This is a genomic window from Ralstonia sp. A12 (assembly GCF_000801955.1).
Classification (GTDB): Bacteria; Pseudomonadota; Gammaproteobacteria; order Burkholderiales; family Burkholderiaceae; genus Ralstonia.
Map to the genome: position 1 here is coordinate 1 of NZ_JSZO01000020.1, position 115,343 is coordinate 115,343.

General features: G+C 62.9%; 101 protein-coding genes, 2 tRNA genes and 1 pseudogene (1 of these 104 running past the window's edge). 54 read left to right on the forward strand and 50 right to left on the reverse strand.

What is annotated here, in order from left to right:
• Nucleotides 1-418 precede the first annotated feature (418 nt).
• The 5 genes from PI87_RS28690 to PI87_RS20745 form a co-directional block, all read right to left on the reverse strand.
• Nucleotides 419-1,387, reverse strand: coding sequence for a class I SAM-dependent methyltransferase (locus PI87_RS28690; protein WP_084210041.1), 969 nt, complete (start codon nucleotides 1,385-1,387; stop codon nucleotides 419-421).
• Between the two features lie 691 nt (nucleotides 1,388-2,078).
• A tRNA-Val gene (locus tag PI87_RS20730) sits at nucleotides 2,079-2,153 on the reverse strand.
• A 92-nt stretch (nucleotides 2,154-2,245) separates the two neighbouring features.
• Nucleotides 2,246-2,977, reverse strand: coding sequence for a DNA polymerase III subunit epsilon (gene dnaQ / locus PI87_RS20735; RefSeq protein WP_039599628.1), 732 nt, complete (start codon nucleotides 2,975-2,977; stop codon nucleotides 2,246-2,248).
• A gap of 16 nt (nucleotides 2,978-2,993) precedes the next feature.
• Entirely contained in the window at nucleotides 2,994-3,860 is an 867-nt protein-coding gene (gene purU / locus PI87_RS20740) for a formyltetrahydrofolate deformylase (protein ID WP_039599629.1), read from the reverse strand.
• 8 nt (nucleotides 3,861-3,868) lie between these two features.
• Complete coding sequence (locus tag PI87_RS20745) at nucleotides 3,869-4,711, reverse strand: NUDIX hydrolase (protein ID WP_039599630.1); 843 nt, start codon at nucleotides 4,709-4,711, stop codon at nucleotides 3,869-3,871.
• 115 nt (nucleotides 4,712-4,826) lie between these two features.
• Between PI87_RS20745 and PI87_RS20750 the strand changes: the two genes are divergently transcribed.
• Nucleotides 4,827-5,216: a hypothetical protein gene (locus PI87_RS20750; protein ID WP_039599631.1), complete on the forward strand. Its 390-nt coding sequence runs from the start codon at nucleotides 4,827-4,829 to the stop codon at nucleotides 5,214-5,216.
• A 5-nt stretch (nucleotides 5,217-5,221) separates the two neighbouring features.
• Here the strand turns inward: PI87_RS20750 and PI87_RS20755 are convergent, their stop codons facing one another.
• Nucleotides 5,222-5,767, reverse strand: coding sequence for a hypothetical protein (locus PI87_RS20755; protein ID WP_039599724.1), 546 nt, complete (start codon nucleotides 5,765-5,767; stop codon nucleotides 5,222-5,224).
• A 273-nt stretch (nucleotides 5,768-6,040) separates the two neighbouring features.
• Here PI87_RS20755 and lpxO point away from each other — a divergent pair, with 273 nt between their 5' ends.
• The 12 genes from lpxO to PI87_RS20815 all read left to right on the forward strand — a co-directional run bounded on the left by lpxO (nucleotide 6,041) and on the right by PI87_RS20815 (nucleotide 19,964).
• Nucleotides 6,041-6,943, forward strand: coding sequence for a lipid A hydroxylase LpxO (gene lpxO, locus PI87_RS20760; protein ID WP_039599632.1), 903 nt, complete (start codon nucleotides 6,041-6,043; stop codon nucleotides 6,941-6,943).
• Between the two features lie 307 nt (nucleotides 6,944-7,250).
• On the forward strand, nucleotides 7,251-7,856 hold the full coding sequence (locus tag PI87_RS20765) for a BPSL1445 family SYLF domain-containing lipoprotein (RefSeq protein WP_039599633.1): 606 nt from the start codon (nucleotides 7,251-7,253) through the stop codon (nucleotides 7,854-7,856).
• 226 nt (nucleotides 7,857-8,082) lie between these two features.
• Nucleotides 8,083-9,234: an ABC transporter substrate-binding protein gene (locus PI87_RS20770; RefSeq protein WP_039599634.1), complete on the forward strand. Its 1,152-nt coding sequence runs from the start codon at nucleotides 8,083-8,085 to the stop codon at nucleotides 9,232-9,234.
• Between the two features lie 162 nt (nucleotides 9,235-9,396).
• Nucleotides 9,397-10,371, forward strand: coding sequence for a LysR family transcriptional regulator (locus tag PI87_RS20775; protein WP_039599635.1), 975 nt, complete (start codon nucleotides 9,397-9,399; stop codon nucleotides 10,369-10,371).
• Nucleotides 10,368-11,885, forward strand: coding sequence for a flavin-containing monooxygenase (locus PI87_RS20780; RefSeq protein ID WP_039599636.1), 1,518 nt, complete (start codon nucleotides 10,368-10,370; stop codon nucleotides 11,883-11,885). The genes PI87_RS20775 and PI87_RS20780 overlap by 4 nt, the downstream gene beginning before the upstream one ends.
• Nucleotides 11,882-12,865 (forward strand): ABC transporter permease, encoded by a 984-nt coding sequence (locus tag PI87_RS20785; RefSeq protein WP_039599637.1) that lies wholly within the window; start codon nucleotides 11,882-11,884, stop codon nucleotides 12,863-12,865. The genes PI87_RS20780 and PI87_RS20785 overlap by 4 nt, the downstream gene beginning before the upstream one ends.
• The gene (locus PI87_RS20790; protein WP_039599638.1) at nucleotides 12,862-13,797 is read left to right on the forward strand and encodes an ABC transporter permease; all 936 of its coding nucleotides are present in this window, start codon (nucleotides 12,862-12,864) and stop codon (nucleotides 13,795-13,797) included. Before PI87_RS20785 ends, PI87_RS20790 begins: the two co-directional genes overlap by 4 nt.
• Nucleotides 13,794-14,822 carry an ABC transporter ATP-binding protein gene (locus PI87_RS20795; protein WP_039599639.1) on the forward strand — a complete coding sequence of 343 codons (1,029 nt, stop codon included), beginning with the start codon at nucleotides 13,794-13,796 and terminating at the stop codon, nucleotides 14,820-14,822. Before PI87_RS20790 ends, PI87_RS20795 begins: the two co-directional genes overlap by 4 nt.
• Nucleotides 14,819-15,820 carry an ABC transporter ATP-binding protein gene (locus PI87_RS20800; RefSeq protein WP_039599640.1) on the forward strand — a complete coding sequence of 334 codons (1,002 nt, stop codon included), beginning with the start codon at nucleotides 14,819-14,821 and terminating at the stop codon, nucleotides 15,818-15,820. Before PI87_RS20795 ends, PI87_RS20800 begins: the two co-directional genes overlap by 4 nt.
• 43 nt (nucleotides 15,821-15,863) lie before the next feature.
• A complete protein-coding gene (locus PI87_RS20805; protein ID WP_039599641.1) occupies nucleotides 15,864-17,432 on the forward strand; it encodes an ABC transporter substrate-binding protein in 1,569 nt (522 codons plus the stop codon).
• 7 nt (nucleotides 17,433-17,439) lie between these two features.
• Nucleotides 17,440-19,377, forward strand: coding sequence for an acyl-CoA thioester hydrolase/BAAT C-terminal domain-containing protein (locus tag PI87_RS20810; protein ID WP_039599642.1), 1,938 nt, complete (start codon nucleotides 17,440-17,442; stop codon nucleotides 19,375-19,377).
• Nucleotides 19,374-19,964: a peroxidase-related enzyme gene (locus PI87_RS20815; RefSeq protein WP_039599643.1), complete on the forward strand. Its 591-nt coding sequence runs from the start codon at nucleotides 19,374-19,376 to the stop codon at nucleotides 19,962-19,964. Before PI87_RS20810 ends, PI87_RS20815 begins: the two co-directional genes overlap by 4 nt.
• A gap of 70 nt (nucleotides 19,965-20,034) precedes the next feature.
• Here the strand turns inward: PI87_RS20815 and PI87_RS20820 are convergent, their stop codons facing one another.
• Both PI87_RS20820 and PI87_RS20825 read right to left on the reverse strand, forming a co-directional pair.
• On the reverse strand, nucleotides 20,035-22,332 hold the full coding sequence (locus tag PI87_RS20820) for a xanthine dehydrogenase family protein molybdopterin-binding subunit (RefSeq protein ID WP_039599644.1): 2,298 nt from the start codon (nucleotides 22,330-22,332) through the stop codon (nucleotides 20,035-20,037).
• Nucleotides 22,329-22,796 (reverse strand): (2Fe-2S)-binding protein, encoded by a 468-nt coding sequence (locus tag PI87_RS20825; RefSeq protein ID WP_039599645.1) that lies wholly within the window; start codon nucleotides 22,794-22,796, stop codon nucleotides 22,329-22,331. The genes PI87_RS20820 and PI87_RS20825 overlap by 4 nt, the downstream gene beginning before the upstream one ends.
• A 415-nt stretch (nucleotides 22,797-23,211) precedes the next feature.
• On the opposite strand from PI87_RS20825, the gene PI87_RS20830 reads away from it, so the two are divergent.
• Together PI87_RS20830 and PI87_RS20835 are read left to right on the forward strand one after the other, a co-directional pair.
• On the forward strand, nucleotides 23,212-23,883 hold the full coding sequence (locus PI87_RS20830; protein ID WP_039599725.1) for a response regulator transcription factor: 672 nt from the start codon (nucleotides 23,212-23,214) through the stop codon (nucleotides 23,881-23,883).
• A gap of 149 nt (nucleotides 23,884-24,032) precedes the next feature.
• A complete protein-coding gene (locus PI87_RS20835) occupies nucleotides 24,033-24,254 on the forward strand; it encodes a hypothetical protein (RefSeq protein ID WP_039599646.1) in 222 nt (73 codons plus the stop codon).
• A gap of 18 nt (nucleotides 24,255-24,272) precedes the next feature.
• Here the strand turns inward: PI87_RS20835 and PI87_RS20840 are convergent, their stop codons facing one another.
• Both PI87_RS20840 and PI87_RS20845 read right to left on the reverse strand, forming a co-directional pair.
• Nucleotides 24,273-24,962, reverse strand: coding sequence for a LuxR C-terminal-related transcriptional regulator (locus PI87_RS20840; RefSeq protein ID WP_039599647.1), 690 nt, complete (start codon nucleotides 24,960-24,962; stop codon nucleotides 24,273-24,275).
• A gap of 98 nt (nucleotides 24,963-25,060) precedes the next feature.
• Complete coding sequence (locus PI87_RS20845) at nucleotides 25,061-28,033, reverse strand: hybrid sensor histidine kinase/response regulator (RefSeq protein WP_052321654.1); 2,973 nt, start codon at nucleotides 28,031-28,033, stop codon at nucleotides 25,061-25,063.
• A 260-nt stretch (nucleotides 28,034-28,293) separates the two neighbouring features.
• Here PI87_RS20845 and PI87_RS20850 point away from each other — a divergent pair, with 260 nt between their 5' ends.
• Entirely contained in the window at nucleotides 28,294-28,683 is a 390-nt protein-coding gene (locus tag PI87_RS20850; protein ID WP_039599648.1) for an NUDIX hydrolase, read from the forward strand.
• A 6-nt stretch (nucleotides 28,684-28,689) separates the two neighbouring features.
• On the opposite strand, the gene PI87_RS20855 is transcribed toward PI87_RS20850, so the two are convergent.
• The 3 genes from PI87_RS20855 to PI87_RS20865 form a co-directional block, all read right to left on the reverse strand.
• Nucleotides 28,690-32,055 (reverse strand): autotransporter outer membrane beta-barrel domain-containing protein, encoded by a 3,366-nt coding sequence (locus PI87_RS20855; RefSeq protein WP_052321655.1) that lies wholly within the window; start codon nucleotides 32,053-32,055, stop codon nucleotides 28,690-28,692.
• A 456-nt stretch (nucleotides 32,056-32,511) separates the two neighbouring features.
• Complete coding sequence (locus PI87_RS20860; protein WP_084210042.1) at nucleotides 32,512-33,219, reverse strand: outer membrane protein; 708 nt, start codon at nucleotides 33,217-33,219, stop codon at nucleotides 32,512-32,514.
• Between the two features lie 155 nt (nucleotides 33,220-33,374).
• Nucleotides 33,375-34,385: a M23 family metallopeptidase gene (locus PI87_RS20865; RefSeq protein WP_232314048.1), complete on the reverse strand. Its 1,011-nt coding sequence runs from the start codon at nucleotides 34,383-34,385 to the stop codon at nucleotides 33,375-33,377.
• A 391-nt stretch (nucleotides 34,386-34,776) separates the two neighbouring features.
• Here PI87_RS20865 and PI87_RS20870 point away from each other — a divergent pair.
• Nucleotides 34,777-34,867, forward strand: a tRNA-Ser gene (locus PI87_RS20870).
• A 144-nt stretch (nucleotides 34,868-35,011) separates the two neighbouring features.
• The gene (locus tag PI87_RS20875) at nucleotides 35,012-35,356 is read left to right on the forward strand and encodes an Arm DNA-binding domain-containing protein (protein WP_052321657.1); all 345 of its coding nucleotides are present in this window, start codon (nucleotides 35,012-35,014) and stop codon (nucleotides 35,354-35,356) included.
• Here PI87_RS20875 and PI87_RS20880 read toward each other — a convergent pair.
• Nucleotides 35,331-36,097, reverse strand: a pseudogene (locus PI87_RS20880) (IS3 family transposase); the annotation flags it as partial. The gene PI87_RS20875 and the pseudogene PI87_RS20880 sit on opposite strands and share 26 nt — an antisense overlap.
• Nucleotides 36,098-36,673: 576 nt before the next feature.
• Between PI87_RS20880 and PI87_RS20890 the strand changes: the two are divergent.
• The 4 genes from PI87_RS20890 (at nucleotide 36,674) to PI87_RS29880 (ending at nucleotide 41,465) form a co-directional block, all read left to right on the forward strand.
• Nucleotides 36,674-37,720, forward strand: a complete 1,047-nt coding sequence (locus PI87_RS20890; protein WP_039599650.1) for an acyltransferase family protein — start codon at nucleotides 36,674-36,676, stop codon at nucleotides 37,718-37,720.
• Nucleotides 37,721-38,440: 720 nt separating this feature from the next.
• Complete coding sequence (locus PI87_RS20900; RefSeq protein ID WP_052321658.1) at nucleotides 38,441-38,854, forward strand: hypothetical protein; 414 nt, start codon at nucleotides 38,441-38,443, stop codon at nucleotides 38,852-38,854.
• Nucleotides 38,855-39,418: 564 nt separating this feature from the next.
• Nucleotides 39,419-39,763, forward strand: coding sequence for an acyltransferase family protein (locus PI87_RS29875; protein ID WP_157003188.1), 345 nt, complete (start codon nucleotides 39,419-39,421; stop codon nucleotides 39,761-39,763).
• Between the two features lie 40 nt (nucleotides 39,764-39,803).
• Nucleotides 39,804-41,465: an acyltransferase family protein gene (locus PI87_RS29880; protein WP_157003189.1), complete on the forward strand. Its 1,662-nt coding sequence runs from the start codon at nucleotides 39,804-39,806 to the stop codon at nucleotides 41,463-41,465.
• Nucleotides 41,466-41,604: 139 nt separating this feature from the next.
• Here the strand turns inward: PI87_RS29880 and PI87_RS20910 are convergent, their stop codons facing one another.
• On the reverse strand, nucleotides 41,605-41,886 hold the full coding sequence (locus tag PI87_RS20910) for a DUF7696 family protein (RefSeq protein WP_039599652.1): 282 nt from the start codon (nucleotides 41,884-41,886) through the stop codon (nucleotides 41,605-41,607).
• 521 nt (nucleotides 41,887-42,407) lie between these two features.
• Here PI87_RS20910 and PI87_RS20915 point away from each other — a divergent pair.
• The 4 genes from PI87_RS20915 to PI87_RS29155 all read left to right on the forward strand — a co-directional run bounded on the left by PI87_RS20915 (nucleotide 42,408) and on the right by PI87_RS29155 (nucleotide 48,189).
• Entirely contained in the window at nucleotides 42,408-44,411 is a 2,004-nt protein-coding gene (locus tag PI87_RS20915; protein ID WP_039599653.1) for a CocE/NonD family hydrolase, read from the forward strand.
• 541 nt (nucleotides 44,412-44,952) lie between these two features.
• Nucleotides 44,953-46,524 (forward strand): methyl-accepting chemotaxis protein, encoded by a 1,572-nt coding sequence (locus tag PI87_RS20920; protein WP_039599654.1) that lies wholly within the window; start codon nucleotides 44,953-44,955, stop codon nucleotides 46,522-46,524.
• A gap of 257 nt (nucleotides 46,525-46,781) precedes the next feature.
• The gene (locus PI87_RS20925) at nucleotides 46,782-47,894 is read left to right on the forward strand and encodes an extracellular catalytic domain type 2 short-chain-length polyhydroxyalkanoate depolymerase (RefSeq protein ID WP_084210044.1); all 1,113 of its coding nucleotides are present in this window, start codon (nucleotides 46,782-46,784) and stop codon (nucleotides 47,892-47,894) included.
• Nucleotides 47,895-48,036: 142 nt separating this feature from the next.
• Complete coding sequence (locus PI87_RS29155; protein WP_157003190.1) at nucleotides 48,037-48,189, forward strand: hypothetical protein; 153 nt, start codon at nucleotides 48,037-48,039, stop codon at nucleotides 48,187-48,189.
• 165 nt (nucleotides 48,190-48,354) lie between these two features.
• Here the strand turns inward: PI87_RS29155 and PI87_RS20935 are convergent, their stop codons facing one another.
• Nucleotides 48,355-50,418, reverse strand: a complete 2,064-nt coding sequence (locus tag PI87_RS20935) for a sodium:solute symporter family protein (protein WP_084210045.1) — start codon at nucleotides 50,416-50,418, stop codon at nucleotides 48,355-48,357.
• A gap of 22 nt (nucleotides 50,419-50,440) precedes the next feature.
• The gene (acs, locus tag PI87_RS20940) at nucleotides 50,441-52,423 is read right to left on the reverse strand and encodes an acetate--CoA ligase (RefSeq protein WP_039599656.1); all 1,983 of its coding nucleotides are present in this window, start codon (nucleotides 52,421-52,423) and stop codon (nucleotides 50,441-50,443) included.
• Between the two features lie 204 nt (nucleotides 52,424-52,627).
• Here acs and PI87_RS20945 point away from each other — a divergent pair, with 204 nt between their 5' ends.
• The 5 genes from PI87_RS20945 (at nucleotide 52,628) to murI (ending at nucleotide 57,418) form a co-directional block, all read left to right on the forward strand.
• Nucleotides 52,628-53,599: a DMT family transporter gene (locus PI87_RS20945; protein ID WP_084210046.1), complete on the forward strand. Its 972-nt coding sequence runs from the start codon at nucleotides 52,628-52,630 to the stop codon at nucleotides 53,597-53,599.
• A 37-nt stretch (nucleotides 53,600-53,636) separates the two neighbouring features.
• A complete protein-coding gene (locus tag PI87_RS20950) occupies nucleotides 53,637-54,194 on the forward strand; it encodes a hypothetical protein (protein ID WP_039599657.1) in 558 nt (185 codons plus the stop codon).
• A gap of 113 nt (nucleotides 54,195-54,307) precedes the next feature.
• Nucleotides 54,308-54,847 carry a TIGR00645 family protein gene (locus PI87_RS20955; protein WP_039599658.1) on the forward strand — a complete coding sequence of 180 codons (540 nt, stop codon included), beginning with the start codon at nucleotides 54,308-54,310 and terminating at the stop codon, nucleotides 54,845-54,847.
• Between the two features lie 190 nt (nucleotides 54,848-55,037).
• On the forward strand, nucleotides 55,038-56,561 hold the full coding sequence (locus tag PI87_RS20960; protein WP_039599659.1) for a fumarate hydratase: 1,524 nt from the start codon (nucleotides 55,038-55,040) through the stop codon (nucleotides 56,559-56,561).
• Nucleotides 56,562-56,578: 17 nt separating this feature from the next.
• Nucleotides 56,579-57,418: a glutamate racemase gene (gene murI, locus PI87_RS20965; protein WP_039599660.1), complete on the forward strand. Its 840-nt coding sequence runs from the start codon at nucleotides 56,579-56,581 to the stop codon at nucleotides 57,416-57,418.
• Between the two features lie 9 nt (nucleotides 57,419-57,427).
• On the opposite strand, the gene PI87_RS20970 is transcribed toward murI, so the two are convergent.
• Nucleotides 57,428-57,808: a winged helix-turn-helix transcriptional regulator gene (locus PI87_RS20970; protein ID WP_039599661.1), complete on the reverse strand. Its 381-nt coding sequence runs from the start codon at nucleotides 57,806-57,808 to the stop codon at nucleotides 57,428-57,430.
• Nucleotides 57,809-57,889: 81 nt separating this feature from the next.
• Here PI87_RS20970 and PI87_RS20975 point away from each other — a divergent pair, with 81 nt between their 5' ends.
• Nucleotides 57,890-58,549 carry an NADPH-dependent F420 reductase gene (locus PI87_RS20975; protein ID WP_052321661.1) on the forward strand — a complete coding sequence of 220 codons (660 nt, stop codon included), beginning with the start codon at nucleotides 57,890-57,892 and terminating at the stop codon, nucleotides 58,547-58,549.
• A gap of 107 nt (nucleotides 58,550-58,656) precedes the next feature.
• Here PI87_RS20975 and PI87_RS20980 read toward each other — a convergent pair whose 3' ends face one another.
• A complete protein-coding gene (locus tag PI87_RS20980) occupies nucleotides 58,657-59,940 on the reverse strand; it encodes a dicarboxylate/amino acid:cation symporter (RefSeq protein ID WP_039599662.1) in 1,284 nt (427 codons plus the stop codon).
• A gap of 376 nt (nucleotides 59,941-60,316) precedes the next feature.
• On the opposite strand from PI87_RS20980, the gene PI87_RS20985 reads away from it, so the two are divergent.
• Nucleotides 60,317-60,676: a DHCW motif cupin fold protein gene (locus PI87_RS20985; protein ID WP_039599663.1), complete on the forward strand. Its 360-nt coding sequence runs from the start codon at nucleotides 60,317-60,319 to the stop codon at nucleotides 60,674-60,676.
• Between the two features lie 14 nt (nucleotides 60,677-60,690).
• Here the strand turns inward: PI87_RS20985 and PI87_RS20990 are convergent, their stop codons facing one another.
• Nucleotides 60,691-63,006 carry an AAA family ATPase gene (locus PI87_RS20990; protein ID WP_039599664.1) on the reverse strand — a complete coding sequence of 772 codons (2,316 nt, stop codon included), beginning with the start codon at nucleotides 63,004-63,006 and terminating at the stop codon, nucleotides 60,691-60,693.
• A gap of 531 nt (nucleotides 63,007-63,537) precedes the next feature.
• On the opposite strand from PI87_RS20990, the gene PI87_RS20995 reads away from it, so the two are divergent.
• The 5 genes from PI87_RS20995 to hemP all read left to right on the forward strand — a co-directional run bounded on the left by PI87_RS20995 (nucleotide 63,538) and on the right by hemP (nucleotide 67,987).
• On the forward strand, nucleotides 63,538-64,194 hold the full coding sequence (locus PI87_RS20995; protein WP_039599665.1) for an energy transducer TonB: 657 nt from the start codon (nucleotides 63,538-63,540) through the stop codon (nucleotides 64,192-64,194).
• A 33-nt stretch (nucleotides 64,195-64,227) separates the two neighbouring features.
• The gene (locus PI87_RS21000; protein WP_039599666.1) at nucleotides 64,228-64,956 is read left to right on the forward strand and encodes a MotA/TolQ/ExbB proton channel family protein; all 729 of its coding nucleotides are present in this window, start codon (nucleotides 64,228-64,230) and stop codon (nucleotides 64,954-64,956) included.
• Nucleotides 64,957-64,978: 22 nt separating this feature from the next.
• Nucleotides 64,979-65,395 (forward strand): ExbD/TolR family protein, encoded by a 417-nt coding sequence (locus PI87_RS21005; protein ID WP_039599667.1) that lies wholly within the window; start codon nucleotides 64,979-64,981, stop codon nucleotides 65,393-65,395.
• Nucleotides 65,396-65,535: 140 nt separating this feature from the next.
• Nucleotides 65,536-67,554 (forward strand): BCCT family transporter, encoded by a 2,019-nt coding sequence (locus PI87_RS21010; RefSeq protein WP_052321662.1) that lies wholly within the window; start codon nucleotides 65,536-65,538, stop codon nucleotides 67,552-67,554.
• A 163-nt stretch (nucleotides 67,555-67,717) separates the two neighbouring features.
• On the forward strand, nucleotides 67,718-67,987 hold the full coding sequence (hemP, locus tag PI87_RS21015) for a hemin uptake protein HemP (protein ID WP_039599668.1): 270 nt from the start codon (nucleotides 67,718-67,720) through the stop codon (nucleotides 67,985-67,987).
• Between the two features lie 229 nt (nucleotides 67,988-68,216).
• On the opposite strand, the gene PI87_RS21020 is transcribed toward hemP, so the two are convergent.
• The 5 genes from PI87_RS21020 to PI87_RS21040 form a co-directional block, all read right to left on the reverse strand.
• On the reverse strand, nucleotides 68,217-68,630 hold the full coding sequence (locus tag PI87_RS21020; RefSeq protein WP_039599669.1) for a GlcG/HbpS family heme-binding protein: 414 nt from the start codon (nucleotides 68,628-68,630) through the stop codon (nucleotides 68,217-68,219).
• A 286-nt stretch (nucleotides 68,631-68,916) separates the two neighbouring features.
• The gene (locus PI87_RS21025) at nucleotides 68,917-69,255 is read right to left on the reverse strand and encodes a hypothetical protein (protein ID WP_232314050.1); all 339 of its coding nucleotides are present in this window, start codon (nucleotides 69,253-69,255) and stop codon (nucleotides 68,917-68,919) included.
• A 191-nt stretch (nucleotides 69,256-69,446) separates the two neighbouring features.
• Nucleotides 69,447-69,767: a hypothetical protein gene (locus PI87_RS21030; RefSeq protein WP_039599670.1), complete on the reverse strand. Its 321-nt coding sequence runs from the start codon at nucleotides 69,765-69,767 to the stop codon at nucleotides 69,447-69,449.
• A gap of 147 nt (nucleotides 69,768-69,914) precedes the next feature.
• Nucleotides 69,915-70,154, reverse strand: coding sequence for a hypothetical protein (locus PI87_RS21035; protein ID WP_039599671.1), 240 nt, complete (start codon nucleotides 70,152-70,154; stop codon nucleotides 69,915-69,917).
• 266 nt (nucleotides 70,155-70,420) lie between these two features.
• On the reverse strand, nucleotides 70,421-70,918 hold the full coding sequence (locus tag PI87_RS21040) for a phasin family protein (RefSeq protein ID WP_039599737.1): 498 nt from the start codon (nucleotides 70,916-70,918) through the stop codon (nucleotides 70,421-70,423).
• Nucleotides 70,919-71,166: 248 nt separating this feature from the next.
• Between PI87_RS21040 and PI87_RS21045 the strand changes: the two genes are divergently transcribed.
• From PI87_RS21045 to PI87_RS21060, 4 genes are all read left to right on the forward strand, one after another.
• Complete coding sequence (locus PI87_RS21045) at nucleotides 71,167-71,349, forward strand: CsbD family protein (protein ID WP_039599738.1); 183 nt, start codon at nucleotides 71,167-71,169, stop codon at nucleotides 71,347-71,349.
• Between the two features lie 148 nt (nucleotides 71,350-71,497).
• Nucleotides 71,498-71,698: a glycine zipper 2TM domain-containing protein gene (locus tag PI87_RS21050; protein ID WP_039599672.1), complete on the forward strand. Its 201-nt coding sequence runs from the start codon at nucleotides 71,498-71,500 to the stop codon at nucleotides 71,696-71,698.
• Nucleotides 71,699-71,854: 156 nt separating this feature from the next.
• Nucleotides 71,855-72,817, forward strand: a complete 963-nt coding sequence (nodI, locus tag PI87_RS21055) for a nodulation factor ABC transporter ATP-binding protein NodI (protein ID WP_039599673.1) — start codon at nucleotides 71,855-71,857, stop codon at nucleotides 72,815-72,817.
• A gap of 37 nt (nucleotides 72,818-72,854) precedes the next feature.
• Nucleotides 72,855-73,676 (forward strand): ABC transporter permease, encoded by an 822-nt coding sequence (locus tag PI87_RS21060; protein WP_039599674.1) that lies wholly within the window; start codon nucleotides 72,855-72,857, stop codon nucleotides 73,674-73,676.
• A 75-nt stretch (nucleotides 73,677-73,751) separates the two neighbouring features.
• On the opposite strand, the gene purF is transcribed toward PI87_RS21060, so the two are convergent.
• From purF to PI87_RS21170, 22 genes are all read right to left on the reverse strand, one after another.
• Nucleotides 73,752-75,290 (reverse strand): amidophosphoribosyltransferase, encoded by a 1,539-nt coding sequence (gene purF / locus PI87_RS21065; RefSeq protein ID WP_039599739.1) that lies wholly within the window; start codon nucleotides 75,288-75,290, stop codon nucleotides 73,752-73,754.
• 97 nt (nucleotides 75,291-75,387) lie between these two features.
• Complete coding sequence (locus PI87_RS21070) at nucleotides 75,388-75,885, reverse strand: CvpA family protein (RefSeq protein WP_039599675.1); 498 nt, start codon at nucleotides 75,883-75,885, stop codon at nucleotides 75,388-75,390.
• A 90-nt stretch (nucleotides 75,886-75,975) separates the two neighbouring features.
• Nucleotides 75,976-76,860 carry an SPOR domain-containing protein gene (locus PI87_RS21075; RefSeq protein WP_039599676.1) on the reverse strand — a complete coding sequence of 295 codons (885 nt, stop codon included), beginning with the start codon at nucleotides 76,858-76,860 and terminating at the stop codon, nucleotides 75,976-75,978.
• 105 nt (nucleotides 76,861-76,965) lie between these two features.
• The gene (folC, locus tag PI87_RS21080; RefSeq protein WP_039599677.1) at nucleotides 76,966-78,267 is read right to left on the reverse strand and encodes a bifunctional tetrahydrofolate synthase/dihydrofolate synthase; all 1,302 of its coding nucleotides are present in this window, start codon (nucleotides 78,265-78,267) and stop codon (nucleotides 76,966-76,968) included.
• A gap of 84 nt (nucleotides 78,268-78,351) precedes the next feature.
• Nucleotides 78,352-79,224 carry an acetyl-CoA carboxylase, carboxyltransferase subunit beta gene (gene accD / locus PI87_RS21085; protein ID WP_039599678.1) on the reverse strand — a complete coding sequence of 291 codons (873 nt, stop codon included), beginning with the start codon at nucleotides 79,222-79,224 and terminating at the stop codon, nucleotides 78,352-78,354.
• 37 nt (nucleotides 79,225-79,261) lie between these two features.
• A complete protein-coding gene (trpA, locus tag PI87_RS21090; RefSeq protein ID WP_039599679.1) occupies nucleotides 79,262-80,059 on the reverse strand; it encodes a tryptophan synthase subunit alpha in 798 nt (265 codons plus the stop codon).
• A gap of 15 nt (nucleotides 80,060-80,074) precedes the next feature.
• A complete protein-coding gene (locus PI87_RS21095; RefSeq protein ID WP_039599680.1) occupies nucleotides 80,075-80,905 on the reverse strand; it encodes a DNA-methyltransferase in 831 nt (276 codons plus the stop codon).
• A 15-nt stretch (nucleotides 80,906-80,920) separates the two neighbouring features.
• Nucleotides 80,921-82,114: a tryptophan synthase subunit beta gene (gene trpB, locus PI87_RS21100; RefSeq protein ID WP_039599681.1), complete on the reverse strand. Its 1,194-nt coding sequence runs from the start codon at nucleotides 82,112-82,114 to the stop codon at nucleotides 80,921-80,923.
• Nucleotides 82,115-82,212: 98 nt separating this feature from the next.
• Complete coding sequence (locus PI87_RS21105; protein WP_269746655.1) at nucleotides 82,213-82,932, reverse strand: phosphoribosylanthranilate isomerase; 720 nt, start codon at nucleotides 82,930-82,932, stop codon at nucleotides 82,213-82,215.
• Nucleotides 82,929-83,753, reverse strand: a complete 825-nt coding sequence (gene truA / locus PI87_RS21110) for a tRNA pseudouridine(38-40) synthase TruA (RefSeq protein WP_039599683.1) — start codon at nucleotides 83,751-83,753, stop codon at nucleotides 82,929-82,931. Before truA ends, PI87_RS21105 begins: the two co-directional genes overlap by 4 nt.
• 82 nt (nucleotides 83,754-83,835) lie before the next feature.
• The gene (gene tapV / locus PI87_RS21115; protein WP_039599684.1) at nucleotides 83,836-86,772 is read right to left on the reverse strand and encodes a FimV/HubP family polar landmark-like protein TapV; all 2,937 of its coding nucleotides are present in this window, start codon (nucleotides 86,770-86,772) and stop codon (nucleotides 83,836-83,838) included.
• Between the two features lie 401 nt (nucleotides 86,773-87,173).
• On the reverse strand, nucleotides 87,174-88,277 hold the full coding sequence (asd, locus tag PI87_RS21120; protein WP_039599685.1) for an aspartate-semialdehyde dehydrogenase: 1,104 nt from the start codon (nucleotides 88,275-88,277) through the stop codon (nucleotides 87,174-87,176).
• A gap of 339 nt (nucleotides 88,278-88,616) precedes the next feature.
• Nucleotides 88,617-89,687 carry a 3-isopropylmalate dehydrogenase gene (leuB, locus tag PI87_RS21125; protein WP_039599686.1) on the reverse strand — a complete coding sequence of 357 codons (1,071 nt, stop codon included), beginning with the start codon at nucleotides 89,685-89,687 and terminating at the stop codon, nucleotides 88,617-88,619.
• 29 nt (nucleotides 89,688-89,716) lie between these two features.
• Nucleotides 89,717-90,367: a 3-isopropylmalate dehydratase small subunit gene (gene leuD, locus PI87_RS21130; protein ID WP_039599687.1), complete on the reverse strand. Its 651-nt coding sequence runs from the start codon at nucleotides 90,365-90,367 to the stop codon at nucleotides 89,717-89,719.
• A gap of 23 nt (nucleotides 90,368-90,390) precedes the next feature.
• Entirely contained in the window at nucleotides 90,391-91,800 is a 1,410-nt protein-coding gene (gene leuC / locus PI87_RS21135; RefSeq protein WP_039599740.1) for a 3-isopropylmalate dehydratase large subunit, read from the reverse strand.
• Between the two features lie 211 nt (nucleotides 91,801-92,011).
• Entirely contained in the window at nucleotides 92,012-93,313 is a 1,302-nt protein-coding gene (gltA, locus tag PI87_RS21140) for a citrate synthase (RefSeq protein WP_039599688.1), read from the reverse strand.
• A gap of 121 nt (nucleotides 93,314-93,434) precedes the next feature.
• A complete protein-coding gene (locus PI87_RS21145) occupies nucleotides 93,435-93,722 on the reverse strand; it encodes an FAD assembly factor SdhE (protein ID WP_039599689.1) in 288 nt (95 codons plus the stop codon).
• A 58-nt stretch (nucleotides 93,723-93,780) separates the two neighbouring features.
• On the reverse strand, nucleotides 93,781-94,482 hold the full coding sequence (locus PI87_RS21150; RefSeq protein ID WP_021194920.1) for a succinate dehydrogenase iron-sulfur subunit: 702 nt from the start codon (nucleotides 94,480-94,482) through the stop codon (nucleotides 93,781-93,783).
• 18 nt (nucleotides 94,483-94,500) lie between these two features.
• Complete coding sequence (gene sdhA, locus PI87_RS21155) at nucleotides 94,501-96,279, reverse strand: succinate dehydrogenase flavoprotein subunit (RefSeq protein WP_039599690.1); 1,779 nt, start codon at nucleotides 96,277-96,279, stop codon at nucleotides 94,501-94,503.
• Nucleotides 96,280-96,282: 3 nt separating this feature from the next.
• Nucleotides 96,283-96,648, reverse strand: a complete 366-nt coding sequence (gene sdhD, locus PI87_RS21160; protein ID WP_039599691.1) for a succinate dehydrogenase, hydrophobic membrane anchor protein — start codon at nucleotides 96,646-96,648, stop codon at nucleotides 96,283-96,285.
• 10 nt (nucleotides 96,649-96,658) lie between these two features.
• Nucleotides 96,659-97,069: a succinate dehydrogenase, cytochrome b556 subunit gene (gene sdhC / locus PI87_RS21165; protein WP_039599692.1), complete on the reverse strand. Its 411-nt coding sequence runs from the start codon at nucleotides 97,067-97,069 to the stop codon at nucleotides 96,659-96,661.
• Between the two features lie 258 nt (nucleotides 97,070-97,327).
• Nucleotides 97,328-98,140 (reverse strand): GntR family transcriptional regulator, encoded by an 813-nt coding sequence (locus tag PI87_RS21170; protein WP_039599693.1) that lies wholly within the window; start codon nucleotides 98,138-98,140, stop codon nucleotides 97,328-97,330.
• Between the two features lie 355 nt (nucleotides 98,141-98,495).
• Between PI87_RS21170 and PI87_RS21175 the strand changes: the two genes are divergently transcribed.
• The 6 genes from PI87_RS21175 (at nucleotide 98,496) to acnA (ending at nucleotide 106,568) form a co-directional block, all read left to right on the forward strand.
• Nucleotides 98,496-99,485, forward strand: a complete 990-nt coding sequence (locus PI87_RS21175) for a malate dehydrogenase (protein WP_021194926.1) — start codon at nucleotides 98,496-98,498, stop codon at nucleotides 99,483-99,485.
• Nucleotides 99,486-99,597: 112 nt separating this feature from the next.
• Entirely contained in the window at nucleotides 99,598-100,578 is a 981-nt protein-coding gene (locus PI87_RS21180; protein ID WP_039599694.1) for an HpcH/HpaI aldolase/citrate lyase family protein, read from the forward strand.
• A gap of 31 nt (nucleotides 100,579-100,609) precedes the next feature.
• Nucleotides 100,610-101,506 carry a methylisocitrate lyase gene (gene prpB / locus PI87_RS21185; protein WP_039599695.1) on the forward strand — a complete coding sequence of 299 codons (897 nt, stop codon included), beginning with the start codon at nucleotides 100,610-100,612 and terminating at the stop codon, nucleotides 101,504-101,506.
• 257 nt (nucleotides 101,507-101,763) lie between these two features.
• Nucleotides 101,764-102,297, forward strand: coding sequence for a hypothetical protein (locus PI87_RS21190; RefSeq protein ID WP_039599696.1), 534 nt, complete (start codon nucleotides 101,764-101,766; stop codon nucleotides 102,295-102,297).
• 35 nt (nucleotides 102,298-102,332) lie between these two features.
• Nucleotides 102,333-103,784 carry a bifunctional 2-methylcitrate dehydratase/aconitate hydratase gene (locus PI87_RS21195; RefSeq protein ID WP_039599697.1) on the forward strand — a complete coding sequence of 484 codons (1,452 nt, stop codon included), beginning with the start codon at nucleotides 102,333-102,335 and terminating at the stop codon, nucleotides 103,782-103,784.
• 78 nt (nucleotides 103,785-103,862) lie between these two features.
• Nucleotides 103,863-106,568 (forward strand): aconitate hydratase AcnA, encoded by a 2,706-nt coding sequence (gene acnA, locus PI87_RS21200; RefSeq protein WP_039599698.1) that lies wholly within the window; start codon nucleotides 103,863-103,865, stop codon nucleotides 106,566-106,568.
• A 63-nt stretch (nucleotides 106,569-106,631) separates the two neighbouring features.
• On the opposite strand, the gene PI87_RS21205 is transcribed toward acnA, so the two are convergent.
• Nucleotides 106,632-107,117: a transposase gene (locus tag PI87_RS21205; protein WP_442965506.1), complete on the reverse strand. Its 486-nt coding sequence runs from the start codon at nucleotides 107,115-107,117 to the stop codon at nucleotides 106,632-106,634.
• A gap of 484 nt (nucleotides 107,118-107,601) precedes the next feature.
• On the opposite strand from PI87_RS21205, the gene PI87_RS21210 reads away from it, so the two are divergent.
• The 4 genes from PI87_RS21210 (at nucleotide 107,602) to PI87_RS21225 (ending at nucleotide 111,931) form a co-directional block, all read left to right on the forward strand.
• Entirely contained in the window at nucleotides 107,602-107,895 is a 294-nt protein-coding gene (locus tag PI87_RS21210; protein WP_039599699.1) for a hypothetical protein, read from the forward strand.
• An 83-nt stretch (nucleotides 107,896-107,978) separates the two neighbouring features.
• Nucleotides 107,979-109,190: a DUF2863 family protein gene (locus tag PI87_RS21215; protein ID WP_039599700.1), complete on the forward strand. Its 1,212-nt coding sequence runs from the start codon at nucleotides 107,979-107,981 to the stop codon at nucleotides 109,188-109,190.
• A 162-nt stretch (nucleotides 109,191-109,352) separates the two neighbouring features.
• Entirely contained in the window at nucleotides 109,353-110,939 is a 1,587-nt protein-coding gene (locus PI87_RS21220) for an ABC transporter substrate-binding protein (RefSeq protein ID WP_039599701.1), read from the forward strand.
• Between the two features lie 158 nt (nucleotides 110,940-111,097).
• Nucleotides 111,098-111,931, forward strand: a complete 834-nt coding sequence (locus tag PI87_RS21225; protein WP_039599702.1) for a BspC domain-containing protein — start codon at nucleotides 111,098-111,100, stop codon at nucleotides 111,929-111,931.
• Between the two features lie 79 nt (nucleotides 111,932-112,010).
• On the opposite strand, the gene PI87_RS21230 is transcribed toward PI87_RS21225, so the two are convergent.
• Both PI87_RS21230 and yaaA read right to left on the reverse strand, forming a co-directional pair.
• Nucleotides 112,011-113,156: a M14 family metallopeptidase gene (locus tag PI87_RS21230; protein WP_039599741.1), complete on the reverse strand. Its 1,146-nt coding sequence runs from the start codon at nucleotides 113,154-113,156 to the stop codon at nucleotides 112,011-112,013.
• 14 nt (nucleotides 113,157-113,170) lie between these two features.
• Nucleotides 113,171-113,944 (reverse strand): peroxide stress protein YaaA, encoded by a 774-nt coding sequence (yaaA, locus tag PI87_RS21235; RefSeq protein ID WP_039599703.1) that lies wholly within the window; start codon nucleotides 113,942-113,944, stop codon nucleotides 113,171-113,173.
• 37 nt (nucleotides 113,945-113,981) lie between these two features.
• Here yaaA and PI87_RS21240 point away from each other — a divergent pair, with 37 nt between their 5' ends.
• Nucleotides 113,982-114,485, forward strand: a complete 504-nt coding sequence (locus tag PI87_RS21240) for a putative toxin-antitoxin system toxin component, PIN family (protein ID WP_039599704.1) — start codon at nucleotides 113,982-113,984, stop codon at nucleotides 114,483-114,485.
• An 11-nt stretch (nucleotides 114,486-114,496) separates the two neighbouring features.
• A protein-coding gene (locus tag PI87_RS21245; RefSeq protein ID WP_039599705.1) for a pyridoxal phosphate-dependent aminotransferase crosses the window boundary here: on the forward strand, nucleotides 114,497-115,343 show its 5' portion. Its footprint extends 338 nt past the window's final position; the window shows 847 of its 1,185 coding nt (coding positions 1-847); the start codon lies at nucleotides 114,497-114,499; its stop codon lies beyond the right edge, outside the window.

The window sequence follows — 115,343 nt, forward strand, 5'->3', positions numbered from 1 at the left end:
CAAAAAAGCTGACAAGCCCGTGCCTTACTAACGCAAGCAAAAAAAGCATCCTGCAAATCACTTTTCACAGTGTTTGCTCGAGGCTCTTCGCGTAAACATCAGTCACCGCTCTGCCAAGCGGGACACGGCGGGAACGCCTCTGCAACGTCCTCCCGCCTCGTCCATGAAACAACCAGAGCCCCCCGGCCTCACCCTGAGGAGCGGGCAACATTGGCACCCTCCGAGTCCACGGAAAAACGACGCTCCTTAACTAGCGCGCCGTCTCAAAAGACCGCCCTGAAGCGGTACGCTCCATTTGCGTGTCTTCTCAGACCGTCCCAGGGTGCAGCTCGAGAGCTGGCAATGCAGATTAGCGAAATACTTCGAGCGTCACCTATCGCCAAGTCAAAGCAACGCATTGAGATCACCTGAGCAAAAATTATCCACTCTTTCTAAGAATACAAAACAAGTGATAATTTCCCATTCTCTCGCGACTCCCTTTACCCACCCAAATCCTCATTTCATTAAGATACTTGAACCCCGGCATTCTTCTCGCAAAATTCCTAAATAGCATCTTCCTCAACCCATTTTTCGACACTTCCCCAAAAACCCCATCCAAAACCGGATAACCAAGACTCTCGTAATGCACTATCCTTAGCGGCAAGGATTTTGTTATCACATCCAAAGTAGAAGCACCCAGGTACTGCAGATGTTCAAGATCAACCCGGAGTGTTGTCTTCTCAGCATCGGACTCAATCCGATCTCCATTTGGCGTCCAAATTAACAACAGCCCATTCCGCTTTAGTAATTCCGTACACCTTTCTAGAAGCCCGCGAGGATCAAGAGGATGCTCGATGACATCATTCAAAGAAATCAAATCGAATCCCTGCTCGTCTTCAAAAGACTCAATACTTCCAACATGAACACGCTTGATCCCAATATTATTGGCAAATTTCGCGGCATCAGAATCCACATCCACCCCACAGACATCTGCCCCAACTCTTTTCATCTGAAACAGGAAGTGCCCCTTCCCACACCCTACATCCAGCACTCTAGAACCATCAATCTCAAGCAAAGATGAGACTACCTGTATCCGCACATCCAAATACGGGTTTCGCCCCTCCAAAGCAAACTTAACCTCATCGGCTGTTTCGTCAAGACCACCAAAATGAGACAAATGGTAGGATGAATAGAATTGGTTGAGCGACTCAACACTCGGCGCCGGAGAAACAAAATGCGTCTCACAATTACTGCACCGTCTCACTTCAAGATTATCTGGACGTCTATACGAGAGCGAACCTGCCTTCCCTCCACAAAATGGGCAATTTCGATGCTCAAGGCTACCCACATCCCACTGTGGAATTCGCTTATCGAGCGGAGACAAACTCATTAAGTTTAACTTTCCCATTTGACCCTATTCAATCTTCATTGATCGCGAAATAGCCCGCTCCAGTGAGAAGAAGTGGGTAGCACCCAGCACTTAGTGTGAAGTGGATATGCGACTTCGACTCTATGATAGCGTGAAAAATTCCGATATTTCTGCGACTACGCCTTCTGCAGACCGGCCACCCCGTGAAAGCGACTCACATTTCAGAGACGCTTTATGCCAGCGCAGAAAAACACAAAAATTAGCCAAGTCAATCTTGCTTAGAATTGCCTTATGATGAACAAGCGCCGCGAGCCCCCGTGCTGCGATGACAGATCGTCGACATCATAGATATGCATGAAAATCGACTAACAGACCGTTTAACGCTCAATCGCTGAAGCAACTCAATTCGAGCATCGCTCGCCAAGTATCTTTGGCCGAGGCAGTCAGACAGGCCCACTGATGGAGACCCAAGGGAGACACAACTACCGACATCTTGTTGTGTGTAGGGCCGACGGGAAAGCGTGATCATCTTTTGAGGAGAATCTGCGACTCTCGATAGCTCCCCAGCTCGCCGAGCGGCGCCACCTCGCATCCAACGCTCGACACGTGAACGCGCGAAACAAGCTGGAGCAGACAATCCGATGCTGCCATGGCGCAGAGCACTGAACCCCATGTGCGATGCCCTAACCCAGAAATAAAGAAAGCCAGCGCGAGGCTGGCTTTCTGAATTTGGTGGGTGGTACAGGGATTGAACCTGTGACCCCTGCCGTGTGAAGGCAGTGCTCTACCGCTGAGCTAACCACCCGATTACTGCCGGGATGCGGCGAAAACGAAATTATGGCGAAAAGCTGTGTCCGTGTAAAGACCCTTGCCGCACTTTTTTGCTTCGATTCCGTATCAAGCTGGCGGAGGCGTGGTTTCCGGTGCTCCCCGGTTCCAGACGGTCTTGCCACCGCTGGCCTTGTCGATCTCTTTGAGCACGCCGGCATGGGCTTGCGCTTCGGCCTCGGTGGCCTGCAGCACTGGCAGCTCAAGCGTGCTCAGATCGACGGCCGTGGTTTCTGCGGAAGCGCTCTCCCCGCCCTCCAGCATGTCGATCACCAGGGTGTTCTGGCCGCGTGTCATGGCCAGATAGACCTCGGCCAGCAGCTCGGCATCCAGCAACGCGCCGTGCAGCGTGCGGTGCGCGTTGCTTACGCCCAGCCGGTCGCACAGCGCATCCAGCGAGTTGCGTTTGCCCGGGAACATCTGGCGCGCCTCGCGCAAGGTGTCGATATGGCCCGACAGATGCTCGCGGAACGTCGGCAGACCCAGGCGCTGGAATTCCATGTCCAGGAAGCCCAAGTCGAACGCGGCGTTATGGATGATCGCCTCGGCGCCCTGTACGTAGTCGCGGATCTCGTTCACGACTTCCGCAAACTTGGGCTTATCGGCCACGAACTCGTTGGTGATGCCGTGGACCGCCATCGCACCCGCGTCGATTTCGCGCTCGGGGTTGATGTAGAAGTGCAGGTTGCGACCGGTCAGGCGTCGGTTGACCATCTCCACGCAGCCGATTTCGATCACGCGATCGCCGGTGGCGGCGTTCAGGCCGGTGGTTTCGGTATCGAGGATGATCTGTCGTGTCACGCTGGTTCCCCTGCCCTTACTTGAAGACAACGGTCTTATGGCCGTTGAGCAGAATGCGATGTTCCGCATGCCACTTCACGGCGCGGGCCAGCGCCACGCATTCCACATCGCGGCCGACGGCGGTGAGTTGCTCCGGGTCCATGCTGTGGTCCACGCGCTCGATTTCCTGCTCGATGATCGGGCCTTCGTCCAGGTCAGCCGTCACATAATGCGCCGTCGCGCCAATCAGCTTCACGCCACGCTCATGCGCCTGGTAGTACGGCTTGGCGCCCTTGAAACTGGGCAGGAACGAATGGTGGATGTTGATGGCGCGGCCTTCCAGCTTACGGCACAGGTCGTTCGAAAGGATCTGCATGTAGCGCGCAAGCACGACCAGATCGATCTGCTGTTCCTGGGCGATTTCCCAGATGCGGGCCTCCTGCTGCGCCTTCTGCGCATCCGTCGCTTGCAGCAACGGCAGGTGCATGAACGGCACATCGTACGACGCGGCGAGCTGGTAGAAATCGCGGTGGTTCGAAACGATGGCAGCAATCTCGATCGGCAGCTGGCCGGCGCGGGCACGAAACAGCAGGTCGTTCAGGCAATGGCCGATCTTGGAGACCAGGATCATCACGCGCGGCTTGACCGCGGCGTCGAACATGCCCCACTGCATAGAAAAGCGCTCGCCGATGGACGAAAAGCGGTCGCGCAGCGTCTGCAAGTCCAACGGCTGGCCTTGCGGCACGAAATGCACGCGCATGAAGAAACGGCCCGTGAACTCGTCGCCGAACTGGTCCGAATCGAGAATGTTGCAGCCCTGCTCAAACAGCAGGCCGGACACGGCGTGAACGATGCCAGGCTGGTCCGGGCAGGACAGGGTGAGAATGAAACCGGAGTGACTCATGAAGCGTTTTACGTATTGTTGTCGGGCGCGAACCGTTGGGGCCCGAGGCGCGCCAGGGCACCGAGGGTGACGAGCGTGGCGTCCACCGTCATCGCGCAATCCGCCATGATATCAAGCGCGGCGTCAGGGCTGGCGCGCAGGTGGCCCGCCACCTCGCCGTCCTGGTTGGCGGGGGTGAAGCTGGCAGGCAGCGTCAGGTCAAAGGCGAACAGGGTCTCGTTCTGGATGCCTTCCGACACGGTGCGCAGGACGTCGATCGTGCCGCGCGGCACCAGCCCGGCAGCCAAGCTGGCGTTGATACCCGCCTCTTCCCAGCATTCCTTTTCCAGCGCGCCGCGCGCGTCGAAGCCGTGGCCGATGCCGCCGGCGACGAGGTTGTCCCACATGCCAGGGTCGATCGGCTTGGTGCTGGCACGGCGGGCTAGCCAGAGCATCGGCCCAGCGTCATCCACGCCTTCGATCAAGCCATTCATGTGCGCGGCATAGGTGCGAATGCCAAAAAAACGTGCGGCTGCGCGCTCAATCAGCGCTAGCACAGGGGTGCCCCAGCCGGTGTTGACGGCGAACTGCTCGTCGCGCCAACCACGTACGTGCCCCTCTTCGGCCAAGCGCGCGATCACCTCAGTCAATGCGGCGGTGCAATCGCCCTCGCTGACGAGCGTGTTGCGCAATTCGACCCTGCCGGCCGATACCTCGAACCATTGCGGCCAGCGCCCAAGCAGCGCGGCGCGCTCACCGTCAAGCCAGCCAACGCGCTGCCCGGCAACCACCCAGGGCACCAGGGCTGCAGCATCAAAGGCGTTGCGAACCGCCAAACCGTCAACAACCTGACGAATACGCGGATCAGTCATACGAGCACCGCGAAAAACAGCGCGACATCGTGCGTTCCGTTCCGCGCCCGAATGTGCTGTTCATGCGCGATAATGTGCCGTTAGTCAAAGCCATCATCAGATTGGAGAAACAAGGATGGATGAAATCGACGAGCTGTCGGATCTGCCGACCCCGCGCTTTATCTGGGGGTTCGCCATTGACGTCACACCGTCGGGCGAAGTGTCGCACGATGAGTTCGAATACCTGACGCATACGCGCGCACCGCGCTTTGCGTGCCGCGTGGTTGAACTCGAAGACATGCCCGCCGAGCCGGAAGACGACGGCGACATCGACGGCCGCATCGTCCACTTCGAAAACCCCAAGCGGATGTTCTACATCACAGACCTGGGCCTGGCGCTGATGAACTTCACGCTGTTCGACAAGGTGGACAACAAGGCCAAGCTGAAGAAAGCCTGCGATGAAGCCATTGCCGACTGGCTGACCCGCCGCGATTTCCTCGACTCCGAGGAAGACGACGAGGAGTAACCCGCCTAGCTTGCCCGGCCCGCGCTGTCGCCTTCGAAGCGCAGGTCGGTCAAGCGCACATCGGCGTAGGCGCGCCCGGCATCCAGCAGGGCAGAAACCTGCGCCTTCACCCGCTCTTTCTGCGCCCGCAATGCGCGCGGCGGCAACATCGGATCCTGACCGGTGTGGTGCAGATACAGCATCTTGTAGGTGAGCTGACTCACCATCCACTGCCGCAGCACGCGGCGACGGCCCGCGTGGTCAGCCTCCAGCGCATCCACCTGTGACAGCAACGCCGAGAAAGCCCGCGCCATGCTGGCGGCGTCGGACTCCGCCCCGGCAATGCAACGCTCAGCCAAAGCGCGCGCTTCAGTCGGCGACATGACATCGGCTTCAACGAAACGATCGGTAGTCTGACTGACTGTCACGCCCTGGCGTGCGAGCCGGGCCGACACGGCGCTCAAGGCTTCCTGCGCACGGCGGATGGAGGCATCCAATGATTCGGTGCTGGCCTGCAGCAACCCGATGGTCGGCGATTCATTGGGCGGTTCGGCAAGCTTTTTTGCGTCCATGGTCCCCTCCGGTTGCCGCCCGCTGCCCAAAAACGCACCGAGGCGAAAAATCGGATTGTAAGGCGCATAGCGCACAGCGCGATAAAAGATCACATTTGCGCCGACAAAATGGCGCCCGGCTGTGACAAAGCGCAATCAACCAAACCCCGGCTGTTGGCTTGGATCAACGCTGCATTACCGCACCACGGTTAAAATAGGGGATTGCGCGCAGCAGCGTCCTCTGCCCTGCGCCCCGTCATTTGCTGACCGCCTTCGCGCGGCAAGGAATACGCCTTGATCAAGTGGATTCTCGTTGCCCTCTACCTGGGCTCTATCTTGTACGTGCACTTTCGCGGCAAAGTGCGCCTGAAGTTCTGGCGCCAGATGTTCGACCACTCCGCCGTGGTCGCGCCGGTGAACTGCTTCATGTATGCCTTCTCAGGCGTGCCGCAGACGGCGTACGTGCCAGTCGAACGTTTTCCTGACCTGGAAAAGCTGCAGGCCGCCTGGCCGCAGATTCGCGACGAAGGCCTTGCGCTGGTCAATCTGCGCAAGATCAAGGCCGCCGAGAAAAACGACGACGCCGGCTTCAACTCCTTCTTCAAGAATGGCTGGAAGCGCTTCTACCTGAAGTGGTATGAAGCGAGCCACCCGTCGGCCGAACAGCTCTGCCCGAAGACGGTCGCCCTGCTGCGTGAACTGCCTAGCGTGAAGGCCGCAATGTTTGCCGAGCTGCCGCCCGGCGGCAAGCTCAACCCGCACCGTGACCCGTTCGCTGGTTCGCTGCGCTATCACCTGGGCCTGGCCACGCCAAATGACGACCGCTGCTTCATTGAGGTCGACGGTGAACGCCACAGCTGGCGTGACGGCGAAGGCGTCGTCTTCGACGAGACCTTCCTGCACTGGGCGCACAACGGTTCCGACAAGGACCGCCTGATTCTCTTCTGCGATATCGAACGCCCGATGAAATTCGGCTGGGCACAGCGCATCAACAAGTGGCTCGGCCGCAAGGTGATGACCGCTGCCAGCTCGCCCAACGATGAAGGCGACCAGACCGGCGGCATCAACAAGCTGTTCCGCTATGTCTGGCTGATGGGCCAGTACCGCCGCCGCTTCAAGGCGTGGAACCGCAAGGTCTACTACGTGACGAAGTTCGGCCTGATCATCGGTGTGGCAGCGCTCATCATCTGGATCTGACCGACGATCATTGCATCGCACAAGAAACCGGCCTCGCGCCGGTTTTTTGTTGCGCTCGCAAAACATGCAAGCGACGCGACATCCTTTCGCTTTTGCACAAGCCGGTGTGAAAAAGCGCTACGTCAGCCACAAATCTCGCCTAATGTCAGGAACTGAGCGCTCAGGCGTTCATCTGATATGGCGGGCACGCCGCTTGCTGCCACGTGACTGACACCCCTGGCCAATCGGCTCAGGCCCGCGTCAGTTCGTTTCGCGTGGCTTGCTTGCTGGTTTTGGCCCCCTTTCCACAACACTGAGACCGATCGCCATGAACAAGAACCTCCTCAGCCGTCGTACTGCCGCCACCCTTGCTGCTGTCGCGCTGCTTGGCACCCAGATCGCAGCCTGTACCACCACCAGCCCGAATGCACAGGGCTCCGACGTGATGACGTCGACCAACAAGCACGCCACCACCAACTCACAGGCCGACTCCGTACTCTCGCGCCTGTACACCACCGCCAACGGCTCGCGCGAGCTGGTTGGGCGCGCCAAGGGCGTGCTGGTGTTCCCATCGGTGCTGAACGCAGGCTTCGTAGTCGGCGGGCAATACGGCGAAGGCGTACTGCGCACCGGCGGCGGCCGCCCGCTGGGCTACTACAACATCGCCTCTGCTTCGGTGGGCTTCCAGGCCGGCGCCCAGTCGCGCGCGCTCATCATCCTCTTCATGACGGATGAAGCGCTGCAGAAATTCCAGGCTAGCCAGGGCTGGACGGCCGGCGTCGATGCCACCGTGGCACTGGCCAAGATCGGTGCCAATGGCGCGATCGATACCAACACGGCACAACAGCCGATCATCGGCTTCAACCTGACCAACGCTGGCCTGATGGCTGGCGCGTCGATCGAAGGCACGAAGATCACCAGGCAGACCAACTGATCTGCACGTCGCCTGTTGCAAAAACCGCCGTCTCGTACGGCGGTTTTTTTTCGCCTATACCGCAGATGGTGCGCAAAAAAACGTTGCAACGATGTCGCAGTCCCGGGGAAATCCGGGGAAGGCGTCGCCGGGCTTCTCCGCTAGGATCGTCACGCCGATGTTGCAGCGCGCGTTGCAGCATCCCGGCGAAATACGACAAAACAACCACCCAGAAAAAGGGGGAGACATGACGGGTCGCAATTCCGCTTTGCGCGGCGCCATCGCGTGCGCGTTGTTCACAGGCCTGGTGTTGACGTCGAGCCGGTCGATGGCCGAACCAGGCATCTCCGATAGCAAGATTCTCATCGGCCAGACTGCGGGCTTTACGGGCCCCGCCGGCGAGCAGGTCAAGGAGATGACGCAAGGCGCCAAGCTCTATATCGATACCGTGAACCGCGCCGGTGGCGTATATGGGCGCAAGATCGAACTGCTTTCTGAAGACGACGGCTTTGACGCCAACGCATCGAAGAAGCACGCGCATACGCTGTTGGCCGACAAACAGGTCTTTGCGCTGTTCCTGCCACGCGGCACGCCCAATACCGAGGCGATCATGACCGAGGCCCGTGCGGTGGGGGCACCGGTGGTGGCACCCTCGACTGGCGCATCCACCTTCTTCGATCAACCCGACCCGCTGCTCTTCGTGGTGCGCGCCAAGTACCAGACCGAGATCGCGGAACTGGTCCACTACTTCGACACGCTGGGCCTGCGCCGCCTGGCCCTGGTCAACGTAAACGACACCTTCGGCAAGGACACCGAGATCGGTTTCAACCACGCCACGCAGAAACTGCCCGCTGACGCACATCGCATCTTCACGGTTGACCGACTGAAGCCCGACATCGCCAAGGCCACGGCGGAGGTGGGCCAGTTTGCACCGCAAGCTGTCATCCTGGCCTGCCCTGGCACAACGGCACGCGCAATGGTTGAAGCACTCAACAAGCAAGGCGTAACGGCACAACTGGCGGCGTTGTCCAATAACGCGGGGCTGGCGTGGGCGCAGTCGCTTGGCGCGCTTGGGCGGGGCGTGGTGGTATCGCAGGTGATGCCGTCGCCAGTGCGCTCAACTGCGCAGCTTGGCCGTGACATGGCGGCCAGTGCCAAGGCCGCAGGCGTGGCACCGTCGTACGCGATGATGGAAGGTTATGCGGCGGCGCGCGTGCTAGTCGAGGGGCTCAAACGCGCGGGCAAGTCGCCCACGCGGACCAGCTTTGTCTCCGGGCTGGAATCCGCCGGCACGATTGACTTGGGCGGGTTGGAAGTCCGTTACGGCCCCAACAGCCGCAAAGGATCGAACTACGTCGAGCTGACGGTGATCGGTCCGAACGGTACGTTCGTCAAATAGGTGCATACTCCGGTACACCCTGCCCGGGCAACCGCTTCACCGCGAGGCATAGCGGTTGCCTGCGTAAAACGCATGAGTACATAAGAAAATACTATTTGGAATTCGCATACTGCCTCTACCAGAATGCATGAACCACATGCATGACTTGGATCAATCAGGCAGATGGAACTCCGACAACTCGAAGCGTTTGCTGCCGTCATGTCGACGGGCAGTGTCACCGCGGCCGGCAAACTGCTGGGCCGTTCGCAGCCGGCCATCAGCCGGCTCATCCAGGACCTTGAAGCCGAGATCGGCTATGCCCTGTTCACGCGCGCGGGGCCCCGTGTCTCGCCCACTGAGCAGGGTTTCCTGCTGTATGAAGACGTCGAACATACGCTGATCAGCCTGCGGCAGATCCGCACACGCGCAGAAGAGATCGCGCGCGGCGAGGCGCGCCCGCTGCGGTTGGCCGCCACCTCCGCGCTGGCGGCCGGGTTGCTGCCTGCGGCGCTGGCCGATCATCCAGAGTTGGCGCAACACGTCCAGATCCGCAGCGCTTCGCCTGAACAGGTCGTGCATGCCGTGTTGACCGGCGCGGCAGACCTCGGTATCAGCAGCCTGCCGCTGGAGCATCGCGGCGTGACGGTGCATTGGATTGGCGAATCGGCGTGCGTGGCCGCCGTGCAGCAAAGCGACCCGCTGGCCGCCGGCGACCGCGTGGCACTGGCCGAGTGCGCCGGCCGCCGCATCGTCACGATGCACAACCCGTATCGCCTGCGCCGCCGCCTGGATCAGGCACTCGCACAAGCTGGTGTCACGCCGACGGAGCTGATCGAAACCAACGCCTCGTTCAACGCGCTGACCGCCGTGCGTGCCGGCCTGGGCGTGGCACTGCTGGAGCCCGTCACGGCATATGGTGTACCGATTGACGGCGTGAGCGTCCGCCCGATCGATGCCGACATCCCCTTCTTCTTTGGCGTGATCACCCCCGAGGCCAAGCGGCCATCGGCGGCGGTGACCTCACTGATCGACGCCCTCTCCCGCGCCGCACAGCGCCTGCTGCCCGACTGCAAGCTGCATGACCCGGCACGCCACGCCAGCATGCTGCAGGTGCTGTACGGCGAACCCATCAACGAAACAGAAGGCGCGTCCGCATGACCGCAGCACAACAAGACAACGCGCCGCACGCGCCCGGCGCCACCGGGCCCACCGGACTTACGGCACTGGAAGCCCGTTTGCGCCAGGACCTGGCCTGGCTGGAGTTGCCCGCCAAGGCTTGGACGCTTCCACATGAACTCAACGGCCAGCCCATGCTGGACGTGGCCGTGATCGGCGGCGGCATGGCGGGCCTGGCGGCGGCAACATCGCTCAAGCACCTCGGTATTGGTGCGGTGGTATTCGACCGTTCGCCCGTTGGCTTCGAGGGCCCGTGGGCGACTACCGCACGCATGGAGACGCTGCGCTCGCCCAAGCAGTTGACGGGCCCCGCGCTGGGCCTGCCGGCACTGACCTTTCGCGCGTGGTTCGAGGCGCAGTTTGGTACCGATGCGTGGGAGGTGCTCGACAAGATCCCGCGTCTGCAATGGATGGATTACCTGCGCTGGTACCGCCACGTGCTGCAGATTGACGTGCGCAATGAACACCACGTGAAGGCGATTCACCCGCGCAAGGATGGCGCCGTCGAACTTGTCATCGATGTGCCGGGCCAACCGACACAGCGCGTGTATGCGCGCCGCGTAGTACTGGCCACCGGGCGTGACGGCCTGGGCGGCCCCACCGTGCCGGACTTCGCATGCCGCCTGCCGCGCCGCTGGTGGGCGCATTCGTCCGACGAGATGGACTACGGCACCTTGGCCGGCAAGCGCGTCGGCGTAATCGGCGCGGGCGCATCGGCGATGGACTCGGCGGCGACGGCGCTGGAGGCCGGCGCCGCGAGTGTCGACCTGCTGATCCGCCGCGCCGACCTGCCCCGCGTGAACAAGGGCAAGGGCGCCGGCAGCCCTGGGCTCGTGCACGGCCACCTGCATCTGCCCGACGCATGGAAATGGCGCATTCGTCATTACATCAACGTTGAACAGGTACCGCCGCCGCGTGGCAGCACGCTGCGTGTGTCGCGCCATGCCAATGCGCGCTTCAACCTCGGTTGCGCCGTGCTGGGCGTGGATGAGCACGATGGCGTGCTGCACGTGACCACACCCAAGGGCGTGTTCCATCTGGACTTCCTGATCTTCTCGACGGGCTTTCGCACTGATTGGGCATCGCGCCCCGAATTCAGCCTGCTGGCACCGCACATCCGCCAGTGGCGCGACCGCTACACCCCGCGCCCCGGCGAGGAAGACACCGAGCTGAGCGATTCGCCCGACCTCGGCCCTGCGTTTGAATTCCGCGAGAAGACGCCCGGCGCCCTGCCCGGCCTGTCGCGCGTGCATTGCTTCTGTTATCCGGCCTCGCTCACGCATGGTGCCGTATCGGGCGACATCCCAGCCATCAGCGAAGGTGCGCGCCGCCTGGCGCAAGGCATCGCCGGCCTGCTGTATCAGGAAGACATCGAACCGCATTACGCCTCCATGGAAGCCTTTGCCGAGCCCGAGATCTTCGGCGACGAATGGACACCAGCTCCACCGCCCGGCGCTGAAGTGGAAGCCACCTCCAACCAGGAGGCAGCACGATGATGGGTTGGTTTATTCGCCGCATCGGCCAGGCACTGCTGGTGGTGTTGGTGATGACGGTGATCGTCTTCGTTGGCCTGCACGCCATCGGCAACCCGGTCGACATCCTGATCGGCCAGGACGTGGACCAAATCGACCGCGCACGCATCATTGCGGAACTCGGTTTGGACAAGCCGCTGTGGCAGCAGTACCTGAGCTTCCTGAACGGTGCGGTGCACGGCAACCTGGGCAAGAGCTTCGTCTACAACGAGCCGGCCATCCAACTGATCCTCCAACGCCTGCCGGCCACGCTGGAGCTGGCGTTTGCGGCGCTCATCATCGCGGTGGTGATCGGCGTGCCGCTGGGGCTGTTCGCGGGGCTGTATCCGAACCATCCGGTGTCGCGCTTGCTGATGACGGGCAGCGTGGTGGGCTTCTCGCTGCCGACGTTCTGGGTGGGGCTGATGCTCATCATGGCGTTCAGCGTGAGCCTCGGCTGGTTGCCCGCCAGCGGGCGTGGTGAGACGGCTCGTCTATTTGGCATCGAGTGGTCGTGGCTCACCGTCGACGGTCTGCGTCACCTGCTGCTGCCTGCCATCAACCTGTCGCTGTTCAAGCTGTCGCTGGTGCTGCGGCTGACCTCGGCGGGCGTGCGCGAAGTGCTGCCGATGGACTTCGTGAAGTTCGCACGTGCCAAGGGGCTCTCGCCGCTGCGCGTGGTGTTGGCGCACGTGCTGCGCAATACGTTGATCCCGCTGGTGACGGTGCTCGGCCTTGAGCTGGGTTCGACTATTGCCTTTGCGGTGGTGACGGAGAGCATCTTCGCCTGGCCCGGCGCGGGCAAGCTGATCCTGGACAGCATCAATTCGCTCGACCGGCCCGTCATCGTTTCCTACCTCATTGTTGTGGTGTGCCTGTTCGTGTCACTCAACCTGATCGTCGACATCCTGTATCGCATGTTGGACCCGCGCGTGCGCGCGGCAGATGGCGCGGAGGCTGCATGAATACGACATCGCAAACCACGGTAGCGACCACCGCACCGGCGGCGCCTGCACCGCGTAAGCAATCGCCCTGGCGGCGCGTGGCGTCAGATTTTCTGGCGTCCAAGTCTGCTGTGTTCGGCTTGGTCGTCGTGGTGCTGCTGGCTGCCGCAGCGCTGGCCGCACCGTTGATCACCCCGCAAAACCCGTACGACCTGATGCAGCTTGACGTGCTGGACTCGCGCCTGCCACCGGGTTCGCCCAATGGCCTGGGCACGTTCACGTATTGGCTCGGCACGGATGGTCAGGGGCGCGATCTGTATTCCGGCATCCTCTACGGCCTGCGCATCAGCCTGGGCGTGGGGATTGGGTCCGCAGCCGTGGCAGCCGTCATTGGCACATTGCTCGGGCTGATTGCCGCCTACGCGGGCGGCAAGGTCGACAACTTCATCATGCGCACGGTTGATCTGCTGCTGTCGTTCCCGTCCGTGCTGGTGGCGATGATGATCCTTGCCTACCTGGGCAAGAGCATCACCAACGTGGTGCTGACACTCGTGCTGCTGGAGTGGGCGTACTACGCACGCACGGTGCGTGGGCAAGCACTGGTCGAGCGCCGCCGCGAATACGTGGAAGCCGCACGCTCACTCGCCCTGCCCGGCTGGCGTATCGCGCTCAAGCACATCCTGCCGAACTGCCTGCCGCCGCTCATCGTGGTGGGCACGCTGCAGGTGGCACGTGCAATCACGCTGGAAGCCACCCTCTCGTTCCTGGGCCTGGGCGTGCCGATTACCGAGCCGTCGCTGGGCCTGCTCATTGCCAACGGATACCAATACATGCTGTCTGGCCAGTACTGGATCAGTTTCTACCCAGGCATTGCGCTGCTGCTGGCGCTGGTCGCCATCAACCTGGTGGGCGACCGCCTGCGTGAAGTGCTGAACCCGAGGACGCAACGATGAGTGCGTCCAGCAACGCATCAACCAATGCATTGACACTCGAAGTCCGCAACCTGCGCACGCACTTCTTCACACGTGACGGCGTGCTGCCTGCAGTGGACGACGTGTCGTTCTCGCTGGCGCGCGGGCGCATCCTGGGGCTCGTAGGCGAATCGGGCTCGGGCAAGTCGGTCACCGGCTTCTCGATCATGGGTCTGGTAGACCCGCCCGGCCGCGTGGTCAGCGGCGAGATCCTCTACCAGGGCCGTGACCTGACCAAGCTGCCCGCACGCGAACTGCGCAAGCTACAGGGCAACCGCATCGCCATGGTCTTCCAAGACCCGATGATGACGCTCAACCCCGTGCTGCGCATCGACGCCCAGATGATCGAGGCCGTGCGCGCGCACAGCGACATGAGCCACGCGCAGGCCCGCGAGCATGCGCGTGACACGCTCGGCCTGATGGGCATTCCCAGCCCGGAAGAGCGGCTGCGTGCGTATCCGCATCAACTCTCCGGCGGTATGCGCCAGCGCGTGGCGATTGCCATTGCGATGCTGCATCGGCCCGACCTGATCATCGCCGACGAGCCGACCACGGCGCTGGACGTCACCATCCAGGCGCAGATCCTGTCTGAGGTGCAGAAGCTCGCGCGCCAGCACGGCACCGCGCTGATCTGGATCACGCACGACCTGTCTGTGGTGGCAGGTCTCGCTGATGAAGTGGCGGTGATGTACGCCGGCCGCATCGTCGAGCATGGCCCAGTGGATGCGGTACTCGATGCCCCGCTGCACCCGTACACCATGGGCCTGATCGACAGCCTGCCGAGCGAGAACCGCCGTGGCCAGCGCCTGCGCCAGATTCCGGGCATGACGCCGAATCTGCTGTCGCTGCCGGCAGGCTGCGCATTTGCAGCACGTTGCCCGCGCGCCTCCGACGCGTGCGGTGTGCGCCCTGAGATCACGCAACCGAATACCGGCCAGGACTCGAAACGACAGGTGCGCTGCTTCCATCCCGGCACGCTGCCGGCAGCCACGCGGGAGGTCGCATGAGCACGCCACTGGTCGAACTCAAACAGGTTGGCAAACGCTTTGGCGATCGCAAGGTCGGCCCGGTCGACGGCATGCTGCAGCGCCTGGGGCTGGCAAAGCCGCCCGCAGTCGTGCGCGCCGTCGATGGCATCGACTTGGCGATCCAGCCCGGTGAAGTTGTCGGCCTGGTCGGTGAATCGGGCTGCGGCAAGTCCACGCTCGGCCGCATCGCTGCCGGGCTGATGCCGCCGTCCGATGGCGAAGTGCGCGTGGATGGAAAATCCGTCAACACGCTCTCTGCCGATGAAGGGCGCGATGCCCGCCTGAAGATCCAGATGATCTTCCAGGACCCATACGCCAGCCTCAACCCACGCCTGCGCGTGGAAGAGATCATCGGCGAAGCAGCACGCGTGCACGGCCTGACGGACCGCGCCAACTTTGCCGACTACGTGGCCGCGCAGATGCAGCGTGCGGGCCTGGACCCTGCGCTGCGTGACCGCTATCCGCACCAGTTCAGCGGCGGCCAGCGCCAGCGCATCGGCATTGCACGCGCGCTGGCGGTGCAGCCGTCCATGCTCGTCTGCGACGAGGCGGTGGCGGCGCTGGACGTATCCATCCAGGCGCAGATCCTGAACCTGTTCATGGACCTGCGCGAGCAGCTCAACCTGACGTACCTGTTCATCAGCCACGACCTGGGCGTGGTGGAGCACCTGTCGGACCGCGTGGTCATCATGTACCTGGGCCGCGTGGTGGAATCGGCATCGGCAGAGGAAGTCTTCCGCCGCCCGAACCACCCCTACACGCAGACACTGCTGGCGGAGATTCCGCGCCTGTCGGCTCGGCACAAGACCTTCACGGCCATCCAGGGCGAAATGCCCAGCCCGCTAAACCCGCCCACCGGCTGTCATTTCCACCCGCGCTGTCCGCACGCCATGCCCCGCTGCAAGACCGAAGCGCCGACCTTGCGCGGCATTGCGGTCAACCATGTCAGCGCCTGTCATTTGAACAACGCGATCTGAACGATCTTCAATAAGCCAACGAAACCATAAGAAAGGGAACACCGTGAAACGCCTCCTAGCTTCGTCGCTTGCCTTTGCCTTGCTCTCCGCCGCTGGTGCTGTTGGTGCGCAGACGCTCAACATCGGCTTTGCTGATCCGCTGTCGTCGCTGGACCCGCAACTGAACAACCACGCCGGCGACCGCTCGGTGGATGTGCATTTCTGGGATCTGCTGGTCGAGAACAAGTGGAACAAGCTGCAGCCCGGCCTCGCGCTGTCGTGGAAGACGCTGGACCCGAAGACGTGGGAGTTCAAGCTGCGCCCCGGCGTGAAGTGGCACGACGGCCAGCCGTTCACGGCCGATGACGTCATCTTCTCGTACCAGCGTGCGCGCAGCGTGCCGGGCAGCGTAGCGACGTTCGCGGGCTACCTGCGCACGGTGGAGTCCGTTACCGCCAAGGACCCGCTCACACTCATCATCAAGACAAACATCCCGAACCCAGACCTGCCGCTGAACCTGGCCTCCGTGCACATCGTCAGCAAGCACGTGGGCGAAAAGTCGGCCACCGAGGACTACAACGCCGGCCGCGCCGTCGTTGGCACCGGCCCCTACAAGTTCGTTTCGTACGTGCCGGGTGACCGCGTGGTCATGGCGCGCAACGACAACTACTGGGGCGGCAAGCAGATCTGGGAGAAGGTTAACTACCGCTACATCAACAACGCCGCCGCGCGCACGGCCAACCTGCTCTCAGGCGAGGTGGACGTGATCGACAAGGTGTCGGTGGCCGACCTCGCACGCCTGCGCCAGTCGCCCAACGTGCACGTGTTCGCCTACCCCGGCCTGCGCGTGATGCTGCTGCAGCCGAGCTTCCGCAAGGGCCCGAACGAATACATCACCGGCAACGACGGCAAACCGCTCGCGAACAACCCGCTGCTTGACGTGCGCGTGCGCCAGGCGCTGTCGCTGGCAGTCGACCGCAAGGCCATCGTCGATCGCATCCTGCAAGGCGCTGCCACTGTCGCCAACCAGTGGATGCCGGCGGATACGTATGGCTATAACCCCGACGTAAAGAACATTGCCTATGACCCGGCGCAAGCGAAGAAGCTGCTGGCCGACGCGGGCTTCCCGCAGGGCTTCAACCTCACCATGCACGTGCCGAACGACCGCTACCCGCAAGGCCCGGAAACGGCCCAGGCGGTGGCGCAGTTCTGGTCGCGTATCGGCGTGAAGACCAAGGTGGAGGTGGTGCCCTGGTCGGTCTATTCGGGCCGCGCCAACAAGAACGACTATGCAATGAGCATGCTGGCGTGGGGCAACGGCACGGGTGAGGCGAGCTACGCGCTCGTCAACGTGCTGGCCACGGTGGACACCAAGAAGGGCCTGGGTGCATCCAACTGGGGCCACTACAGCAACCCGGCCGTGGACAACGCGCTGAACGCCTCCACCGAGGAATTCAACGTGGAGAAGCGCGCGGCCATCCTGCGCCACTCGGTCAAGCTGGTGTCGGATGACGTGGGCGTGCTGCCGCTGTTCCACTACCAGAACGTGTGGGCCGCCAAGAAGGGCCTGAAGGTGGCCCCGATGACCAGCGACCGCACGGCCGCACAGATGGTCACCAAGGACGGCAAGTAAGCGCGCCATGGTTGAATCGGCAAACCTCGCGGCAAACTTCGCGCTCAGCGTCACGCCGGTCGATGACCTGATCGACGTGTCGCGCAGCATCGTGGTGACGGGGCTCGCGCCCGGCGTGCAGGTCGGCATCGTCGCGCAAACGCGTCGTGGCAATGGTGTGTTGTGGCATAGCCGTGCAGCTTTCGTGGCTGACGCACAAGGCACCGTCGACCTGACGCGCGATGCGCCCGTCTCCGGCGACGGAATGGGAAGCTACAGCGGCATCAGCGCCATGGGCCTGGTCTGGAGCCAGCGCCCGGAAGACGGCAAGGCGCGCGAAATCTTCCCGCAACCCGTGACCGAGCCGCTGACGACCACGCTCACGGCCACCGCCAACGGCGAGTCGATCCACGCGAGCTTCGTGCAACGGCTGGCCGCGCCGGGCGTCTCCCGCCACGACGTGCGTGACGACGGCTTGGTCGGCACGCTGTACCTGCCCGACCCATACGCGCACCCCGGCCCGCGCCCAGCCGTGTTGATCCTGAACGGCTCGGGCGGCGGCATCAACGAGCCGCGCGCGGCGCTGTATGCCTCGCACGGCTATGCGGCGTTTGCGCTGGCGTATTTCAAGGCGCCGGGGCTGTCGGACTACATCTCCAACACACCGCTGGAGTACTTCGAGCGCGCGCTCGCATGGCTGCGCAGGCGCGTTGAACCGCTGCACGACTTTGTCGCGGTGAGCGGCCAGTCGCGCGGTGGCGAGCTGGCGCTGCTGCTAGGTGCAACGTTTCCAGAGGCGGTGTCCGCCGTCATCGGCTATGTGCCGGGTGCGGTCGTGCACAGCGCGCAGAATGCCGCTGACCCCGCCATCGGCCGTGAAGGCCCGACGTGGCTGTATCGCGGCCAGCCGCTGCCGCACCTGTGGGAAGGCAACCGCACGGCCAGTTGGGCGCCGTTCGACGAAGGCCCGGCGCCGCACCGGCACGAGCGCGCCATCCGTACCGCGCTGCAAGATGCCGATGCCGTGGCACGTGCGCGCATCCGCATCGAACGCGCGCGTGGACCGGTGCTGCTGCTCTCTGCCACGGATGATGGCTCGTGGCCCTCGGGCGATTACTCCCGCATGGTCACCACCAAACTGGCCGAGGTGCGCCACCCCTACCCCGTGCAGCACTTCGACTACGAAGGCGCCGGCCACGCCATCGTCTTCCCGTACGTACCGACCACGCAGCTCGTCTACGCGCACCCGGTGTCGGGTCGCATCAGCACCGGCGGCGGCGAGCCGCGTGCCAACGCCCGTGCCGATGCCAAGTCATGGGCCGCCGTACGCCGTTTCCTCGCCAGCGCAGTGGCAGCGCGCGGCGCCTCCGTACCCGATTCTCGGAGCCTTTCAACGATGGATTTCACGCCCACCCAAGATGTTGTCGATCAGGCTGCAGGTCTACTGAATGGCCTGGATGACGACAGCGCCACGCATGCCCTGCGCCACACCCGCGAGAAGGTCGCGACGGCCACACAAGGCAGCTACGACGCGCTGTTCGACGCCGCCTTGCCTGGTCTCACGCTGGGTGAGCGCCTGCTGGTGGCGCTCTACGCCTGCCGCCTGACGCCCGCCCCCGAACTGGCCGAGCACTACCGCGCGCGACTGGCAGAAACCTCCGTCGACGCCGCTGCATTGCAGGCCGTGGACCACGGCGAAGCAGAAACGCTGACCCGAATTTTGCCCAATCAGCGTTTGCACGCCATCCTCACCTTCACGCGCACGCTCATCGAGCGCCCCATTGAAGGCGACCGTGCCGCACTGCAGAGCCTGCCAGCCGCCGGGCTCGCCACGGCAGACGTTGTCACGCTTGCACAGCTCATCGCCTTCCTGTCGTATCAGACGCGGCTGGTGGCCGGTTTGCGCGCGTTGAACGCACTCAACGGCGCCAACACCTCACCCGCCTCCACGGAGACCGCAGCATGACCGAGATCATCCGCGCCCACGGCTTCACCAACGAATCATTGGAGTGGCAAGCATGGCTCGATGTGGTCGACCTCGACCGCGCCACGCCCGAGCAGATCGCCGTGCTGGAAGAGAGCCATCCGAAAGCGAAGACGTCGGACTACTACCGCTTCCTCGTCCATCAGCCGGAGATCCTGCGCCAGCGCTCGGCGGCCTTCAACGCGATCATGTACGCGCCGGGTGGCCTGTCGCGTGCGGAGCGCGAACTCGCCAGCGCAGTCGTGTCGCGCGTGAACGGCTGCGTGTATTGCGCATCCGTGCATGCCCAGCGCTTCGAGCAACTCGCCAAGCGCAACGACGTCATCAAGCAAGTTTTTGAAGACCCACACACCGCTGGCACGAATGCGCGTGAGCGTGCCATCGCGCTGTTCTCCATCGACCTGACACTGCGCCCTGGCGACGTGCGCGCCGAAGACCTGCAACCGCTCAAGGCGGCTGGCCTGACGGATGCGGAGATCCTCGACCTGATCCACGCCGTGGCGATCTTCGCGTGGGCCAATCGGCTGATGCTGAACCTGGGCGAACCGGTGTTTCCGGACGCAGCCTGAGTCCCTCTCCGCTGCAAAGAAAAAGCCGCAGGTTTGCGCCTGCGGCTTTTTTCTTTTCAACGCGACAGCACTACGCGATCGGCAACTGCCGCACCGGCTTGCCGGTCAACTGCGCCACCGCATGCGCCACCGCTGGGGCGATCGGCGGCACACCAATCTCGCCCACACCGGTCGGCTCGGCTGTGCTCGGCACAATGTGCGTTTCGATGGCGGGCACCTCAGCCATCCTGAGCGCCGGGTAGTCAGGAAAGTTCGACTGCACGACCTGCCCGTCCTTGATGTCGATGCGCCCATACAACGCCGCGCTCAGGCCGAAGATGACGGCGCTTTCGATCTGCTGCGTGACGATCTGCGGGTTGACGACCGTGCCGCAATCGACTGCACACACCACGCGGTGCACGCGCGGCTTGCCATCCTTCAGCGACACCTCCACCACCTGCGCCACCACCGAGCCGAAACTCGGGTGCAGCGCAATGCCGCGCGCTCGCGGTGCGCCATCGGCCGCCGGCGCCAACGGCTGCCCCCAGCCGGCCGCCTGCGCAGCCGTGTCGAGCACCTTCAACTCGCGCGGATGCGCCTTCAGCAAATCACGCCGCATCGCCAGCGGATCCAGCTTGGCCGCAGCCGCCACGTCATTGAGAAAGCCCTCCATGAAGAATCCGTTGTACGAGTGCCCCACGCTGCGCCAGAATCCCACCGGGATCGGCAGATCCACCGCCAGATGCGCGATGTGCTCGTGCTCGATCTCGTACGGCAGATCGAACAGCCCTTCGGCGGTATAGCGGTCGATGCCCGCCGACGGTGCGCCGAACAATCGATCCAGCTCGCCCGCCAGAATCGACTGGCCGGCACTGCGCGAGGCGATCGCCGTGACCTTGCCGTTCTCCACGCGCGCCTTCAGCCGTGCGATGGCGTGCGGGCGATAGAAGTCGTGGCGCACATCTTCTTCACGCGACCAGATGACCTGCACTGGTTTGCCTTCGGTCTTGGTAGCAATGGTGACAACCTGCGCGATGAAGTCGGACTCCAGCCGGCGCCCGAAGCCGCCACCGATGAGCGGGATATCGATGTGCACCTTGTCGCCGCTCACCCCGGCTGCGCGCGCCGCCACCAGCTGTGCCAGCGTGGCGACCTGCGTGGGCGCCCACAACTGCACGCCGTCCTGGGTCACCTGTGCCGTGCAGTTGATCGGCTCCATGGCCGTGTGTGCGAGGTACGGCGCGGTGTATTCGGCTTCCACGAGGGTGGCGCCGTCTGTCTTGTCGAAAGCCTTGAGGCCGTCGCCGAGCGAGCGGTAGGTGAAACCGCCCTTGTCGCTATCCAACGCGCTGACGAGCTGCTGCCGGATGCCTGCGGAATCGAGTGTGGCGTGCGGGCCGTTGTCCCATAAGGGTTCAACGGTTGCCAGTGCCTGGCGGGCCTGCCAGTAGTGATCGGCCACGACCGCCACACCGGGCGCACCGCCTGCCGCACCGTCGAACGGCACCACGTAGCGCACACCCGACATGCCCAGTGCCGCCTTCGACTGGAAGGTCTTGAGCTTGCCGCCAAAGACCGGGCACATCACCACGGCGGCATACAGCATCCCTGCCGGACGCGCATCGATGGAGAAACGCGCGCTGCCGTCCGTCTTGGCGGCCAAGTCATTGCGCGGCGCCGGCTTGCCGATCAACTGGTACTGCGAGGCCGGTTTCAGCACGACGCTGGACGGCGGCGCGATACCGCGTGCGGCTTTCGCCATGCTGCCGAAGGTCGCCTGCTTGCCGTTTGGGCCGATCAATTGGCCCTCACGCACGCTCACCTGCGCAGCCGGCACGTTCCATTCACGCGCGGCGGCTTCCACCAGCGTAGCGCGCGCCGTGGCGGCGGCTTCGCGCACCGGCTGCCAACCGTCCGCCACGCTGCTGCTGCCACCGGTGATGATGAGGCCGATCTCACGCGCGCTCTTGGCCATGATCCAGTGCAGCGCACGGGCCCAGGTCTTGTCCGCGCTGTCCGGATGCAGCGGCAGCGAGCTGTCGCCCATGGCGACCACGTTGCCGTAAATGCGCTCCACCGGCGAGGTCTCGATGCTCACGCGCGCCAGCGGAATATCCAGCTCTTCCGCCACCAGCATCGACAGCGCGGTATGGATGCCCTGCCCCATCTCGACACGCGGCATGGCCAGGATGACGTTGCCTTCCGGCGTGATCTTGATCCACCCGTTCAGGGCGACCTCGCCTCCATGTTCGGGAAACAGCGCCGGATCACCCAGGCGGCTGCGCGATGGCATCACGCCCCAGCCCACCACCAACGCGCCACCCACGGCGAGTGCCCCCAGCAGGAAGCGACGACGCCCGCTACGTGGCTTGGTTGCACGGGCGTTCATGCTTGCCCCTCCCGCAGCGCCTTCGCAGCGCGCTTGATGGCGGCGCGCACGCGCGGATACGTACCGCAACGGCAGATGTTGGTGATGGCCGTGTCGATGTCGGCATCGCTCGGGTCGGGTTGCCGCGCCAGCAAGTCCGCAGCAGCCATCAGCATGCCGGACTGGCAGTAGCCGCACTGCGGCACCTGTTCGTCCACCCAGGCCTGCTGCAGCGCGTGGCGCTTGCCTTCGCCCCCAGCCAGCCCCTCAATGGTGGTGATGTGCTTGCCAGCCACCGCTGACACCGGCAGCACGCACGACCGCACAGCCGCCCCATCCAGGTGCACGGTGCAGGCGCCGCACGCCGCGACGCCGCAACCGAACTTGGTACCAGTGAGGTTCAGGTGATCGCGCAGCACCCATAGCAGGGGCGTGGCCGAGTCGCAATCGACGTTGACCGAGCGGTGGTTGACGTCTAAATCCATGAGGGTGGTCTCCTTGCTTTTGTGATCTTTTTTTGTGGCGAAAGCGTACGTTCAAACACCTCCGCACCGCAATAGTGGGACACCTCGATTCGGGGGAATTCCGCAAAGGAATCAAAGGATTAGCAACACCCAAAAGCGCACCCGCCTTCAGTGCGTGCGCCATTGGCTATCCCTAGGAAGCCAATGCGCACCGCACCGCGTCGGCAAGCCTGGGCACCACGCCTGGAATGGGCCCAGTCCTACAAGACAGCTCGCCGCTTTAGGACTGATCCGCTTTTCGGGTTTCTCCGGACTCAATACAGTCTGTGCATCATCCTTCGCGCGCGCTTGCGCCAGAGGTCATACGCAATGCCGGCGCTTCCGTGACGTGATCGCCACAGAACGCCGCGGCTGCCCTGCAACACGCTCCATCACCATGAATCCCATCCTGATCCGCGTCGCCATTGCCGACGACCATCCCGCCATCCTGTTTGGCGTCAAGCATGAACTGGCCGGCAGCCAGTCGATCTCGATCGACGGCCTTGTACGCAATTCGACCGAACTGATCGCACTGCTCGACCGCACGCGCATCGACGTGCTTGTATGCGACTACGCCATGCCGGGCGGCAACTATGGCGACGGCATGGCATTGCTGTCACTGGTCCAGCAGCGCTATCCGCATGTGCGCATCGTGGTTCTGACAATGATGGAAAACGTGGCGATCCTGTCGGCGCTGACGGCAGGAATTCAATGCATCGTCAGCAAATCCGATCTGACGAATCATCTGTCGCTTGCTGTACATGCCGCGTTTGCAAATGGCCGCTACGTATCGCCAACGGTCGAGACAATTCTGCGCACCCTGGAGCCGAGCCACAGAGACACGCCCGGAAACGCGCAACTGACGGGCCGCGAACTCGAGGTCATCCGCCTGTACGTATCGGGCATGACGATCAACGAAATCGCCGCGCGCCTGAATCGCAGCAAGAAGACCATCAGCACGCAGAAGAGCACCGCCATGCGCAAGCTCAATATCGACCGCGAGGTGGATCTCTTCCACTACGGCATTGAGACGGGCCTGATCCCCTCCGTCATGCGCCCGGTGCGATAGAGCACCAGTGCTGTGCTCACCCGGATCGGAATCCACTACCAGACCGGTCTGATAGACGGACCTCTTTTCAACTCATAACGTAACGAAATTCGCACCGCGACCTTGGTGCGGCATGCGCAACGCACTCAGCGTTGCCATTGGGGGCGCAGATGGTGAAGCAGACTGAACAAGACAAAATACGGCACATTCTGCTCGGCTTCGCCGAGCTGACGGCGCCGGCGCGCCATGAGTTTCTGGGCGCCATGAATGAATACCTGTTCTCGTCGCCTCAACGCAGGCGGCAGATTGTCGGAACATGGAAGCAGTCTGGGTCAGTCACGCTGGACGAGCCGCAGCTGCACAGTGCGCCGTCCGCCAAGCAACCAGTCTGACGCCGCTGCACCCAACGCTCAGCCAGCGTCTCGCGGCGGCGTTTGCGATGACGTCAGCCAACCGTTCTCAGCCGCGTACTTGAAGAGATCCGCATCACGCGAGATGCCGAGCTTTTCCATGGCCCGGTTCTTCTGCGTGCTGATGGTCTTCTTGCTGCGGTTGAGCCGCTCGGCAATCTCGTCCACTCTCAGGCCCGACACGTACAGCCGTATCACTTCCGCCTCACGCGGGCTCAACTCTGCCGATGCCGAAGCCGGTGCGGCAGCGCGCTGAGCCTCACGCTCCTTCAGCACGGCGGCAACCGTCGGGGAGTGGTATTTCCCGCCCGTATGCGCGGCATGAATCGCGGGAACAAGATGCGACACCGCATCGGCTTTGCTGACGATGGCGCGTACGCCAATGTCATCGAGTGAGCCAAGGATGGCCGGACTGTCGAGCATCGTCAGCACAACGAGCTTCACTTGGGGAAAGCGCCGGCCGATGAAACCAAACAGCGTGAGGCCATCGCCGTACTCGCCTGCCGGCATAGCGTAATCGGACACCAGCACATCGCACGGCGTCGATTCGAGCTGCTTGACGAGGTCGGTCGAATTAGCGGCTTGTCCTTTCAACACGATGGTGTCCACTGACGACAGCTCATGCGACACCCCGGCAATCATCCCCGGATGGTCGTCTGCCAACACGACGCCAATGCTGAAGCTGCTCATTCCTCCCTCCCCTTTTGCCGATTGCTGGTCCACCGGACCTCAGCGAACGACACAATTTTACGATGCAGCGCTCATGAAGGAAACGCACGACGCGACGACTAGGCCGCCCTTCGCGCCAGCGTTTCTTGCGTTAAGTGCACCAGCCGGTCGAGCCCCGGCTGCAGTTCTGGCAGCGCATCACCGCGCTTGGCCTGCTGCTCCATCTCGGCGCAGGTGTCTGCAACGGACTGCTCATGCACCATCGCAAACGTGCCACGGATTGCGTGCAAGTGGCGCAGCGCGGCCTCTCGGTCATCCGACGACAGGGCAACTTGCGGGGATTCCAGCAGGTCATGCGTTGACGCCTTGAGCGCGGCAAGTACGCGCTCGGGCAAATGCCCCTCGCCGATGCTCTCGCGGCTTGCAACCGCTGGCGCTTCCACCGCATCCGTACGCACCATGCGGTGCAGCGTCGTATCGAGCGCCTTGAGCAGGATCGGCTTGACCAGCACGGCGTCAATCCCCTCTTGCATACAGCGCTGATGCTCTTCGATTGCCGCGTGTGCCGTCAGCGCAATGATCGGCTGCTTCGCGCCTTGCGCGCGCAAGCATCGTGCAAGCGCATAGCCGTCCATGCCCGGCATGCTGAGGTCCGTCAACAGAACGTCGTAATGCTGTTCGTTGAAACGGCGCAACGCCTCTCCGCCGCTGTCGGCTAGGTCAACCCGGTAGCCCAGCGACTCAAGCTGCATCCGGATCAACTCCCGGTTCGACGCCTGGTCGTCGACCGCTAGGACCTTGATGCTGCCCGCTGAAACACGCTGTGCATTCGCCGTGGGCTGGGCAGCGTGGGTGACATCAGCAGGCAACTCGGCCGGCGCGAACGGCAGCGTGACCGTGAACTGGCTGCCATCGCCAGGGGCGCTGCGCAGGCTGATCGTACCGCCCATCAAATCGACGAGCCGACGGCACAGCGCGAGCCCCAGCCCACTGCCGCCAAACCGGCGCGCGATGGTGGAATCTGCCTGCACGAAGGGCTCGAACAGGCGCGCCTGTTGCTCGGGGCTCATCCCGATCCCGCTATCGCTGACGCCAACGACGATCGCCGGCTTGCCTGCGCCGTTCTGCTTCGCGTAGATCTCGATCAGCACATCACCCTTCTCCGTGAACTTGATCGCGTTGCTGAGCAGGTTCGAGGCGATCTGCCGCAACCGGGTCGGATCGCCCGCATACGCTGGGCCAACGCTGTCGTCGACGATGCAATCGAACTGCAGCCCCTTCTGCTGCGCGATCGGCTCGAAGATTGCCGCCACGTCGCGCACGATGGCCGCGGCGTCGAACGGGATCGACTCGATCGTCACCTGCCCGGCCTCGATCTTGGAGAAATCCAGCACGTCGTTGATGATGCCCAGCAGCGCATTCGACGACGACGTGACCACCTGCAACCTCTCGTCCACCACCGGTTCAAGCGGCATCCGCTGGATGAGTTCGAGGTTACCGAGGATCGCGTTCAGTGGCGTACGGATTTCATGGCTCATCGTCGACAGGAACACAGATTTCGCGCGGTTGGCCTCGTCGGCCGCCTGCTTCGCATCGCGCAGCGCCAGCTCGGTGCGCTTCTTGTCGGTGATATCCGTAAACGCCGTCACCAGCACGTTCGCGTTGTGGTAGCGCGCAGGTGCAAGATTGACCGCCAGGTCGATCGCGTTGCCATCCACCGTGGCCAACGCGAGATCGTCATGCACGATACCTGTGCTGCCGTGCGCCACATAGCGCTGTGCAATCTCGGCAGACAACGATGGCGTTCCGACCACCGCCCGGCTGGCCACTTCGTTCATGACCGGGCTGCTCAGCATGGGCTCGCCGGTGCGTGCGTCGATCACGCCCAGCCCAATCGGGGCGGTTTCAATCAGGATCCGGTTCAGGCGTTCGATCTCGACAAGGCGCTCGGAGCGCTCCAGCGTCGGCACAAAGACACGCCGGTTGAACCACCACAGCATGATCCACAGCACAGCGATCAAACCCGCCGCCAACAACGTCGTCAGGCGAATCTCGGGCCAGACACCGGCCAGCACGTCGCGCCAGGTGAATGCATAGACCACACGCCCACCTGCCGAGCCAGGCGGGGTACTCACCATGTAAACGCCATTGCTGGCGCGCTGCACGGACACCCCTGCCGATACGCTGGATAACTCGCGCAAAGCGGCCAGCACCTCTGGGCGCTTATTCCCATCGCCACTGATCGCGACGGGCGCCCCGCCAGCGCCGAGGACGATGAACGTTCCGTCGAAGCGGTCTGTCGATAGCGGCGCCAGCACCGCGTCAACCGGAACCTCACAGACAAACACGGCGAACGGCTTGCCACCTGCATCCAGCCCGTAGATCGACATCCGCACCGCCAACTCGCCAGTCAGCGGATTGCGATAAGGCTCGAGCCAGCGCACCGTGCGCAATCCATTGGGGTCATAGACAGTCTTTGGCGCGGCAGCCTCGCCGGCTGCATCGTGTGTGAGCGCAGAAAAAAATGCCGGCCGGTTCGCGAGCGTCGCGTCGAGCTTCGCCTGGTCCGGCCAGGGAAGCGGCGACATCACAACGAAGTCCTGTGACGGCGTATAGATGTACGTCGTAAACCGATAGCCCCGGATGATCGCGGTAGCGGCAAGCGTGTCCGAAACGCGATCCGTCAGCGCGATGAAGCGTCCCAGCTCGGGCACCGGCGTGTCTGGCGTCGCACTCGCAAACAAAACGGAGTGCAGCCCGTTGTCATGTTGGCGCACCAGGCGACCACCGTCCGCCTGGAACCGGCCCGCATCACCCGGGGCTGCGGTCTCGCGCTGATTCCACACCAGCTCGGCCAGGTAGATGGTGCTGCGAAGCACGATCTCCGCCTGCGTCACCTCACTCGCCATGCGCTGGCCCTCGACCGCAAGCTCGCGGCGCTGCCGCTCGTTGTGCGCGTGGACCATCGACGCCACAGCAATGCCGAACGTGAGCAGCGTCATGAGCGTGAGAACGATGCCGCCACCAAACAGTGCAGAACGCCGAAACCGGCGCATGGCCGAGAGCACGGTGGATGACTGGGCATTCGACATGGTGTGGCGACCTTCAACGACGCGGAATGGGTTGTCATGTTACGCCGGAATCTCTTGCCACCGAGCGATGGGCGCGGCAAGTTCAGCCTTGTCCGACAAGATCGCAGGCCGCTTTCGGACCCGACCGATTCAACCGATGCCGCCGCTTCGGGAGAATGACTGTGCTGGGCGATTGCTCCACAGCTCGGCAGCTTGTTCTAGACACTCTCCATTTCGCCGCCTGCCGGGCGGCAATTTTTTGCCCGTTTGAAAGACCTGCAATGAAGGAACGTGCAACCGTCCTCTGCACACGCGGCGATCAGATTCTCCTTGTCGCTCGCCCCCACGCCCACTGGGTACTGCCCGGCGGCAAACCGCACCGCGGCGAAACGCTGGATGACGCCGCACGCCGTGAGCTGGCTGAAGAAACAGGCATCGTCTGCAGTGATCTCCGCTACCTGTTCCAGCACACCGGCGGAAACAAGCTGCATCACGTGTTCATTGCCGACATCGCAGCAAGCGCGATGGCCCGCCCTGCTCAGGAGATTGCACACTGCGGCTGGTTCACCAGCACGGTGATCGCGTCGATCGACTGCAGCCGACCGACGCCGCTCATCGTGGGACGCGCCCTCGACGTGCTAGAAGACGCGATGCTTCCGGCCGCTGCGTAAGCCGCCTTACCACGCCCACCGCACGCCGACATTACCCATGATGGTTCGCTGGTGCTCACCGCCGAGATTGGTCAGGTAGCTGAGCGTCGCATACGCACTGCTGCGCTTGCTCAGTTGCGCCACCAGCCCCGCGCCGATCTGCCCGGCCGTCTGGCCGATCTGTGTGCCGATGGTCGTTGTGCCGCCGAATGTCGTCTTGTCATCCGCGCCAAACGCGCGCAGCACATTCACGCGCAGGTACGGTTTCCAGTTCACACCATTCGAATCGAACGACCACTGCAGCCGCGCGCCGACTCGGCCCAGGAACGTGTTGCCGTTGTTCCAGGTCACGTTGGAGATGCCATCGTTCAGCGTATTCAATGACTGCCACTGCCACACCAGTTGGGCCTGCGGTTCCAATGTCAGCCCGTTGCCAAGCGCGATCGGCAACCCCGCCTCGACCGAGCCCGTCACCGCGTTGCCGTTGGCGGAGCCTTTGACGTTGTCCGTGGAATTTGTACGCACCGTCAGCGCGCTGCCCATCAGGACGGCATCCGTATACCAGCCCGTCGGCGCGACGTGCGTCCAATAGCCACCCAGGTTGTAGCCGTTGACCTGCAGGGAGCCGACGCCCATACCCTGCTGCGCCAGCGCAAAACCCTTCACGTCGCCCACTGCACGCGAGAAGCCCAACAACACGCCATAGTGATTGCGATGGCCGTTCTGCTGCGTGTCTGCGAACAGATCCTGCCCGAGTTGCATGCCCCACACCGTACCGTCGAACGACGGATTCACGTCACCCTTCTGCTTGATGTTGGTGTTGCCACCCCACACGCGTGCCCATGAGGCCGGCACCGTACCGTTCTCGGTCAACAAGCCCTGCTCGCCCTGGCGATCATGGAACGTGTCGATCTGCAGCAACCCGAGCTGACGCGCAACGGCCGGTGCTTCCGCGTACAGCGCCACCTCCGGCCGATAGACAGGCACCGGCGCCGCACCCGGCACGGCGTCGGCAATCGCCTCGACGATCGAGGTCGGCGTACCTTCAGCCGCCGAGATGGGCGGCACTGGGGCGGGAGTCGGGGTTGGCGCGGGTGCTGGAGTCGGAGTCGGAGTTGGTGCAGGCGTTGGCGTTGGCGTCGGGGCTGGGGTCGGCGCAGGCGGAATCGTGTTGCGCAGATACCAGTTGTTGCCCGTTCCGCTCGACGCACCACCCTTGGCAAGGAAGTACGTATAGGCCCCTGCACTGACCGTGCCACCGGATAGCGTGAAGGCCCCCGCACCGGTCGTCGCCCCGTTGATCGCCTGCACGACCTCAATGCCGTCGGCGATCGTTTGCGCGCCAGCCCCACCCACGTTCGTTACCTTGAGCGCGCTCGAGCCACCTGCGGAGCCGCCGCTCACAACGAGCCTGTCCGATGCTGCGCCGTCGCCCGCAAGCACCGTGTTCAACGCGATCGTCGCGTTCTGGCCGGTGTAGTTGCCCGCCACCGTCAGCGTGTTGCCGACCCCGCTGCCGCCGAGCTGCATGAGCCCTGCGTTGGTCAGGTTGCCGTTGATCTGGAAGTTGCCGGTCGTGCCGCCCGCCAGGCTGGTCAACGCGTTTGCGGCTGCGATCGTGCCGTTGTTCGTCACGTTGCCGGTCACACTGCCGTAGCCACCAAGCGTCGCGCCGCCTGCAACCGACACGGCTCCGCCGCCAGAAAGCGCCGCCGATGCACTGGTGCCATCACCCACAACAAGCGCGCCGGCATTCACGTTGGTACCGCCGGCGTAGCTGTTGGCGCCGTTCAGCGTGAGCACACCGCTGCCGAGCTTGGTCAGCGAACCTGCCCCGGTGATGTTCTGCGCAACCGTGGAATTGAAGCCCTGCGTATCGATCGTGCCGTTGTTGGCGGTGATCGACACCGCGCGGCTCGATGCAAGATTGAACGTGTTGCCGAGTTGCAGCGTGCCGCCGTTGAGTGTCAGCGCACCCGACGATGCACCCAGTGCGTTATCAGCCGCCACCGACAGCGTGCCCTGCGTAATCGTCGTGCCGCCGGAATAGGCGTTGCTGCCAGACACCGTCAACATGCCCGCGCCGGTCTTCTCGACCGCGCCAGCCCCGCTGATGGTGCCCGTGTAAGTGCCAGCGCTGTCCTGCTGGAAGCGGACCAGCCCGTTGTCGGTCACGGACAATGGCAGGTTTGACGCATTCGCCTGCAGCGTCGCGCCGCTGTTGACTGTGGCCACAACGGAGGCTGTCGTCGTACCAAGCGTGCCGGTCAGATTGAGCGTGCCGCTCTGCACGAGCGCGGTTGAAAATGTTCCTGTGCCAGCCCATGTCCAGTTGGTACCGGCCATGGTCAGGCTCTGGAAATTGGTGAACGCGTTGGATGCCGTACCGGTGCCTTGCAGCGTCACCGTGTTGGTACCGCCACCGCCGTTGGCCGTGCCGATGATCTGCGAGCCGGTCTGCAGGATCAGCGTCACGTTGCCGTTACCGCCTTGGATGGCAGTGCCGCCCCCACCCTGGATCAAGCCCGCATTGGTGATCGTCGTAGCGCCATTGGTCGAGCGCACGCCGATGCCGTTGTTGCTGATGATCCGACCGCCCGCTTGGTTGTTGATGGTCGCGGCAAACGAACTGCCAAGCGTGTTCGACACCACCGCATCGACACTGCCGCTGCTAGAAGCGGTGCCCGTCGTCTGGATCGTGCCGCTGTTGTTCAGCGTGTCGTTATTGCCCTGCATGTAGACGGCCGGAGCATCCCTGCCGTTGGAAGTGAGCGTACCGCTGTTGTTGATGGTGCCGTTGCCGCCGAGCAGTGACGCTGCACGTGCATTGCTCCCGGAGGTTGTTACCGTGCCGGTGTTGGTGATCGTATTGCCCGATGCACCCGGGTTGCTCTGGCCCCACGCGGCGGTCATGCCGTACGAGTTATTGCCGGTGGTTGTGATGGTGCCGTTGTTGACGAGCGTGTTGCCGTTGCCATTTGCCGCAACACCATCGTTATAGGCGCCCGTGGTGGAAATCACGCCGCCTGCGGCGTTGGTGATCGTGTTGCCATTGTTCACACCTAGCAATACCGCACCACGATTGGCCACACCGGTGCCATTGCCCGACATCGACAAATTGCCGCTGTTGGTAATGGTGCTCGATGTATCTACCGAAAATGGAGTAGGTGTAGCCGGCAGCGCAAAACTGCCACTCGCCGTTGAATCGATATTGATTGCGACGTTGGTGCTGCCACCTGTCGCCACAACTGAAGGAATGCCCGCACCGGAACAGGTCACGGTGGTACCGCTGGTCGGAGCGGTGGCCGTACAGGCTGCATAAGCGCCCACTGGCACCGCGCCCGTGAGAATCGTTACGCCGCCAACACCCAACTTCCACGCATTTTTTTTCATGTTTTCACTCGCAATTGACGGGGGGCTTCTGTTGCGACTTGTTGCGTGAAACGGTTTATATCACCTGCTCTAAATGCTCCGCAAGAACCGACCACATCAATCGAGGTGTCATGTCGGCAGATCGATTATCGGCATCTAGCGCTCGCACGGCTTGATGAAGCGGTTTGTTTTGTGCGACGCCTGATTCAACAAACCAAGGCGATTTGCAGTCGTAACCTGAACGACCTAAATTCCCGTGGTGTGTCTGCAAAATCGCGCCATCTCCGCTCGCCCCCGACGAGACAATCCACGGGACGTCGCTTCCCAACGCATCAACACAAATCATCCAGAAATGAAGTCCGGGCGGTTATCTCGCGCCAGATACGACAACGCCCGGGGCGCGGCCGCGCTCCGGGCGTCAAACCAACACGGTGAATCATTCCGTGCGGCGCCTATGCACTCACTTGGAATACGTTCTTAGAACTTGTAGCGCGCACCCAGATAGATTTCATGCGAGACCAGCTTGGCGCGCAACATTTCGTCTTGCATGCCGACAGCGTTGGTGAATGCGTTCCAACCGCTTTCCGTCTTGCCCATATCGACGTATCGGTAGCCCAGGTCCAGGGTCAGCTTCTTGATCGGGGAATACGAAACGCCCGCACCCAGCGACCACGCCAAGTTGGTTTGGCTTGCGGCGTTGAAAGGACCGCCAAAACCATTGGCCGGATTGATCTGAGCGCCTTCCGATTTCAGCATGGCCAGACCCAGGCCGCCCATGGCGTACACCGACACGTTCTTGGCAACCGCGAAGTCGCGGTACACATTGGCCATCACGCGTTGGGAGTGAATATCGTGGTAGTTGTTGCTGGGCCAGCGCGTCGAACCGCTCACGAAGGCATCCTTGCGCGGCAGGGTGTACTCGCCCTCGACACGCCAGCCGTTGGCGAAGTCGTAACCCAGCGCAAACGAACCTGTGACGAGATTGGCGCTATCGTCAATCGAAACAAAACTACCGATCCGCGGGCGGGCGGAGGAAGCCATGTCGTCGGCCTTGTGTTTTGCGCCGACGATGCGAACAGCACCGTAGTAGCCGTCTTCCTTCGAAGCATCGGTGGTGGTTTGGGCAAAAGCAGCACTGGAGAACAGCAGCGCGAGCGCGCCAGACAGAGCAAACGTCTTGATCATGAAAACAACCTTTAAACGATGAGAGGAGAGAGAGCGCCATCGTAAAAAGCGTGCCGTTTTCGTTGAACCCGTTTGCGTACGGGTTTTGCCTCCGTAACGCTACGGAGGCAGACCGTAGACCTAGTTGCAAATCGATTGTTGCCGCTCGTGGCCGCCTATGTCGCAACCATCGATGCCGGCCCTGCATCGGCAAGACGCATCATCGCCAAGGCGGCAACACGCTGGAAGGCAACCAGCCGATCGCCTTGCAGTGCTTGTGCACTTGCTTTGCGAATCAAGGCAAGCGGATCGATTGGACGGTCGTCACGGCGGACTTCGAAATGCAGGTGTGGCCCGGTTGCCGTTCCGGTACGGCCGACCGCACCCACGCGCTGCGCACGTTCGACGTGCATGCCCGCACGCAGCTTAGGTTCAATCTTGGAGAGATGCGCGTAGTAGGACGTGTGGCCATCCGGATGACGGATCACCACGTATTTGCCGTAGCCGCGCGGCTCGTTGCCAACATGGGCAACCACCCCCGCCTCGGACGCACGCACGGCCCGGCCGGTCGGCGCTGCAAGGTCGACACCGGAATGACCGTGATGGACGCCCGTGACAGGATGCGTACGCTCGCCGAAGTCCGAGCTGACGCGGGTTGCCTGAACCGGCCAGGTGAAGCGCAACCCCGCCATGAGCGTGCCGTCAAAGCGGTAGTAGTCGCCTTGCGGACGCTCGTTCGTCGCAAACCAGACACCTGCATAGCGCTTGCCCTGGAACTGCACCTCGATCGCGGTCAGGCGGATCACCTGCTCGCAGCAAGCCTCTGCAACCGGTTCGTAGGCGATACGGAAGTAGTCGCCCGCCAAGCCTCGCGCCGACATATCGACGTTGCCGCGAAGCAGCCGGGTGATCTGCTGCAACAGATCACCCGGCAGATCGGCTCGCGCGAGCGCCTTGCGAAACGTGCTCACGATCTCGCCTGCTCGCGTGCCGGATTGCGAATCTGCTGTCGGCGACGGAACCACGGGGGTACCCCACGGTGCGCGAGAGGCGTTGGAGAAACGCACGTCGACAAGGTTGTCCGCCGTCGGCATGAGTGCCACGTTCGATACTGCAGGGGCATCCGGTGCCGGCGTCACACCCAGTGCGGGTGCGGGGATCACCGCCATCATGGATCCGTACAGCAAGGCAAGACATGCGCATAGCGGTCGTCGTGCGCGATGCGCGTGCACGACGTTGCCTGCAGGGCGACCTTGTTCGCGTGCGAGACGGGAAAGCTGGTCGAACCACATGGCGTCATCACTCGCTGGAGAAGAAATCAGAACATCGCGTCATGCCGCGTGGCACGGGGTTCGCGTCGCACTCGGCATCGGGGCCGAATGTACCGATGCGCCTTCGTCGGGGGTATGGGATTTGTCCGAATCAGGACCCTGAATTGGACGCTGAGTGTGGGCCCGCGCACTAGGGTGGCGGATGGTCCGCTTGCCACGGTGCGCGTGCCGGCGCACAACGAACTTGCACAGCGGTCACGCGCAGGGCTTGGCGTCCTGGCCCGGTGTGCTACAATCGCGGGCTTCCGGAGAGATGGATGAGTGGTTGAAGTCGCACGCCTGGAAAGCGTGTATAGGTTAATAGCCTATCAGGGGTTCGAATCCCCTTCTCTCCGCCAGAATTCAATCTCAGCGACTCTCGCTGAGTCCCAGACGCTCCCCGAAACCGCGCCAAACTGCGGGCTTCGGGGGTAATAGCGCTCTTGCCGGGTCCCAGGCCCACCCAGACAATCCCACCATCAATTGTGGGTAGGATTGTGGGTATGGCAACTTCCAGACAACTTCATCGCTTGAGCGCCCTACGGGTCGCCAAATTGGTGGCGCCTGGCTACCACGCCGACGGCGACGGTCTGTATCTCCAAATCTCCCAGAGCGGCTCAAGGTCGTGGATCTACCGCTATTCGCTGGCGAAGCGCGCGCGGGAGATGGGCCTAGGCCCTCAGTCTGCCGTCTCCCTGGCTAACGCCAGATCTGAGGCGGCACGCTGCCGCAAGCTGGTTGCATGCGGGATCGATCCCCTCGAGGAGCGCAAAGAACGCGAGCGCACCGCCGAAGCCCCCAATTCGATGCCCTTTGTAGTGGTCAACCCATCCCGGACACAGCGTTAAGTTTTTCTTCCGCAACAGCCGGCACCAGTCCGTCATTGAACTGATGTGGCCGTATCCAGTTGACCGGTGCATCAGGTAATAGCTGATGTCCCGGTGTGCTTCATGCGCCGTCATGTAACCCACTGACGGCAACCACTCGGTCTTCAGACTGCGGAACAATCTCTCCATCGGGGCGTTGTCCCAGCAGTTGCCACGGCGGCTCATGCTCTGTTGTATCCGGTAGCGCCACAGGCGTTGCCGGAACTTCCGACTTGCATACTGGCCACCTTGGTCCGAGTGGAACAGCAGCCCCTGCGGTCTACCACGCTGCTCATAGGCTATGTCCAGTGCTTGCACGACCAGATCGGCATCGGGGCGTGTCGAGAATGCCCAGCCGACGACCCGTCGCGTGAACGGATTAAGCACTGCCGCCAGGTAATGCCAGCGGCCTTGAACCCAGACGTAGGTGATGTCACCACACCAGACCTGATTCGGCGCATCGACCGCAAACTGACGATTGAGCCGGTTCGGGATGTCGATCCGCTCCACCGTGGCCTGCTTGTAGGCGTGGCTGCCGGGCTGCTTGCAGATCAGACCCAGCTCCTCCATCAGACGACCGACCTTGAAGCGGCCAATAACCGTGCCTTGTTCGCGCATCATGCCCATGATGCTGCGGCTGCCAGCCGAGCCTCGACTCTCGACGAATAGTTCGTGCACTCGGCGGCGCAGCGCCATGCGTTCGCTGTCAACACGCTGGGAACGCTACCGGTGCGCATATGCTCCCCGTGATGGTGATGGAGAACGGCCGCCGCGCGATCAAACTGATGCGGTACCAGTGCCGCCCGGCGGGCAAGCCGGCGTTCTACGACGAGAAGTGTCCGGGCACGTACAACGCCAGAATGGACAACCTGCGGGGATTCTGGAAGGGGCAATACGACCACACACGGCGCGGTGCTGGTGGATGCGTTCCATGAGAAGGTGGCCGGTCCAGAGGGGAAAAACATCGTCCTGGAGTTCCGACCCAGTCTGCCGGTGACGATGCTTGTGGCTTGCGTGTGGTCACACTGGCGCGCGACAAAGCTAGGCGAGAAAGATCTGCTCTCGTTCGCGATCATTACGACCGATCCGCCGTCAGAGATTTCAGAGGCTGGGCACGACCGCTGCCCGGCCCCATCAAGCCAGCGGACCTAGACGCGTAGCTTAACCCCGACCCGCAAAACCTCGACGCAATGGACAAGATCCTGCGGAACAACGGGATGCCGCATTTTGAGCATCGGGTGGCTGGGTGAGATGCTCTTGAACGGATAGAATCGCGCAACTCTTACTCGGCGATCCACAATGAGCCCAACTGTACAAAATAGGTTCGAGGGAATCCAAGCACTTCGGGCAATAGCCTGCTTGCTGGTTGTGCTACAACACGTCACCTTCTGGGGCGCATTCACCAAGGGCGTCGACGACCACCCACTCCTGTTGATCAACTTTGGGCGTCTTGGCGTAAGCCTCTTCTTCGTGATCTCCGGTTTTGTCATGGGGTATTGCCTTGATCAGGGCAAAACATTCCTGTTGAAACGAGCCGTGCGAATCTATCCGCCATTCTGGATCGCAATCGTGATCAGCTTTGTTGTTCTAAAGCTGGCCCACGTCGACTGGAGTTTGACCGCTCGGTCTCTTACCTTGCAGCCATCGGGGCAAATCAATACAACGTACGCCATCCCATACTGGACGCTGTGCTACGAAATCGCGTTCTATGTGGTCACCTACGCCATGGTCATGCTGGGGTTGTCGCGCCAGAAAATGCTCGGCGTTCTCGGTGCGTGGCTGCTTCTGATCGTCGTTGTTGATGTCTATCGGCCGGTTGGTGACATTGACGTCTGGTCGAACTTCCTGCCAGTGCTTCAGCCTGGACGCTATATCCTCATCACGCCGTACCCGATATTCTTCATCGTCGGCCTCTTCGCATCGATCTCAATGCGGGACTTGGGCAGTCGCATTTCTCCGACGAACCTCATGATCTCGGCGATCCTGATTTGGGCGATTTCAAACGGGATTCAGTTCAAATCGGCGGCACCCATGTTTGTGATGCAAGCGGTCGCCTTTAGCGCCGCCATCCTTGCTGCCCTTCGGATGACGTTTCCGCGGTTCCTCTGCAAACTTGGTGACTACTCGTACGGTATATACCTCGTCCACATGATCTTCCTGACGGCCGCCTGCAAAGCGATCAGGCACTTTGCTCCCGACTTGCCGCTTTGGGCCTGCTGGGCCTCAATGGCCGTACTCGCCGTGGGACTTGGGTCCGCGTTTGGAAAATTTGAAGTCTGGCTGCATGCGCGGATTGCAACTCGTCTGTTCCCTAAGCGCCAGGCTTCGGCAGCCGTATCGGTTTAGTTATCGGCGGTCGCGGCAGCTTACCGAACGGATGGCTGCACTGATAATCAGCCGCGCCACCTAGCGCTATGCACGCGCCAAGATGACTCGCTCGAGCTGGTGGCACGACGTTCGGTACCGGCCATGTTGCGCTGCCGATCTCGATCAATGGCTCGGGGTGCTGCCAGGCATGCAGTAGCCGCGGCACCAATGGCACAACGTCCTCCCCGTTTCGATACAGGTTGACTTGCACTCCGTGCGCCGCCAGTAGGCTGGCCATGATGCCGTCGGCGCTGACTTTGGGCGACTCGAAGCCGTACACCGCGCGCGGCCGCCGCCCGGCCAAGCAAGCTGCGCGGCAAACAGAATCGCCAATGCGGCCCTTCGCTATGGCCATCCGCGCCCCTCGGCCCGCCTCTGTGACCCCTGGGCTCGCAAAGTACATTGAACAGGAAGTTCGCCGCATGATCCTCCAGGCGGAAGAACACGTGACCGTCGATTCTGACGACAAGGAGCAACGCGACCTAGCCCGCACAGCATTCATCCGTGCCCGCCAACAGAGCCTGGAGGCAATGCGCGGGGCGATCTGGAGATTGCGCAGAGGTACGCCGAGCGGGTGACTAGCAGCCTGGGAATCACAGTGGACTGGATACAGTCCGGAGCCCGCCGCCGTCTAGTCCAGATTGCTCGCACTGTCGTGCGTCCTTGCTTGAACTTGACCGCAGAGCAGCCGGAGAGGCCATGGAGACGCCCGAAGCATCCGAGGCACCCCACCAGTACGTCACCAAGCTCGCAGAGCCCGCCCAGGAACAGGACCAGCCCAAGACACTCCGGGATGTTGTCCCCATCTGGGAACGTCGCACGAGCGCCAAGCCCGATGCAAAGAATCGTACTAAGCGAGCCTTGGAGTTGTTCGAGCAGGCGGTGGGAGTTGCCCCTGAGCGATCTGACCAAGGCTGTCGGCGCCCGCTTTGTGGACTTCCTGCTGGACACCGAGGCCCCCGGGGCTTCATCGCCAAGACCGCTCACAGTTACGCCAGCGCCATCAATGCCCTGGTGAATATCGCGGTCAAGGTGGATTGGATAGAGATCAACTCGTTCGATCTGTCTTTCGACAAGACCGTTGGCTCAGAGAAGCGCACGCCCTACCGATGAACAACTACACACGCTGTTCTCGCATCGTCTGTTCTCCGATCAGATGGGAACCGTCCCCTCGTGGCACAACGTGACTCCTGATGACGCCCGTGCCGCTCTGCTAGTCCTGATGCATAGCCGCCCAACGTAGAGCCCACGAACGCACGACGTTCGCGTTCACCGGCATGTCAAGCATCGCCCTTATGTATAACGTCGTAGCGCTCCCTTAGCAGTGCCTGTGCCATCCGCCTTGCGCTAAGAGAAAACGCATAAGTACCGTAGCGGATTCTGCAAGTCCGTACTCATGGACGACCATGTCTAAGCCGACGCGGCAAAAAAATCCGTTCTAAGAATTGAGAACGACACATTGGAAGGGCGGGAAGCGCATTCGAGCCCGCGCTCATGGCCTTTGCTTGCATGGGCGCATCTATGACGCACGACTCGCTAGGGTGACAGCCATCTTTGAACTGCGCTTGACTGCTTAAGCCGCTCGCATGCGCGCGCACCAAGGCAGGTATTGGAGTAACATGCGCTGCCGCTGCAACTGCGGCACCGATAAGAACTACATTCAAGCCGTCCAATTATTTGCAACTGCAGATCAAAGCGATGACGACCTGCGCAGCACAGACAAACAATATAAGCATCTACCCTGCCTATCGTCCGGATATTGATGGACTACGTGCGGTCGCCGTGCTCTCCGTTCTATTCTTTCATGCCTTCCCGTCGGTGCTACCCGGTGGATTTGTCGGCGTAGATGTTTTTTTTGTGATATCCGGCTACCTGATCTCGTCGATCGTATTCAGAGGCTTAGAACTCGGCAAATTTTCCTTCGCGGAGTTCTACTCAAAGCGCATCAAACGGATATTCCCCGCGCTGATTACGGTCCTCGTAGCAACATACGCATTCGGATGCGATAGCTCTCTTTCCTGATGAGTTCGCTCGCTTGGGAAGACAGTTAGCCGCAGGATCATTGTTCCTGCAAAACGTCCAACTCTGGCAAGAGTCCGGATACTTCAGCTCGCTGTCAGAAGCAATGCCACTTCTGCACCTCTGGTCTTTGTCGGTTGAGGAACAATTCTACCTAGCATTCCCCTTGCTCATGTGGTTGGCATTCCGGACACGCATCAACCCGGGGCTCCTCACGCTTATTCTTTGGGCAAGCTCACTGGCTCTTTGCCTCCACCTTTCGCTCAATGAGCAATACGCCGTCCAAGCTTTCTACATGCCGTACACACGCGTGTGGGAAATCCTTAGCGGGTCGTTGATCGCATACGTACAAGTGCGGCACAGCAACTCAATTGAGCGCGTACCAACCGCAGTGCAGGCTGCGTTCAAGCTTCTTGCGCCAATCGCTGGCATCGTGTTGATTGCTTATGCTGCACTGTCCTTCACCAAAGGCATGCCCTTTCCCAGTTGGAGAGCACTATTGCCAACCGGCGGTGCGATCTTGCTAATAGCCGCAGGCTCCCAAGCGCTTTTTAATCGACAGGTCATGGCCCTCCGACCTCTTGTATGGGTTGGGTTGATAAGCTATCCGCTCTACCTATGGCACTGGCCACTGTTGTCGTATGCAAGGATTCTTGAGTCCGGCACGCCTCCAGTTCTCTTCCGCATAGCTGCGCTTGAGATCAGCGTTGTCTTGGCGTGGGTAACATACAAGGTTATCGAGCACCCAATTCGGATCGTGCGCCGCGCCTCGTGGCAACCAGTGGTTCTCGCGGGAACACTCGCTTGCATCACTGCTGTCGGGGTCTATACGGAAATGCGTGGCGGCCTTGATTTTCGAGCCGCCGCATCTGATGCCGGCAACAACCGATTTGATTACCCTTATAAGAAGACCTGTGCTCCGCTTACCGGGACGGACTTCGGAGAAGACTGGTGCAACGCCGATACTATGCGTGACGCTGCTCCTAGCGTGATCATGGTTGGAGACAGCTTCGCCAATGCGTTCTCAACGATCGTACGCTCTTACAACGCTGCACACGCCCTACCGGCCTCGGGTTTCGCTCAAATCGGCCGCGGTGAATGCCCTATGCTGATCGGCTACGGACCAGCATACTGTCAGGAATTTACAACGGCCGCCACAAAGTACATCACGAAGTCGGATGCCGTGAACACGGTAATCTTGGCCGCCAACTGGCCAGCCTATTATTCCGAAAAGGACTATCACGGGTTGAGACCAAAGCAGACGCACCAGGAATTCATGGACGCGTTCAAGGCCACAGTCGAGTACTACCAGCGAGCAGGAAAGAAAGTTGCCGTGTTCCTGGCTACGCCTCAGGATACGAACCCGCGGAGTTGCATAACGCGTAAAGTCGAACTCCAGGAGCATCTCGACATCAACAACTGCACGTACCCAATTGCAAAAGCACGCTTAGGGGATAACACCTACCGCAGCTTGATCCTCCCTTACGTCGCGTCGAAGGGCGTGAAGGTGTTCGACCCGTTCGAGTTCATGTGTAATACGTCAGAGTGTCGTGTTTCTGTTGATCGAAAGATCCTTTACACCGACAGCGGACACATCTCCGTTTACGGAGCGGAGTATCTGGCAACTCAGGGGCAAGGCGCGCTCAATGCAATCCTCTCACCCCAGGCGCTTGCGCAAGCACAGCCGTCGAGCAGCGGCGAGTAAGTATCACTCGGCCACTTCGGCGGCCACCCGCTGAGTGGTCGCCTCCCCCTCCCACCAAAACAAAAGACCCCGTCTCCCGACAGGGCCCTTTGCATCCCACGTGCCGACACGTCGTGCGTGCGGCATCCCCCTCGCTAATTCAATGCAGCGTTGCCGGCGCCTCACTCAGCAGCAACGCCTGCGTAACCTGTTCGCGGATCGACTGGGCCTTCATGAGCAGGCGCAGCGCGATATCTGCGCCGCGGCTGGCGGCCACGCGCTCGATGAAGGCGCTGCGTGCACGCTCGTTCAAGGTGGCGACATGCGCGGCTTCAGACCACACCTGCCAGGCGGCCGGTTGGCCCGCAAACTGCTGGCGGCGGCGCAGCAGGTCTGAATCGATGGCATCGGCAATCTCGACATCCTGAATGGTGCGGTTCATGGTGGCCCCCTTCTGTCTGTGCGGTCTGTGCGTGGCGCCCTGTGCCGGGCGGGTCAGGCCTGGTTATGCAACGTCTGTGCCAGATTTGACGACAGGACGATGGCCGACGTTTTGCCCAATTCGCACACGGGACGCGCCTGTTTGAAACGCAATGCCGGCAAGCCTTTTCCTATCAGACCCCTACCTTGGTGGGGTGCAAATTTCTCATCCGAAAACGACGCGCTGGGGATGCTTCTCTCACGTTCGTTACGCGGCGCGTTACGTAACGCGCCGGATGTTTCGGGCCAAGAACACGCCCGTTTGACGGCGCCAAGCCCGCCGCACGCCTTACGTCGATAGGCATGCTTGGTGCTTGATCGACTGCGCCCAAGCTGTTGGCGCGCGGTCGAACGTGTCACCCACCCTTCCCCGCGCCAGTCCCTTCGCTTGCCCAGCTTCCCGATCGGAAGCGACCTGCCACATGCCGCCCCCTCGGCATGCCGGCCCTCCCCCTAAATAAAACAGTCAAAAGGAGACACCCCATGCAAATGGGCAACCCACGTGTGCGGCTGGGCCGCACGTTGACGTCGGCACTGTTGTGCGCGGCGCTTGCGCTGTCGGGCTGCGGCGGCGATGACAGCCGCATCGCCACCGCCAGCAATACACCGACCGATTCAAACACCACCGTACTGCCGACCAAGCCGGCAGCCGTCAACTGGACCACCCTCGGTACGCGCGCCACGCCAGCCCAGCCAGGCACATCCATCACGACCAACGCAAACGCCAAGTGGGCCGACTACAACCCGCCCGTGCTTTACGCCGGCATTGCCCGGCAAGCCATGCAGTACATCACGATGCCGGATGGCACCAAGCTGGCCGCCTACGTCACGCTGCCCGCCGACGCCTCGGGCAACGCTGCCACAGGCACCTTCCCGACGGTGCTCGTGCAGACCTCGTACAACGGCGGCAACGCGCAGTACACGGCGTCCATCGGCGCCGCGCTGGGCGGTGCTGACCCCTACATCGTCCAGCATGGCTACGCGACGGTCGTGGTGGACGTGCGCGGCACGGGTCAATCGCAGGGCACGTGGGATGCATTTGGCGCGGACGAGCAGAGTGACTACGGCCACGTGGTCGACTGGGTCACGCAGCAATCCTGGAGCAACGGCGCCATCGGCCTGTACGGTGTGTCGTACCTCGGCATTACGACGGTCATCACGGCGGCGCAAAATCACCCGGCGGTCAAGGCGGCGTTCCCCATCGTGCCCATCGGCGATGGTTACCGCGACATCGTCTTCACCGGCGGACAGACCAACCTGACGTTCATTCCGGCGTGGTTCGGACTGGTGTCAGTGCTGAGCCTGACCGATCCGACACTGGTGGCGAATCCGACCATCGGCCTGCCGGCGGTGTTGCAGCACCTGGTGTCCACAGTCACCACATTCCAGTTGCCGACCATGTTGCAAGCCTTGCTCGGCACCACCGCCACGGCCTACGACGGCGCATTCTGGGCCACGCGCTCGCCGCTGGAGAACGACGGCAAGATCAAGGTGCCGACTTTTGTGGTCGGCGGCCTGCACGATCTCTTCCAGCGCAGCGAGCCGCTCACCTACGAAGCCATCAAGACGCAGGCACCCGCCAAGCTGCTGATCGGCCCGTGGACGCATCTGCAAGCGGCGCTTGGCAGCGGGCTGCCCGTGGACGGTGTGCCGCCGCTCAACCACATCCAACTGCAGTGGTTCGACCAGTATGTGAAGGGCATAAACGTGGGCGCCGATGCCTTGCCCAATGTCACGCAGTACGTGACGGGCTACGGCCACTACGCCACCGCAACCGACTGGCCGCATCCGCAAGTGCAAGCGCAATCGCTCTATCTGCGCGGCGACAAGAGCCTGTCGGGCACCGCACCGGCGACCAACGAGGCGGCCAACCAAGTGATTCAGCAACCGCTGAACGGCGCGTGTTCGATCAGCCTGTCGCAGTGGACGGCGGGCCTGACCGGCTTTGTTCCGCTGCCGTGCCAGACCGACGACACCCTCGCCGAAGCCGCCGACGTGAAGTTCGAGACACCGCCCATGCCCGCAGATACGTATCTCAACGGCCCGATCGAAGCCGATGTGTGGGTCTCGACCACCGCGCTCGACGCCGGGGTATCGGTACGCATTGATGACGTGGATGCTGCCGGCAACGTGACGCCGCTCACCGATGGCCTCCAGACCGCCTCGCTGCGTGCAGTGGATGCCAGCCGCTCACGCACGATGAACGGCCAGATGATCCAGCCGTGGCATCCGTTCACGCCCGATTCCGTGCAGCCGCTCACGCCAGGCAAGGCTGTGCTGGTGCCGGTGGAGGTGTTCCCGACCAGCGCGCTCATCGCCAAGGGCCACAAGCTGCGCGTGGCCGTCGGCGCGAGCAACCTGCCACAGGGCGTGCCGCCGCTGCCCACCCTGCTCAACTCGCTGATTGGCGTGCTCACGGTCTATAGCGATGCGGCACACCCGTCCAAGGTCGTGCTGCCGGTCGTGCCGGCATCGGCCCTGCAGTAAACGAGGTTCATTCGCATGACTGGCCCGCCCTTGAGGCGGGTTTTTTTTATCTACACATGGGAAACGTCGGAAATATGTAGACGGATTAATACATAGATAAAAAACATTCCATATACGGATCAACGCGGAAAATCGAGCTCATACCTGATTTTAATTAACTCAAATCAGGTAATTTCTAGTCCACTTGACGGGTGATCCGCAAAACTCATCACGCAATCCGAAATTGTGTGGCAGCGATGGTCGGAAAATGCGCTACGCCTTATAGATCAAGGCCTCTACGGTCTTAGAAAGAACTAAGTGGAAACCTGCACAAAATTTATGTTCAGGATTTCCAGACCCCGCCGATAACCCCGTGAAGATCACCTGATTCAAACCGGAATAACCGGTCTCACCGCGCCCCGGTGACGTTTCCGAAGTCCGCAGCAAACGGCAATAAAACGGTGGCAGGTTCGCCCACTTATTTCAGGCCATGCCGGGCAGCCGAGCCGATCACGATTGCACCCATCTTGTAAGACTGGAGGACGCTGTGAACCTTTCCCAGATGACCATCAAGGCCAAGCTCACCGCCGGCTTTGGCGTGCTGGCAGCCATCGTCGTCGTGGTATCAGGCATGTCGTTGCGCGCGCTATCCAACTCGACTGAAGGCTTTTCGAACTTCGTGCACGGCATCAACGCCCGTGCAGAAGTTTCCAACCTGGTACGCACGGCGGTGGATCGCCGCGCCATCGCTGCGCGCAATCTGGTGCTGGTGGTTACGCAGAAGGATCTCGAGCTTGAGAAAACCGAGGTGTTCCGCGCACACGAAGACGTGCAGAACCGTCTCAAGCAACTCAAGGAGCTGATGGCCAACGCCAAGGATTCCGACGATCGCGCCCGCGCGCTGGTCGCAGACATCGACAGCGTGGAATCGCGCTACGGCCCGGTGGCCACCGACATCGTGTCGCTGGCGCTGGCCGGCAAGCGCGAGCAGGCCATCCAAAAGATGGACGACGAATGCCGCCCACTGCTGGCGCAACTGGTCAGCGCAACACGTGCCTATGCCAACTACACGCACGATCGCCAGGAACTGCTCGTGCAGGCATACGAGGCCCAGTACATCAGCCAGCGCAACGTGCTGATTGCCCTGTCGATCGGTGCAGCACTGCTGGCAGTGATTGCGGGCATGATCATCACGCGCTCGATCACGCAGCCGATCCGCATTGCCGTGGACGTGGCCAAGACCGTGGCGCGCGGCGACCTGAGCAGCCGCATCGACGTACGCGGCAAGGATGAAACCAGCCACCTGCTCTCTGCCCTGCGCGACATGAATGGCCGCCTGACGGAGATCGTCGACAAGGTGCGTGACAGTAGCGGCAGCGTGGCCGGTGCCGCCAAGCAGATCGCCGCCGGCAATGCCGACCTGAGCCAGCGCACGGAAGCGCAGGCGTCGTCGCTGGAAGAGACAGCGGCCAGCATGGAAGAGCTGACCTCCACCGTGAAGCAGAACGCTGACAACGCCCAGCAGGCCACGGCGCTGGCAGCCAACGCATCGGAAGTCGCGCAGAAAGGCAGCACGGTGGTCGGCCAGGTGGTGTCGACCATGCAGGACATCAGCGACCGATCCAGCAAGATTGCCGACATCACCGGCATCATCGAGGGCATCGCCTTCCAGACCAACATCCTGGCACTGAACGCCGCGGTGGAAGCCGCACGCGCAGGCGAGCAAGGCCGCGGTTTTGCAGTGGTCGCCAGCGAGGTGCGCAGCCTGGCACAGCGCTCGTCCACGGCGGCCAAGGAAATCAAGGAGCTGATCGCCTCGTCGGTGGAGCGCATTCACGATGGCTCCACGCTGGCGGGCGAAGCAGGTCACACCATGGCCGAGGTCACGCAAGCGGTGGCGCGCGTCACGCACATCATGGAAGAGATCGCCGCAGCGTCGATCGAGCAGCGTCGCGGCATCGAGCAGGTCAACCAGGCGATCTCGCAAATGGACGAAGTCACGCAGCGCAATGCGGCACTGGTGGAGGAGGCCGCCGCCGCATCGCAATCGCTGCAGGATCAGGGGCAGGAACTCAACGCGGCAGTGGCCTTCTTCCGCATCGATCCGCAGGCCATGCACACGGCGCACGCCTGAGCCGCACACCGTATTCTCCAAGCCGTCATTGAGCCCGCTGCCGAGAGGCCGCGGGCTTTTTTTCTTTGCCTTTGGGGCTGCGCTGCAGCACCTGTTTCCTGGGGGTGATTGTTTGGCCTTCCGCGGACCCTGCGCAATCGGTCATAGAACGTTGTCTCAACCTTCCACCCTATTCAGGCATGCCGCGCGCCCGCGTACGCTGCACCCACGGCAACAACTGCCCCAACGTCCGTCCATCCAACAACCAGGAGCCCAGGATGCAGCACACGGCAAAACACCTGCCCCGCCCGAAGAAGACCCCGTCAACCCGCCTCCGTGCCAGGGCATTGGCCTATGTGATTGCAGGCATCGCACTGACCGCCACCACACTGTGCCGGGCGTCAAGCGCCGACGACGCACCTCTGGGTGCCTACAACGCCGACCTCAAACGCGTGTCGGTGTCAGGTCTGTCATCGGGTGGATTCATGACGGCGCAGTTTGACGTGGCGTATTCCAGCGAGCTGATTGGCGCGGGCATCATCGCAGGTGGGCCGTATCACTGCGCAGGGCTGTCGAAACTCGTGCCGCCCTTTACCGCCGCGGCCACACTGTGCATGCAGCCTGTGGGCCCGGCACCGTCCGCAGAAGATGCCTGGCGCGATGCACAGGCCTTCGCCAAGAAAGGGCTGATCGACGATCCGGCCAACCTACGCACGCAGCGCATCTATGTGTTCAGCGGCGGCAAGGACAGCGTGGTGTCAACACGCGTGGTCAACCAGACCGCCCGCTTCTACGAGCTCGCCGGCGTGCCCAACCGACAGGTCTACTACAACCGGATTCCGGACGCTGGCCACGCCTTTATCACCAACCAGCCGTCGGACGCCGCCTGCAGCTCCAACCGCAACCCCTACATCAACAATTGCGGCTTCCGGCAGTCGCACGACATCGTGCGCTGGATCTACGGCACGGCGGGCACCCCTGTCAAAGCACCCGCACAAGTCGCGCGAGGCAAGCTACTTGCGTTCGACCAGACGCCGTTTGATACCACGCACCGCGCGTCGCTGCTGCAGACTGGTTTCGTCTACGTACCGGCTGACTGCGAAGCTGGCGGCTGCGCCGTTCACGTGGTCTTTCACGGCTGCACGCAAAGCGTCCAGACCATCGGCGATCGGCTCGTGCGCGGCGTCGGCTACAACGAGATCGCTGATACCAACCGCCTGATCGTCCTGTATCCGCAGGTGGCCAAGTCTTCGGCCAATCCGCTCGGCTGCTGGGATTTCTGGGGCTACACGAGTGCCGACCCAGACCGCCCCGACTTCTACACACGCCAGGCACCGCAAATGGCGGCCGTGATGCAGATGATCCGGCACTTGGGCCAGACCCGCCCGTAAGACCGCCCCAATCCACGAAAGGAAGACCGCCCGCGCTCACCAACCTGCTCTCTCAACTACAGGCCGTCCAGCGCGATGCGCTGCAGCGCTGGACCCACGCCTGCAGGATCTGAATCAAGCGCACGACGCCACCGACATCACGTTGGCGCTCATACGGCTGGCCACAGACAACCAGGCCCACGGCCGCGAACACGGCCTGCAGCTCGCCACATTGGCCGGTGGGCTTCAACCCGCGCTGGCGCAATGGACCGAACACGCGCTGTCGCCCACCCGCGCACCGGAAACCGCGTCATAGGAAAAAGGCTGTGGCGAAGTCGCCTGCAACTTAGCCGTGGCCATGTCGCACGTGTTCGCCTGGCCGAATGCTGTGATGGGCTACCGTGAGTGGTCAGCCCTGGGCCTGCGCTTGATGCACCGGCCGCACCCCTTGGCCGGCTCGTCGGGAGCCGGCGTTTTTCTGTTACAGCGGATCGCGAATGTAGCCGACCAGCTTGTCGACCACCGGCCGGTTCGGCTTAGTCAGCAAGCTGACGACAATGGCTGCCGCAAACCCGGCCGGCACGCCAAACGCGCCCGAGGCAATCGGGTCCACGCCAAACCACGGCTGCCCCAGGATGCCTGTCATGCGCGTGAAAAACGGATAGTTGACGAAGATGTAGTAGACGCTGACCGCTAGCCCGGTGAGCATGCCGGCAATCGCGCCCGCACGGTTCGTGCGTTTCCAGAACACGGCCAGCACCAACACGGGAAAGAAGCACGACGCCGCCAGCGAAAATGCCGCGCCCACCAGGAAGAGGATGTTGCCCGGCTTGAGCGAGGTCACATACGCCGCCAGCAAGGCCACCCCCAGCAGCACCACCTTGGCGCTGGTCACGCGCCGCTGGTGGCTGGCCGTGTTGTCGATCATGTGGAAATACACATCGTGCGACAGCGCATTGGCGATCGTCAGCAACAGGCCGTCGGCGGTGGACAGCGCTGCGGCCAGCGCGCCGGCCGCAATCAACCCGGACAACACATACGGCAACCCCGCGATCTCGGGCGCCGCCAGCACGACCATGTCCGGCTGGATCATCACCTCGGCCCACTGGACGATGCCGTCGCCATTGATATCGCGCAACGTCAGCACAGCCGGATCGACCTTGCGCCACGGCACGATCCATTGCGGCAGATCGGCAAACGGCGCACCCACCAGATGCTGCAGCAGGTCGAGCTTGACCAGCGCCGCCAGCGCCGGCGCCGATACATACAGCAGCGCCACGAAAAACAATGTCCAGCTCACCGAGTTGCGTGTTTCGCGCACCGATGGCGTGGTGTGAAAGCGTGTGAGGATGTGCGGCAGGCTGGCCGTACCCACCATCAGGCAGAACACCAGCAACACGAAGTTCAACCGCTCCGTGCCACGTTCGGCGTCAGATTTGGATGGAAACGGCTCGGCGGACGGCGGCGCCACACGGCTGCGCTCCAAGGCGTCTTCGCGCTCCTGGTTCCACAGGATCGACGCAGTTGCAGCATCCGCGGGAAACTCCTCGCGCGCACGCTCCAGCGTCTTGATCTCACGCAGCGGCGCATTGCGCTCGCGTGCCAGCTTCAGTTGCGTGTTCAGTGCCTCGCGCGATTCATCGAACGATTGCGGCAGCCGGGCAATGCGCTCCTGCAGCGCCTGCGCTTCGGCCAGGAAATGGTCACGCACGCGCTGCTCGGCCGGATCATGGGCAATGCGCTGCTCCTCCTTCTCGATCTGCTGTAGCAGATGGCCGGTCGAAAGCTGCGGCACCGGATCGTGGTACCGGTGCCAGCCGATCAGCCCCACCACCCCCAGGAACGACACGATCATGATGATGTACTGCGCCACCTGCGTCCAAGTCACGGCACGCATGCCCCCCAGGAACGAGCACACCAGAATGCCCGCCAGCCCGAAGAACACCCCCACCGAAAACTCCACGCCGATGAAGCGCGTAACCACCAGCCCCACGCCCTGGATCTGCGCCACGAGGTAGACGAAGGAACACAGCGTTGCGCCCAGCACAGCAATGCCGCGCACCACCGAACTGCCACCACGCTCGCCGTTGCCATACCGTGTGGCAAGAAAGTCCGGCACCGTGTAGCCACCAAATTTGCGCAGGTACGGCGCCAGCAGGAAGGCGACGAGGCAATAGCCGCCGGTCCAGCCCATCACATAGGCCAGTCCTTCATAACCCGAGGCGAACACGATGCCTGCCAGCCCGATGAACGAGGCGGCGCTCATCCAGTCGGCCGCGGTGGCCATGCCGTTGAAGAACGCCGGCACGCGGCGCCCGGCCACGTAGTACTCGGTCAAGTCTGCCGTGCGGCAGATCAGCCCAATACACGCGTAGATGGCGATGGTGACGAACAGGAACACATAACCGAGCCACACGCCCGGCCCGCGCACGTGCTCAATCGCGCCCATCATGACGATGAACAGCAGCAGCCCTACGGTGTAGAGCCCGTAATACAGAAACAGCCGCTTGCGAAAGCGGCTGTCTTGTTGGGGATCGGCGGCCAAGATTGGCGACCAGCGCTGGCGGTTAGCGCGTTTCCTTCAACTGGTCGAGGATGGCCGGGTTCTCCAGCGTGGACGTGTCCTGCGTGATGTCCTCACCCTTGGCCAGCGAGCGCAGCAGGCGGCGCATGATCTTGCCGGAGCGCGTCTTGGGCAGGTTGTCGCCAAAGCGGATGTCCTTCGGCTTGGCGATCGGCCCGATCTCCTTGCCCACCCAGTTGCGCAGGTCAGCGGCAATCTGCTTGGCCTCGTCACCATCCGGACGCGAGCGCTTGAGCACGACGAAGGCACAGATGGCCTCGCCGGTCATGTCATCGGGGCGGCCCACCACGGCGGCTTCGGCCACCAGCGGGTTCGCCACCAGTGCCGATTCGATTTCCATCGTGCCCATGCGGTGGCCCGAGACGTTCAGCACGTCGTCAATGCGGCCCATGATCGTGAAGTAACCCGTGTCCTTGTCGCGGATGGAACCATCGCCCGCCAGGTACAGCTTGCCGCCAAGCTCTTCCGGGAAGTAGCTCTTCTTGAAGCGCTCCGGGTCACCCCAGATGTTGCGGATCATCGACGGCCACGGACGCTTGACGACCAAGATGCCGCCCTGCCCGTTCGGCAGATCCTGCCCGGTTTCATCGACGATGGCGGCCATGATGCCCGGCAGCGGCAGCGTGCACGAGCCCGGCACCAGCGGCGTAGCGCCCGGCAGCGGGGTCATCATGTGGCCACCGGTTTCGGTCTGCCAGAAGGTGTCGACCACCGGGCAGCGACCGCCACCGATGTTCGTGTGGTACCACATCCAGGCTTCCGGGTTGATCGGCTCACCCACGGTGCCCAGCAGGCGCAGGCTCGACAGGTCGTATTGCTTCGGGTGGACCTTCTCGTCCGCTTCGGCCGCCTTGATGAGCGAGCGGATGGCCGTCGGTGCGGTGTAGAACGTGTTGACCTTGTGGCGGGCGATCATGTCCCAGAAGCGGCCGGCGTTCGGGTAAGTCGGCACACCTTCAAACACGACTTGCGTGGCACCAGCAGCCAGCGGCCCGTAGGCGATATACGTGTGGCCGGTCACCCAGCCGATGTCGGCCGTGCACCAGAAGACGTCGTCGGGCTTGAGGTCGAAGGTCCACTGCATGGTCAGCAGCGCCCACAGCAAATAGCCGCCCGTGCTGTGCTGCACGCCCTTCGGCTTGCCGGTCGAACCCGAGGTGTAGAGGATGAACAGCGGGTGCTCTGCCCCCACCGGGGTGACTTCGCAGGTGTCCGGCTGGCCGGCTTCGACCTCGTCCATGGCGCGGTCACGGCCTTCCACCCAGTTCACGTTGCCGTTGGTGCGGCGATAGACGATCACGTGCTTGACGGCATCGGTGCCTTCCATGGCCAGCGCTTCATCGGCGATGGCCTTGAGCGGCAATGCCTTGCCGCCGCGCATCTGCTCGTCAGCGGTGATGAGTGCCACGGCGCCCACGTCGACAATGCGTTCCTGCAGCGATTTGGCCGAGAACCCGCCAAACACGACCGAGTGCGTGGCCCCGATACGCGCGCAGGCCTGCATGGCGACGATGCCTTCCACCGACATCGGCATGTAGATGACCACGCGGTCGCCCTTCTTGATGCCCAGTGCCTTCAGACCATTGGCGAAGCGGCAGACGCGTGCGTGCAGCTCACGGTAGGTGACGCGGGTGACCTTGCCGTCGTCGGCTTCGAAGATGATGGCGACCTTGTCGGCGTTGCCGTTCTCAAGGTTGCGCTCCAGGCAGTTGTACGAGGCGTTGATCTCGCCGTCTTCAAACCACTTGTAGAACGGTGCGTTGGATTCATCCAGCACCTTGGTGAAGGGCTTGTGCCAGAGCAGGTGCTCGTGCGCGAGGCGCGCCCAGAAGCCTTCGTAGTCGTGCTCGGCCTCGGCGCACAGCGTGCGGTAGGCGTCCATGCCGGCGATGTTTGCCTGTTTGACGAAGGACTCGGGCGGATCGAACACGCGCGTTTCCTGCAGAACAGATTCAATGCCAGTCATGATGTCTCCTGAGTGCGATGTCTGTGATCGTTTTGCGGCGAATCTAAGGGGCTGACCTGACTCCAGCCTTACGTATTCTGACGCCGCAATTTGACGCGAAGGGCACTACTATAATGCGTCACCCTGCACTGCGGCACGCATCGCAATGCAACATGACCGGCCTGAAAGCCCCATCCCGCGCCGTTTTCCATCCAATTCATCATCGTGCCCATTCACGCCTTTTTCCTGATCGCTGCCATGGCACTGGTCGGCAGCAACGTCGGCTTCGGCAAATCGATCGTCGCCGTCATGCCGGTGATGTTGTTTGCGCTGCTGCGCTTTTTGATCGCCATCGTGTGCATGGCGCCGTGGTACAAGCCGTCGCGCATGCGGCGGGTGACGCGCGGTGAATGGACCAACCTCTTCCTGCAGGCGTTCTTCGGCACGTTCGGTTTCACGCTGCTGATGCTCAATGGTGTGAAACTCACTTCAGCGCTGGCTGCCGGCATCATCACCAGCACGATTCCAGCTGCAGTGGCATTGCTCTCGTGGCTGGTACTGCGCGAGAAGCCGTCAGGGCGCACGCTCGTGTCGGTCGTGCTGGCAGTGGCGGGCGTGGCCATTCTCAACGCCTACCGTGGCGGCGAATCCTCCGGCGCGTCGCCAGCGGATGCCTCGCAAGCGCTGCTGGGCAATGCGCTGGTGATGGGCGCGGTGCTGTGCGAGTCGATCTACGTGATCCTGTCGCGGCGGCTGACGCAAACGTTGCCCGCCATCGAGATCTGCGCATACACACATCTGATCGGCGGGTTGCTGATGCTGCCGCTGGGTCTCGTGCCGCTGCTCACGTTCGATGCATCGAACGTGCCGCCTTCCATCTGGGGCCTGGTGGTCTGGTATGCGCTATCGGCCAGCATCTTCTCGTTCTGGCTGTGGATGAAGGGCATCCGGCATGTGCCGGCGCATCTGGCAGGTGTGTTCACCTCGGTGCTGCCGATTGCGGCGGCCACCTACGGCATCATCGCGCTGGGCGAAACGCCGGGCTGGCCGCACGCCGTGGCGCTGGCCTGCGTGGTGGCGGGCATCCTGGTGGCAAGCTGGCCGGCACGGCCCCGCTTGCCGGTGCAGAGTGGGCGAAAGCGTGGGCGGGTGGTCGATCCGCTGGACCCGCTCGATCCGTCGCTGGATCGCGAATAACAACCACACCCTCAACCGCGCGATAGATCGCCACCTCATGAACCGCTATTTCCGCCTCGGCAGCCTGCGTGTCTTCGGCGCGCCCGTCTATGTCCACTGGACCGTCCTGGCTGTCTCGGCCGTCCTGTTGGCGTATTCCATCAAAGCCCCCTTCACGGCACTGGCTGCGCTGTGCTCGTACTTCGGCATCATCCTGTTGCACGAGACCGGACACGCCTACTTTGCGCGGCGTGCCGGCGCCCGCACCGAGGCGATCTACCTCGCCCTCTTTCACGGCCTGTGCGTGCACGAAGAGCCGGCACGCGAACGCGACATCTACGTGATTGCCTGGGGCGGCGCGCTGGCGCAGCTTGCGGTGGCGCTGCCGTTGATCCTGCTTGCCAACATCACCCCTGCCGCACGCTGGCCGATCATCGGCGAGGTGGTGCTGTATCTCGGCTACGTCAGCCTGCTGGTCGCGGTCATCAACCTGATTCCCGCACCGGGATTGGATGGCGAGCGCGCGTGGCGCCTGCTGCGCTGGCCGTTTGGATCAGGCAACCAGTACGCGGCGGCCAAACCCAAGCGGGCCAAGCATCTGCGCCGGGTCAAATAGCTGCACGCACCGGGCGGCAAAGGTAGGCCGATGCTAAGCCGCCCTAAGTCGCCCCGACATCACGGAACGTTACAATCACGCGGTTTTTCGTCCACCCGCCACGTTCCCGCCACATGAAGTCGTCCATCGCCCCGCTGCGCCCGATTCCCCGCCTGATCTTCTTTTCCCGCTGGCTGCAATTGCCGCTGTATCTGGGGTTGATCGTCGCCCAGGCGGCCTACGTGTACCTGTTCATCATCGAGGTCTGGCACCTGGTCTCGCACATGACGGAGCTGGATGAGACCAAGATCATGCTGGCCGTACTGGGCCTGATCGACGTGGTGATGATCTCCAACCTGCTCATCATGGTGATCATCGGCGGGTACGACATCTTCGTGTCCAAGCTCGGCATCGAGGGCCATGAAGATGAGCCCGAATGGCTGGACCACGTCAACGCTGGCGTGCTGAAGGTGAAGCTGTCGATGGCGCTGATCAGCATCTCGTCGATCCACCTGCTCAAGACCTTCATCGATGCAGCCCAGAAAGACACGCACACGATCCTGTGGCAGGTGGTGATCCACGTGGCGTTTCTGGTGTCCGCGCTGGTGATGGCGTGGGTGGACCGCATCGTTTCGCATGCGCATCCGCACGGCGAGGCCGCTGACGCACATTGACACCGCGGCCTTGTCGGGGCGGCGATTCCGACGAATCCGCTCGGACAATCCGCCCCCGACATTGGGTGTATGATCTCAGGCTGTTCTGAGCCTGCGGCGCCCGCCGTCCAGGTCACAGGCAGGGAGTGCAGATCACCGATCACTGCCCTGCCGCACCCAGCTTTTCATTCCTATACGTTGGTCCCCCACCATGACCGTCATTCGTCAAGAAGACCTCATCCAGAGCGTCGCCGACGCGCTGCAGTACATCAGCTACTACCACCCGATGGACTACATCACTGCTCTGGGCCGCGCCTATGAGCAGGAGCAGAGTCCGGCGGCCAAGGACGCCATCGCGCAGATCCTGACCAACAGCCGCATGTGCGCAGAAGGCAAGCGCCCGATCTGCCAGGACACCGGCATCGTCACCGTGTTCCTGAAGGTGGGCATGAACGTGCGCTGGGACGGCGCCACGATGAGCCTGGAAGACATGGTCAACGAAGGCGTGCGCCGCGCGTACAACGACGTCGACAACAAGCTGCGCGCGAGCGTGCTGGCCGACCCGGCCGGCAAGCGCACCAACACGAAGGACAACACCCCGGCGGTGATCAACATGTCGATCGTGCCGGGCGATACGGTGGACGTGATCGTTGCCGCCAAGGGCGGCGGCTCGGAAGCCAAGTCGAAGTTCGTGATGCTGAATCCGTCGGACTCGATCGTTGATTGGGTGCTCAAGACTGTGCCGACCATGGGCGCAGGCTGGTGCCCGCCGGGCATGCTGGGCATCGGCATTGGCGGCACGGCTGAAAAGGCCATGCTGCTGGCCAAGGAAGCTCTGATGGAGCCGATCGACATTCAAGACCTGATCGCACGCGGCCCGAGCAACCGCGCGGAAGAACTGCGCATCGAGCTGTACGAGAAGGTCAACGCGCTGGGCATTGGCGCGCAGGGCCTGGGCGGCCTGGCCACCGTGCTCGACGTGAAGATCCTGGACTACCCGACCCACGCGGCCAACCTGCCGGTCGCCATGATCCCGAACTGCGCGGCCACTCGCCACGCGCACTTCACGCTGGACGGCAGCGGCGTTGCCAAGCTGGAAGCGCCGGACCTGTCGCAATGGCCGAAGGTCGAATGGGCGCCGAACACCGAAACGTCGAAGCGCGTTGACCTGAATGCGCTCACGCCGGAAGAAGTCGCCTCGTGGAAGCCGGGCCAGACCCTGCTGCTCAACGGCAAGATGCTGACCGGCCGCGACGCTGCGCACAAGCGCATCGCCGACATGCTGGCCAAGGGCGAAAAGCTGCCCATCGACTTCACCAACCGCGTGATCTACTACGTTGGCCCGGTCGACCCGGTGCGCGATGAGGTCGTCGGCCCGGCTGGCCCGACCACCGCCACCCGCATGGACAAGTTCACCGAGACGATGCTCGCCCAGACGGGCCTGATCGCCATGGTGGGCAAGGCCGAACGCGGCCCGGTCGCCATCGAATCCATCCAGAAGCACAAGTCGGCTTACCTGATGGCCGTGGGCGGTGCGGCGTACCTGGTGTCGAAGGCCATTCGCGGTTCCAAGGTGCTGGCGTTTGAAGATCTGGGTATGGAAGCCATCTACGAATTCGACGTGAAGGACATGCCTGTCACCGTCGCTGTGGACAGCTCGGGCACGTCGGTGCACAAGACCGGCCCGGCGGAATGGCAGGCGAAGATCGGCAAGATTCCGGTCGCTGCAGGCTGATCCGCTGAACGTCTGATATGACAACACGCGCGCAGGCACCGGTCGGAGTGTTCGACTCCGGCCTCGGAGGACTCTCCGTCCTGCGCGCGATTCGTGCCGAACTGCCGGCCGAATCGCTTCTCTACCTGGCGGATTCCCGCCATGCCCCGTACGGGGAAAAATCTCCCGAAGTCATTGCGGATCGCACGCTGCGTGTGTGCACGTGGTTGGTCGACCAAGGCTGCAAGGCGCTGGTGATCGCGTGCAACACCGCCACGGCGCAGGCCGTGCACGTGCTGCGCGAGAAGCTGGCGGTGCCGGTGATTGGTGTCGAGCCGGGCTTGAAGCCAGCTGTAGCGACGTCAAAGAGCCGTGTGGTCGGTGTACTCGCAACGGAGAGCACGCTGCGCAGCGAGAAATTCGCGCGCCTGCTGGCCGCCGTCTCCGGCGACTGCAAAGTGCTGAGCCAACCCGGCTACGGCCTCGTGCCCTTGATTGAACGCGGTGAGACGCACTCCCCCGCCGTGCTGGAGCTGCTGCAAGCCTATCTGCAGCCGATGCTCGACGCAGGCGCCGACACATTGGTGCACGGCTGCACACACTATCCGTTTCTGGAAGACGCCATCCGCGAGATTGCGGGCGATCGGTTGACGCTGATCGATACCGGCCACGCCGTTGCGCGCCATCTGGGCCGCACGTTGGTCGCGGCGCAATTGCAAGCATCGGGCCAAGCCATGGGTTTTGCCACCCCGCCGCGCTTCATGAGCACCGGCGACGTGCTCCCGCTCCAGGCCATGGTGGCCGCACTGCTGGGCGAGGCGCCGATGGCACGTCAGGTATTGATCGGTGACACGACTCCTGTAGCTGTGGCCCAGTAATCGGCTTCCTCACGCACCAAACTTACGGTCAAAAGCACGGTTGTTGGCCTCGATGACCTTGAGCGAATCCTCCGCCCAGACCTTGAGGGCAACCACCAACGGCAGCAGCGTGCGCGCTAGCGGGCTCAACGCGTACTCCACGCGCAGCGGACGCTCGTCGTAGACATTCCGCTCGATCAGGCCGTCACGCTCCATCGCCCTCAGCGTCTGCGTCAGCATCTTCTGCGAGACCCCCTCGAGGCGCCGTCGGATATCACCAAAGCGCATGGGCGCATCCTGCAGCGCGACCATGGCCAACACCGTCCACTTCTGTCCGACACGCGCCAGCACACCACGGGAAGGACACACTTTCAGAAACGCATCCGGCGGTAGTTGGATTTTTCTCGACATGGTTACTTTTAGGTACCTAATTGACGATGGAAACCATTATCGAAAAGATGGGGCTCCCCAATCAACCCTAGGGTGCGAACCATGAAGATTGCTTTTCTTGGCGGTGGAAATTTCGGCGGCAATCTGGCCGACCTGCTCGCGGCTGCCGGTCACGATGTGGTGGTTGGATTGCGCGATGTCACGCATGCGCGCTCCGGCGCCAACTATCGTGTGACGTCGTTGGAAGAGGCTGCCGCACATGGTGACGTTGTCGTGATCGCCATCCTGTACCAAGCGTGCGCCGACACGCTACCGCCGCTGGCAGCGCAACTGAGCGGCAAGATCGTCGTGGATGCGACCAATGCGCTGCAGGACGACTGGTCACCACTGCCGCTCGGGGCATTCGCTTCCGCCGCCGAGACACTACGCCACCTGCTCCCCGCCTCCAGGCTCGTGAAGGCGTTCAACACGGTCTTTGCCGACATCATGACGCGGGAGCGGCTTAACCGCGGTGGACAGCCGGTGACGGCATTCATCGCCGGCGACGATGCGCAGGCCAACGCTGTCGTCGCGGGCATTGCCGCAAGCGCGGGATTCGCCCCGGTCGTCACAGGCCCCTTGAGCAACGCGCGCTATCTTGAGGCCATAGCGCATCTCAATATTCAGATCGCGGTGCGCCGGGGCGGCGGGACAGATGCCGGATTCGTCTATCACCAGGCGCGCGGGACACGGCCACCGCAAACTGTCCAGCAACACGTCTGACCCGCCAGAAAACGCAAAAGGCCCCGATCAATCCGGGGCCCTTTGCATCTCTGGGCCTGTTCGAGAGCCCAGCACCTCACGCCGTCAGATGACAGCGTTGTACTGCGTTATACCGAAGGCTGAGCAGGCGCTGCGACGCCCGCCGACTCCACTTCACTCACCTCGTCTTCCGCCGGCTCATACTTCGCCACCACGGCAGTCGCCAGGCTGTTGCCGATCACGTTGGTGGCCGTGCGGCCCATGTCGAAGAACTGGTCGATGCCGATGATCAGCAGCAGACCGGCCTCAGGCAAGTGGAACATCGGCAGCGTGGCCGCCACCACCACCAGCGAAGCACGCGCCACACCGGCCATGCCCTTGCTCGTGAGCATCAGCACCAGCAGCAGCGTCAGTTGCTGCGTAAAGCCCATCTCGATGTTGTAGGCCTGCGCGATAAACAGCACCGCAAACGCCTGGTACATCATCGAGCCGTCGAGGTTGAACGAATAACCCAGCGGCAGCACGAAGCTGGCCACGCGCTTGGGCACGCCAAACTTCTCCAGCGCTTCCATCGTCTTCGGGTAGGCCGATTCGCTGCTTGCGGTCGCAAAGGCCAGCATGGTCGGCTCGCGGATCAGGCCAAGCAGTCGGCCCAGCGAGCGCCCCAGCAGCACGTAGCCGACGAAGAACAGGATCGCCCACAGCAGCGCCAGGCCCAGGTAGAACTCGCCGATCAGCTTGCCGTAGGTCCACAGCACGCCCACGCCTTCCACCGTAATGGCCGCCGCCATGGCAGCGAACACGCCCAGCGGTGCAAAGCGCATCACGTAATCGGTAATGCGGAACATCAGCTTGGTCAGCTCTTCCAGGCCACGGCCGATCACGCTCTCCATCGGGTTCTTCATGGTCGACAGCGCGGCGCCGAAGAACAGCGAGAACACCAGGATCTGCAGGATTTCGTTGTTGGCCATCGCCTCAACGATGCTGCGCGGGAAGACGTGCGTGATGAAGGCCTTGAGCGTGAAGTCACCGGTCTTCAGGCCCGAGGTGGCCGACACGTCAGGCAGCGCCAGGTTCATGTGCATGCCCGGCTGGAAGAAGTTGACCAGCAGCATGCCCAGCGCCAGCGACGTGGCCGACGCGCAGACAAACCAGATCATCGCGCGCAGACCGACGCGGCCAACCGCATTGCCACCGCTCATGCTCGCCAGCCCCGTCACCAGGGTCGAGAACACCAGCGGCGCGATGATCATCTTGATCATGCGCAGGAAGATGTCGGTGATGATGCTGAAGTACGACGCGATGTCCTTGGCCGCCGCAGCGTCCTTGGCGTATTCGTGGCAGCCCCAGCCGACGGCAATGCCCAGCACCATGGCAATGCCGATATGGGAGGTCAGACGTTTGGTGTTCAAGACTTTCTCCAAGGAATACCGTGGCCCGATCCGAAAGTCGGCGGCGCGCGGAGACGCGGATCTCATCAGGGCCAGGGCGACCCCATTTCGTCACGCTTTGTAAAAAGCGAGGATATTAGACAAGCAGATGACGATCGTTATGTCGATGTTGCATAGCAACATGCAAATTTTGCATAGATAGCCATGCGCTGGCTGACGGCCAGTAGCGATACCGCACAGGCATTGGAATCGCGCAACTTCGTTGGGATTATTGACCGGCGCGCAATGCCGTCGGCGCATACCAACATGCGCCCTTTAGCGCACACGCGATACGTCGCGCGCAGCACTCGCTTGGCTGCTACGATCGTGTGCTGAATTCGCCACCGGAACCCCAACGATGAAGATGACCCCGTTTGCTTTCGGCACGACCGACTGGTCTGCCGTTGAGCCCACCGAGCACACCGGCCAAATGGACGAAAGCGGCAAAGGCGGCATGGCCTACTGGCGCACGCGCTATTTCGGCGACGAGCCGAACCGCATCCGCGTGCGCATGGTCGAGTACACGCCCGGCTACCTGGCCGACCACTGGTGCAAGAAAGGTCACATCCTGTTCTGCCTGGATGGCGAACTGGAAACCACGCTGGAAGACGGTCGCAAGTTCACGCTCACGCCCGGCATGAGCTACCAGGTCGGCGATGACGCCGAGGCGCACCAGTCTTATACGAAGACGGGTGCGCGGCTCTTTATTGTTGATTGATCAGCGCGGTGCAGTCAGGGCGACCTGAAGCCAATCGACCGGTGCTCGCGCAACTCCGGCTTGATGGAATGTTCCTGCCGCAACTGCGCGAGGAACGCCTCGGGGTCGAGCGCCTCACCCAGCAGCACGGACTGCTGTTTGACCACCGCAAAATCCCCCGGCGTTAGCATGTCGAGCGAGGCCAGAATCTCGCGCCAGATCGGCTTCAGCAATTGCGCATCGCCGCCCAGCGCCTCGGCAATGAACATCTGCTCGCGCTGCGCCCGTACCAGCGGCTTGAAGCGGATCTTGAACGCAAACCGCCGCAGCGCCGCCTCGTCGAGTCGATCAAACAGGTTGGTCGTGCAGATGAAGATGCCGTCAAAGCGCTCCATGCCCTGCAGCATCTCGTTGACTTCCGACACCTCGTAATTGCGCACCGCGCCCTGGCGGCTCTGCATGAAGCTGTCGGCCTCGTCGAGCAGCAGGAGCGCACGCTCTTCTTCAGCGCGCGCGAACATCGCCGCAATCTGCTGCTCCGTCTCACCAACGTACTTGCTCATCAAATCTGATGCGCGGCGGATCATCAGCGGCATGTCGAGCTGGCTGGCGATGTACTCGGCCAACACGGTCTTGCCTGTGCCCGGCGGCCCGAAGAAGCACAGCGTGCCGCGCATGCGCGCGCGCAGCGCTTCAATCACACGCTCAACCGGGAAGCGCGTCTCCAGATTCAAATAGTCGAGCTTGTATTCGGTCACGACGCGATGCGCCTGCACTTCCGGACGCAAGCCCATCGCCTGATCCGCGTGATCAAGCTGGCGCACGATCAACGATTCCGCAGACTCCTCCATCGCCGGCTGCGTCAGGCGCGCAAAGCGTGCGGCCGAGTCGATCTGCGCGGGCGTGAGCGTCTTGCGCGCCGCCAGCTTGGCCATGAAGGCGTCCGACACCTCCAGCCCTTCCAGGTGCTTGCGGATGATGCTCTCGCGCACTGTCGGCGGCGGCACTTTCAACTCCAGGTGGAACTGGAAGCGCCGCAGATATGCCGGGTCGATCTGCCGGATCGAGTTCGACACCCAGATCACCGGCACCGGGTTCTGCTCCAGCGTCTGGTTGACCCACGCCTTGCCGTTGACGGAGCCACGTGGTTCTTCATGTCCGAACAGGCTCATCAGCTCACGCGTCGGGCCGGGGAACACGTCTTCCACTTCATCAAACAACAACACGGCACCGGGTCGCCCGCGCAGGAAGGCCTGCGAGACCTGCAGCGAGCGGTAGCGGTCCTTGCCGGAGAGGCTGTTGCCGTCCTTGTCGAGGCAATCCACTTCATAGAGTTCGCAACCGGCATCGCGCGCCAGCACGCGCGCCAGTTCGGTCTTGCCGGTACCAGGCGCGCCGTAGAGCAGGATGTTCACGCCCACGGCACGCGTCTGCGAGGCGTTCTCCAGCAAGGCACTCAGGTAGCGGGCATCGGTCTCGACATGCGGATAGTCGGATTGCGCCAGCGTGGTCGGCGGCGCAGGGCGCGTGAAGACGGCCATCATCTCCGCCTCGCTCGCGTAGTCGCCCAGCAACACGTGCAGCAGGCGATCGGAGATGCGCATCAGGTCGCCCAGATCAGTGACGCTGTTCTCGGGCAGTGGCGGCTCGATCAGGCCCAGCGTTTCCAGGCGCGAGCCGGGGCGCAGAGAAGCCGCCACGTCAGCGGTGCTCGCACCCGCCAGACCCGCCAGCAACTGGAACGCCTCCTGGCTGTGCGCGACCTTGCAATCGACCATCACGGCGCGCAGGTCGCGCTTGTACTTCACCAGCGATGCAAACAGCAGCAGCGCGCGTTCATGCGGCGGCAGGCCCAGCACGCGCGCCAGCATGTCAATGTTGCCGACCAACAGCACGCGCTCGCTGGAGAGCCGCTCGCCCAGCGCATCACACGATGCACCGAACACGGTGAACATGTCCTTGGCGTGGTGTTTGACGTACTCGTCGAGGTAGTAGAACAGCGAGCTTTCATCAAACGCGCTGCTCCACTGGCCGTGGCGATCCATGAACGTGGGCAGATCCAGCTTGCCGACGGCGCGCCAGCCCGGCATGTCGGCGCATCGCGCAGCCAGAAAACGCTGCAGGCGCTGGATGACCGTCACGGGCCAGATCAGCTCGGGCGCGCAGACGGTAAGGATGTCGTTGATGTTGGTACGCAGATTGAAGCGCAGGCCCATCGCACAGACGGTGCGCAACGCAAATTGCGCGCACATGGAGTCCAGCGACGACAACAGCGATTGAGGCTGCCTGCCGCCTGTGGGGACGAACGTACCATCGTCGGCGTCGTCCAGGCTGAGGTTGGCATCATCCATGGTCGCCCCCTATTCACCGCTTCCCCGTTCACGGTTGGCCGGCCGGTCACCGTGTTTGAATGCTTTTCATCCTAGCGTGTTTGCGCTTACTGCGTACCCGGGTCGACCCCCATGTCCGCAAGTTGCGAGCCCGTGAAACCCAAACGGCCAAAGCGCCTGGGCAGACAGTTCTCCGCTATCCGTCATCTGGATGTGCAGCCCACCCCACGAAAGACGTGGAAAGAATCAGGGGATTCTTCGCAAATAGGAATCATTATCGTTTATACTTTTTCCTATTGCTGCAATAGGCTGAAACAAAGTCGCACCCCGACTGTCGCAACACTGTTGCATGTTGCGGGCCTAAAATACCTGTCATGCCGACGGCGACCCCGCCGGCACCAACGCTAGGCGCCATGGAACTGCTCCTGAGTCTGCTCATTAGCATCGGAGTTTCACTCATCGTCTTCGGCAAACGCTGAAGCCGAGTCTGTTTGATCCACCCTCCACCGCCGCGTCGCCATATTTTTTTCCGCTCTCGATTCCCGGTCGTTGATGATTCACCCTCGTACTCTCAAGATTCTGGTGGTCGTGCTGTTGCTGCACGCGGGCGTGCTGATGCTGATTCAGCTTGGCCTGATCCAGTCGCCACTGAGCAAGGAGGAGCCGCCTGAACTGCAGGTCAACCTCATCCCCGCCACGCCGGAACCCATCAAGCAGCCGGAGCCGCCCAAGCAGCAGCCGGTCAAGCAAGAGGCGCCCAAGCAGGTGAACATCGTCAAGCCGGTGCCGCAACCCAAGCCGACCCCGATGCCGACGCCCACCCTGCCGCCGTCGGACAACGCGCCCGTAGCGCCCGCCACACCGCCTGCGCCGCCGGCGCCGCCTGCTGAACCTGCACCCGCGCCAGCCGCAGCACCGAGCGGCCCGATCAGCGTCGGCATCAACGACATCCAGTGCAGCGATCCGCAGCCGGCATATCCGTCGATGTCGCAAAAGATGGGTGAGGAAGGCCGCGCCATGGTCAAGCTCTCCATCGGCACTGCGGGTGAGGTCACCAATGTGGCGGTCACGTCGTCTTCCGGCTCACCGCGCCTGGACCGTGCCGCCACCGAGGCTGCCCGCTCCATCAAGTGCACCCCGTACAAGCAAAACGGCCATGCCGTGCCCGTCGTGGCAAGCAAGCCGTATGTCTTCAAGCTCGATAATTAATCCGATCCGTCTCTCGTAATCAGGAAACCCATCATGCAGGAACTCGGTCTTTCCCATCTCTGGACACAAGGCGATATCGTCGCGCGCGGCACGGCCATTCTGCTGCTGATCATGTCGCTCGCTTCGTGGATCGTCATCCTCACCAAGGCGTGGGACATCGTGCGCCTGAAGGCGATGGCGCAGGGCGCTGAAAAGCGCTTCTGGCACTCCGACGACTTTGACCACGCCATGCAGACGCTCGGGAGCCCCAAGGACAACCCGTTCTACGCGCTCGCGCAAACCGGCCGCGAAGCGGCGCAGCACCATCGCGCCAGCCAGCCGCAGTTGCACGACGTGATGGACATCTCCGACTGGCTCACGCGTTCGCTCAAGAGCGCCATCGATGAGTCGGTTGGCCAGATGCAATCGGGCCTGGCCGTGCTAGCCTCGGTGGGCTCGACGGCACCGTTCGTCGGCCTGTTCGGTACGGTGTGGGGCATCTATCACGCGCTGCTGGGCATTGGCGCATCGGGCGTGCCGACCATCGACAAGGTGGCCGGCCCGGTGGGCGAATCGCTCATCATGACGGCCTTCGGCCTGGCTGTGGCCATTCCGGCCGTGCTGGGCTACAACGCGCTCACACGCGGCAACAAGTCCATCATCGCCAAGCTCAACCGCTTCGCGCATGACTTGCACGCCTACTTCGTCACCGGCGCGCGCCTGCGCCCTGGCAGCCAGCGTGACGACGCCTCGGTGCGCCTGGCTTCGGTCAAGCAGCAGTAATTCAGCCGATTCAGGAGTCCCCATGGCCTTCGGTACCTTCGACAACGATGACGAGGTGATGAACGAGATCAACATGACGCCGCTGGTCGACGTCATGCTGGTGCTGCTCATCATCTTCATCATCACCATTCCCGTGATCAACCACGCGGTGAAGATCGACCTGCCACGCGCATCGAACAAACCCGACGACGCCAAGCCGCAAAGCGTGAACGTCGAGATCAACGCGCAAGGTCAGGCATTCTGGAACAACCAGCCAGTGGATGAAACCACGCTGGCCGCCAACATTGCGCAGGCCGCGCAGCAGCAGCCGCAGCCGGAGATGCACCTGCGCGCAGACCGCAACGTCCGCTACGAGCGCGTGGCCCAGGTGATGGCCGCCATCCAGCGCGGTGGCCTGGCGCGCATCGGCTTCGTGACAGAGCCGGAGCGTAGCAACTAGGGCTGTCACACAACGTACCGCTTGATCGCCTTGAACCCCCGTCTTCGCACGGGGGTTTGTCATTTCTGTCGCCGCCTATTTGCAATGGGGCGACGCTGGCGGTACTTTTGCGTCCATCCCCGCATTCAGAAGGATCCTGCATGACCAGTCCTCAAGCCGTTTCCGACATCGCGCCGCCGCGCACCACCCTCGTGCCGCAGGTCGTTGTGCCGTCGCTGATCGTCTTGGTCTTGCTGCTCGTGCTGTGTACGGTGCAGCCCGAATTGGCCGACCGCGCTTTCGGCGTCGCCCAACGCTGGGTCACGGGGCACTTCGACTGGTTCTACATGCTGGCGGTCACCGGCTTCCTGGTGTTCCTCATCATCGTGGCGGCCAGCCGGTTCGGCGACATCCGCCTGGGGCCGGATGAGGCCGAACCCGAGTTCAGCTTCGTCTCCTGGACGGCCATGTTGTTTGCTGCCGGCATGGGCATCGGCCTGATGTACTTCGGCGTGGGCGAGCCGATGCAGCACTACCTGCAACCGCCGACTGCGGCACCGCAAACGGCCCTCGCAGCGCGCGAGGCGATGCTCACCACGTTCTTCCACTGGGGCCTGCATGCGTGGGCCATCTACGGCGTGATGGGCCTGGCGCTGGCCTACTTCGCCTTCCGCTACAACTTGCCGCTCACCATGCGCTCGGGCCTGTACCCCATCTTGCGTGAGCGCATCAATGGCGTGCTCGGCCACGGCGTCGATGCCTTCGCGCTGATCGGCACGATTGCAGGTATTGCGACCACCCTGGGTTACGGCGTGCTGCAACTCAGCGCGGGTCTGCATCAGGTGGGCGGCTGGCAGACCGATTCCGATACCTTCCGCGTCGTGCTGATCTGCGCAGTGGTCGTCCTGGCTGGCGCGTCGGCGGCATCGGGCCTCGGCAACGGCGTGCGCCGGCTCTCCGAGCTGAACCTCACGCTGGCCTTCCTGCTGCTGGCCTTCGTCATCATCGCGGGCCCAACGGTGTTTGTGCTGCAAGCCTTCAGCGAGAACATCGGCAACTACCTGTCGAACCTCGTCGGCCTGTCGTTCCGCACCTTTGCCTACACCCCCGCCAGTTCGGCGGATTGGTTCGGCGGCTGGACCATCCAGTACTGGGCATGGTGGGTGTCGTGGTCGCCGTTCGTGGGGATGTTCATTGCGCGCATTTCACGTGGGCGCACGGTGCGGCAGTTCGTCATCGGCGTGCTGATCGTACCGACGCTGTTCAACCTGCTATGGATGACGGCCTTCGGCAACAGTGCCATCTGGCTGGACACGCACCAGGCCGCGGGCGACCTTGCTCGCACCGCCAGCAATGTCGATGCCCTGCTCTTCCACTTCTTCGATTACTTCCCCGGCACCACGGCGCTGTCGTGGCTGGCCATCGTGCTGATCGCTGTGTTCTTCGTCACCTCGGCCGATTCCGGCGCGTTCGTAATCGACACGATCGCCTCGCGCGGTGCGGCGCGCTCGCCGGTGTGGCAGCGGCTATTCTGGGCAGTGGTGCTGGGCGCCACGGCGGCCATCCTGATGCTGGCCGGTGGGCTGAAGGCCTTGCAAGCGATGACGCTGGTCGCCGCCCTACCAGTCGCAATCATCATGGCGCTGCTCTGCTACGGCCTGTGGCGCGGCATGTCGGCCGACCGCGCGCACTACTCGCGCGAGCTGGCTCCCGCCACGTCGTTCTGGAGCGGCCAGCGCTGGCGCCAGCGCCTTGCCCAGATGGTGAACCCGTCCACCGAGGCCGACGTGCGCGCATTCCTCGCCACGCATGTGCGGCCCGCCATGAACGACGTGGTGACCGAATTGAGCCGACGCGGCATCGAAGCACACGTGCTCGAAACCGAAGACAGCGTGCGCCTGGTCATCCCCGACCCGTCAGACCGCGATTTCGTCTACGGCGTGCGCAGTGCAAGCAAACCGCTGCCGGTCGCAACGCCAAGCCAGGCCGCGGCACCGGAGCATGCCCTCACCCACGAGCCGGTCACCTTCTTCGAGGACGGCCGCGAGGGCTACGACATCGAGTACCTGCGCGGCGAAGAGATCATCGTCGACATCCTGCGCCACTACGAGCGCTATCGGACCCAACGCACCGACGAACGCACGAGCCTGCTGCGCGAGGCGCCGGGACACACCACCTGATGCACAACCGGGCCACGCGCCCGGTTTCCTTTTGGGGCCGGCGGGCAGCCATCAGCACATCGTCAGATGCCACTTGTAATGATAACGATTCTCATTTAGACTGCTTGGCATTCGCTGGAATCCCTTGCCAGTCAACGCTTTTCCGCCAGCCAGGACCCTCGCCATGAACGCTGCCGAACACCAAGATGCAGGACGCACCGTGACCCGCCGTCGCCACGTCATCGTGGCGCGCCAACGCCCGGCCGGCTTCGACGCTGCACCGGCTACCGCGCCTGCCGCGGCACAAACCGCGGAAGCCAGCACCATCGGCGATACGCGTGTCATGAGCTCCGAACAATTGTTTGCCGGCCAGAGCGCCGTCGCCATCCGCCACAACGGCGCGATCTACACATTGCGCGTGACGCGCTTCGGCAAACTGATCCTGACTAAGTAACACGCAGCACGTACTGACTTTTGTGGGGACGTCTCTCTCAGGAGACATTCGGCAGTAGCCAGCCATCGTCACTTCGCGTTGGTAGACATCAGACCCGTCTGCCGGACGACCGCCAGCCAAGCCGTTCTTTCCCATCCATCTGCGCTCAAAGAAAAAGGGCGCGACCTGCGCCGCGCCCTTCCCCTTCGATTCGCCTGAACTCACTTCAGGCGATCTGCATATCAACGGATCAGCAGATCACGTGCACGGCGGCAATGCCTGCCTTGGCGATCTGCACGTCTTCCGACGACTTCACACCCGACACACCCACCGCACCGGCGCACACGCCTTCCACCAGCACCGGCACGCCGCCTTCGAGCATGCCTTGCAGATGCGGCGCCGACAGGAACGAAATGCGGCCGTTGTTGATGATGTCTTCATAGATCTTCGATTCACGGCGGCCCAGCGCGGCCGTACGAGCCTTCTCCGGCGCGATGTACGACGAGATGGTAGCGCAGCCGTCCATGCGGCGCAGGCCCATCAGGTGGCCGCCATCGTCAACCACGGCAATCGTCACGGCCCATTGGTGCGCGCGTGCTTCCTTCTCGGCGGCATCCAGGATCTTGGTGACATCATCCTGGCACAGGCAGGGCTTGGTTTTCATGACTCGTTCTCCTTGGTTGTGGTGATGCAAGTGTGCGATGGCTGCATGAAGCTCGCATAGGGCGAAAGTATGCCACTGGCCTGCGTCGCAGCTATAGCGCGATCCTGACTACCTGACGCAAATGAGCCGATACATCTTGTGTTTCCAGTATCGTCACGCGTGCGCCGCGCGCCAGTTCTTCTTACCGACCTTAGCACGCGATGCGCGCACGGAAGATGTACAAAGAAAAAGCCCGGGAATAGCCCGGGCTTGATGTTGCGATGCGACAGAACAGCACGCCGTCGCGTTACGGTTGGCGACTGTGATCGCGATCGCTGCACGCGCCGTCGGTATACGGATCGCGTTGGCCTGTGCGGCCGCCATCCGTGTATGGATCGGCGCGCCCCATCTTGGCCCCGTCGGTGTATGGATCCGCGCGGCTAATCTTATGGACAGACTGATGGGGCTCGATCGAGCCGGCGTGCGCCACTCCCGCGCCGAGCACGAACGCCAGACTGCCAGCGGCCGCCGCGAGGGTGCGCACAGCAAAGCGTTGCGTTGTGACTTGCATGGAAACACCTTCGGTCAGTGCACTGCAAAACATGACGCGCGCCTGTACTGGCGCACGTATCCGCGCGCGTTTCATGCGGATGTCATATCGACCGGGCAAACGTCGCTCGCGTTCTGTACCGCGCCGCTTTGTCGCGCAAGCGCCTCTGCAACATCTGCCCGTTCTACAGGGGTCGCAAACGCTGTGCCGTACAGCGTCCTATTTGCACACTGCGCGCAGGCAAAGAAAAAGGCTCCCGAAGGAGCCTTCTCTGCGCGATGTGCGGCTTAGCGCCAGCGACGCCAGTGGTAGCCGTCATAGTAGCGATAGCGCGGGCCCCAGCGGTACCAGCCCGGGCCCACCACGACAGGCGGCGGACCGTAGTACACGGGTGCCGGAGGTCCGTAGTAGACCGGAGCCGGCGGCGGGTAGTACGCCGGCGGCGGGGGCGGGTAATAGACGGGAGCCGGCGCCACATACACGGGCGCAACCGGCACACCAATCCCAATGCCGACGCTTACGTGCGCCGACGCCATTTGCGGCACCGCCAGCACGGCCAGTGCGGCTGCACCTGCCATCAACAGCCCATTGCGTCGAATCATGTTCATCACCTGCAGCTAAGAAGCGCTTGGCAAGAGCCGTCGCCAGCGCCGATTACGGTATCTGTATTGTATTCAGGCCCGCCGTCACAGGTGATACGGTAGGGGCGAATTGGTAACAGAACGTAACGCCACATGGCTGCGCGCCTGCGCCACTCAACTCCATGCGGGGCTGCAATCAAACTGGCCGGCAGCGATCATCGCTTCGGCATAAGCCCGCGCCGCTTCAAGCGCAATTCCCGCATTCGAGAATGTGTTGACCGACTCGCGCACAGTGGTACGCGGCAATAGGATTGCGCCGTCACTTATGCGCAGGATGCTGACTTCTGCACGCCAGGCGTTGGGTGAAAGTTCATAGGCAGAGACTTCGATCTTGCAATCGCCTCGGAAGGTCATACGTCCTCCGGTTCGCGTTGAGGGATCGGGCCGCGTGCATCATCAATGCACGAACAACCACATCAACAGCAACACGAACGCGGGAAGGCCCAGGAACCATGCAACGAGATAGGGCACGATCACCTCCTTCATGTTGATGGACATGTAGGAAGTGTAGAGATGAGCGCCCGGCACGCGTATCGAAGCCTGCCCGCGACGCCCTGTAGGACTGCGCCGAAATCCATGTCGGCCCACTGCCGACGAGCCTCCCCCGTGTAGAGGAGCCGTCAATGTGCCGTGCTGGTCTTGTCGGCAACGCCACCTGCTTCAGACGCTGCTGCCTCCGCGGCTTCAGCAGCAGCCACCTCCAGCCCGACAGATGCCTTGAGGAACTGCACAGCCGCTTCGGCACCCGGGGGCGCCGCATCAGCCAGGTTCTCGGCGACAAAGCCCCATTGACGGCGCACTTCATCACCATGACGCTGCAGCGCGCGGGCGATACCGTTCTGCGTCTGCACGCCGATCTCGATGAAGTTGCGCGTGTAGCCCGAGACACGTTCTCCAGCAGGTTGTAGAAACCGCGCCTGCGCACCGAACCACTGCCCGGCGTCCTGCGCGCCAGCCGCCTCGTGCAAGCACTCCTCCGTCTCTCCAAAACCGGCCTTGAGCGCCTGGAGATTGAGCCCGATCAGACGGTTGACGCCGTCGACGGCTTCTTCGGTAACGGCCAGCCATGCCTCAATTTGCGATCGGTGCAGGATGCCGAGTTGCTCCAGAGTCATCATGTCGCTTTCTCCCTCGTGGGTCGTAAGAACGGTGAACAGATCCGGCGCGCTGACGATGCCGGGCGTTTCAGTGTAGCCACCGGTCAAGCGTATTTCTGTGACATCACCCGTTTGTCCTACAGGTCTTTCGGACAACATCACCTGGGCGCGAAAGCCGCACGCAATAAGCTGCAACGGTGGCGCTGCGCCATTCGCCAATGCCGGTGGGCGACTTCTGCACCGGCCGATCAACAAAGGGGATCGACACCATGAACAAGGACCAAGTGAAGGGCCGTCTGCAAGAAGCGAAAGGCAAGATCAAGGAAGTCGCGGGCAAGGTGACCGGCGATGAAAAGACGCAGGTCAAGGGCAACATCGAGAAGAACGTCGGCCGCGCACGCGCCACCATGGGCGATGTTCGTGAAGACGTGAAGAAGACGCTGGACCGTTAGCGATACGCAGGAAAAGGCGGAACTTCCGCGCCGGAATCCGCGTTCAGTGTGTGGGAATTGGCTGACACCGTTTTCAGGCATCGGTGCCTGCACATCGCGCCTTGCACGTCCTTTAATACAGGCATATGAACGATAAAAGGAGTGTGTTATGCGTGCCTTCGTATCCTTGTTACTGGCGGCTATGTTGGCATCCGTCAGCGGATGCGCGGACATGACGCCAAGGCAGCGGAACACGGCGCTCGGCGCGGCCGCGGGCGGTGTCGCCGGGGCGGCCATCTGGGGCGGCCCGGGTGCGACGCTGGGTGGTGCAGCACTGGGTGGTGTGATTGGTAACACCATCGGCAGATAAGCCCACCACATGCAGCGATATCACGCTGCAGGCAGGGGCCAGACAGTGTTGTCTGGCCCTTTTTGTTGTCTGAGCGAGTCGCCGGACCATCGCACATTCCCCGCATACGCATATGCCTAGGCGAGCGCATAATCAGCGTTTTGCAACGGAGGCGATGTGCGATACGAGCAATCCGGCTTCGGCGTGAGCAGCACACCGATCCTGAGCGTCGAAGGCTTGCGCAAGCGTTATGGCGATCAAACCGTTGTCGACAACCTGAGCTTTTCCGTACGGCGCGGCCAATGCTTCGGCCTGCTAGGGCCCAATGGTGCCGGCAAGACCACCACGCTACGCATGCTGCTCGGCATGACAATGCCCGACGCAGGCGCGCTACAACTATGCGGTGAGGCGGTTCCCGAGTTTGCGCACCGTGCCCGCATGCGCGTGGGCGTTGTGCCGCAGTTCGACAATCTCGACCCCGATTTCACCGTCTCAGAAAACCTGCGCATCTTCGGTCGCTACTTCGGCCTGTCCTCCGCAGCCATCCGTGAACGCATCCCTGCCCTGCTGGAATTCGCGCGGCTCGAACAAAAGGCCGATGCGCCGGTGCGTGCGCTCTCAGGCGGCATGAAGCGCCGACTGACCGTGGCTCGCGCACTCATCAACGATCCCGACATCCTCGTGATGGACGAGCCCACCACCGGGCTCGACCCGCAAGCACGCCACCTGATCTGGGAGCGCCTGCGCTCACTGCTGGCCAGCGGCAAGACCATCCTGCTGACCACGCACTTCATGGAAGAGGCCGAGCGCCTGTGCGATGAACTCTGCGTGATCGACAACGGCCGCAAGATCGCGCAAGGCAAGCCGCACGAACTCATCGCACGCGAGATCGGCTGCGATGTGGTGGAGGTCTACGGCGACGATCTCGCTGCCCTGCGCACGCTGCTCACGCCCCTGGCCGAGCGCGTGGAGACCAGCGGCGAAACCCTCTTCTGCTATGCGCGCGATCCGCAACCGCTAGTGGCTGCCCTGCGCACGCAGACCGAAACGCACACCATGCCCGGCCTACGCTACCTGCACCGCCCCGCCAATCTGGAAGACGTGTTCCTGCGCCTGACGGGCCGCGAGATGCGCGATTGATGCAGCGTGATTGACGCGTGATTGAATGAGCCAACCCATGTCCAACGAAGCCACGCTTACCGCCGCCCCGCAGCAGGCGTATCCGCAATCGCTGCGGCCGCTCAACTTCCGCAACTGGCAGACCATCTGGCTGCGCAACTTCATGGTCTGGCGCAAGCTCGCCATTCCGTCGCTGGCCGGCAATCTGGCCGACCCGATGATCTACCTGTTTGGCCTCGGGCTCGGCCTGGGCCTGCTGGTCGGGCATATCGACGGCGTGTCGTACATCGCGTTTCTGGCCGCCGGCACGGTGGCATCCAGCACGATGATGTCAGCGAGCTTCGAGGCGATGTACTCCGCGTTCTCGCGCATGCACGTGCAGCGTACGTGGGAAGCGATTCTCTATGCGCCGCTCACCCTGGGCGACGTGGTGCTCGGTGAGTTGATCTGGGCAGCCAGCAAGTCCGTGCTCTCGGGTCTGGCGATCATGCTGGTAGCGGGTGTTCTGGGCTATGCGTCGATGCCGCAGGCGCTGCTCGCCTTGCCCGTCATCGTGCTCACGGGGTTCACGTTCGCCTGCCTGGCGATGAACATGACGGCGCTCGCGCCCAACTACGATTTCTTCATGTTCTACCAGACGCTGGTGATCACGCCGATGATGCTGCTCTCAGGCGTGTTCTTCCCGCTGTCGCAATTGCCGGCGCCCATTCGTGCGGTCACGAACGTGCTGCCGCTGCCGCACGCGGTGGAGCTGATCCGCCCGCTGATGCTGGGCCGCACGCCGGACAATGTGCTGCTGCACCTGGGCGTGCTGCTGCTTTACGCCGCTGCCGCGCTCGTGCTGTGCTTGTGGCTGCTGCGCCGTCGCATGCTCAAGTAACGCGACAAACCAAACGCCCAACGAAAAAGCCCGTCTTATTCAGACGGGCTTTTTGTTTGCTGCTGCGGCAATCGCTTACTCGTTCACCGCCGAGCGCTGCAGGTGCAGTTGCGTGCGCGGATCATCGTTCTGCGCGTTCTCACGATCCGCGCTGGCTGCCGAGCTGTTACGCGCGGTCTCCAGACGATCGAGGTACGCCTCATCGATGTCGCCCGTCACGTACTTGCCATCAAAGCACGATGCGTCGAAGTCCTTGAGCGCGGGGTTGACGTCGCGCACGGCGCGCTTCATGTCTTCCACGTCCTGGTACACGAGCTGGTCTGCACCAATGATCTTGGCGATCTCTTCGTGCGTGCGGCCATAGGCCACCAGTTCGCCGCGCGTCGGCATGTCGATGCCGTACACGTTGGGGAACTTCACCGGCGGCGCCGCCGAGGCGAAGATCACCTTCTTCGCGCCGGCATCACGTGCCATCTGCACGATCTCCGACGACGTCGTGCCGCGCACGATGGAGTCGTCGACGATCAGCACGTTCTTGCCCTTGAACTCGATCGCCATGGCGTTGAGCTTCTGGCGCACCGACTTCTTGCGCACGGCCTGGCCCGGCATGATGAAGGTGCGGCCCACGTAGCGGTTCTTGAAGAAGCCTTCGCGGTACGGCACACCCAGGTGGTTGGCGACCTGCATGGCCGCCGGGCGCGACGAATCGGGAATCGGCATCACCACGTCGATCTGGTCGGTCACCTCGCGCTTGATCTTCTCGGCCAGGTAGTCACCCATGCGCAAGCGCGCGTCGTACACCGACACGCCATCCATGCGCGAGTCCGGACGCGCCAGGTACACGTACTCGAAGATGCACGGCGAGAGCACCGGGTTCTTGGCACATTGCTTGGTGTGCAGCTTGCCTTCGAGGTCGATGAAGATGGCCTCGCCGGGCGCCACGTCGCGCTCGAACTTGAAGCCGATGCCTTCCAGCGCCACGGATTCGGAGGCGACCATGTATTCGATCTTGCCGTCCGGCGTTTCCTGGCTGCCCAGCGCCAGCGGGCGAATACCGAACGGATCACGCACGGCCAGCACGCCGTAGCCGGAGATCTCGGCAGCAATGGCGTACGAGCCACGCACGCGGCGGTGCAAGCCTTCCACCGCCGTAAAGATCGAATCGCGGTTCAGAGGGATGTCATTGCTCGCGCGCTGCAGCTCGTCGGCCAACACGTTGAGCAGGACTTCAGAATCCGACTGCGTGTTGATGTGGCGGCGATCGCGCCGGAACATCTCTTCGCGCAGTTGATCGGAGTTGGTCAGGTTGCCGTTGTGTGCCAGCACGATGCCGAACGGCGCGTTGACGTAGAACGGCTGCGCCTCTTCCTCGCTGGAAGAACCAGCCGTCGGATAACGCACCTGGCCGATGCCGCTCGTGCCCGGCAAGCCGCGCATGTTGCGCGTGCGGAACACGTCACGCACCATGCCATTGGCCTTGTGCATATGGAAGGTGTTGCCTGCCGCAGTGGCAATGCCAGCCGCGTCCTGCCCCCGGTGTTGCAGAAGCAGCAGGCTGTCATAGATCAGCTGATTGACCGGCGTGGAGGAAACCACGCCAACGATACCGCACATGTCGATCTCCAACGAGAACGTATTGGTCGCGCCCACACCCGCTGCAGGCGCCGAAAAAGCTTCCCAGATCGTCTAGCTGGTGGCCAGACGCTCCAGATCAATAGTGAACATACTTCGCGACGTCAGGCGGCAACAGCGGCTTGGCTGCACGTGCAGCCTCCTCCGCATAGGGCCGGCTGATCGCATCGCGCCAGAACGGTTGCTCGGGCAGGCTGGTAAAGCCCGCCACCGTCATCAGCACGAGGATGATCACGCCACCGCGTGCCAGCCCGAACACCATGCCGAGGCCGCGATCGGCCGGCTTGAGCCCCGCGCTCGACAGTGCCGCCGACAGCAACGCACCTACCAGCGAAGTCGCAATCACCGTCACGATAAACAGTAGGACGAAACCGAGAATGGTGCGCGCTACTGGTCCGCCCGGCAGCGACTCAGGCATCCAGCCCGCCGCCACGCCCGAAAACGTATACGCCACCCACGCAGCAAACAACCACCCGAGCAACGCCAGCACCTCGCGAATCAGCCCGCGAAACAACCCAATCAGCGCAGACGTGACGACGATGAACAGCACGCCATAGTCAAAGAAAGTCGGTTGCATCGGGCAGCGGCTTGGATTGACTTGGACTGAGGGCGGCGTGACAAATCAGCGAATCTGGCGAGTGCACGGAACGCACATTCGGCAGCACCATCATTGCTGAACGAGCTTGGGCGTCAGGCCGATCTGCTCCGCACGCTTCTGCGCGGCTTCTGCCGCCGCACGATCGCTGAACGGACCTGCGCGCAGCAGCGCCAGATCGCCCTTCTCAGGCACCTTCTTGTGTTCGATGTAGCCGGGAATCTTCTCGGCCTTGAGCTTGCCTAGCCAATTGCGCGCACGGTCTTCAGACGCGAAGGCGCCAATCAGCAGGACGAACTTGTTGCCGCTGGCGTCCGCAGTGGGCGCAGCAGCTTGCTGCGCTGGTTGGGCCGGTTTGGCTGCAGGCTTGGAATCGGCCGGCGGTGTCACGCTGGCGACGGTCTTGGGCGGGGTCGGCTTGGCCGCCGGCGTGTTCTGAGCCGTTGCCGGTGCGGGCGTATTGGTGGACGGCGTATCGGCAGAAGCCACCACCTCTTCGCCCTGATCGAGCGCCTGCGGTTGGTCTGCCGACGCGCCTGGTGCGTGCGGCGCGGAACGGCGGCTGGCGACCTTGGGTTCGTCGGCGGACGCCTTGGCGCCTCGGTCGATCGGTTGATCCTGAATCTGCACGGCCACCGCATCCGTCACGGGCCGTGGCTTGGCATCGAACACCAGCGGCAACACCACTACGGCGGCGCCCACCAGCACCACCGCGCCGATCAGCCGACGACGTGCGCGTTGCTTTTGCGGGAGTTCGGGGTCCAGACCATCGTCGTCATCGTCCATACGACGAGAGGCGCGGCTGCGGGAATTCGACGATGCGCGGGACGAGGTGCGCGATTCATGCACCGCATCGCGGGCCACATCGGCGGCACTGCCGCTGGTGTTTGGTGTCCTGCCGCGCGAGCGTTCGCCGTCAGCATTCTTGCGGGAGGAGAAGATGGAAAACAGTCCCATGGATTGCGCTCGGTTTGGCTCTCAGACGATGCATGCGAGGGCAGCGCCGACGCCCGGGTTGTCCTGTGCTGCCCGGCGCCGCCCAATCTTGGCAAATGCGCTTGGCTAATGTGCGCGGCTCTTGCGCTCTGCAAGCACACCGGCAACGGTGAAGAACGATCCGAAGACTACGATTCTATCATCCTCAGTCGCACGCTCCATGGCGTTGCGATAGGCTGTGGCGGGATCGCTGAATGTGCTCACGCTTGATTCCTTGCCTGCGTGGAAACCGGCATCCGTCAATGCCTGCTCCAGGCGCGACGCGCTCGCCGCACGCGGCGTCGGCAGATCGGTCAGGCACCAATGGTCGACCTTGTCGAGCATGTGGCCGAGCACCCCGGCAATATCCTTGTCCTGCATGGCGCCGAACACCGCGTAGGTGTAGCGGAAAAAGCCCATGTTTTCGAGGTTCTGGCCCAGCGCCGCCGCCGCATGCGGGTTGTGCGCCACATCCAGAATGACGGCCGGGCGGCCTGCCATGACCTGGAAACGGCCCGGCAATGCCACCTGCGACAGCCCCAGGCGCACGTCCTGGGCCGAAACCGGCAACCGGTCGCGCACCGACTCCAGCGCCGCCAGCGCCGCCGAGGCATTCAGCAGCTGATTCGCCCCACGCAGTGCCGGATAGCCGAGGCTCGGCCAGCGCCGCCCTCGCCCACTGAAGCCCCACTGCTGCTTGTCGCCCTGGAAGTTGAAATCGCGGCCGATCAGCCAGAGGTCTGCACCGATAGCCTCGGCCTGTTTGACCAGCGAGATCGGCGGCACCGGGTCGGAACAGATCGCCGGCTTGCCCGCGCGGAAAATGCCGGCTTTCTCGAAGCCGATTGCCTCGCGCGTGTCACCCAGGTAGGCCATGTGGTCCAGGTCGACGCTGGTGATGATGGCGCAATCCGTGTCGATGATATTGACCGCATCCAGCCGGCCGCCCAGGCCGACTTCGAGGATGACCGCATCGAGCCCCGCATTGGCGAACAGATGCATGATCGCCAGCGTGGTGAACTCGAAGTACGTCAGGCTGATTGGCTCGGGGAAACTGCAGCGCGCGCGCTCAACGGCTTCGAAATGCGGCAGCAGCATCGCATCGGTGGCGATCTCGCCGTTCACGCGGGCGCGCTCGTTGAAGTCGATCAGATGCGGCGACGTATGGCAGCCGACCTTGTAGCCGGCGGCCAGCAGGATCGCCTCCAGCATCGAGCAGGTCGAGCCCTTGCCGTTGGTGCCGCCAACCGTGAAGACGACGGATTTGAACTCCAGCCCCAGCAGCGCATCGCGCACGCGGTTGATACGGGCAAGACCCATGTCGATGCCGACCGGGTGTGCGGTTTCGAGGTGGGCCAGCCAATCAGGCAGATTGTCGAAAGTAGGCATGCGTCGGGGGCGCTGCGATTGTCGCCGCGCAAAAACAAGAAGCGCGGACTCTCGCCCGCGCTTCGGTTCAACAGGTGTGGCGCATCAGGCCAGTGCGTCGGCCGGTTGCTTCTGCAAGAGCGCCAGCAGTTCGGCGATCTCGCGGCGCATGTTGCGGCGGTCGACGATCATGTCGATGGCGCCCTTCTGCAGCAGGAACTCGGCGCGCTGGAAGCCTTCCGGCAGCTTTTCGCGCACGGTCTGCTCGATCACGCGCGGGCCGGCAAAGCCGATCATCGCCTTGGGCTCAGCGATCACCACGTCGCCCATGAACGCGAAGCTGGCTGACACACCGCCAGTGGTCGGATCCGTCAGCACGCTGATGAACGGGAGCTTGGCCTCGGCCAGCTTCTGGACCATCGCCGTGGTCTTGGCCATCTGCATCAGCGACAGCAGGCTTTCCTGCATGCGCGCGCCGCCCGAAGCCGTCACGCAGATGAAGGGCACCTTCTGCTCCAGTGCCATCTGTGCACCGCGCGTGAAGCGCTCGCCCACCACCGAGCCCATCGAGCCGGTCATGAACTCGAACTCGAAGCAAGCCACCACCACCGGCAGCGCATGGATGGCGCCGCCCAGCACGACCATGGCATCGGTCTCGCCGGAATTGTCCATGGCGGCCTTGATGCGGTCGGGGTATTTCTTGCTGTCCTTGAACTTGAGTGCATCGACCGGGAGGACTTCCTGGCCCAGCTCGTAGCGGCCTTCAGCGTCCAGCAGTGCGTCCAGGCGAGCACGCGCGCCAATGCGCATGTGGTGGTCGCACTTCGGGCAGACGTGCAGGTTGGCTTCGATGTCGGTGCGGTACAGCACCGACTCGCAGGCCGGGCATTTGATCCAGAGGCCTTCCGGAATGCCCTTGCGTTGCGACGGATCGGTCTGTTGGATCTTGGGCGGAAGCAGTTTGTCCAGCCAGCTCATGCGTGCTCCTTGAATGCGCTCGCGCGAAGAATGTGACTCAGGCGTCCAGCGCCTGGCGGATCTCCGCGATGAAATCAGTCAAGTATTGTACCGCTTGTTCGCGAGGTGCTTCTTCAAGCAATTGCACAATGCGGGATCCGATGACCACGGCATCGGCCACACCGCTGATAGCGCGTGCGGTTTCCGCATCACGGATACCGAAGCCGACACCCACCGGCAACCGCGCGTGCTGACGGATCTGCGGGATCCGTGCCGCCACGGCGTCCAGGTCGATGGTCGCCGCGCCGGTCACGCCTTTGAGCGAGACGTAGTAGATGTAGCCGCTCGCCACGCGGGCGATCTGCGCGATGCGAGCGTCCGTGGAGGTGGGTGCCAGCAGGAAAATCGGATCGATGCCCGCTTCGCGCATGGTCTTGGCGAAGCCCTCGCACTCCTCGGGCGGGTAATCGACCACGAGCACGCCATCCACACCGGCTTCAGACGCGGCCTTGGCGAAGACGTCGGCGCCCATGCGTTCGATCGGGTTGGCGTAGCCCATCAACACCACGGGCGTGGTCGTATCAGTGGTGCGGAATGCACGCACGTACTCCAGCACGGTGCGCAGGCCAACCTTCTTGGCGAGCGCACGTTCCGACGCACGCTGAATGACCGGGCCATCGGCCATCGGGTCGGAAAACGGCACACCCAACTCGATGACATTAGCGCCGCCCTTGACCAGCGCGTGCATCAGGTCGACGGTCATCTCGGGGTATGGATCGCCCGCCGTGATGAACGGGATCAGGCCCTTGCGGCCCTGTGCGGACAACTGCGAAAAGGTTTGAGCGATGCGGGACATAGGGGGATCAGTTTGTCAGGCGACCCGAATGACACCGCTGCGGGTGTCGGGCGCCTCGGATTCAATCGGTTGGGCAGCAGGCGCAGCGGCATGCACTGCAGCCACGCGCTCACGCGCCACGCGGCAATAGTCGGCGTTGATTTCGAAACCGGCGAAGCGGCGGCCAAGCTTTGCAGACGCCGCTGCCGTGGTGCCGCTGCCCAGGAACGGGTCCAGCACCAGGCCGCCCGGCGGGCAGCTTGCCAGGATCATGCGCTCCACCAGTTCCAGCGGCTTCTGCGTCGGATGTTCGGCACGCTCCGGGTCTTGCCGGTGCAGGCGCGACACGCTCCACACGTCTTTCGGGTTGTAGCCGACTTCCAGCCACTTCTTGCCCTCGAAGCGCTTGCGGCTGCGCGCCTTCTTCGTCTCGGCGTCGTACGGAATGCGCACGGCATCGACATCGAAGTAGTAATCGCGCGAAGCCGCAAAAAAGCCGATGTTGTCGTGCACCGACGAGAACTTGCGTGTGCTGCCGCCCATGCTGGGCACGCGACGGTCCCAGATGATCTCATTGACCATCATGAGACGCTGTTTGAGCATCACGAACAGTTCCGGAGCGTATTGCCACGTGCAGAACACGTACAACGAGCCGTTGCGCGCCAGTTTCGGCACCACCGCATCGATCCAGCGTTCGGACCAGGCGAGATAGGCATCGCCCGACAGCTTGTCGGAGTCGTTGCCGTAGTCCTTGCCCAGCCCGTACGGCGGATCGGCGATGACGAGGTCCACACTGCCGTCGGCCAGATGCCGGACCCCAGTGATGCAGTCCTCGTTGAAGATGCCGTCGATGGCGCGCTCGGTCATGCGGTTGCCAGTGCCTTAGAGTGTGATGCCAGAGAATTCGGCGACGGTATGCATGTCCTTGTCGCCGCGGCCCGAGAGGTTCACCAGCAGGATCTTGTCCTTCGGCAGCGTCGGCGCCAGCTTGCAGGCATACGCCAGCGCGTGGCTCGATTCCAGCGCGGGGATGATGCCCTCCATGCGGCACAGATCATGGAAGGCCTGCAGCGCTTCCTTGTCTGTGATGGGGACGTATTCCGCGCGACGCGCGTCCTTCAACCAGGCGTGCTCCGGGCCAACGCCCGGGTAATCCAGCCCTGCCGAAATCGAATGCGTCTCGATGATCTGGCCGTCCTCATCCTGCAGCAGGTACGTGCGGTTGCCGTGCAGCACGCCCGGTGAGCCGCCCGTAAGCGACGCGGCGTGACGGCCCGTTTCAATGCCCTCACCCGCGGCCTCCACGCCGATCAGCTTCACGTCGGCATGGTCGATGTACGGATAGAAGATGCCCATGGCGTTGGAGCCACCGCCCACACAGGCGATCACGGCGTCCGGCTGACGGCCAATCATCTCGGGCATCTGCACCTTGCACTCTTCGCCGATCACGGCCTGGAAGTCGCGCACCATCATCGGATACGGGTGCGGGCCCGCCACCGTGCCGATGATGTAGAACGTGTCCGCCACGTTGGTCACCCAGTCGCGCATCGCTTCGTTCAGCGCGTCCTTGAGCGTACGCGAGCCGGATTCCACCGGCACCACGGTCGCGCCCAGCAACTTCATGCGGTAGACGTTGGCGGCCTGGCGGCGCACGTCTTCGCTGCCCATGTAGACGACGCATTCCATGCCGTAGCGTGCCGCGATCGTAGCGGTCGCCACGCCGTGCTGGCCGGCGCCGGTTTCGGCAATCACGCGCGGCTTGCCCATGCGGCGTGCCAGCAGCGCCTGGCCGATGACGTTGTTCACCTTGTGCGCGCCGGTGTGGTTCAGGTCTTCACGCTTGAGGTAGATCTGCGCGCCACCGCAGTGTTCGGTCAGGCGGCTGGCGAAATAGATAGGCGACGGACGGCCGACGAAATGCTTCAGCTCGTACTCGTATTCCTTGATGAATTCGGGATCGTGCTGGTAGCGCGCATAGGCGTCGCGCAGTTCGTCCAGCGCGTGGGACAGCGTTTCTGCAACGAAGGTGCCGCCGTAAGGGCCGAAATGGCCGTGGGCGTCGGGCAGGTTGTACATGGCAATCTCTCGAGGCGTCCGCCGTGCCCTAGCGATGTAGGAGCCAGTTGGCGGAGGAATTCAGGAAGGTGCGGACCGCGAGAGGCCGGCTTTATCGCTCAGGCCTGAACCGACGCGCCTAGGGCGGCATCGGCCTCGCGGACCGCACTCACGAATGCGGTCATGCGGGCGTGGTCTTTCACGCCCCGTGCGGCCTCGATTCCGCTGCTGACATCAACAGCGTACGGCCGCACGCGCTCAATCGCGCCAGCGACGTTTTGCGCGCTCAACCCACCACTCAAAACGAGCTGAGGAGCGACGCTTGGGGTTGGCGAGGATGGCGATTGCGGGAGCCATTGCGGGGGAATCAGGGTCCAGTCGAAGACGTGGCCGCCGCCGCCATATCCCTCAACAAATGCGTCGAGTAGCAGGCCTTGGGCAGCGGCAAACCGATCGGCGAATTCTACCAAATCGGCCCCCGGCTGAACACGCAGGGCGCGCAACCAGGGCAGCCCCACCTTGCCGGCGATCTCGGCGCACAGCCCCGGCGGCTCATCGCCATGGAATTGGAGCAGCGTGAGCGGCACTTGATCGAGCACGCGGGCCACCTCGTCAGCGCTGGCATTGACGAACAGGCCCGTCACGGTGACAAAGGGGCCGGCGCGGCGGGCGAGTTCGGCGGCGCGCTCCGTGGCGACGTAGCGCGGGCTGGGCGGATAGAACACCAGCCCGATGGCATCGGCGCCCAGCGCGACGGCATGATCGACGTCGGCCGGCTGGGTCAGGCCGCAGAGCTTGATGCGGGTTCGGTGAAGCGACATGGCGGATGTGGAATTCACAAGCCGACGTGCTCGTCGAACACGCCGCGAAACAGGCTGGACGATGCCGGAGATGCCGGCAACTGGAAGGCATCAGGATAGCCGACCTCGGCCAGGTACAGACCATCGGGCATGAAGGTCGGTGCGGCGGCCACACGGCTACGGGCGGCCAGCACGTCAGCCATCCACGATGCCGGCTGACGCCCCCGCCCGATTGCCACGAGGCAACCCATGATGTTGCGCACCATATGGTGCAGGAAGGCGCTGCCGCGAATGCGCACGAACACCCATTCGCCCTCGCCTCGTACCTCCATCGAATACATCGTCTTGACGGGCGACTTGGCCTGGCATTCGGCTGCGCGGAAAGACGAAAAATCGTGCTCGCCGACCAGCGCCTGCGCGGCCTCGTGCATGGCTGCCACGTCAAGTGACTTGCCGGGCGGCAACATGACGTAGCCCGCCTTACCTTCGAGCAGCGGTGCGCGCGTCGGCCCGAAGGTCAGCGCGTAGTAGTAGGTGCGGCGATGGGCGGAGAAGCGCGCGTGAAAATCTTCCGGCATCTCCTGCGCCCAGCGCACGGCCACAGTCGACGGCAGGAAGGCGTTGGTACCACGCACCCACGAGAACGGATCGCGCACGAGGTTTGTATCGAGGTGCACAACCTGCCCTAGCGCATGCACGCCGGCATCGGTGCGGCCAGCCACGGTGGTCGGCAGCAGCACGCCGGCAAACTGGCGCAGCGCCGCCTCCAGTGCGTCCTGCACGGTATTGCCGTGCGGTTGCGATTGCCACCCCGAAAACGCGGCCCCGTCGTACTGGATGCCAAGCGCGATGCGCGTCATGCCTTGTGAATCCTCATGCGAAAAGAAAAACGCCGGCAGGATACCACCCTGCCGGCGCTGTCGATGCTTGGAACGCGGAGCGTTAGCCGATCTGGCGCATCAGAGCCTGAGCCTCGGCGTGGAACGAAGGATCACCCAGGTCCAGCACTTCCTGCAGCAGCTCACGTGCACCTTCCTTGTCGCCGATCTCGATGTAGGCCTTGGCCAGATCGAACTTGATCTGCAGATCGCGCACGCCGTCGGCACCATGCTCGCCGGACAGCGTGTGCGGCAGGTTGGTGTCCAGGCGGATGGCCGATTGCGGCTCGTCGTTGACGACATGCTCTTGCTCGGCGTGATGCGGCTCGGCATCGAAGTGCATCGGCGCTTGCGACAGATCCGTCGGCTGAGCCCAAGACGGCAGGCTTTCTTCAACTGCGGCAACCGGAGCTGCCGGTGCAGCCTCTGCAGCAGGCGGCGTCGGGTTCAAGTCCAGCGACAGGTCCGACAGGTCCATGTGCATCGGCGGCGCAGACACCGGCTGGTAAGCCTCACCAGCGTGCGCGTTGAACTGCGGCAGATCCGCTTCCGGCTCGGCGTGCGACTTGAACATCTCCACCGCTTCGTCCGGTGCGGTGATCGGATCACCAGCGGCCGGCGCCGGGAACGAGTCCAGCGGCAGGTCCAGATCGGCCAGTTGCGGGGCTTTGGTCGACGGCGCGGACGGGTCCAAATCCGGGGACAGCGTGGTCCAGTCGTCGCCGCGGCGGGTGGTTTCGCCCGTCACGGTCGGCTTGAAGGCTTCGGCGGCAGCAACTGCACCCACACCTGCCAGAGCAGCGGCGCCGGCAGCGACGGCACCTGCGTGGCCGTGTTCAGCGGGCGCTTCAGCAGCAACATGATGCCCATCGCCCTGCACCGTCAGGTACAGCGGATTGGCCGGATCAAACTTGCGGCCCATCGCAGCGGCCTCGGCCCATTCCGGCGAAGCCGCGCCGACTTGTGCCAGCATTTCTTCAGCAATGGTCTGGAAGCCATGGGCGTCCTGACGATTTGCATAGATTTCCATCAATTTCAAACGAATAGCCTGGCGCTCCGGATGCTGTTCAAGCGCCTCGCGCAGGATTTCCTCGGCCTGCACGTCGCGGCCGTAAGCGATATAGACGTCTGCCTCGGCAATCGGATCGACTTCGTTGCTCTCGTTGCTACCGCCGATGCGGAAATCCGCACCGAACACGCTGTGCTGCGAGGTATCGACGCTTTGACCACCAGCCGCGCCGAACAGCGAGTTGGCACCCGCCATCACAGTGCTTTCCTGCGACAGCAGGCTGTCCTGGAAGCCATGCGCCTGCTCGGGCTTCTGCTGGCGACGGCGGTACACCGCCAAGCCACCGAGCAGCGCAACCACGACACCACCCAGGCCGAGTGCCATCGGGTTGCCCAACAGCGACGAGAAGAACGATTCTTCTGCGATCGGCGGCTGCGGTGCCACCACGACCGGCGCCTTCTTTGGCGCAACGGCCGGTGCCGACGCGGCGGCGACCGGTGCGCTGGCTGCCGCTTGCGGAGCCGAGGCCGCAGCCACCGGTGCCGATGCGGCTTCCGGCGCAGAAGCGGCAGCCGTGGCGGTTGCCGAAGAAGCCGATGCTGCTGGTGCAGCTTCTGCCGGAGTGGCAGCCGCCGGTTGGGCAGCTTGTTGAGCAGGTGCCGGCGTGGACGATGCCGCAGCCGGCGCCGGAGCGTTGGCCGCCGCTACGGCAGGTGCAGCCGTCGCCGGCGCAGCACCCGCAGCTGGCTTGGCAGCGCTGGCCGCCTTGGCCAGTTCGGCGTTCTTCAGCTCCACCAGACGTTGCATGTCGGTGAGGTTCTTCTCCAACTGGGCAACGCGCGATTCCATTTCCTTGAGCGCGCGCTCCTTGGCGACGAGTTCTTCGTCACGGGCAGCCGCATTGGCCTTGCCGCTGCGGTCAGCCTTCGACAGGCGCAGCTCATCGCGGCCGCTGGCGGCCGGCGTCGCTTGATCCTGCACGCGGGCCGACACGCTGCCGCTTTGCTGGCGGGTCGAATCGGTATCCGTGGCGGCGTTCGCCTCGGCAGCCGTTGCCAGGCGGTTGCGATAACCGGTAAAGCCGGAGGTTTGTGCGACCACCTCGCGGCGTGCTTCGCGTGCCGAGACCTTCTGCGCTTCTGCCTGCGACGGCACCTTCAGCACCGAGCCGGTGCGCAGGCGGTTGATGTTGCCGCCAATAAAGGCATTCGGGTTGTTGCGATACAGCGCCAGCAGCATCTGGTCGAGCGACACAGTGTCCTGACCTTGCGCAGCCGTCGACGCTACGTCGTACAGACTGTCGCCGCGTTGCACGGTATACGAACCGCCCGGCGTGGCATCCGGTGCAGAAGCCGCTGGAGCGGCCTGCTGTTGGCGAGCAGCCTGGCGAGTTGCCGCACGCGGCTGGCGTGTCGGCGCAGGCGCAGCAGCAGCCGGGGCGCCGGCTTGCGACTGAGCAGCCGGTGCCGGTGCAGGCGCGGCAGATTCAGCGGCACCCGGCGTCGTGGCCTGCACCACCGGCGTCGGCGCGAAATTCTGTGCGGTATTGCTGGAGCCCACCGGGTCCAGCAGGAAGGTATAGGCGCGCGAAACGTGACCGCTCGCCCAGTTCAGGTCGACCAGCACGTCGACAAACGGCTCGGCGACAGGCTGGGTGGAGCGCAGGCGCACCACGTAATTGCCATTCGACTGGCGCTCAAGCGATGCGCGCAGCGAGGAGACGATCGGGTTGTAGGTCAGACCGGCACGCGAGTAGGCGTCCGGCGCAGCCAGCTTGGCGACCAGGTTTTGCGCCTCTTCGGGCGTCACGCCGGTCAGATCGATTTCGGCCTGCAGCGGCTGGCCAAGGCTGGAACGCACGTGCAGCGCGCCGAAACCGGCGGCTTGCGCTGCGGGCTGGATCAGCAACAGGCTTGCCGCAGCAATTGCGACAACCGACCAGCTAGGACTGCGATGGGACGATTCTCTCCGGCGGTATTGGCTCACCCTCACCTTCGACTCCGTTATCTTTTAATGTGCAAACGAACTTAACATCAACGAGTTAGCGCAGCAAGTTCACCCAAAGGGCGAAAAGCTGAGGCATCGAACCGCCGTCGATTTTTATCAAAACGACACAATTGGCGAGATTCTGAAGCATTCGACGTACCCCCCGGAATGCGAATGCTTCGACGTGACGCTAACTATTCCCCGTGACTGTCCACCCTACGAATGGGTGGACGGCTTTCTTACCGCAATTCTGGGCGCTATTGTGTACCAACGTTACAGCCCGTGGGCGTCCAGATGGCACAACGCCGCGCAGGCCGCGCGGCGTTGGTGGAAAAAGCACACTTTCTGTTGTCAGGCCGCAACGACAATCGCCATTGCCTGGCCCGACAACGAATGCAAAGCCGGGATCACTTACCCAGCAGAATGCGCAGCGTGCGACGCAGCGGCTCGGCGGCGCCCCACAGGAGTTGGTCGCCGATCACGAAGGCGCTCACGTACTCCGGACCCATGTTCAACTTACGCACGCGGCCCACGCCGATCTCCAGACCACCGGTGATGGATGCCGGCGTCAGTTCCTTTTCGGTGATGCTGCGATCGTTCGGCACCCACTTCACCCACTGGTTGCCCGAGCGGATGATCTGCTCGATCTCTTCGAGCGGCAGGTCGCGCTTGAGCTTGAGCGTCAGGCCCAGGCTGTGGCAGCGCATTGCGCCAATCCGCACGCACAGGCCATCGACCGGGATCGGTTGAGCGTTGCCCAGGATCTTGTTGACCTCGGCCTGGCCCTTCCACTCTTCCTTCGACTGACCGTTGTCGAGCTGCTTGTCGATCCAGGGGATCAGACCGCCAGCCAGCGGCGCCGGGAAGAACTCCGTCGGCACATCTTCGCGGATGGTCTTGGCGACCTTGCGGTCGATGTCGAGGATGGCGGATGCCGGGTTGGCCAACTCATCGGCCACCGCACCGTGGATCACACCCATGCCCTTGAGCAGTTCGCGCATGTGGTTGGCACCACCGCCCGAAGCCGCCTGGTAGGTCATCGAGCTGACCCACTCAACCAGACCTTCGCGGAACAGGCCACCCACGCCCATCAGCAGGATGGAGTTCGTGCAGTTGCCGCCGATGAAATTCTTGGTGCCAGCCGCTACCGCATTCTTGATCAGGCCCAGGTTGACCGGGTCCAGCACGATCACGGCGTCGTCTTCCATACGCAGGGTCGACGCAGCGTCAATCCAGTAGCCGTTCCAGCCGGCAGCACGCAGCTTCGGGAAGACTTCGGTGGTGTAGTCACCACCCTGGCACGTGATGATCGTGTCGCATGCCTTCAGTGCTTCGATGTCGTTGGCATCAGCCAGGGGCGCATCCGTCTTGGCGAATGCGGGCGCCTTGCCGCCAGCGTTGCTGGTGCTGAAAAACACGGTGTCGATCAGGTCGAAATCCTTTTCTTCCTGCATGCGCTGCATCAGCACACTGCCGACCATGCCGCGCCAACCGACGAGACCTACCTTCATGATGTGAACCTCTAGTGATTTTCCCCGCCTCGGTCGCCCGGCGTGACCGCGCGGGGAAGGCGAACGGACACGACGGACGATCTAAGAGATCGTTTTTTTGGTAATGATTTTCGTGGTCGTGCGAATCTCGACAGGCGTCATGCGAGCGCGCGCGGCGGTGCCCTTGGCAGCGATAGCCAGGGTGCCCAGAATGCCCAGTACGAGGACGGGGAGCGCGGTCGAGATCATCTGCAAAAATATACACGATTTGGCGGGCACACAATGCACTGCAACATGTGTCCGCCGAAAAAACGACGGTTGCGGCGCGTCATGTGACGACGCCGCAACGCGTATCCCAGCTTAGAGCGCGGCGACCACGGCGTCGCCCATCTCCACGGTACCGACTTGCTTGCAGCCCGGCGTCACGATGTCGCCAGTGCGGTAGCCCTGGGCCAGCACTTTCTTGACAGCGTTCTCGATGCGGTCAGCCTGCTCGGCCTTGCCCAGCGAATAGCGCAGCATCATCGCCGCCGACAGGATGGTCGCCAGCGGGTTGGCAACGCCCTTGCCCGCGATGTCCGGTGCGGAACCGTGCGACGGCTCGTACAGGCCCTTGTTGTTCGCATCGAGCGACGCCGACGGCAGCATGCCGATCGAGCCCGTCAGCATCGCAGCCTCATCCGAGAGGATGTCGCCGAACATGTTGCCGGTGACGATCACATCAAAGTTCTTCGGCGCCTTGACGAGCTGCATGGCCGCGTTGTCGACGTACATGTGCGACAACTCGACTTCCGGGTATTCCTTGTGCACATCGGTGACGATGTCCTTCCAGAACTGGAACGTTTCGAGCACGTTAGCCTTGTCGACGCTGCACAGCTTCTTGCCACGCTTGGCGGCTGCTTGGAAAGCGACGTGCGCGATGCGGCGGATTTCCGGCTCGCTGTAGCGCATGGTGTCGAAGCCTTCACGTGCGCCGGCGAACAGGCCGTCCGGTGCTGCACGCACGCCGCGCGGCTGACCGAAGTAAATGTCACCGGTCAGTTCGCGCACGATCAGGATGTCGAGACCTGCGACGATCTCGGGCTTCAGGCTCGATGCGCCGGCCAGTTCCGGATAGCAGATCGCCGGACGGAAGTTGGCGAACAGCTGCAGGTGCTTGCGCAAGCCGAGGATGGCCTGCTCGGGACGCAGCTCGCGCGCCAGCGTGTCGTACTTCCAATCACCCACCGCGCCGAACAGGATGGCGTCAGCCTCCTTGGCGAGTTTGAGCGTGCCTTCCGGCAGCGGATGGCCTTCGGCTTCGTAGCCGGCGCCACCCACCGGGGCAAATTCCATCTCGAACGACTCGCCCAGCACCTTGAGCACCTTCACGGCCTCGGCGACGATTTCCTTGCCAATGCCGTCACCCGGCAACACTGCAATCTTGGTCATGCGTATGTCCTTATTGTTCTATGGTCAGATCAGCCGACGAGCTTGTGTGCAAGCCACGGCATCTTCGCCAGGCGCTGCGCTTCGTAGGCCTTGATCTGGTCTGCATAGCGCAGGGTCAGGCCGATGTCGTCGAAGCCGTTGAGCAGGCAGTATTTGCGGAATGCCGTGATATCAAACGGGTAAGCCGTGCCGCCCGGCGTGACGACAACCTGCTTGTCCAGATCGACGGTCAACTGGTAGCCGACGAAGGCTTGCGTCTCGTTGAACAGGTGGTCGACTTGCGACTCCGTCAGCACGATCGGCAGCAGGCCGTTCTTGAAGCAGTTGTTGAAGAAGATGTCGGCAAAGCTCGGCGCGATGATGGCGCGGAAGCCGTACTGCTGAAGCGCCCACGGTGCGTGCTCACGTGAGCTGCCGCAGCCGAAGTTCTTGCGCGCCAACAAAACCGATGCACCCTTGTAGCGCGGCTGGTTCAGCACGAAGTCTGGGTTCAGCGGACGGTTGCTGTTGTCCTGGCCGGGTTCGCCGACGTCCTTGTAGCGCCACTCATCAAACAGGTTCGGGCCGAAGCCCGTGCGCTTGATCGACTTGAGGAATTGCTTCGGGATGATGGCGTCGGTGTCGACGTTCTCGCGGTCGAGCGGCGCCACGAGGCCGGTGTGGATGGTGAATTGTTCCATGATTGCTCTCTCTATCCTGCCGCTCAAGCGAGCTTGCGCACGTCGACGAAGTGGCCTTCCAGCGCAGCCGCAGCGGCCATCGCCGGGCTCACGAGGTGGGTGCGGCCACCCGCGCCCTGACGGCCTTCGAAGTTGCGGTTGGACGTGGAAGCGCAGCGCTCGCCCGGGTCGAGGCGGTCGGCATTCATCGCCAGGCACATCGAGCAACCCGGCTCACGCCATTCAAAACCCGCCGCCTTGAAGATCTTGTCGAGCCCTTCGCGCTCGGCCTGTTCCTTCACAAGGCCCGAGCCCGGCACAACCATCGCCAGCTTCACGTTGGAGGCAATGCGCTTGCCCAGCTTCTGCACCACCCACGCAGCAGCGCGCATGTCTTCGATACGGCTGTTGGTGCACGAGCCGATGAAGACCTTGTCGATGTTGATGTCGCTGATGGCAACGTTCGGCTGCAGGCCCATGTATTCGAGCGCGCGCTCCATGGCGTTGCGCTTGTTCGGGTCCTTCTCCTTGTCAGGATCCGGCACACGGTCTTCAATGCTGACCACCATTTCCGGCGACGTACCCCAGCTCACCTGCGGGCGGATGTCTTCAGCGCGCAGCTCGACCAAGTGATCGAAGTGGGCACCTTCGTCGGAGTGCAGCGTGCGCCAGTAGGTGACGGCCTGCTCCCACTCCACGCCCTGCGGCGCGAACGGACGGCCCTTGATGTACTCGAGCGTGACATCATCCACGCCGATCATGCCGGCACGTGCGCCACCTTCGATCGCCATGTTGCATACGGTCATGCGCCCTTCCATCGACAGCGCACGGATGGCCGAGCCGCCGAATTCCATGGCGTAGCCCGTGCCGCCAGCCGTACCGATCTTACCGATGATGGCCAGCACAATGTCCTTGGCGGTGCAGCCGCGCGGCAGCGTGCCTTCCACCTTCACGAGCATGTTCTTGCTCTTCTTGGCGAGCAGCGTCTGCGTAGCCAGCACGTGCTCGACTTCGGACGTGCCGATGCCGTGTGCCAGCGCGCCGAATGCGCCGTGCGTGCTGGTGTGCGAATCACCGCAGACCACCGTCATACCCGGCAGCGTCGCGCCCTGCTCCGGCCCGATCACGTGCACGATGCCTTGACGCTTGTCGGTCATCTTGAATTGCGTGATGCCGTAGCTGTCGCAGTTGGCGTCGAGCGTATCGACCTGCAGCTTGGAGACCGGATCGGCGATGCCGTGCGAGCGGTCGGTGGTCGGCACGTTGTGGTCCGACACGGCCAGGTTGGCGCTGATGCGCCAGACCGGACGCTGCGCCATCTTCAGGCCTTCGAACGCCTGCGGACTCGTCACCTCGTGCAGCAGTTGGCGATCGATGTAGAGCACGGTCGTGCCGTCCTCTTCGGTATGAACGACGTGATCGTCCCAGAGTTTGTCGTAGAGCGTCTTTGCCATGATGCGATCCGTGCACAACGTGCCCTTTCAGGCGGCTGCGCGAGCAGTTTCGTGGGGAGTGATCGATTATGCCACCCGGTGCAATGCGCACCGGACGTGACTGACGAAAGGGGGTTTCGTCATTTCGCGAAAGCTCGCCCTGGCAATCTCCAGGCAAGAAAAAACCCCGCCGGTTTCCCGAGCGGGGTTCTTGTGAAGCGGACAGCCTGGCTTAGCGCTTGTCGATCGACGGCACTTCGCGGGTTGCAGCGCCGTTGAACAGCTGGCGCGGACGGCCAATCTTGTATTCCGGATCAGTGATCATCTCTTCCCACTGCGAGATCCAGCCCACCGAGCGAGCCAGCGCGAAGATACAGGTGAACATCGACGACGGGATGCCCAGTGCGCGCTGCACGATACCCGAGTAGAAATCGACGTTCGGGTACAGCTTGCGGCTGACGAAGTATTCGTCTTCCAGCGCGATCTTTTCCAGCTCCATGGCGAGCTTGAACAGCGGGTCGTTGTGCAGACCCAGTTCGTTCAGCACTTCATGGCAGGTTTCGCGCATCAGCTTGGCGCGCGGGTCGTAGTTCTTGTACACGCGGTGGCCAAAGCCCATCAGGCGCACGCCGCTGTTCTTGTCCTTGACCTGCTTGATGAACTCAGGAACCTTGTCGACCGAGCCGATCTCTTCCAGCATGTTCAGCGCGGCTTCGTTCGCGCCACCGTGCGCCGGGCCCCACAGGCAGGCGATACCAGCAGCAATGGCGGCGATCGGGTTCGTGCCCGACGAACCGGCCAGACGCACCGTCGAAGTCGACGCGTTCTGCTCGTGATCAGCGTGCAGGATGAAGATGCGGTCCAGAGCACGCTCCAGCACCGGGTTCACCTTGTAGTCTTCACACGGCGTGGCAAACATCATGCGCATGAAGTTGCCGGTGTACGACAGGTTGTTCTGCGGGTAGATCAGCGGCTGACCGATGTTGTACTTGTAGGCCATGGCCACCAGCGTCGGCAGCTTGGCGATCAGACGGATCTGCGAGATCTCGCGCTCGCGCGGGTCGTTGATGTTGGCGGCGTCCGGGTAGAACGCGCTCATCGCACCGACCAAGCCCGTCAGCACAGCCATCGGGTGGGCGTCACGGCGGAAACCGCGCAGGAAGAACTGCATCTGCTCGTGCACCATGGTGTGATTCGTCACCACATGGTTGAACTCTTCCTTCTGCTTGGCGTTGGGCAGTTCGCCCTTGAGCAGCAGGTAGCAGATTTCCATGAAATCGCACTTGCTGGCCAGATCGTCGATGGCGTAGCCGCGGTACAGCAGCTCACCCTTGTCGCCGTCGATGTAGGTGATCTTGGAATTGCACGACGCGGTCGACATGAAGCCGGGGTCGTACGTGAACTTGCCCGTCTGGCCGTACAGCTTGCGGATGTCGATCACGTCGGGCCCGACAGTGCCCTTGTAGATCGGCAACTCGACGCTGGGCGAGCCATCGGAAAACGATAGGGTGGCTTTCACTTCGGACGGCGTCATGTCGGTTTCCTTCTCTGCTGTTTATGAAAATGAATACGGGAGACTCCCGCCAGACGGATCGCAGGGTGCCGTGGGGGCGGCTGGACCGATTCGTCTTGCGGCAACCTCTCGTGCGCCGGTGTCAGACCGAACGCAGCAAGGTCAGGACGTGCTTGACTTCCGGCACGTCGAGATCACCTTCAGGCTCCTTGCGCGCAAGCAGGAGGTCCATCAGGTCGTTGTCGGGCAGATCGAACAACTGCGAGAGTGCGGCAACGTCATCATCTGACAGCTCCGTCTCGTAGCGGTTGAAGAAGCGCTCGACGATGATATCGTTCTCGAGCAAACCGCGTCGGGCACGCCAGCGCAGACGTGCGCGCTTGTGCGGATCGGCTTGGTGAGAGAACGTCGGGGTAGTCACAGCGGTCATGCTCTTCAAAAGACGCGTCGCCGGAAAACCGCTCCGGCGACGCTGGGTGCGTTGCGATTTACACCGCGCGGCGCACCATCAGTTCCTTGATCTTGCCGATGGCCTTGGTCGGGTTCAGACCCTTCGGGCACACATCAACGCAGTTCATGATGGTGTGGCAGCGGAACAGGCGATACGGATCCTCGAGGTTATCGAGGCGCTCGTTGGTCGCTTGGTCACGGCTGTCGGCGATGAAGCGGTAAGCCTGCAGCAGGCCAGCCGGGCCGACAAACTTGTCCGGGTTCCACCAGAACGATGGGCACGACGTCGAGCAGCTCGCGCACAGAATGCACTCGTACAGGCCGTCCAGCTCTTCACGCTCTTCCGGCGACTGCAGACGCTCCTTCTCGGGCGGCGGCTCGTCGTTGATCAGGAACGGCTTGATCGAGTGGTACTGGTTGAAGAAGTGCGTCATATCGACGATCAGGTCACGCACCACGGGCAGCCCCGGCAGCGGACGCAGCACGATCTTCTCGGGCAGCTCACGCATATTGGTCAGGCAGGCCAGACCATTCTTGCCGTTGATGTTCATGGCGTCGGAGCCGCACACGCCTTCGCGGCACGAACGACGGAACGCGATCGACTCGTCCAGCTTCTTCAGCTTGACCAGCGCGTCGAGCAGCATGCGTTCGTGACCGTCGAGTTCAACCTCATAGGTCTGCATGCGGGGCGCTGCGTCCTTATCCGGATCGTAGCGATAGACTTCAAAAATACGCTTCATTTTTGTGGGTCCTTCCGGTTAGAACGTACGGGCCTTGGGCGGCACGCTTTCCACCGTCAACGGCTTCATCGTCACAGGCTTGTATTCCAGACGGTTGCCTTCGCTGTAGTACAGCGTGTGCTTCATCCAGTTTTCGTCGTCGCGGTTCGGGAAATCGCTGTGGGCGTGTGCACCACGCGATTCCTTGCGGGCAGCGGCCGACACCATCGTCGCCTTGGCCACTTCCACCAGGTTGGCCACTTCCAGCGCTTCGACGCGCGCGGTGTTGAACACCTTGGACTTGTCCTTCAAGTGGATGTTGGCACCGCGCTCAGCCACTTCCAGAATGCGCTGTACGCCTTCGTCCATCAGGGCCTGCGTACGGAACACACCCGCGTGCGACTGCATGTTGCGGCGGATGTCGTTGGCGACGTCCTGCGCGTACTCGCCCGAGCTGGACGAATCCAGCTTGGCCAGGCGCGACAGCGCAAGGTCGGCAGCATCAGCCGGCAGCGGCTTGTGTTCGCGGTTCTTCAGGTTCTGCGCAATGATGTGGTTACCCGCCGAGCGGCCGAACACCACCAGATCGAGCAGCGAGTTCGTGCCCAGACGATTGGCGCCGTGCACCGACACGCACGAGCATTCACCGATCGCGTAGAAGCCGTTGATGACTTCATTCGGGCTGCCGTTCTTCGGCACCACGACCTGACCGTGATAGTTGGTCGGAATACCGCCCATCTGATAGTGGATGGTCGGCACGACCGGAATCGGTTCCTTGATCGCATCGACGTTGGCGAACTTCAGGCCGATTTCGCGGATCGACGGCAGGCGCTTCATGATGGTCTCGGCACCGACGTGGGTCAGGTCGAGCAGCACGTAGTCGCCGTTCGGGCCGCAGCCACGGCCTTCCTTGATTTCCTGGTCCATCGAGCGCGACACGAAGTCACGCGGTGCCAAATCCTTCAGCGTCGGGGCATAGCGCTCCATGAAGCGCTCGCCATCCTTGTTACGCAGGATGCCGCCCTCGCCGCGCACGCCTTCCGTGATCAGCACGCCCGCGCCGGCCACGCCGGTCGGGTGGAACTGCCAGAACTCCATGTCTTCCAGCGGCACGCCTGCGCGCGCTGCCATGCCCAGGCCGTCACCCGTGTTGATGAAGGCGTTGGTGGAAGCTGCATAGATACGACCTGCACCGCCCGTGGCGAACAGCGTCGTCTTGCCTTCGAGGATGTAGACCTCGCCGGTTTCCATTTCCAGCGCCGTCACGCCCAGCACATCGCCTTCCTGGTCGCGGATCAGGTCGAGCGCCATCCACTCGGTGAAGAAGTGGGTCTTGGCACGCACGTTACGCTGATACAGCGTGTGCAGCAGTGCGTGGCCGGTACGGTCAGCCGCGGCGCAGGCACGCTGCACCGGCTTCTCACCGTAGTTCGACGTGTGGCCGCCGAACGGACGCTGGTAGATCGTGCCGTCGGCGTTGCGGTCGAACGGCATGCCGAAGTGTTCCAGTTCATAGACCACGTTCGGTGCTTGACGGCACATGAACTCGATCGCATCTTGGTCGCCGAGCCAGTCGGAACCCTTGATGGTGTCGTAGAAGTGATAGTGCCAGTTGTCTTCGCTCATGTTGCCCAGCGAAGCACCGATACCACCCTGCGCCGCCACGGTGTGCGAGCGGGTGGGGAAAACCTTGGACAGCACGGCCACGGAGAGGCCAGCTTCAGCGAGCTGCAGCGATGCGCGCATGCCCGAACCGCCCGCACCGACGATCACGACGTCGAACTTGCGGCGCGGCAGCCCAGTCTTGACTGCGACCATGTCTTAAACCCTCCAGAGAATCTGAGCTGCGTAGCCCGCACAACCGACGAGCCACAGAATCGTCAACACTTGCAGCGTCAAACGCACTGCCACGGGCTTCACGTAATCCATCCAGATGTCACGCACGCCAATCCAGGCGTGATACGTGAGCGACAGGAAGGCCACGAACGTCAGCAGCTTCATCCACTGGTTGGAGAACAGGCCAGCCCAGCTTTGATACGACGTGTCTTTCGAGAGCAGGAACGCGGCCAGCAGCACAACGGTGTAGACCGCCATGACCACGGCAGTCACGCGCTGCGCGAGGAAATCCTTCAGGCCGTAGTGCGCGCCAACAACCAGGCGCTTGGGACCAATATTGTTATTTGCCATCAGGAGCTCCTCAGAACAGGCCGAACAGCTTGGCGCCAAACACGACGGTCAGCAGCAGGCTGACGATCAGCACGCTCACGGCCGACTTGGCCGAGGTGGCCTTGTCGATGCCGACATGCAGATCGAGGAGCAGATAACGGATGCCGGCGCAGAAGTGGTGCAGGTAGGCCCAGATCAGCGCGAGGACGACCACCTTGGCGAAGCCGCTAGACAGAAGCGCGGTGAACTTGGCGAAACTGATTTCCGACGTGAGACTTTGCTCTAGCAAGTACAGCACGAACGGAAGAAGAAGGAACATCAGTGCACCGCTGGCACGATGCAAGATGGATACCTTACCGGCCCAGGGCAAGCGGTAGCGGGCGATGTCGCCCACGCCGATGTTCCTGAATTCCGGCCTGGCTTTCTTGATGGCTTCTGCCATGTCAGACCCCATTGGCTAATCAACTAACAAAACTGCTTTGCACAAATCCGCACGATTCTATCGCGCTTTTGTTGCGCAGCGCACCAATAATTCCACTCGGCGCGCTCCACTTTTGTGCTTCCTGCCCTCGCCTGCCAGTGGCGTGATGCGCGGGCAATTATCTGTTCTACACCGCCTTCATGACGCGCAATACGCTGTTGCACGCTCAACAAATCAAAACGCCGCCGACCCGCATGAACCAGGCCTGGCGGCGCGTCGTCAATTCAACTCGTTCTGGTAGAAGTGCCGTGTCGTGACGTACAGGCCACGACGTAGTTCCACCGGCTTGTCACCGAACGTGTGCGACACGCGCTCCACCGACAGCAACGGCGATCCGGCCTGCACCGATAGCAACTCAGCTGTGGCCGCGTCCGCCGCCACAGCGCGGATACGCTCCGTAGCACGTAGCATGCGTACGCCGAATTCCGCCTCGAAGAACGCGTACATCGGGCCCTTCCACTCGGTCAGCTTTTCAGCCGTCAACCCTTTGAAGCTAGCGCCCGGCAGCCAGATCTCTTCAAACACCGTCGGCTCGCTGGAGAAGAACAGCACGCGGCGAATCTGCACGACACTGTCGCCAGCCTTGAGTTCGAGCAGGCGGGAGATCTCGGCCGGTGCGCGCATGCGCTTGCACTCCAGCACGCGACTGCTGGGGTAATGCTGCTCGCCCTGCTCCGGCATCAGGCGCAGGAAGCGGAACTGCACACCCTCTTCGTAATGTGTGGTGACGAATGTGCCCTTACCTTGGCGGCGCGCCACCAGGTTCTCGGCAGCCAGTTCGTCGATCGCCTTGCGCACGGTGCCCTGGCTGACCTTGTAGCGGGCCGCCAATTCCATCTCGCTGGGGATCATTTCGCCCGGCTTCCATTCGCCGGTCTGCAGGCTCTGCAGGATCAACTTCTTGATCTGCTGGTACAGCGGGCTGAAGGTGGGCGATCCACCCCCGGCACCCGCAGATGCGGGCTGCGCGCCGGCCTCACCACCGTTAGACGGCGGCACGACGGCGGGCTGAGGGCTGGATGTACTCGACATAACTGCCGATTTCACCACAAAAGCGGCGAACGCGTCCAGCCCGTTTATAGAATGTCTTATGTCTTATATAAGACAGAAGATTGATTGACTTTCGAGTGAGGCCAGCCCTACACTCGCGCCTGTTCCGGACGACGGGCTCCACACTTGCGCCGGCAGGCTTCAAGATCAATCGCAAGGGTGTTTCCACTTCGTCATGCGGACGCATTAAACTGCGAGGCTCTTGCTGATTCCGAGCCGACCGCCCACGAGGCGCCGACCGTTGCCGGCAATGCCTGCGAGGCTGCACCGACATCCCGCGAGGATGCCCCGCCGCGCGCAGTGCGATCCGCTTTTCACTACCGTTTGGAGAGTTCTCATGGCAAAAGCACCCATGCGCGTCGCAGTGACCGGCGCTGCTGGTCAGATCGGTTACGCCCTGCTGTTCCGTATCGCCTCCGGCGAAATGCTGGGCAAGGACCAGCCCGTCATCCTGCAACTGCTGGAAATTCCCGATGAGAAGGCCCAGAAGGCGCTCAAGGGCGTGATGATGGAGCTCGACGACTGCGCTTTCCCGCTGCTGGCCGGCATGGAAGCCCACTCCGACCCGATGACTGCATTCAAGGACGTGGACGTGGCCCTGCTGGTGGGCGCTCGCCCCCGCGGCCCGGGCATGGAGCGCGCAGACCTGCTGTCCGCCAACGCCCAGATCTTCACGGCACAGGGCAAGGCCCTGAACGCTGTTGCCTCGCGCAACGTCAAGGTGCTGGTGGTCGGCAACCCGGCCAACACCAATGCCTACATCGCCATGAAGTCGGCGCCGGACCTGCCGCGCGAGAACTTCACCGCCATGCTGCGCCTGGACCACAATCGTGCTCTGTCGCAGATCGCTGCCAAGACCGGCAAGCCGGTGTCGAGCATCGAGAAGCTGTTCGTGTGGGGCAACCACAGCCCGACGATGTACGCCGACTATCGCTACGCCACGATCGACGGCAAGAGCGTCAAGGACATGATCAACGATCCGGTGTGGAACAACGACGTGTTCCTGCCGACCGTCGGCAAGCGCGGCGCTGCCATCATTGAAGCGCGTGGCCTGTCGTCGGCTGCCTCGGCTGCTGGCGCTGCCATCGACCACGTGCGCGACTGGCTGCTGGGCTCGAACGGCAAGATCGTCACGATGGGCATCCCGTCGAACGGCGACTACGGCATCCCGCAAGACGTGATGTTCGGTTTCCCGGTCACGACCGCCAACGGTAAGTACGAAGTGGTCAAGGGTCTGGAGATCGACGAGTACAGCCAAGGCAAGATCAAGATCACGCTCGACGAGCTGGAAGGCGAGCGCGCTGGCGTGCAGCACCTGCTGGGCTGAGCAGCATGATCTGAGGAAAAACCGGAGCGGATCGGCAACGAACCCTCCGGTTTTTTTACATCCGGAACACCGGCGCCCGAGCAGCAAGCGCCACTCATACCGATACGACGCAGTGCATCCCACCGAGGTTTTGTTCCAGGACGACGACGTTCCGGCCCAACTGCCGGTTTGCGACCACTATGCGGGCGCAGAAAAGCTGATGCGCAAGTCGCTCGCCCTGCAACAAGCCCTTGGCCCCGTCTTCGACATCACGTTTGACTGCGAAGACGGCGCCGCCGTCGGCCAGGAACGCGCACACGCAGAACTGGCCGCCGCCCTCATCAATAGCGACGACAACCGCTTCAACCGCGTCGGCGTGCGCATCCACGACCCGAGTCACGATGCGTGGACACAGGATGTCGACATCCTTGTCGGCCAGGCCGGCAGCCGTCTCGCCTACGTGACCGTGCCCAAGGTGCGTGATGTGGTGGAAGTGGCCCGCGTGACCGACCGCGTCAATCAGGCTGCCAAGGCCGCCGGCATCGCGCGACACCTGCCGATCCATGTGCTGATCGAAACGCATGGCGCGCTGGCGCAGGTATTCGATATCGCCTCGCTGGTGCAGGTGGAATGCCTGAGCTTCGGGTTGATGGATTTCGTTTCGGCGCACAACGGCGCGATTCCTGGGGCGGCGATGGGCTCGCCGGAGCAGTTCGAGCATCCACTGATCCGCCGTGCGCTGACCGATATTTCCGCCGCATGCCACGCGCACGGCAAGGTGCCATCGCACAACGTCAGCACCGACATCAAGCACCCGGACCGCGCCGGCAACGATGCAGCGCGCGCGCGCAATGAATTCGGCTATCTGCGCAAGTGGAGCATCCACCCTGACCAGATCGCGCCAATCGTTTCCGCGTTCCGCCCGTCACACGAAGAAGTGACACAGGCCGCCGCCATTCTTGCAGCTGCGCAGGATGCGTCGTGGGGCCCAATCCAGCATGATGGGCGCCTGCATGACCGCGCCAGCTACCGCTACTGGTGGGCCGTGCTGCAGCGTGCGCACACCACCGGCGTACCGATGCCGACCGACGCCACCTCGCGCTTTTTTGCGTGACGCACGCCATTGCATTGAGAGGAGATTCGCCATGACCGACACCACCCAAGCCAGCGCAGGCGCCCGCTTCCGCCAGGCCCTGGTCGAAGAGTCGCCGCTGCAGGTCGTCGGCACCATCAATGCCAACCATGCCCTGCTGGCCAAACGTGCCGGCTATCGCGCGATCTACCTGTCGGGCGGCGGCGTGGCAGCGGGCTCGCTGGGCCTGCCGGACCTCGGCATCTCGGGGCTGGATGACGTGTTGACCGACGTGCGCCGCATCACCGACGTGTGCGACGTGCCGCTGCTGGTGGACGTCGACACGGGCTTCGGCGCCTCTGCGTTCAACGTGGCCCGCACGACCAAGTCGCTCATCAAGTTTGGCGCCGCGGCCATGCATATCGAAGACCAGGTCGGCGCCAAGCGCTGCGGCCATCGCCCAAACAAGGAGATCGTCTCGAAGGACGAGATGGTCGACCGCATCAAGGCCGCCGTTGACGCACGCACCGACGCCAACTTCGTCGTGATGGCCCGCACCGATGCGCTGGCCGTGGAAGGTTTTGACCGCGCCCTCGAACGCGCCGTGGCCTGCGTGGAAGCCGGCGCGGACACGATCTTTCCCGAGGCGATGACGGATCTGTCGATGTATCGCAAGTTCGTCGATGCCGTGAAGGTGCCGGTACTCGCCAACATCACCGAATTCGGCCAGACACCGCTGTTCTCGCGCGAAGAACTGGCCTCGGTGGGCGTGTCGATGATCCTGTATCCGCTGTCGGCCTTCCGCGCGATGAACAAGGCGGCGGAGAACGTCTACGCCGCGATTCGCCGCGACGGCACGCAAAAGAACGTAGTCGACACCATGCAGACGCGCATGGAACTGTATGACAGCATTGGTTACCACGAGTACGAAGCCAAGCTGGACGCGCTGTTTGCGCAGAATCGGGGCTGAGCATCGCAAATTTGACCTGATCCACACCACCACACAGATAAGGAGAACGGCCAGGACGAAGAAACGAGAGGTAAGCCGCCCAGAATCGGGCTGTAGTCGGCCGATACCCCCCGTTTGGACGAAGGCTTGCGTTGCCATGTAACAGAACGTTGGGCGCCGCGACCAAATCGGTCAAAATACCGGCCGGTGCGCGCAAAGCCCTGGCATTCCCGACCATGGCAACCGCCTCCCCACTCCGTCTTACCGAAGGAAACTCTATGAACAAGTTCATCGTGGGCGCCTGCGCCGGCGTTTTTGCCCTGGCTGCGTCGCAATACGCTGCCGCACAGACCACCCCGGCCAAGCCGGCTGCCAAGAAGGCCGTGGCCAAGAAGAAGACCACCAAGAAGGCTGCCCCCGTGGCCGCAGTCAAGCCGGAAGGCGTGCAATGGAAGTGCGAACTGGGCAACGAGCTGTACATCGCGGGCGACATGACGCGCGACCAGATCATCAAGCTGCACTGGAAGGGCAAGAACTATGATCTGCCCCGCCAGCTGACCCACACCGGCGCCGACCGCTATTTCGACCAGAAGACCGGCTTCGACCTGGTGGTGATCCCGGCCAAGGCCATGCTGTTCGACCGCAACGAAGGCCACCGCCTGGCCGACGAGTGCCAGACCGCCGACATGGCTGCTGGCGGCTCGGCCCCGACCCAAGGCGGTGCCCTGCGCGCGCCGGCCGGCCTGCCGCTGATGCTGCAAGACAATGCTGCCCCGGCATCGGCACCGGCCGCACAGCCTGCCAAGCAATAAGGCGCATTGACGCAAGAGGCCCACAGGAGCCGCCCATGTCCGCACCGGTTGCGAACATCCGCCCGAAACCCGACAAGGTCATCGTCGATATCGTCGACTACGTGACCAAGTTCAAGGTCGACAGCAAGACCGCCTACGATACGGCGCGCCATTGCCTGCTGGACACCTTGGGCTGCGGGTTAGAGGCGTTGTCGTATCCGGCGTGTACCAAGCTCCTGGGGCCCATCGTGCCGGGAACCGTCGTGCCGAATGGCGCGAAGGTCCCAGGCACGCAATTCCAGCTCGATCCGGTGCAGGCGGCGTTCAGCATTGGCGCCATGATCCGCTGGCTGGATTTCAACGACACCTGGCTGGCGGCCGAATGGGGCCATCCGTCGGACAACCTCGGCGGCATCCTGGCCGTGGCGGACTGGTTGTCCCGCACGAACATCGCCGGCGGCAAGAAGCCGCTCGTGATGCGCGACGTGCTGACCGCGATGATCCGCGCCCACGAGATCCAGGGCTGCATCGCGCTCGAAAACGCATTCAACAAGGTGGGGCTGGACCACGTCGTGCTGGTCAAGGTCGCCACCACCGCGGTGGTCGGGCAACTGCTCGGGCTGTCGCGCGACGAAATCATCAATGCTGTGTCGCTGGCGTGGGTCGATGGCCAGGCACTGCGCGCCTACCGTCATGCGCCGAATACCGGCAGCCGTAAGTCGTGGGCCGCAGGCGATGCGACCAGCCGCGGCGTGCGCCTGGCGCTGATGGCCAAGACCGGCGAGATGGGCTACCCCTCTGCCCTCACCGCCAAGGGCTGGGGCTTCTACGATGCGTCCTTCAAGGGCCAGCCATTCAAGTTCCAGCGCAAGTACGGCACGTACGTGATGGAAAACGTGCTGTTCAAGATCAGCTTCCCGGCCGAGTTCCATGCGCAGACCGCCGCTGAAGCGGCCATGACACTGCACAAGGCACTTGCAAAGGCTGGTAAGGCTATCGACGACATTGAAATGATCACGATCCGCACGCACGAAGCGGCGATCCGCATCATCGACAAGCAAGGCCCGCTGAACAACCCGGCGGACCGCGACCACTGCATCCAATACATGGTCGCCGTACCGCTCATCTTCGGCCGGCTGACGGCTGAGGACTACGAAGACACCGTCGCCCGCGACCCGCGCATCGATACACTGCGCAAGAAGATCGTCTGCGTGGAAGACAAGCAGTTCACCCGGGATTACCACGACCCCGAGAAGCGCTCGATCGCCAATGCGATCACCGTCCAGTTCAAGGGTGGCAAGGCTCTTAAGGAAGTCGTGGTCGAATACCCGATTGGCCACAAGCGGCGGCGCAAGGAAGGCATGCCGCTCTTGGTCGAGAAGTTCAGGACCAACCTGGCCCGCCGTTTTCCGGCCAGGCAGCAGGACGCGATCCTGACGGCATCGCTGAACCAGAAGACGCTGGAAGCGATGCCAGTCAATGCGTATGTCGATTTGTACGTGATTTGAGTTTGATTTTGTCGACTTGATGTATCTGCAAAGGGCGCTCCGGTGCCCTGCGCAATCCTTAAGCCTTGGAGTCATGCCATGCCCCACAACCTGAAAAAAACACTCAAGGAATTCAAGATCAACGGCGGCCAGACCGGCAAGTTCCATTCCCTGCCGCAACTGGGCAAGGAACTGGGCGTGGCGATCGAGCGCCTGCCGGTGTCGATCCGTATCGTGCTGGAATCCGTGCTGCGCAACTGCGACGGCAAGAAGGTGACCGAAGAGCACGTCGCGCAACTGGCCAACTGGAAACCGAACGCCGAGCGCGTTGACGAGATCCCGTTCGTGGTCGCCCGCGTGGTGCTGCAGGACTTCACCGGCGTGCCGCTGCTGGCCGACCTGGCCGCCATGCGCAACGTGGCCGAGCGCATGGGCAAGAACCCCAAGAAGATCGAGCCCCTGGTGCCGGTCGACCTGGTGGTGGACCACTCGGTGCAGGTCGACCACTTCCGCGAGAAGAAGGCGCTGGACCTGAACATGCAACTGGAATTCTCGCGCAACAACGAGCGCTACCAGTTCATGAAGTGGGGCATGCAGGCATTCGACACGTTTGGCGTGGTGCAGCCGGGCTTCGGCATCGTCCACCAGGTCAACCTGGAATACCTGGCACGTGGCGTCCATAAGAAGAGCGGCGTGTACTACCCGGATACGCTGGTCGGCACCGACAGCCACACCACCATGATCAACGGGATCGGCGTGGTCGGCTGGGGCGTGGGCGGCATCGAAGCCGAAGCCGGCATGCTGGGCCAGCCGGTGTACTTCTTGACGCCGGACGTGGTGGGCGTGGAGTTGAAGGGCCGCCTGCGCGAAGGCTGCACGGCAACCGACCTGGTGCTCACCATCACCGAAATGCTGCGCAAGGAGAAGGTGGTCGGCAAGTTCGTCGAGTTCTTCGGCGAAGGCACGGCCAGCCTGTCGCTGCCGGACCGCGCCACCATCGGCAACATGGCACCGGAATACGGCGCCACGATGGGCTTCTTCCCCGTCGACGGAAAGACCATCGACTACTTCAAGGGCACAGGCCGCACCAAGGAAGAAATCAACGCGTTCGAAGCCTACTTCAAGGCACAGAAGCTGTTTGGCGTGCCGAAGGCCGGCGAGATCGACTACACCAAGACGCTGACGCTGGACCTGGGCACAGTGGCCCCGTCGCTGGCGGGTCCGAAGCGCCCGCAAGATCGGATCGAAATCGGCAACGTGAAGTCGACGTTCTCGTCGCTGTTCTCCAAGCCGGTCGCGGAAAACGGCTTCAACAAGAAGTCGGAAGACCTGGACACGACCTACACGACCAGCAACGGCGTGGACGTGAAGAGCGGCGACGTGCTGATCGCTGCCATCACCTCGTGCACGAACACCTCGAACCCGAGCGTGCTGTTGGCAGCCGGCCTGCTGGCCAAGAAGGCGGTGGAAGCCGGCCTGCAGGTCGCACCGCACATCAAGACGTCGCTCGCCCCGGGAAGCCGCGTGGTGACCAAGTACCTGGAAGCCGCAGGCCTGCTGCCGTACCTGGAAAAGCTGGGCTTTGGCGTGACGGCGTACGGCTGCACGACGTGTATCGGCAACGCTGGCGACCTGACGCCGGAGCTGAACGAAGCCATCGTCAAGAACGACATCGTGGCGGCCGCCGTGCTGTCGGGCAACCGCAACTTTGAAGCGCGTATCCACCCGAATATCCGCGCCAACTTCCTGGCCTCGCCGCCGCTGGTCGTCGCCTACGCGATCGCCGGCAACGTGACGCGCGACCTGATGACCCAGCCGGTTGGCCAGGGCAACGACGGCCGCGACATCTACCTGGGCGACATCTGGCCGACGTCGGAAGAGATCGCCAAGCTGATGAAGTTCGCCATGAACGCCGATACGTTCCGCACGAACTACGAACAGGTCAAGAAGCCGTCCAAGCTGTGGGCCAACGTCAAGGGCACGAAGGGGCAGGTCTACGACTGGCCGAAGTCGACCTACATTGCCGAGCCGCCGTTCTTTGAAGGCTTTGGCATGACGCCGGCCGAGGCTTCGGCATCGGTTTCGGGCGCACGCGCCCTGGGCGTGTTTGGCGATTCCGTGACGACCGACCACATCTCCCCGGCCGGTTCGATCAAGGAAACGTCGCCCGCCGGCAAGTACCTGCTGGCCAACGGCGTGCTCAAGGCCGACTTCAACAGCTATGGCTCGCGTCGCGGCAACCATGAGGTGATGATGCGCGGCACGTTCGCCAACGTGCGCATCAAGAACCTGATGATCCCGGCCAAGGCCGACGGTTCGCGCGTGGAAGGCGGCGAAACGCTGTTCCAGCCGAGCGGCGAGCAAATGTCGATCTACGACGCGGCCATGAAGTACATCGCCGATGGCACGCCGACGGTCGTGTTCGGTGGCGAAGAGTACGGAACGGGCAGCTCGCGCGACTGGGCCGCCAAGGGCACGCAGCTGCTGGGCGTGAAGGCCGTGATCGCACGCAGCTTCGAGCGTATCCACCGCTCGAACCTGGTCGGCATGGGCGTGCTGCCGCTGCAGTTCAAGGGCAACGACTCGGCACAGTCGCTGGGCATCGTGGGCGACGAGACCTTCGACATCGAGGGCCTGGACGGCGAAATCAAGCCGCAACAGGACGTCACCCTGGTGATCAAGCGCGCCAACGGCGAGACCGCGCGTGCGCAAGTGCTGCTGCGCATCGACACGCCGATCGAAGTCGACTACTACAAGCACGGCGGTATCCTGCCGTTCGTGCTGCGTCAGCTGCTGGCCGCGTAAGTCAACACTGCGCTGCAGATCGGAAGCCGGCTCTTCGGAGCCGGCTTTTTTATTGGGTAATGCCTAACGAATCTGGACCAGAATAGGTTCGATTTCAGACTGGGGTGTTGCCCGCAAGAGCTTGAGCAGCAAGGGTTTCAGGTCTTGATCTCGGTGGTTAAAGCGCCAGCAAACTTCCCCCAAGTAAAGGTGGAAGTGTTTGCGAGGCACTCCACGGTAAGGATAGAGCCAATTCTTGGCGTAGCTCCAGAAGCCCTCAATGCCGTTGATATGGTCCCGGCCGACGGGCCTGCCTTTCTCCTTGCGCACCACCACATGGTCACCTCGTAGCCGCAGGGTGGCATAGGCCTGCCACGCATCGGTGTAGTACAGCGAGCCCTCTCGGGTGTGGCCTGGATCTGCTCCATGATGGCCGCCTGGTCGTGCTGGGCAATCGGTGCGGCCTTTACTTCGCCGTTGCGTTTGACGATGCCGAAGACCACGACTTTGCCCGCAGCTCCCCAACCCCGCTTGCCGTGCCGAGCCCCGCCAAACGTCGTTTCGTCGCATTCTAGGGCTCCCGCGAACGGCTCGCGCAACTGCTCTTGCTGGGCCATGCACGCCCGAATCAGCCGATAAAAGCGTTCGATTGCGGGGCGGCTGGCCGTGCGGCCAAAGCGCTGTCGATACACCGGCACGCCCCAGACGAATCGCTGTAGCAGTTCATGTTTGACCCGCACTGACAGGCGACTGGCATCCCACGCGCTACGCCAGCGATACCGGTGTCCGCAGCGCCGGCATTTGCGCCTGCCATCACCAAGCTGGTATGCCCTCGTGTAGCCACACTCAGGACATCTTTTCATCGCCAAATCCTCGCAGATTTGGTCCAGCTTGGTTAGGCATTACCTTTTATTGCCGGCCAAATCAAACAAGGTGACGATGTACCAATCCGAACGCGGGCTTTGGTAGAGTGTGCCGAATAGGCCGCGTGACGGAATCGTCCTCCACTACCCGGCTCTCGCCCGATCGTTTCATCCGCAGGAGCTTCGCACCCATGGCCAAAGTGGTCCTCGCCCTACTCGTCGTGGCGGCCGCCGTGTTCTACATCCTGTTCAAGGCGCCGCAGACCGATGCCCAGGCACCGACTGCCGCCGCAGCAACGTCACCTGCCGTGACAGCCGCGCCCGCGCCCGTGCCACAGCCCCCGCCGATGGAAGCACCCGCTTCTGCTGTGGCGCCCGCCGCCTCTGCAAGCGCGCCAGCAGCATCGGAGCCGGTCGCCGCATCTGCCCCGGCTTCTGCCCATGACGTGGTCGCCGAAGCATCGGCACCCGCCGCCAAGCCTTAGGGGTTTCGCCGAGAAAGCATCACGCAGCAGCGACCAAGGGTAAAATAACGCCCCTTCTTTCCAATCGACCGGTACGGCACAGCATGGCAGGATTCCGCTCCAAGGCCCCCCAACGTCTTTCCCCCGATGCCGAACGGCTTGTAGCCGATGCATTGGCGCTCGATGCGTCAGGCAGCCGCATCGAAGACGTCTACTGGGAACAACGGCTGTCCGAACGTCTCTCCCGGCTGCTCAAGAACGGCAGCCAGACCGCGCTCGACGCCGCGCTCGACCACCTCTTCAAGCACAACGAGGAAGCCTCCGACGTACTGGCCGAACAGGCCGAGACGCTGGCCGAATCGGCGGTGCTCACGTCGGGTGGCGTTGAATACGATGCGCTGCTGATTGCGGCGCCCATCCTCGCGCACACGCGCTACATGATCCCGTCGGGCGCGATCAAGCCCGAGCTGGCGCAGACGCTGCAGGTGCACCTGCAGGCGCACGTGATGGCGTCCAGCGCTCGCGTGGCACTCGCGCCGTACCTGTACAGCATCGACCAGCTCCCGCGCACGCATTCCGACACCTTCGCTCTCACGCACAAGCTGGCGGCGCATGCGCTGTCCGGTCAGCCGCCCAAGGTCGACCTGCGCGACATGCCCGAAACGGCGCCTATCTTGGCCGATCCGCGCTACCTGGTGGCCATCGTCGTGGCCCAGCACGGCCAGCCGCTGTTCCGCTGGCAGGAAGACGCCAAGGAGCACCACGCCGAGCGCACCACCTGCCTGGAGCAATGGCGCGAGCAGGTCACGCCGACCATCTCCACGCTGATGCCGGGCTGCGAGTTCGATCTGCTGCTGCCGGATGCCTTCTTCCTGTCCTGCCGCGAGTCCGACAAGCAGATCCGCCCGCTGACTGTGCGTGCCGCAGTCAATTACCTGCAAGGCGCGCTGGATCTGCCGGCCAACCGTTTCAGCGCCATCATCGGCGCATTCGGCGAAGAGCAGATTGAGGAATACCGCGTGGCCTTTACCGTGCGCGGCGAGAAAGAGCTGATCTACGGCATCGTCTGGCCCGTCTACGGCCGCGACGGCGGCGCCACGGATGTCGCCGCCGAGGGCGAACCCGGCAGCCCGCTGGAGCAGATCTGCGACGAGTTGCGCGCCTGCGGAATTGAAGACATCTTCCGCCACGGCCAGCTCTTCGAGCCGGAGTACTGCGAAGACTGCGGCGCCCCGCTCTATGCGGATCGCTCCGCCGAGATCGTGCATGCCGAAATGCCCGAAGACGCGCCGACGCAGCAACCGCTGTTCCACTGATGCGCCCCTGCAAGTGATCAAGCCACCTTCGGGTGGCTTTTTTATTGCTGCAGCGTCGTTCATATTGATTGTTGGTTTGCGTCGCACGCGTCCAGTCGGCCTACGGCACAATGACGCTCTCTCGCCACATGGCATCACCGCCCGAACTCCAGGAGCCCTCCGATGACAACCCGCCCCCTGCTTCGCGCCTTGATCCGCAACCTCGCCGCTTGCGCGCTGGTTGCGACTGCCGCGGTGCCGTTGGCCGCGCAAGCCGACGACCTGCGCATCGGCCTGTCCGCCGACGTCACGTCGATGGACCCGCAATGGAACAACGCCGGCCCCAACAACGCCATGGCGCTGCACGTCTTCGAGTCGCTAGTCTTCCTCGATAAGAACGGCCGCTACACGCCGGGCTTGGCCACGTCATGGAAGGCCATCGACGCCAACACGTGGGAAATCAAGCTGCGCCCGAACGTGAAATGGAGCGACGGCACGCCCTTCACCGGCGAAGACGCGAAAGCGTCCATCGAGCGCCCGGCACGCCTGACCAACAGCCCGGGCCCGTTCACGAGCTACACCAAGTCGATCACCGAAGTGCAGATCGTTGATCCGCTCACGGTGCGGCTGAAGGTGTCGATTCCGAACTACGCGAGCATCCCGAACGACCTGAACAGCCTGCCGATCATCCCCAAGAAGGTCGCAGACGCGTCACAGGCGGATTTCGATGCCGGCCGCGCCATGATCGGCACGGGCCCGTTCGTGTTTGACCACTTCACGCGCGGGCAGGAGATCGTGCTGAAGAAGAACCCGAACTACTGGGGCCATGTGCCGCAGTGGGACAAGGTGACTTTCAAAATCATCACCGACAACGCGGCACGCACAGCCGCCCTGCTCTCTGGCGATGTCGATGTCGTGGAAGCGGTGCCCGCCGCCGATGTGCCGCGCATCAAGCAGAACCCGAAGTTCCACCTGGAGCAGCAGGTGTCGTGGCGCACGATCTTCTGGCAGATGGATCAGAGCCGCGATGTGTCGCCGTTCATCACGGACAAGGCTGGCAAGCCGCTCGCCAAGAATCCGTTCAAGGACCACCGCGTGCGTGAAGCCGTGGCGCTCGCCATCAATCGCGATGCGATCGTCTCGCGCGTGCTCGAGGGCCAGGGCGTGGTGGCATCGAGCATCGTGTCGCCGCAAATCTTCGGGCACCCTGGCGGCAAGCCGATTCCGTACGACGCAGAGCGCGCGAAGAAACTGCTGGCCGAGGCAGGTTATCCGAACGGTTTCGGGCTCACGCTGCATGCCACCAACAACCGCTATCTAAACGATGCGCAGGTTGCGCAAACCACCGCGCAGTTGCTCACGCGCGTTGGCATTCAGACCAAGGTGGAAACACTGCCGGTGGCGGCGTACTTCACACGTGCGCGCCAGGGCGAGTTCTCGTTCATGATGCTGGGCTGGGGCTCGGTGGCGGCAGATGTGGCACTGCGCAGCATTCTTGGCACGCCAAATGCGCAGACCGGCTACGGCACCTGGAACTGGGGCCGCTACAGCAATCCGGAGCTGGACAAGCTGGTGCAGACGTCACTCTCAACAGTATCGAGCGAACAAGCCCACGAGCAGGCCGCCAAGACCGCAGCACGCTTTGCGCAGACCGACTACGCGATCATCCCGTCGCACCATCAGCTCGCTACGTGGGCCATGCGCAAGGGTATCCGCTACGAGGCGCGCACCGACGAATGGTCGCTTGCATGGTTGTTCACCAAGCAATGATGATCACTTGGTAACCAACACCGTGCCGTAACGCGCTGTTACAGCAAAATCGCTTGATGTGCCGCATTGGGGACGCATTGGGGTAACTAGCAGGAACTTTCAGCGCGAGCTTTCCTCTATCATGGCGATTTCCACGCCGACACCCTGTAACACTCGTGATGTTGCGACCCAAACTACTCTGTCTCGGCGTCGTCGCTTTGCTGGCCGCCTGCTCTAACTTGCAGACTGAACCGACCGATGCGTCGGCCCAGGCCACCAACGCCACGCCGAGCGCTCAAGCCGCGCAAACCAAGCCGGCCACGCAGCCCGTACCGACCACGCCGCCCATCGTCTTCGGCTCGACCGACGCCAGCGGCAATACCACGGTCAACCTGCCGTCCAAGGACAAGATGAGCTTGTCCGAGTACCGCGCGCAAACCCGTGACCGCCTGATCCAATCGGAAGGTGCCCGCCCCGACGTGGCCGACTGCGCCGCGCATGCGAGCTGGATCATCCCGCGCTCGACCAACTTCGATCAGTTCCGCCTGCCGACCGGCGCGCTGTCCAATGACCAGGCCAAGGTCGAGCCGTGGGACTCGCGCTTCTCCTCCAGCAAGCAAGGCGCGGTCAAAGTTTCGAGCGTCGTCAGCTTCAATGCCGCCGTGCACAAGCGCGGCACGGGCAATGACCAGTGGGAGCCGGTGCGCGTGCGCTGCGGTTATGACGAAGGGATGATGCTGGCGTACGAGTTGCTCAACGCCAACGGCGAGCCCTTCGCCGCGCCGGCCGCCGCACCGTCGTCAACGGCAACTCGAACCCACTGCCGTCGCGGTCATCGTTGCACGACCTCGGCAGTGCACGGCAAGAGCACTGCCAAGGGCAAGGCCTCGACGAAGTCCACGGGCAAGTCCGCCAAGGGCGGCGGCACGGCCAAGACCAAATCGACTTCGACCGGCAAATCCACTGCCAAGTCGACGGCCAAGAAGACGACGAAAAAGTCGACCGGCCAGTAAAGACAAACGCGCCGCCAGATCTCTGGAGGCGCGTTGTCGTTTAGGCTTCGGTTGACGGCTTTGGCGCCATCAGTCTCAATCAGCCGAGATACTCCAGGATCGCCTGCAGCATGGCCGCACCCAATGCGGCGCTGCGGGCGCCGTCCCAACCCACGCGTGCGTCGGGCAGATCGGCGTTGTCCTTGAACGGCATTTCCAGCGTCAACGACAGGCAGCCATAGGTGTGGCCGATGTACTTCGAAGCGAGCTTGAGCGCGTCTTCGTTGTACTTGCTGGCCTCGTAGCCGTATTGCGTCTGGAAGTCCGGCGATGCGCGCAAGAAAGCCGCGACAAAGCGGTCCTGATCGGCACGCTGCACATCGGTAAAGCCCGGCAACATCTCGCTGCCTGCCACGAACACGTAGGGCAGCGCTTCATCGCCGTGGATGTCGAAGAACAGGTCGACGCCGGTCTGCTCGATGGCCTGGCGCACGCACAGCACTTCGGGGCTACGCTGGGCGTCGGGCTCCATCCATTCACGGTTCAAGTTGGCGCCGGCGGCGTTGGTGCGCAAGTTGCCCAGAGAGGAGCCGTCCGGGTTCATGTTCGGGACGATGTGGAAGACGGCGCGCTCAGCCAGCACGCGGCCGATCGGGTCTCCGCCCCACACACCTTGACGCGTCAAGCGGGCGAGCAAGCCTTCGACAAACCACTCGGCCATCGTCTCGCCCGGATGCTGGCGCGCGATGATCCACACGTTCTTCTTGCCGGGGCCGGGTTCGCCAACGGTGATGCTCGTCATGTCGCGGCCCTGCACCGTGCTGCCAAGGCGCTGCGTGCGCACACCGGGCTTCGTTTGCGCGGCGGCCACGAGCGACAGGTGGCGCTCATCTGAGTACGGCTCGAAATACGCAAACCAGATGCTGTCGTGCTCGGGCGTCAGCTCGATGGTCATGGTCTTGCCGTCATAGCGCGTCGGCACGCGGAACCAGTGCTCGCGGTCGTACGAGGCAACCGCGTGGTAGTCCTTCCAGCCGGCGGCGTACGTGCACTCGCCTGCGTTTTCCAGGGCGAGTTTGCACGCTTGGCCCTGCACGCCTTGCAGGCGGAAGTGGAACCACTGCGTGAAATCAGCATGCGAATCGCGGCGGATACGCAGGCGGATGGCATCCGCGCGCGCGGCGTCGACAATCTCGATGGCGCCGCTGTCGAATGTGCTGGAGATGGTCGGTTGGGTAGCAGTCATGTCGAATCCTGTCATCAGGTGAGCTTGCGGCGGAAGACCCAGCGCTCGTCGTCGGAATCGGCCGCAGCAAACGCATAGCCGTCGACATCGAACGCCTTGAGCTTGCGCGGATCGGTGATGCGGTGCTCGATCGCGTAGCGCGCCATCAGACCGCGCGCGCGTTTGGCATAGAACGAGATGATCTTGTACTGGCCGTTCTTCCAGTCTTCAAAAACGGGGGTGACGATGCGCGCCTTCAGCACCTTGGGCCGCACCACCTTGAAATACTCTTCCGACGCGAGGTTGACGAGCACGGGGTCATCGTCCTGCTTGAAGAGCTTGTTGAGCGCGAGCGTCACCTCGTCGCCCCAGAAGGCGTAGAGGTCCTTTCCGTGCGGATTGGCTAGGCGCGTGCCCATCTCCAGGCGATACGGCTGCATCCAGTCGAGCGGGCGCAGCACGCCGTACAGGCCCGACAGAATGCGCAGATGCTTCTGCGCGAACTGCAGATCGTCGACTGCCAGCGAATTGGCATCGAGCCCGCCATAGACATCGCCGTCGAAGGCCAGTGCGGCCTGCTTGCTGTTCTCGGCAGTGAATTCGGCCGACCAATCGACATAGCGCGTGGCATTGAGCACGGCGAGCGGGTCGGAAATGTGCATCAGCGTGCCGATCTGGGCGGGCGACAGCTTGCGAAGCACTTCAATAAGCTCCGCGGAGCGCGCGATGAAATCGGGCAGCGTGTGGGTCTTGATGCGCGGCGGCGTGTCGTAGTCGAGCGACTTGGCCGGCGAGAGGACGATGATCATGTCAGAATCGCGGTTCACAAGTCTGGAATTGTATCGAATGGCAGACACTGCCGCCCTCGCCCAGATTCCCGCACCACGCGTGGTGCTGGACTCCAACATCTGGGTCGACATCCTGATCTTCGACGATGCCGTTGCGCGCCCCATCCGCGCCGCGCTGGAAGCCGGCCGGCTTGACGCCATCATCAGCCCCGCGTGCCGTGAAGAACTGCGCCGCGTGCTGGACTATCCGCAGTTCGCGCACTATGCCGTCGATGCGCAAGCCGCCCTCGCCTGGGTCGATCGCGTGACCCGCTCGGTCGCTGATCCGGAAGACGCCGCCCGCGCGCAAGGCGAAACCTTCGTCCCGCGTTGCAAGGATCGCGACGACCAAAAATTCCTGGTGCTGGCCGATGCTGCCAACGCCGCGTATCTCGTCTCCAAGGACCGCGCCGTGCTCAAGCTCAAGCGCCGCATGGCCAAGTATTGCGACGTGGCGGTGCTGCTGCCCAAGGAGTTCGTCGCACAGGTCCAGTTGGAGACCACTCCCCTCGTTCAAGCCTGAAGCCGTTTGTCATGACCACTGCTGCCCCATCCGCTGAATCGCTCGCGCCCATCGCCCCGCCGCCCTCGCGGCTGCCGAATGTCGGCACCACCATCTTCACCGTGATGTCGGCGCTGGCCGTGGAGAAGCAGGCCGTCAACCTCGGCCAGGGCTTTCCGGATTTCGATTGCGACCCACGCATCGTCGACGCAGTGTCCGACGCCATGCGCGCCGGCTTGAACCAGTACCCGCCGATGACCGGCGTACCCGCACTGCGCCAGGCCATCGCCGCGAAGGTCGCCAACCTGTACGGCCACACCTACGACGCCGACCGCGAGATCACCATCACCGCCGGTGCCACGCAGGCACTGCTGACCACGGTGCTGTGCTGCGTGCATCCGGGCGACGAAGTGATCGTATTTGAGCCGACGTACGACAGCTATATCCCGTCGATCGAGCTGGCCGGAGGCAAGGTCGTGCCGATCACGCTGAACGCGCCGGACTTCCGCATCCCGTTCGACGAGTTGGCCGCCGCCATCACGCCACGCACGCGGCTGATCATGCTCAACACGCCGCACAACCCGACCGGCACGGTCTGGCATGCGGACGACATGCAGAAGCTGGCCGAGATCCTGGCACCGACCAACGTGCTGCTGCTCTCCGACGAAGTGTACGAGCACATGGTGTACGACGGTGTGCCGCATGCCTCAGTCGCACGCATTCCAGAGCTGGCGCGGCGTGCCTTCGTGGTGTCGAGCTTCGGCAAGACGTATCACGTGACGGGCTGGAAGGTCGGCTACGTGGCCGCACCCGCAGCACTCACGGCGGAGTTCCGCAAGGTGCACCAGTTCAACGTGTTCACGGTCAACACGCCGGTGC

Excerpts from the sequence above, each read along its gene's own strand:
- PI87_RS28690 (WP_084210041.1), bottom strand. The coding sequence starts at position 1,387 with ATGGGAAAGTTAAACTTAATGAGTTTGTCTCCGCTCGATAAGCGAATT.
- purU (WP_039599629.1), bottom strand. The coding sequence starts at position 3,860 with ATGAGTCACTCCGGTTTCATTCTCACCCTGTCCTGCCCGGACCAGCCT.
- PI87_RS20745 (WP_039599630.1), bottom strand. The coding sequence starts at position 4,711 with ATGACTGATCCGCGTATTCGTCAGGTTGTTGACGGTTTGGCGGTTCGC.
- PI87_RS20750 (WP_039599631.1), top strand. The coding sequence starts at position 4,827 with ATGGATGAAATCGACGAGCTGTCGGATCTGCCGACCCCGCGCTTTATC.
- PI87_RS20755 (WP_039599724.1), bottom strand. The coding sequence starts at position 5,767 with ATGGACGCAAAAAAGCTTGCCGAACCGCCCAATGAATCGCCGACCATC.
- PI87_RS20765 (WP_039599633.1), top strand. The coding sequence starts at position 7,251 with ATGAACAAGAACCTCCTCAGCCGTCGTACTGCCGCCACCCTTGCTGCT.
- PI87_RS20770 (WP_039599634.1), top strand. The coding sequence starts at position 8,083 with ATGACGGGTCGCAATTCCGCTTTGCGCGGCGCCATCGCGTGCGCGTTG.
- PI87_RS20775 (WP_039599635.1), top strand. The coding sequence starts at position 9,397 with ATGGAACTCCGACAACTCGAAGCGTTTGCTGCCGTCATGTCGACGGGC.
- PI87_RS20780 (WP_039599636.1), top strand. The coding sequence starts at position 10,368 with ATGACCGCAGCACAACAAGACAACGCGCCGCACGCGCCCGGCGCCACC.
- PI87_RS20785 (WP_039599637.1), top strand. The coding sequence starts at position 11,882 with ATGATGGGTTGGTTTATTCGCCGCATCGGCCAGGCACTGCTGGTGGTG.
- PI87_RS20790 (WP_039599638.1), top strand. The coding sequence starts at position 12,862 with ATGAATACGACATCGCAAACCACGGTAGCGACCACCGCACCGGCGGCG.
- PI87_RS20795 (WP_039599639.1), top strand. The coding sequence starts at position 13,794 with ATGAGTGCGTCCAGCAACGCATCAACCAATGCATTGACACTCGAAGTC.
- PI87_RS20800 (WP_039599640.1), top strand. The coding sequence starts at position 14,819 with ATGAGCACGCCACTGGTCGAACTCAAACAGGTTGGCAAACGCTTTGGC.
- PI87_RS20810 (WP_039599642.1), top strand. The coding sequence starts at position 17,440 with ATGGTTGAATCGGCAAACCTCGCGGCAAACTTCGCGCTCAGCGTCACG.
- PI87_RS20815 (WP_039599643.1), top strand. The coding sequence starts at position 19,374 with ATGACCGAGATCATCCGCGCCCACGGCTTCACCAACGAATCATTGGAG.
- PI87_RS20820 (WP_039599644.1), bottom strand. The coding sequence starts at position 22,332 with ATGAACGCCCGTGCAACCAAGCCACGTAGCGGGCGTCGTCGCTTCCTG.
- PI87_RS20825 (WP_039599645.1), bottom strand. The coding sequence starts at position 22,796 with ATGGATTTAGACGTCAACCACCGCTCGGTCAACGTCGATTGCGACTCG.
- PI87_RS20830 (WP_039599725.1), top strand. The coding sequence starts at position 23,212 with ATGAATCCCATCCTGATCCGCGTCGCCATTGCCGACGACCATCCCGCC.
- PI87_RS20835 (WP_039599646.1), top strand. The coding sequence starts at position 24,033 with ATGGTGAAGCAGACTGAACAAGACAAAATACGGCACATTCTGCTCGGC.
- PI87_RS20840 (WP_039599647.1), bottom strand. The coding sequence starts at position 24,962 with ATGAGCAGCTTCAGCATTGGCGTCGTGTTGGCAGACGACCATCCGGGG.
- PI87_RS20845 (WP_052321654.1), bottom strand. The coding sequence starts at position 28,033 with ATGTCGAATGCCCAGTCATCCACCGTGCTCTCGGCCATGCGCCGGTTT.
- PI87_RS20850 (WP_039599648.1), top strand. The coding sequence starts at position 28,294 with ATGAAGGAACGTGCAACCGTCCTCTGCACACGCGGCGATCAGATTCTC.
- PI87_RS20855 (WP_052321655.1), bottom strand. The coding sequence starts at position 32,055 with ATGAAAAAAAATGCGTGGAAGTTGGGTGTTGGCGGCGTAACGATTCTC.
- PI87_RS20860 (WP_084210042.1), bottom strand. The coding sequence starts at position 33,219 with ATGATCAAGACGTTTGCTCTGTCTGGCGCGCTCGCGCTGCTGTTCTCC.
- PI87_RS20875 (WP_052321657.1), top strand. The coding sequence starts at position 35,012 with ATGGCAACTTCCAGACAACTTCATCGCTTGAGCGCCCTACGGGTCGCC.
- PI87_RS20890 (WP_039599650.1), top strand. The coding sequence starts at position 36,674 with ATGAGCCCAACTGTACAAAATAGGTTCGAGGGAATCCAAGCACTTCGG.
- PI87_RS20900 (WP_052321658.1), top strand. The coding sequence starts at position 38,441 with ATGGAGACGCCCGAAGCATCCGAGGCACCCCACCAGTACGTCACCAAG.
- PI87_RS20910 (WP_039599652.1), bottom strand. The coding sequence starts at position 41,886 with ATGAACCGCACCATTCAGGATGTCGAGATTGCCGATGCCATCGATTCA.
- PI87_RS20915 (WP_039599653.1), top strand. The coding sequence starts at position 42,408 with ATGCAAATGGGCAACCCACGTGTGCGGCTGGGCCGCACGTTGACGTCG.
- PI87_RS20920 (WP_039599654.1), top strand. The coding sequence starts at position 44,953 with ATGACCATCAAGGCCAAGCTCACCGCCGGCTTTGGCGTGCTGGCAGCC.
- PI87_RS20925 (WP_084210044.1), top strand. The coding sequence starts at position 46,782 with ATGCAGCACACGGCAAAACACCTGCCCCGCCCGAAGAAGACCCCGTCA.
- acs (WP_039599656.1), bottom strand. The coding sequence starts at position 52,423 with ATGACTGGCATTGAATCTGTTCTGCAGGAAACGCGCGTGTTCGATCCG.
- PI87_RS20950 (WP_039599657.1), top strand. The coding sequence starts at position 53,637 with ATGAACCGCTATTTCCGCCTCGGCAGCCTGCGTGTCTTCGGCGCGCCC.
- PI87_RS20955 (WP_039599658.1), top strand. The coding sequence starts at position 54,308 with ATGAAGTCGTCCATCGCCCCGCTGCGCCCGATTCCCCGCCTGATCTTC.
- PI87_RS20960 (WP_039599659.1), top strand. The coding sequence starts at position 55,038 with ATGACCGTCATTCGTCAAGAAGACCTCATCCAGAGCGTCGCCGACGCG.
- murI (WP_039599660.1), top strand. The coding sequence starts at position 56,579 with ATGACAACACGCGCGCAGGCACCGGTCGGAGTGTTCGACTCCGGCCTC.
- PI87_RS20970 (WP_039599661.1), bottom strand. The coding sequence starts at position 57,808 with ATGTCGAGAAAAATCCAACTACCGCCGGATGCGTTTCTGAAAGTGTGT.
- PI87_RS20975 (WP_052321661.1), top strand. The coding sequence starts at position 57,890 with ATGAAGATTGCTTTTCTTGGCGGTGGAAATTTCGGCGGCAATCTGGCC.
- PI87_RS20985 (WP_039599663.1), top strand. The coding sequence starts at position 60,317 with ATGAAGATGACCCCGTTTGCTTTCGGCACGACCGACTGGTCTGCCGTT.
- PI87_RS20990 (WP_039599664.1), bottom strand. The coding sequence starts at position 63,006 with ATGGATGATGCCAACCTCAGCCTGGACGACGCCGACGATGGTACGTTC.
- PI87_RS20995 (WP_039599665.1), top strand. The coding sequence starts at position 63,538 with ATGATTCACCCTCGTACTCTCAAGATTCTGGTGGTCGTGCTGTTGCTG.
- PI87_RS21000 (WP_039599666.1), top strand. The coding sequence starts at position 64,228 with ATGCAGGAACTCGGTCTTTCCCATCTCTGGACACAAGGCGATATCGTC.
- PI87_RS21005 (WP_039599667.1), top strand. The coding sequence starts at position 64,979 with ATGGCCTTCGGTACCTTCGACAACGATGACGAGGTGATGAACGAGATC.
- PI87_RS21010 (WP_052321662.1), top strand. The coding sequence starts at position 65,536 with ATGACCAGTCCTCAAGCCGTTTCCGACATCGCGCCGCCGCGCACCACC.
- hemP (WP_039599668.1), top strand. The coding sequence starts at position 67,718 with ATGAACGCTGCCGAACACCAAGATGCAGGACGCACCGTGACCCGCCGT.
- PI87_RS21020 (WP_039599669.1), bottom strand. The coding sequence starts at position 68,630 with ATGAAAACCAAGCCCTGCCTGTGCCAGGATGATGTCACCAAGATCCTG.
- PI87_RS21025 (WP_232314050.1), bottom strand. The coding sequence starts at position 69,255 with ATGAAACGCGCGCGGATACGTGCGCCAGTACAGGCGCGCGTCATGTTT.
- PI87_RS21030 (WP_039599670.1), bottom strand. The coding sequence starts at position 69,767 with ATGAACATGATTCGACGCAATGGGCTGTTGATGGCAGGTGCAGCCGCA.
- PI87_RS21035 (WP_039599671.1), bottom strand. The coding sequence starts at position 70,154 with ATGACCTTCCGAGGCGATTGCAAGATCGAAGTCTCTGCCTATGAACTT.
- PI87_RS21040 (WP_039599737.1), bottom strand. The coding sequence starts at position 70,918 with ATGATGACTCTGGAGCAACTCGGCATCCTGCACCGATCGCAAATTGAG.
- PI87_RS21045 (WP_039599738.1), top strand. The coding sequence starts at position 71,167 with ATGAACAAGGACCAAGTGAAGGGCCGTCTGCAAGAAGCGAAAGGCAAG.
- PI87_RS21050 (WP_039599672.1), top strand. The coding sequence starts at position 71,498 with ATGCGTGCCTTCGTATCCTTGTTACTGGCGGCTATGTTGGCATCCGTC.
- PI87_RS21060 (WP_039599674.1), top strand. The coding sequence starts at position 72,855 with ATGTCCAACGAAGCCACGCTTACCGCCGCCCCGCAGCAGGCGTATCCG.
- purF (WP_039599739.1), bottom strand. The coding sequence starts at position 75,290 with ATGTGCGGTATCGTTGGCGTGGTTTCCTCCACGCCGGTCAATCAGCTG.
- PI87_RS21070 (WP_039599675.1), bottom strand. The coding sequence starts at position 75,885 with ATGCAACCGACTTTCTTTGACTATGGCGTGCTGTTCATCGTCGTCACG.
- PI87_RS21075 (WP_039599676.1), bottom strand. The coding sequence starts at position 76,860 with ATGGGACTGTTTTCCATCTTCTCCTCCCGCAAGAATGCTGACGGCGAA.
- folC (WP_039599677.1), bottom strand. The coding sequence starts at position 78,267 with ATGCCTACTTTCGACAATCTGCCTGATTGGCTGGCCCACCTCGAAACC.
- accD (WP_039599678.1), bottom strand. The coding sequence starts at position 79,224 with ATGAGCTGGCTGGACAAACTGCTTCCGCCCAAGATCCAACAGACCGAT.
- trpA (WP_039599679.1), bottom strand. The coding sequence starts at position 80,059 with ATGTCCCGCATCGCTCAAACCTTTTCGCAGTTGTCCGCACAGGGCCGC.
- PI87_RS21095 (WP_039599680.1), bottom strand. The coding sequence starts at position 80,905 with ATGACCGAGCGCGCCATCGACGGCATCTTCAACGAGGACTGCATCACT.
- trpB (WP_039599681.1), bottom strand. The coding sequence starts at position 82,114 with ATGTACAACCTGCCCGACGCCCACGGCCATTTCGGCCCTTACGGCGGC.
- truA (WP_039599683.1), bottom strand. The coding sequence starts at position 83,753 with ATGACGCGCATCGCGCTTGGCATCCAGTACGACGGGGCCGCGTTTTCG.
- asd (WP_039599685.1), bottom strand. The coding sequence starts at position 88,277 with ATGAAGGTAGGTCTCGTCGGTTGGCGCGGCATGGTCGGCAGTGTGCTG.
- leuB (WP_039599686.1), bottom strand. The coding sequence starts at position 89,687 with ATGACCAAGATTGCAGTGTTGCCGGGTGACGGCATTGGCAAGGAAATC.
- leuD (WP_039599687.1), bottom strand. The coding sequence starts at position 90,367 with ATGGAACAATTCACCATCCACACCGGCCTCGTGGCGCCGCTCGACCGC.
- leuC (WP_039599740.1), bottom strand. The coding sequence starts at position 91,800 with ATGGCAAAGACGCTCTACGACAAACTCTGGGACGATCACGTCGTTCAT.
- gltA (WP_039599688.1), bottom strand. The coding sequence starts at position 93,313 with ATGACGCCGTCCGAAGTGAAAGCCACCCTATCGTTTTCCGATGGCTCG.
- PI87_RS21145 (WP_039599689.1), bottom strand. The coding sequence starts at position 93,722 with ATGACCGCTGTGACTACCCCGACGTTCTCTCACCAAGCCGATCCGCAC.
- PI87_RS21150 (WP_021194920.1), bottom strand. The coding sequence starts at position 94,482 with ATGAAGCGTATTTTTGAAGTCTATCGCTACGATCCGGATAAGGACGCA.
- sdhA (WP_039599690.1), bottom strand. The coding sequence starts at position 96,279 with ATGGTCGCAGTCAAGACTGGGCTGCCGCGCCGCAAGTTCGACGTCGTG.
- sdhD (WP_039599691.1), bottom strand. The coding sequence starts at position 96,648 with ATGGCAAATAACAATATTGGTCCCAAGCGCCTGGTTGTTGGCGCGCAC.
- sdhC (WP_039599692.1), bottom strand. The coding sequence starts at position 97,069 with ATGGCAGAAGCCATCAAGAAAGCCAGGCCGGAATTCAGGAACATCGGC.
- PI87_RS21170 (WP_039599693.1), bottom strand. The coding sequence starts at position 98,140 with ATGTCGAGTACATCCAGCCCTCAGCCCGCCGTCGTGCCGCCGTCTAAC.
- PI87_RS21175 (WP_021194926.1), top strand. The coding sequence starts at position 98,496 with ATGGCAAAAGCACCCATGCGCGTCGCAGTGACCGGCGCTGCTGGTCAG.
- prpB (WP_039599695.1), top strand. The coding sequence starts at position 100,610 with ATGACCGACACCACCCAAGCCAGCGCAGGCGCCCGCTTCCGCCAGGCC.
- PI87_RS21190 (WP_039599696.1), top strand. The coding sequence starts at position 101,764 with ATGAACAAGTTCATCGTGGGCGCCTGCGCCGGCGTTTTTGCCCTGGCT.
- PI87_RS21195 (WP_039599697.1), top strand. The coding sequence starts at position 102,333 with ATGTCCGCACCGGTTGCGAACATCCGCCCGAAACCCGACAAGGTCATC.
- acnA (WP_039599698.1), top strand. The coding sequence starts at position 103,863 with ATGCCCCACAACCTGAAAAAAACACTCAAGGAATTCAAGATCAACGGC.
- PI87_RS21205 (WP_442965506.1), bottom strand. The coding sequence starts at position 107,117 with ATGCGACGAAACGACGTTTGGCGGGGCTCGGCACGGCAAGCGGGGTTG.
- PI87_RS21210 (WP_039599699.1), top strand. The coding sequence starts at position 107,602 with ATGGCCAAAGTGGTCCTCGCCCTACTCGTCGTGGCGGCCGCCGTGTTC.
- PI87_RS21215 (WP_039599700.1), top strand. The coding sequence starts at position 107,979 with ATGGCAGGATTCCGCTCCAAGGCCCCCCAACGTCTTTCCCCCGATGCC.
- PI87_RS21220 (WP_039599701.1), top strand. The coding sequence starts at position 109,353 with ATGACAACCCGCCCCCTGCTTCGCGCCTTGATCCGCAACCTCGCCGCT.
- PI87_RS21225 (WP_039599702.1), top strand. The coding sequence starts at position 111,098 with ATGTTGCGACCCAAACTACTCTGTCTCGGCGTCGTCGCTTTGCTGGCC.
- PI87_RS21230 (WP_039599741.1), bottom strand. The coding sequence starts at position 113,156 with ATGACTGCTACCCAACCGACCATCTCCAGCACATTCGACAGCGGCGCC.
- yaaA (WP_039599703.1), bottom strand. The coding sequence starts at position 113,944 with ATGATCATCGTCCTCTCGCCGGCCAAGTCGCTCGACTACGACACGCCG.
- PI87_RS21240 (WP_039599704.1), top strand. The coding sequence starts at position 113,982 with ATGGCAGACACTGCCGCCCTCGCCCAGATTCCCGCACCACGCGTGGTG.